This window comes from Leptospiraceae bacterium, from assembly GCA_025059995.1.
Lineage (GTDB): Bacteria > Spirochaetota > Leptospiria > Leptospirales > Leptonemataceae > SKYB61.
The window spans coordinates 230686-346028 of record JANXCF010000001.1 but is presented as its reverse complement, the minus strand read 5'-3'; the positions used below and the strand labels follow the sequence as shown (position 1 = coordinate 346028).

Genomic DNA, 115343 nt, shown 5'->3' with positions numbered 1-115343 from the left:
TGATTTCGTAATCGTATTCTTTGGCTTTTTCTAAGAAATACAAAAGATTTTTTTTGTATCGCTCACCACCGAGTAAAGGTTCACCACCAAATAAGGTAATATATGGCTTGATTTTTTCATTGGCAAATTGAATAGAAATGTATTGGAAAAACGCATTTGTAACTTCAGGTGTGATGATTTTCGAATTTTCTTTATAACTCTCTTGAAAACAATAAACACAAGAAAAATTACATGCATAAGTAGTAGAAAAGATGATTTGAACTGGCGTATTTTCGTATTCTTCCAAAAATTCGATATATTTTTCGTGAATGTATTCTTGTTCGTCTTCTACGGATGGAAAAAGATAACCTCGTTCTAAAAAGTAATCTTTCAAATGATAATCTGACCATTCATTTTTCTCGAGTCTTTTTTCTAATTCTTCTCTTTCTTCTGGAAGGACCTCATCAATAGCACCTGTCAGGTAATTCATGATGAAAAAACGCTTTGAGGGAGTTTCAAACGTAAAAGTATAGCGGGATTTTATCATACTCACCACCTTTTGTTTTTGAAACTAAAAAAAAGCCCCAGGTGGGGCAGTAATTAATCGTGACAACCAGAGATAATTTTAGATTGTTTGGAGCAGCACTGAGCTACTTTTACCAACTTTTCTACTGGTTTTGGTCTGGAAATTGGGCGAATTCCTTTTGTTTTTGTCATTTTTTACCTCCTATTTTTTGTATCCCCGAATTGTGATACTTCTTATGAGGACTCGTTCTTTCCCTTTCTCGTATGGTGCACTTTCTTCTAAGATTTCAATTTCCTTGAAGTTTGCCTTTGCTATAGCAAGAAAATACTCTTCTTTTGTGATGGCTCCACCATAACATTGTGCCCAAGATTCTGGATCATTTTTGACTTCCTCTGGTAATTCCTTCTCGGCTATAATATCAGAAATCACAAATCTACCATTGGGTTTGAGGATACGATAAATTTCTTGATAAACCTTCGCTTTGTCCTTTGCGTGATTAATAACACAATTAGAAATCACCACATCTGCAACTTCATCACCGAGAGGTATGTTCTCAATCTCACCTAGAAGGAAATCTACATTTTTTAAGCGTAGCTTTTCGGCATTTCTTTTTGCCACTGATATCATCTCTGGGGTTGCATCAATCCCAATTGCTTTTCCAGAGGAACCTATATATTTAGTTGCTTTAATTACGTCTGTTCCTCTGCCCGAACCCAAATCAACCAAGACTTCTCCAGGCTTCAAAAAAGAATATTCAATGGGAGAGCCACAAGAAAGGCAGCATGCAGCATCTGCCTCTTGTGCATATCGAACTTTTATGGAATCTAAAAACAACAATTCCATCTTCAGGGAACCAAAAATTTTTTATTTCGTTAATACTAAATCTTTTTCTTTCTTTAATTCATGATTTAATTCTGCAATGTATCTTTCGCAACTCATCGCTGCAATGGTTCCTTCACCAACAGAGATTGTTACTTGTCGATATTTTTTGGAACGCAAATCCCCAGCTGCGAACACTCCTTCAATGCTTGTTCTCATATCTTCATCTGTGATTAGATAACCCCACTTGTCTTTAGCCAAATCCTCTTCGATAATGGACAAATTAGGTACATACCCAACGAAGATGAAGACTCCATCAGTGATTATATCAGAGTATTCTTTGGTTTTTACATTTTCAATAGTCACCTTCATCCGACCATCAGGGAGTTTCTCGAAGGCTCTCGGTTCGCTATTCCATACAAAGTGAATTTTGGGATTTTGAAAGGCTTGTTCTTGAGCAGTTTTATTGGCTTGTAGATGATCAAACTGATGAACAATTGTTACTTTATTTACAAACTTCGTCAAGAACAGAGACTCTTCTACAGCTGAGTTACCACCCCCAACGACCACTACTTCTTTTCCTTCGTAATATTTACCATCACAAGTAGCACAATAAGAGATTCCATGTCCTTTGTATTCTTCTTCGCCGGGAACTTTTAGTTTTCTGGGTTCTGATCCCATCGCTAATATGATTGCTTTTCCGTGGATTTCTAAATCATCATCAATCCAAACAACGTGATCTCTTGGTTGTAATTTTACTTTTGTCACATCAACGGCACTAATGATTTCGGCACCAGCTTCTCGAACCTGTTTTTGCATTCTTTCTCCCAACTCCCAGCCAGAGATAGGACCACCTGTCCCCGGGAAATTCGAGATCATGTGAGTAATTTTGACTTGACCACCTGGCAAATCTTGATCTATTATAATCGTATCCAATTTCGCCTGAGCCAGATAAAGACCTGCTGTTAATCCTGTTGGACCACCACCCAAGACAATCACATCTACATCACGCCTTTTCTTTGGTTTTTGAGAAAGTCTCTTTTTGACTTCTTCTTCTCCAATCAGATTTGAGATTTGTTCGATGATTTCTTTTTTCTTAATTCCGCCTGTGAGTCTTTTCCCTACTTCCTTTCCGCGAGGTTGATAAAAAATCAAAGTTGGGCTTGACCTTACACCTAAACTCAAAGCAAGTTCACGATTTTTTTGCCTCCACATCTTGAGAAACACAATCTTATCACCAAAAATTTCTGATAGTTCTTCATATTTCGGTGCTAACGCTTCGCAAGGAACACATTCATCGGAATAAAAATCCAAAATCACGGGTTTGTCTGATTGTAGCACGTATTTTTCATAATCTTGTGCTTGGATTTCAATCACGTTTTTACCCATAACTTCCTCCTAATCGATAGGATGCTTATACCCCATACAGGTATAATGTAATTACCATAAAATATTTAAGTTTGTCTTTGGCAACAAAAAATTAATTCACTGACTACAAATACATAATACGTGTATAATCTATTTGACGAAAAAAACATTTCTTAATTTTTTGGCAACTATGGAAAAAACAAAATTAACTCCCAAAGATATGATTGAAGAGATTGTTAATTCCTCTGAAGATGACATAAAAGATTTTGTTCAAAAAGCCTCTGATAATTTCGTTTATGGTTCAGATAATTGTTCCGAAGCCATTGCCTCATCGATTGCAGAATTCGATCAAGTTCCTTCATTACAATACAAAGCCTTTGTAAGTGGTTTTGGGAAAGGGATTGCTGGAAAAGGAGAAACCTGTGGAGCTCTTTTAAGTGGTATTAGCTTCATAAGTAAATACGCAGCCGAAAAAGGATACAACAAAAAAGAAATTCGAGAATTCGCCCAAAAATTCTACGACAACTTCGAGCAAACTTTCAAGGGAACTCTCTGCAAGCACTTAAGTGGACATGATTGTGATGTTCCATTCGATAAGGACTTCGACTTGCATACTTGTGGTGTATATATTGCCTTTTCAACTAAATATGCCTTAGAATTCGCAAAAAAACTAAAAGAAAATCAAAAAAATTAAATTCAATTAATTAAATAAATTTATAAAATCATTAAACTATTTTCTTTTCGTTAATTTTTTTATCTATCTTTTGTTTTTTATTCTACATTTCACATTAGTTTTACTTTTAAGTTGACGTTATATTTTTCAATAAAATGTTCTAATGATGGAAATCAAAACGCCTTTCTCGAGTGTGGACATTATTATTGAAATTGGTGATTCGATTGTCTTGATTGAAAGAAAATATCCTCCTGTTGGTATTGCTCTTCCTGGTGGTTTTGTGGATTTGTGGGAAAGTCTCGAAGAAGCCGCCATACGAGAAGCCAAAGAAGAAACTTCGTTGGATGTTGAGTTGTATGATTTTTTATATACTTATTCCGATCCCAAACGTGATCATAGATTTCACACGATCAGTTCTGTTTTTATAGCCAGAGCTGAAGGAGAACCCAAGGGAGCCGATGATGCAAAGAAAGCTTTCTTAGTTCCTATCCATGAACTTTTGAACATAGAGTTCGTTTTCGATCACAAAAGAATCATATCAGATTATATTCGATACAAGAAAACAGGAGTAAAACCTAATCCCAAAGAATTTATGCAAACCAAATAAAAGTCATAAGAATTGTTTTACACAAAATAAGTGAAGTTAAAATTTATGTATTTAGTTTAAGTTTAAGATTCCTAAAAGAACCTATCCTATCAAAGAGTTAAACTTTAATTTCTACTTTAATGTCGGACTGGATGACAACAAGAATGTAGATTTTTCGATGACCTATTTTTTAATTCATTATATGCATCGACAAAATTTAAAACTTTTCCTCCAAAACCTTTCGTAAATCTTTCTGCATCTTCTTTATTGTTAAAAGCAATCACACTGGGACTGCAACAAGGCACAGCAAGAGAATCCACAACAAAATTCGCCTCGTAAGAATTGATGGGTTGTCGCTTAATGAAATCATAGCAAATTGCTGCGACATTTTTTTGTTCATATTTTTGATGCAAGATTAACCCGCAATGCTCACAACAAGCCTCAACGATTTCAGAAGTATCAAGTAATATTTTGTATGAAGTTTGAGGATTGATATTCTTGAAACATATAGGACATTGCTTATTTTGATTTTGATCTTCGATTTTTTGTTTGTTCTCTTTTTCTTGTATCTTAATGCTTCCGTGTTTTTTATCAATGAAACCTTCATTTGAAAGCTCCCTTATATCTCGATAGATGGTCATTTCGGATACATTCAACATCTTGCTTAAGTCTTTGGCTGTTGTGACCTTTTTCTCCTTCAAGATTTCTAAAATAGAAGCCTTTCGATTTTCTTTTTCTTTGTTCATATCTTTGATTTTAAAAAACAATACGATTGTTTTGTCAATTTTATTTTAATCTAAATTTTGTTTTTCGTTGATATATCGTTAGGATCACAGGAGGCTTTGAAAAAACACTTGCTATTCCAAAAAAAAATTCAAAGTATGTATTAATGAAAAAAATTCGGCTATTACATTTAAATTTAGCCTCACATTCCCGTGATCCAACAAAGAAGTAACAGTAATTCTTGATGGAATATTGTATTTCTGACATTCTTTATAAATCATAATAGACTCTTCAGGAGGAATTACAGAGTCATTTTTGCCATGAAGAATAGAAATCTTTGCTTTGATAAATCGAATATAAGGAAGAACATCGAACTTTACGTTAATGTTTTTCACTTCTGGGTGATTCATGGCAGAATCAAAAATCTTTTTTCTTTCTTCATCATCATTCATTAATTTCTCAAAAGTTTCTCTGATATGAGGATACTTCTCTAAGTGTTCTTCAAGTTTTGGGGGTTTGGTCTTCAAAGCATCATCAATGGCTGCGATATAGAATGCTTCTACGAGTTCGGGATAGTTGTATTCTTTTATGTAGGGCAAAAGGTTTTTCAGTATGATGAAATATCCATAAGGATCAACATCTTTATTTAAAATTAAAAAACTGGCAGTTGTTCGAAAATGAGCAAAAGAACCTATCAGAAAAATTGAGTTAATATAGTCTCGTATTTCTGAATGGGAAGAAGCTATCAAAGTCAAAGCCCCTGAAAATGATACCGACATAAGATAGATTTTTTCTTCATGATGGATTTGAATAATGGTTTTCAAATCTTTTACGATATTGTCTATACTTTCTGGTTGGATTTCGAGTTTGTGGATTTCAGGGTAATAAGGAAGATACGTGATAAACCCCAATTGTCGAAAAATCTCACATTGCTTAAGTAGTCTTGGATCATCAATTCCTCTTACAGTCATCCCTGGAATAACAACCAAGATTTTTTCTTTTTTGTGATTTTCGATAGGGCTAAACTTATAGCAAGGTTTTTCGTTTATCGTTATCTTTTGGAAATTATGGATTTTGAATTTACTAATGGGTTTTATTGATTTGTTTATATATTCAAGAGTTCGAATCATAGTTCCTATACGAATACTTTTTCTATCTTATTCAATATCTTTTGATTTACAATCTCATAAAGAATTCGTATTTTTCTTTTTTAGTGTGATGATTGTGCCAAGTTCCATAAGTAATTTAAAACTCCTTTGATGGCTATTCCTGTGGCTTTCTCTTCCTTGTCCACATCACCACCAGCTATGTCTAAGTGAAAACAAACTTTCTCTCGTGATGATAATCCACTAAATATAAAAGATGCCGCAGTTTGAGCTCCTCGATATTTTTCGTTTCCGATGTTATTGATATCTGCACCATCCAATTTACTTTTGATGTCTTCATAATCATCATCTTCAATTTCTAAACTTTGATAGGGTTCTCCAATCTCTTCGAGAGCTTGTTCAAAATCCTTTCGTTTATCTCTGCGAGTGGACATTAAAGCAATGCGTGGTCCCACAGCTCTTGCAGCAGATCCGGTCAAAGTAGCAATGATGATAAAAATATCATTTTCTTCTTTTTCAGCAATGCTTATGGCATCAATCAGCGTTAATCTTCCTTCGGCATCGGTATGACGGATTTCCACTCTTTTTCCACTATGGGAAGTTACAATTGAGTCTGGAAGCATAGCATCTGAATCAATTTTATTAGCCGTCACAGGACAATAAGCCGTGATTTTCAAGTAAGGTATCTGCAAATTTGCGACCTCTTCGATGATAGATAAAACAGAAGCTCCACCCGTCATATCCGCTTTCATTGTGTTCATGTAATTATCAGGCTTGACTTGGTATCCTCCTGTGTCGAAAATGATGCTTTTACCGAGAAGAGCAATCCTGTGTTTGATCTCTGTTTTTGGAGTATATTCCACCCTAATCCATTTGGGAGGATCAGAAGCAAGAGAGCCTTTTGCCACCATGTAAAAACATGGCATATTAGTTTTGATCCATTCCACGTCGTCTATGATATCGATCTTGAGTTGATGGTTGTTTAGACTTTTCGCTTTTTCTACTAAAGTGAGGGTAGTTTTGGTATTCGATGGCATATTCACTAAATCTTTCGTATTTGCCCTCGCTCGTAAAACAGATAAGCTAAATCTTTGAATTTCTTCGGGTATATCTTCATCCAGAAAAATTTTTAATTCCTCTATTTCTTTTGAAATTTCTTTTGCTTCTAAGCTGTGATAAGTGTATTCTTCAAAAGCAATCAAAATGTTTGTCAATAGTGATCTTAAATGAAAAGATATTTCAAAAGTTTTATAAAATTCTTTTATTGATTCAAAATCAAAACCCATTTTTGAAATTTTCTTTTTTTTGATGGTTTGTAGAGCTTTCAATATAGCACGAGATATTTTGTGCTCAGGATTGTATAAAATTTCTTTTATAGTTCCAAGACCTACAAACAAAATCGAAGTTTCTTTGGCGGAAGGAAACAAAAAGCTACTTCCATATTTTCCTTGAAACTCTTCTTTAGAAAATACTTCAAAGATTTTGTAAATTCCATTTAATTTTTCTAAAAAAGAAGATGAGAAAATTTCGCTTTTATCGTTTGACTCAGATTTCGGCTTTTCAAAAACAGGCACAACGAAATAGTCCCACTCTTTCGCCTGATTTTCCCAATCCAAACTTATATTAGATTTCTCAAAAACGAACTTCTGAATTCTATATGGCATACTACCACTTTATATGGTTTTTTATTTTTTTCTATTTTTTTTTATGCTAAAATTCTTGATTTTCAATTGAATTCGAAAATATTATGAAATTCATAATTATGCATGAAGAAGATTTTGAATTTCTCACACATACTTCTCAAAGAACAACTTCAGAGGATATTTCTGATCATGAATATCAAGAAACTTTTCGACTTCCTCTCTCCTTCGAAGAAATCAAAGCCAAAACAGAAAAATACATTTTAAACACATATCAGCGATTTCCAGTAGCGTTCTACTATGGGCAAGGTGCTTACGTATACGACTCAAACAACAAGCAATATATCGACTTTCTTAGTGGAATTTCAGTAACAAATTTGGGACATGCAGAATCAAGCATCCTTCAAGCCATTGAAGAACAAAGCAACCGTATTATCCATTCATCAAACTTATTTTATTCAGAAGAACAAGCCCTCCTTGCCGAAGTTTTAGTGGAAAATAGCTTTCCCGGAAAGGTCTTTTTTTGTAATTCAGGAACTGAAGCAAATGAAGCAGCCATCAAGTTTGCAAGGCTTTACGGACAAAAACAAAAAAATGGAGCTGAAATTCTTGTTTCTTTAGAAAGAAGTTTTCATGGTAGAACCTTTGGAGCTCTATCCATCACAGGAAATGAAAAAGTAAGAAAAGGATTGGGAAGTTTACTTCCTAATGTCAAAATCATTCCACCAAATATAGAAATACTTGAAAGAGTCTTCGAAGAACATCAAGATGATATTTGTGGAATTTTTCTTGAACCCATCCAAGGGGAAGCTGGTATCTACCCATTATCAAAGAATTTTTTGCAAAGAGCAAGAGAACTAACAAAAGAAACAAAATCTTTACTAATTTTTGATGAAATCCAATGTGGGATAGGAAGAACAGGGCATTTATTCGCATTTCAATATTATGATATTGAGCCAGACGTCATTACCCTTGCGAAAGGATTAGGAAATGGCTTTCCAATTGGTGCAATGATCGTAAAAGAAGAATTTGCAGATGTATTTGTGCCGGGTATTCATGGTTCTACATTTGGTGGAAATCATTTAGCTTGTCGAGTAGCCTTCGAAACGATAAAAATATTTCTCACAACGGATATTTTAGACAATGTGAGGGGACTTTCTGAATACTTCTTTAAAAGGCTTTATATCTTAAAAAGCCAGTTTGACTTTATCAAAGAAATTCGGGGTGTGGGATTGATGTTTGGTATTGAATTGAATCGCCCATGTCGTGACGTAGTAATGAAGTGTCTTGAGAATGGACTTATCGTGAATTGCACCGCCGAGAACGTCATTCGCATTCTTCCTCCTCTGAATATTGATCTTGAGTTAGCCAATGAAGGTTTGAATCTCTTGCAGAAGTCTTTAGAATCTTTTCGTTAATTTTTCTTGATGGTTCGATAATAGAAAAAATGTCCATTCAAAACATTGACTTTGCAAAAAAATTTAAAACTGAAACTACCCAAAAACCTGTCCAAAAAAAAGATGTATATGCAAAAAAATATAAGCTTCATTTTGTTTTTTTTCTATTGGGATTTGTTTTAGGAACTCTGATTACCTACCAAATCATGAAATTCAAAGAGATAGAAAAAAACCTAATCATAAATCCAGATCGATTCGAAGAAGGTCCCGGTGCCACAAACATCACAACAAAGAAAAAAATATCATCAAATGTAGTGGTCTCGAATGTGCCTCAGAGAAATGCAGATGTGATGGTTTTTTTGGGGATTTATCCTGCAAAACAATCTTCAGAAATCATCAGGTATTTGCAAGACAAACAGGTTTTAGCAAATGCCAATATAGTGCCATGTTCGAAATTAGAAAATTACCCTTTGTTCAAACAGGGTGCAATTTTTCGTATTCCTGTAAAAAATGGTGAACACCAAAAATTAGCAATCGGATGCTTTTATTCTCATGATGAAGCATTAGAATTATTAAAATCCCTCAAAAAAATCAATCCCACTTTGTTTGCCGAGTCAGAGATCATTCAAATCGAAGATTAATCAAAACGGCTTTAAAATTGCCAAAAGCACAGTGATAATCAAAATCAACGTTGGAACCTCATTCATGATTCGAAATTTCTTTGATGGATAAGCTACTCCTTTCTCGAATTGTTTCATGTAATATGGCACCAAGAAATGCCAGTAAAGCAAGACAAATACAACTAAAATCTTCACCCAAATCCACCCAACATTAAGAAAATAATTCCAGTTCATAATGAGCATGATAATCCCGAATGTTACTGTAAGTATCATAGCTGGCATCATGATGATCTTATAGAGTCGTCTTTCCATGATAGCTAATTGGTTTTTTACTTCTTGATGAGGATTTTCCATATGATAAACAAACAAGCGCCAAATATAGAACATCCCAGCAAACCACGCCACCATGAAAATGATATGAAATGCTTTTATCCATAAATAAATCATTGACTCTACTCCTTTTTCTAATTAATTTTATCCAAATGGACGATGAAATTGAATCGTTTCTTGCGTCTCATTTTATTCTAACTTTATCCACTTTTGATGGTAGCACTCCCTACTCAACTCCACTTTTTTATGTTTTGTTTCACGAAGGACTTTTTTTTCTATCAGATGTTACTACAAAGCACGCACAAGATGTCATCAAAAATTCCATTGTCTCAGCTTCAGTTCACACATACACGAGAGAAGTAAAAAACATTCAAGGGATTCAACTCGTTGGAGTTTGCAAGCTCATCAAAAACACCCGAGAAATCCAACAAAATGATATCTTTCAGTTTGAAGAAAAATCATGGATAGTAAGTGAAATTTACAAATTTTATTTAGAAAAATTCCCAGAGGCTCATCATATCCCTTCGTATCTATGGGGAATTTTTCCTTTTTGGATAAAGTTCACAAACAATCAAAACTACTTCGGATACAAAAAAATATGGAGGCAGAAAAATGATTTTAGTCATAGATGGATTCAACTTAATTTATAAATTCACTGACTTAGAAGAATACATCCACAATCGAGAGCTAGAAAAAGCAATCACAGGATTAATCGAATACCTATCCTATTTTGCTAACCAACTGAAGAAAAAACCAGTAATCTACGTATTTTTTGACGGGAAAAAACAAAAAGGTGATGATACATACCAAGAAAACGTCAAAGGGATACATTGTTTTTATGGTCATGATATTTCCGCTGATAGTTTAATTATGGAATTCCTCAAAGCTAAAAAAGCAAATAACGTCTCGGGAATTAAAGTAATCAGTTCTGACAAAAAGATTCAACAATTTGCCAAAAGCCATCGATATGACTATCAGAGCTCAGAAGAATTTTACATTTGGCTAAAAGAAACAACGAGCAAAAAAACCCTAACCAACGAAAAGCCTGATAAGATCACAAAAAAAGAAGTTGATTATTGGCTAAAAGTCTTTAAGGAGCGTTAGGATTTTGTCTAAGTAATGAATGGTTAAAGTTTTGAAGTTGATGTTATGATCATCGTAATTTTGATGAGCTAAACCAATACAAGCAGGACATCCTTTTTCGCAATCGCAGGTTTGAATGTTTCTGATGGTTTCCTCAAGGATCAAAGAAAAATTACTCAAAACAACGTAGCTGATTTCCAAGCCCCCCGGAAAGTTGTCAAAAAAATAAATACATGGCTGATTGTAGTAAGTATCCATGACTTCGCAAGCAAAACGAAGATCGTTTTTCTCAAACATGGCAATGATGGTGGAAGTCAAAGCCAAAGCATGACTCAGAGATTGAAGTAAAACACTCAAAGGTTCATGCTCGAAGAAGTTTCTCGCAAATACTAACCAAACACTTTGGGTGTGCATTGTAATTTCTGGTAAGTGGATTACGCCATGACCCACATTCTCGTTTGTGTAGAACTTGATCTTTTTATACAAGATTGGAGTTGATGAGATACTGATTTCTCCTTTGTAAACTGAAATCATTTGATGGTTCTTGGCTAATTCGCTTTGGAGGGGCTTGATAAGAACCTTTTCTTCTGCTTCGGTGTAATAATCAGTATCAATTTGTTTGACATTGGCAATCTGTTTTTCCCAATCAAGTTCTTCTACAAAATAGGTTTTTGTCTGGTGGATGTAAATTGCTTCTGGATGCAAAAGCAAAGGAGCTGAGTAATAATCCATTTCCCCAATGACTTTTTTTTCTGGAGTTGTAGTATCAATAATAGTAAAGTTCTTTTTGGGTCCGCTTCGTAAACTAAAGGCATGTGCTGGATGAAATGATGTACCCCAATAGAATCTTTCGTTTTTTTGAATGACAAGCTGATTTTTTTCTAATTGTTTTAGAATTTCTTTTGCATATTGATACTTCCCAAAACTTTCATTCACAACAAAAGGCTTTTCTGCCACAGTGCATTTTATATGCTCAGAAACTATCCATAAATTGTTGGGGTTGATACGTGCACTTTCTGGATTTTTCTTCATGATAAAATCAGGATGCTTGATGATGTATTGATCAATGCTACTTTCTGATGCTATCAAAATCGAAAGAGAAACCTCGGATTTTCTTCCAGCTCTACCCGCTTGTTGATGAAATGAATGGATAGAACCCGGGTATCCCACAGAAATCGAAACTTCCAATGAACCAATATCAATGCCTAACTCCAAAGCGTTGGTGCTAATGACACAAACAATCTTTTTGGAACGTAGATCACTTTCAATCTGTCTTCTTTCTTCTGGTAAATACCCACTTCGATAAGCTTGGATTTTTTCTTCTTGTTCAGGGCATTGCTTCTTTAAGTAATTGGTCAGTAGTTCTACGTGTTTTCTTGTCTTTCCAAAGATGATGGTGGGAATTTCGTATTTGACAAAAATTTCTGCGAGTTTAACAGCTTCTTTCAGAGGAGAAGCATAAAAGTAAATTTCTTTTTTTTCCTCATCAAATTGGAACAAATTCCTTGATGTCTCATCTATTACATATCTTGGAACATCATAAAATATAAAGTATTTTCTTCCTTTCTCGGAGGAGTCTTCCGAAACAACTTCGAATTCTTTTTCTGTGAGTTTTTCGATGAATTCTTTTGGATTCCCTATTGTTGCCGAGGCAGCAAAGATTTTTGGTTCTCTTCCATAAAAACTTGCAATCCGAAACAACCTTCGAAGAAGATTTGCAAAATGACTTCCAAAAATCCCCCGATAAGTATGTGCTTCATCAATCACAATAAAATCCAAGTTTTCAAATACATTCTGCCAAAGGTTATTGTGATTTGGCAACATACTCACGTGAACCATGTCGGGATTTGTGATGATAAAATCTCCTGAATATCGAATCCTCTTCCTAAGGTTATCTTCTGTATCTCCGTCGTAAGTATATATTCCAATCCTGAACTCCAAATCACCACATAACGACTTCATCCATTGTTCTTGATCTCTTGAGAGAGCTTTGGTGGGATACATAAAAATCACACGAGAAGCGGGATTCCTGAGCTTATGCTGTAAGATGGGAAGAAAATATCCCAACGTTTTTCCAGATGCTGTCGATGTTGTAATCAAAACATTTTTATTCTCTTTGGCATACTGATACGAAAGAAACTGATGGTAATAAAGTTTATGAATATTTCTCTTTCTTAGAGCATTCTGTATACTTTCATCTAGGTCCTCGGGAAAATCAACAAAAACAGGCTCTTTTGGTGGAACTTCAATAATATGCTTAATGCGTTTTGAAAAATAGGGATCATTTTTAAAATACGTGAGAATTTGCTGCAGTTTCATATGTGACTACAATAAATAAGTCTTATTTTTTTCTTTTCTTTTTTCTAATTTTTCTCTATTGATAATGAATTTTTCGTTGGGATTGGCTTGTTGATATTGAAGTAAGAGCTCTATATATTTTGCCGCTTCTTGGTTTCGAAAAAGTTTCTTTTCTAAGATTCTGATCATAATCATTATCTCTTTTGGTTTGGGATCAATTGTGATGAGGTTTTTTAGAGATTCAGCGGCTTGTTCGTAATTTCTGATTTTGTAAAAAGAATTAAATAACAAACGATGATATAGTTTTTCTTCTTCGGAGTCATGAGGTTGATAGTTTTTTAAAAAAGAAATTACTTCCTCATAAAGTTGATTTCTAAATAAGAGTTTTGCAATTGGTAGATTGAGATTCTGATCTTTGTTCTTCATGAGGTCTAAGGCTTCAACAAAGAGAAAAAACAAATTCACAACATCCCATTCGTTGTGTTGTAGGACTTTCGGGAATTCCTCATGATGTTGGTATTTCAGAAAATCATAAAAAATCTCAGGGATTCTTTTGCTTTCTATGTCATCTTTACGATGATAATTCAGTATCTTTCTTTCTAAGTTCTTTTGACTGAATCCATCTGGAAAGTTCTTGGGAAGAAGTCTTTTCCATAGATGATAAACATCAAAGTGATGTAAGTCTTTAGAAAACTCTTTTTGATAAAACCTAAAGCGTGATTCCAAAAAAGGCATATCAAACTTCTTGCCATTATAAGTAGCCAAAAACGGAAAACGAGAAAAATAATCCAAAAGAATTTCCAAAAGTTCTTCTTCTGAACTCATGTTGAAAAGAAGGTACTGTCGTAAATGAAAATTTCCTTCTTTATAAAAGCCTAATCCCGTCACAATTGGGAAGTTCATGGAAGTACTTTTCAATCCCAAGGTTTCAAAATCCAAAAATAGAATTTGTTCAGGATAAATATCTAACAATCTGCCCTTGATGTCCAAAAGCCCACTGAAGGGGAATAATTCTTTTAGCCTTTCAGGATTTTCCATCGGGAATGCTTTTTCTTTTAGAAAAAAGTGACTATCCAAAACTTGTAGTTCCAAATCTCTAATGAGCTCTTCGTAGGGATTTTGAGGTTGCTTTTCTGGAGTTTGATAAAACTGAAAAAGCGAAGAGATATCCATAGAACTCAAAACTTTTTAATATACGTTAACCAGTGGGGCAAGATTTTTTCGTGAATCATTTTGAACTGTTTTCTTATAATACGTTTTGGATCGTAGAGAATTTTGGCATACCTTGCAATCTCAACTTGTAGAGCAAAACCCTTTAACCATTTTTTTTCCGACCATAAAAATAAATCCCAATTTTCTGGAACCTCAAAATGAGGAGTTTTGCCACGATAAATGATGCCAATGTCGTAGTCGGAGTCTTCGGAAACCTCTTGTCTTACTCGTGAACCAAAATAAAGAATCCCTAAGAGTTCTGTGTTGGTTAAATTTTTAAAGGATTTACGTATGTGATTTTTGATTTGATTTTCTGTCATGCTTGATATTTTTTTTATTGATAAGAATTTTACAAACTCTAAAAATAGCTACTGGGATTTTTTATGGATGAATTTGAGTTTGATCGAACCCGAAAAGCAATTGGTGTGAATAAACTTCAAGAAGAGGAAAAAAAGAAATTACTAAAGATGTTTCAAGAAAAAGGGGGGAAAGTTTTAAAAGAAAAAATGGTAAAAAAAGAGCAATCAACCCTGCTCCACACAAGAACCCAAACCGACAAATCAGACAGAAGAGAAGTGAAATCCATTTATGAACGATATGAGCAAGATTCTTTACAAAAAGAATCAGAGAAAATCGCAAGAGAAAAAATCGAACGAGATGAAATCCTCAAGAAAGCATCCTCACCCTTATCGATTTTTTTACTAAAGCTTGAGCTCTGGTTGAAGGGCATAATATACTTTGGCAAAAATGAAATCAAACCAAGTTATATGTCCTTCTTGAACTTAGAATTCAAAAAATCCATATTAGAAAGCAACATCTTGACCTCCGAACTACTAACGGATCCAAAGTTCATTGAAGAATTCAAAAAAAAATTTCAGCCATTTTCGTTGGAATTATTAAAAAGAGTAAACTTACTATATGATCGCAAGCAATTATCAGACCTAACTTCTGTATATTCAGAAAGTGGAGGCAGTGTTTCTGTGGATCTTATTCGTACTCCTTTGTTTCATTTTTTGAGGAAATTATATGTTTTGAGTTTTTTTCGAGAGTTAACTTTGAAACTTCTTTTGAGCTGTATTGATTTACAACAATCCATCCAGCAAAAACAAATTGAATTATATCGAAACAAACGAAGAAAAATAGAAGAAGCTTGGGCAATCCTAATGAATAAAGCTCTACCGGATTTCATTCTCTTAGCACAATTTATAGAGAAAAAAAGAGTTCCATCAAATTCCCCTTTGCTTCAAGAAATAATTGATTTATCACCAACTGAGCTCTTGGATCCAAGAAAAATTAGGGACTTCAAAGATGTCGTTTTTGAACACGTAAATTTAGATCAAAAAAAATCAAATCAAACAGCAGAAACTAATACCGAAATCCCAACAACTCAAAGTGAAATTTCTCAGTATCAAACCGAGGAACAAAAAGAAAATACAGCTCAAATCCCGCAGGATTTACAAGAAACAACAATAAACCAAAATATTGAAGTAGATAGCAAAGACGATAAAAAAGATCAAGCTCATCAAAAAGTTTATCAATACGGATTAAGGTTTTTATTATACTATCCTGTAGATGTATTAAGAAAGAAATACGATCCTAAAGATGAATTCAAGCTAATTCCCATAAATGACAAAATATTTCTTTCTTTTTTATTTTTGAATTTTTTTGATGAAGAATTTGGTTTCGTTTTGTTAACGAATAAAATTCAAATCCAACCTTATTGGAAAGAGGGGGTAAAAATCAATCTAAAAGAAGAAATGTCGAACCTCTATGAAAGCTATCGAATTATAGAACGTTCTTTCAGAAAATATTTTAATGATTTCATAGCATATCTGGAAGTAAAAAATGATCCTTATGTCAATAAGAACACTATAGACTATCGAAAACGTTTGGATTTTCATACTAAAAAAAGAATCCAGTCAGCTATTGAAACCCACAAAGTAATGTCAAACTACATAAAAAAAAGCACTCAAATTCTATTAACTCTATACAAAGATACAAAAGAAAAACAACAAGTGATTACTAACCCAGATGATGTTCTTCAATTGGAGCATACCGATAAGAAAGAAAAATTGATGAACAACAAAAAGGTTCGAGATGTCATACGAGATGCGTACGCTACCGCATACACCTTGACCTACAAAATGGAACAAGGAGAACTCTACGTCGGCGAGGTAGAATTACCACCCGAAGAATTTCAAATCCACTACAAAAGAATGATTTGATGGTTAAATACAAATATTGGGAACTAAAAATTCAACTAAGCAAAAAAGATTTAGAAAAACTCAACGATTACATGGAAACATTCGATCTCGACGGTGCCTTGGGATATTACCTTACTACTTTCGAGGAAGATAACTCAGAAGATCCTGCCTTTACGGTTTATTATCCTATCCATCACGAAAATCCCCAGAAAGAATTACGAACGTTATTTTCAAAGCTCAAAATAGAAAACTATAAAATCAGTGAAAATCCTATCGAAGAAGAAAATTACTGGGAAGATTATATCCAATCTTTTCAGCCTTTTTTTGTTTCTCAAAATTTTTTCCTTGTTCCAATATGGCACAAAGATAGTATCTCCATTCCAGAAAACGCTATCCCCATTTTTATCGAACCGGGATTGGCTTTTGGAACGGGATTGCATCCAACAACTCAACTGATGTTAGAATGGATTGATAAAAATCTACAGGAAGGTATCGTTGTCTTAGATGCTGGTTGTGGTTCGGGAATTCTGAGCATAGCATCCCTCAAAAAAAACGCAAAAACCGTTTATGCTTTTGATATAGACATGAATGCTATAGATGCTACCTTCATGAATATAAAGCACAATGATCCTTCTTCCGAACTTCGAAATAGAACTTTTTTATTTACTAGTAGTTGGGACAATGATGAACTATTGGATAAAAAATACGACGTGATATTAGCAAACCTATCTCTACCTGTATTTTTTAGGTATGAAAGCTATATCAAGAGATACCAGACTAATTGTCTCGTAATATCTGGAATTCATGAAAATCAAACCCAAGAAATCATAGATTTGTTTTCTAATGTTTATATGCCTACGCAAATCCAATTCAGAGAAGAATGGGTTTTGATTGAATTAAAAAAATGGCAAAAAATATGATGCAAATTGTCATAAAAATTAAGGAGCAGACCATGAAAAAAATAAAATTAAAGCTTATGGTTAGTTTGATAATAGCCTTTTTGTTTCTTCCCATACAGGAAATCAAAGGGCAGTTTTATTGCGTTGGAAATGGCTGTTCGTTATTACCATTAGACTCAGTAGAATTAACCAATGCATTTCAATCCCTGAGAACCCAATACATAAATGAATTTTTATCAGATATGTCTACTGCAAATATCTATACAATGGTTAATACAATACCGAGTGGAATTGTAAACTTACAAGAATTTACGATTGGAATTAATGTTATTTTATCAGAAACAAAGTTAAGAAAAATTGATATTCGAGTCCCAAACTATGGAGTAATAGAAGATGTTCCTTCAAAAGGAGTTGGATTAGTGCCGAATGCTTTTATTGGTTTTAACGTTGGCTATTTATTCAGTGGTGATCCGAAACCAATTAATCTAAAATGGTATTCTCCCCATCGATTTGATATTTTTGTAAGTTATCTAAATGCTGTTTTTGATGATGAAAAAGCAAATGCGACAAGAAAGAACGAAGCATGGGAAGTCAAAAGTAAAACTTGGGGAGCTGACTTGAGGTATCATCTCATTGAAGGAAATACGGATACCAATTGGTTGTTGGGATTCTCTGGAATATCATTAGGCATTGGTTATCATAACGTAAATCAAAGCATAGAATATGTTCGCAAAAATCATCGTTTCGTATTTAATGCAACTGATAAAGTGGATGTGATTTGGAGAGCTGATAACGAAGCGGCTTACAGTAGCAAAATAAATGTCTATACAATAGATATCCGAACGGGGATACAACTTTTATATCTATTTCGATTTTCAGTTGGAGTCGGTCATGCATGGGTAAAAGGTTCTTCGGATATCATCTTTCAACGATTTGGACCCGTAGTTGTTGAAAGTGATCTGTTAAAGCTTTTTGGGATTGAACCACCTAATGCAAATTTAGGGTTAGTGATTAATGGAGAAGGAAAAACAAAGCGAAATCAGCTTACTTACTTATCGGCAGGGTTTGAGCTAAATATTCCTCTTCTAAAGATTTTCATTGATGCAAAAGGAACTAAAGACAATTATAGCGCTAGTGCAGGAATTCGTATTGCCTTGTAATTAGATTTCTTCAATCATAGAATTTATCATTTGACTTGTAATTGAAAAGCCAAGTTTTATCCATGAATGCTCTTCCACTCTACGATTTTTCTTTTACTTTTTATTTTATTCTATATTTTCTATTGGATCGTCCCAACAAAAGGTAAACACTACTTGATTTTATTAACGAGTTTTCTTTTCTATCTTTGGTATTCTATCCCATTCTTTTTGATGTTTCTGGGATTGAGTGTCATTAACTATTTTTTTGCTATTTATCTTCTGAACCACAAAAACAAAAAAGTCCTTTGGTTGATTCTTGTCTTGGATATTTCAGTTTTAGCGTTTTTTAAGTATTTTTATCTATTCGCAAGTGGAGTGGGCTATATTCTTCAAAACGAATACTGGATCAACATCAAGGAAAATTTGATTAGGGACTTTCAGATTGAAATTGTTTTACCCATAGCTATTAGTTTTTATACATTTCAGATCATTGCTTTTGTTGTTGATTGTTATCGAAATACCATCACAGAAAAGATTTCATTTAGAAAATTTATAATTTTTATCATGTTTTTCCCTCAGTTTGTTGCAGGTCCCATACTTAGAGCAAAGGACTTTATCCCTCAGATTGATCAACCTAAATTTTCTACAACAAACATCTATATTGGCATACTTTTGATCTTACAAGGTGTTTTGAAAAAAGTTCTTATAGCGGATGTGATTGGTTATCATTCAGCAGATGTTTGGTATAGACCAGAATACTATGACGGAATAAATTACTGGATTGTGATGTTTGGATTTGCGATACAAGTTTATGCGGATTTCTCAGGCTATACAGATATGGCGAGAGGAATGTCAAAACTTTTAGGATATGAATTACCAGAGAACTTTCAAGGACCTCTAATTGCAAGTTCTATTTCTGAGTTGTGGAATCGGTGGCACATCACTCTGTCGAGTTGGCTACGGGATTATGTTTTTATACCCTTAGGTGGTTCTAAAGGGGGTGAGTTGCGAACTTACGTGAATTTGATCATCACCATGAGTTTAGCAGGTTTATGGCATGGAGCTACATGGAATATGCTGATTTGGGGAACCCTCATGGGAGTATATCTCTCTATTGAACGTTGGGTACAACTTCACGTTCCCATTGAACTCCCTAAAAATTTCTTTTTTAGTCTTTTGAAGCGAATTTTGACGTTGACTATGTTCATCGTAATTGGGGTTTTCTTTGCGACACCAACTCTTGACAAGGCTTTGTTAATTCTCAAAGGCATGTTTTTATTACCTGAAGGTAATCCTATGGTTTCTTTTGAAACCATCAGCGTATTGATACTGATTGGCTTACTTTTGAACTACTTGCAATATGATAGAAGAATCAAAGATAAAATCTATCAAAATACATCACTACAAATACTTCTGATTTTATTGGGAAGCTTTGTTATTTCTTATCTTTTGTATTTTTATTCTGATGTAGGTGGTGTGTTTATTTACTTTAACTTTTAGTTGTAGCTTCTTTTTCTATAAGATCAAAGAATTCTATTAGGATGTCATTAAGCATGATGGTTTCTTGGTAGTTCCATTGAAAATACAATTCTTCTCCATTTTTGAGGAAATATCCTTTTCTTTGGAGTTCTAATTGTTGAAAAAATTGATAAAATAAATCAAATTTGTTTGTGATTTGAGCTATCCACTTCATAGAAATCGGAATGAGGAGTCGAAATATTGTGATGGCTATTTCTTTTTCAGGCTCATGCTTGATATACTGCTCAGAAAAAGAAGTCAACCACCTATCCCAATTCCGAAAATTGTTATAACGATAAGTGCCATTAAAACCATGAGCTGAGGGTCCTAACCCCAAATAAGGTTCATATAACCAATAGCGTAAATTATGACGACATTCATAACCTTTCAAAGAATAGTTCGAAATTTCGTAAGGATAAAACTTTCTTGACTTCAAAAGTTCTGGTAGTTTGAGAAAAATTTCTTCTTGCAAGAGTTCATTTGGTGGGAGAAGTTTTTTTTGCCTTACCAAATTTTCGTAAGGAGTACCCTTTTCTAATGTCAAAGCATACAAAGATAAGTGTTTGACGGGATATGAAAGAACCCAGTTTAAATCTTCGATAAATTCCTCGAAGTTCTGATTGGGATAACCATATATAAGATCAATTCCCCAGTTATCAAATTGATTTGCCACTCTTTCTAAAACCACCTCATAATGTTTATAATCAAAATAGCGATTCATTTCTTTTAAAAAAGATTGATTTTTCGTTTGGATACCCACATTGATGCGAGTTATACTAATTTTTTTTAATGATTGAAGATATTCCTTTTGATGGAAATGCTCAGGATTTCCCTCTACAGTAATTTCACAAGAAGATACAAAAGAATAATATTTTGAAATTTCATTTAATATCATTTCAATAGAATTCGGAGATAGAAACGATGATGTGCCACCTCCGAAATAAATTGTGTTTACTTGTTTGTAGTGTTCAAAATAAGAAAGACGAAATTTCAATTCTTCTATGATCCTTTTGACAAAAAGTTTTTCTATCTCATCTATTGAACAGTTGACTTCTCTTATACTCAGAGAATAGAAATCACAATAATGACATTTTTGGATACAAAAAGGAAAATGGATGTAAACCCCTAAGAGATCAGGTTGCCTTTCGATTGCAGGCATAATATTGTTTATTTTGATGTTCTCCTTGTTTCATAGTCAAGCCGATTTCAGACGAAAATCTCAATGAAAACTTCAAAAGCATCGATAAATCCTGCTCAAACATAGCAAAGAATATGTCCAGAATAAAAAGAAAAATCTAGATATACCTAAATCACAGGTAAAACGAAATCTGTTTTCCTCGAAGTCTACATAAGTTAATTTACAAAATCAAAAATCTCACAAAGCATAATTGCAATTAGTAAGCAAATAGGATTTGTTCTTTGATAAAAAATTTATTTTACGTAATAAAATTCTAAATATAATTATTCCATCTCAGTATTTTTAAAACCGAAAATTATTTAAAATGCGAGCATGGAGAATTTACAATGGCACATATGTGGATGGCAATAGTATCTTAAAAGATGTCGAATTTACAATTGTGTCGGATGAAATTCTCTTTGGTCTTCACAATCATCCTGAAGTAAGTATCAACTTACATGGAAGAGTGATCATGCCAACTTTTATCAATAGTTTTGATAATTTATTGGCAACTTATGTAAAATACGAAAGTAAAAAATCTCCTTACCACAATTGGTATATGTGGGATAATGAAGTAAAATCATCGAAGCTCTTTGAAGAAAGAATGTTATTGGAGAAAGAAGATTTGTATTTCTTGGGAAGTTATAAAAACATCTTCAGTGGTGTAACTTTTGTTGTGGATCCTATCCCCAAATTTGTTTTCGAAGATCTGCTGGATGAACTAGACATTGATTTGCTTCCTGATTTTGGAATATCTCATTCACCTGTAAGTTATTCATTAAACTGGGGAAAAGGAATAAAAGAAGAATTCGAGTATGCACAACGAAATAATGTTCCTTTTCTTATTAAAGTAAGCGAAGGTTTCGATCGAGAAAGTAAAGATTCTATAAAAATTTTGGAACAAATGGGAGTTTTGGATGAACACACAGTTTTGATACATGGAATATCCCTTACTGATGAAGATATAGAAATAATTGCTCATTATAATTGCAGTTTTGTTTGGTGTCCTGAAGTAAACGAATACATCTTCCATCAAACAGCTCCAATCCAGAAAATTCTGCAACATAACATTTTAGTTGGGCTGGGAACAGGAAGCGCCATGCATGGAAATACAAATTTGTTCTCCACCATTCGAGTTGCTAAAAAGTATATACCAGACTCCAAGATGATTTTTCAGATGTTATTAGAAAATCCAATCAAGATGTTTTTTTTGGATAAAAAAAAAAGTTTTTAGAAACCGCAGAAGCAACCTTCATGATCTTGAATGTAATCTCGCCAAAAGATCACGATTTCATTTGGAAACTCGATGAAGGAGATATAATCCTAATTGTAAAGAATGGAAACCCTTTATATGGGATAAAAGATTTTGAGAAGCTCTTCCAATTTCTGAATGTTCCCTATGAAGAAGTCAAGGTAAAACAAAGTGTTCGTATCATCAAAAAAGGTTTTACAAAAAAAATGCAAGAAATTTTTTATAAGCTAAACAAAAAAGTCAATTTTCATTTTTTACCTATAGAAATATAAAAGAAATATAAAATATGCCAACTATAAAAGAATATTCGAGAGGAGCTGTCATCTACTTTGAAGGTGATAAAAGTGATAAGATATATTTATTACAATCAGGACAAGTTATTTTGATTTATAATTCATTAGATGGAAGTAAAGAAGAAAAGTATATAGTCAAAGTTGGTGAGTTTTTTGGTGTAAAATCCGCATTAGGAAAGTATCCAAGAGAAGAAACAGCCCAAGTCGTTGGGAGTGCTCGTGTTGTGATTTTAAGCTTGGAAGAATTTCAAAAATTAGCACTAAGCAATACTCGTCTTGTTCTTCAAATGTCGAAAGTTTTCTCGAGGGAGTTACGCCAAATCCATGCAAAAATACGTGAAATCTTGAAGGCAGATAGCGTAAAAAATCCTGAATATGAGTTAATGAATGTAGGGGAGTCCTTCCATAGAGCTGGGAATATTGATAGAGCTGAATATGTATATGAAAAATATTTATATTACAATCCCAAAGGGAAATTCAGAGAACGTGCTGAGTTTTTACTTACAAAAGCAAGAAAAGGTGAGTCCTACCCATCAAATATCCCAAGTTTAGAAGATTATTTGATCAACAAAGAATATGAACAGGCTGAAAGTACCAACGAGGATAATTTAAGAACCATTGAAGATGATCTATTCCAAATTCCTGATATTGATACCACTCCCAAAAAAGAAGAAACAAAAGTATCCTTAGAAGACATAATAAATAAAATTGAACATTTCATATCTAATAATCAAATCAAGGAAGCCTATGATTTCTTATTAGAAAATGAAGACCTTCCAAGCATCAAAGCCCAAGAAAACGCAAATGAAGAACTCTTATATCAAAAAGGTAGGTTATTGACTTTAATGAAAAATTACAAATCAGGTTTAGAGTTTCTACTACAATATATAAAAGACTATCCAGATGGAAAACATGTAAAAAATGTATTATTTCAGATTGGAATTATATTCGAAATCCTAAAGGATTTACAAAAAGCTAAAATGTTTTATAAAAAAGTTTTAATGTTTAAACCATTAGACGACATAACAAAACAAGCAAAAAGAAGGTTAGAATATTTAGAGAGTCAGTAGAATGGAAGTTAATGAAATTCTATTTCAAAAATACGGAAGAACCTTTAAACCTGGTGAGATGATCTTTAGCGAATGGGAACCAGGTAGAAGTCTTTTTATCATTCTAAAAGGAAAAGTCAAAATCATCAAAATTTTTGGAAAAACTCAGAAAACCTTAGATGTTGTAGAAGAAGGTAGCATCTTTGGAGAAATGGCACTATTAGAAGAAGAACCAAGGAGTGCTTCTGCAATCGCCATTACAGAAGTGAAAGCCTTAGAATTTGACAAAGAAAGTTTCGAAGTTTTAATTCAGAAACAACCACAATTAGTTTTCAATTTGCTTGTGCTCTTTGCAAAAAGAATTTATGATGCCAAAAGAAGACTAAAGAATCTACTTATTGAAGATCCTACCGTGAGAGTAATTGATGTTTTTTTAATGCTAACAGAGAATGAACCTATTGCACTACAAAAAAACTCTATATCTTTACATGTCACAATAGATGATGTAGCAAACTGGAGCGGTTTACCAATGTCAGAAGTTAATTCTATTGTAATGTCCTTAGTAAAACAAGGAAAGATTGAGCTCTACGCTGATAAGATTGTGATACCCAATTTAAGAGAACTACAACGTTTTGTTCAAACCAAAGTCAAATCTTTTCGAAAGAAATAATCCTTCAAGGTTAAAACACCCTTTATATATAAATCATTTCTTCACGAAATATTTTGTAAAAATAGCATTAGAATTCATTTTATATAAATTGAACATTTCATCAAAAAATATCAATGGGATCGATTTCTATCTCTAAGTAACTTTCACCTGATAACTTTTTTTTAAAATTTTTGATGGTATCCTTTAGTTGGTTTATTGTCTGATGGAATTCTTGTGTCTTTATCAAAACGTGATATCTATACTTGTCATGTAATCTAAAAATAGGAGCTGGCGAAGGACCAACGATTTCATAGAGATTTCCATTTTTTCTTTTAATTGATTCTATGTGTTCAGAAAGAAGTCGTATGAACTTTAGGCTTCTTTCCTTCGAAGAAGAACGAACCAGAAGTCGAATCAAACGAACGAAAGGAGGGTAATGAAATTCTTTTCGTAAACTCAACTCCCATTTGTAAAAAGATTCATAGTCCTGTTTTAATGCCCACTGGATGTAAAAGTTATCTTTATCCATCACTTCTAAAAAGACTCTCCCTGAGTTATCTCGTCTTCCTGATCTTCCTGCTACTTGAACCAGAAGAGAAAACGTTCTTTCTGAAGAACGATAATCTGACAAGTACAAACCTGCATCGGCTTGGAGAACTCCCACTAAACTCAGATTTGGAGCATCGATTCCTTTGGATATCATTTGAGTTCCAGTTAAAATATCAATCTTTCCATCAATAAATTCTTGAATGACCTGATTCAACACTTTCTCTCGATGGATGACATCGGTATCTAATCTTTCAATCCTCAAATTCGGGAAAACACGCAAAAGAAACTCTTCTACTTTCTGAATTCCAGTTCCTAACTTGATAAGTTTACCTCCACAATCAGGACATCTTTGTATAGCAAGTTGTTGGTGGTTGCAATAATGACACTTTAGACTAAACCCATCGTGTTCTTTATGTAAACTTAAAGAAATCGAACAGTTGGGACAAGATATATTCTTTTTACAATTCTTACAATAAAGATAAGGATGATAGCCTCTTCGATTCAATAAAATTAAAGTTTGTTTTTTATTCTTCGCATTGATTTCTATTTCATTCAGAAGTTGATTACTGATTGGCTGATCGGAGTTCTCTCGCTCAATGAGGTAAACTTCTGGTAGTCTCCCCAAGATTCTTTTTTTCAAAAAATGAAGACGATAAGTAGTTTCATTTATCTCTTGATGATTGTATTTTTGGGTTTCATATCGTATTTCTATTCTTGGTGTTGCAGAACCCAAAACAAGAGGAATGCGATTCAATTCGCTTCTCTTTCTTGCTACTTCTTTTGCGTCGTATCGTGGATGACTATGTTCTCGATAAGATGAGTCATGTTCTTCATCGATGATAATTAGTCCTAAGTTTGATATTGGAGCAAAAACCGCTGATCTCGTTCCTAAAACAACTGGAGCTTTTTGATTAAGAATTTTCACGTACTCTTTGAAGCGTTCTTTATCAGTTAAGTTTGAATGTAGGATTGATAGATGATTACCAACAATCTTTCGAACTCTTTGGATCATTTGGACTGTGATGCTGATTTCGGGAACCAAAAAAAGGACTCCTTTATTTCGTTTTAATACTTCTACAATCAGGTAAAGATAGATTTCCGTTTTCCCTGAACCCGTAATACCATGAATCAGATGTAGTGATGGTTTTTGAATATCGAGGGTTTTTTGGATGTCTTCAAAAACCGTTTTTTGTTCCTCTGACAAAGAGACAAGATTTTCTGTGTGTATTGTTTCAACTGTTTGTTTTTGTATTTCTTTTAAATCTTTTTGGGTGAGTTTACACGGTTTAGGATACATTTTATCAAGAGCTTCGCCTACCTCACACAAGTAATAATCAGCCATCCAATAGGAAAGCTGAATCTGTTCTTGATTGATAATGGGAAATGAATCCAAAACCTTTTGGATTTCTTTATACTTGGTGGTTGGGTCTAAAAAACTTATTTCGTAAGTAGAAATCACCATTCCTTCTTCTATTCGAGTTTTTAGTTCTACTTCGACTCTTTTTCCTACTTCGGTCTGTTCCTGTAAAGAAGTGGGAATGATGTAATCATATTCTTCTTCAATGGGGTAAGGAAAAACCACTTTCGCAATCTTAAACATTTTTTACGATTGAGATTGGAAAAAAACCTCAAGGGATTTCACGATTTGTTGTTTGACCTCGATTTCTTCTTTTTTGGCTTTAAAGGTTTTATATAATAAAAGCTTGCTTTCTCCGAGTTGTTTTTTGATTTCATTTTCGATTGTTTTTTCATTTTTGATTTGAGATGCTGGTGTAAGCTTGACGTTTGCAATCTCGACTCTTTTTGTTTGTTCTTTTCTTTGTAAGCTTTCAACGATTTCTTTTAACGCTTGATCGATTTCTTTGGTTTTGTTATACACTTCCCATTCTTTTGGATATTTCTGCAAAAGTGATTGTAGCTCCTTTCTTTTTTGCTCTAATTTCAGGATTGCTTGAGGACTTCTTAATATAATTGCCTTTAACTCCAAATCATGTATGTGAAAAGGAAGTAAATGAGGTTTTTTAACAATTTCTTTTGCTTCATTTCCAAATAGAAGGATGGCGGCACTCCCTACAATCATCAGCTTTTGAATCTGATGATCTTTTACGTTTTTTTCTAAAAAAGGAAGGCAATTCTGAACTCGGGTATTCCATTCTTCATGAGAACTCTGAAAAGAAAAATGACAAGCAACAAACTCTTGAAAATAAAAATTTTCCAAAGTATAATGAAAGGACGACAACATTCGATTGAATACCTCATCTTCTTCTTTTGAGGAGAAGTAGAATTTTTCACTCACATCTTTGGGGATTTGATTGTTATCTATGCTACCATTGTAGTGAAGTATCATAATCTTTAATTCTTCTTTAGTGGGTTTTTTGAAGTATTTTCGAACCGCATAAGCCTTGTTTGAACAGAGCTGACAAATCTGGTTTTCATTGAGAGTGATTTTTACCTCACTGTGAGATGATTCAATTCTTTCCTTTCTCTGCATTTGTGGCTCAACCCTCTTGTTTGATAATGGTAAATAAACCCTCGGTGGATTCCCCACTAAAAAAGGAAAAGGCTCAATATATCGTATATCTTCTAAGTATTTTGAGAATTCTTTTAATACTTTCGCATAACTATCCCTCACTTGATGAATATCTATTTTCATATATCTTCGATTTTGATATTTAAGCTTTTAATTTTTTTATGAAGATGGGTTCTTTCCATTCCTAAAAATTTTGCAGTTTTGCTAATGTTTTTTTCAAACTGCTTGAGGGCTTTGATGATGTAATTTCTTTCGAATTCTCTACGGGCACTTTTTAAATCCAAACCAGGAAAATCCTCATCTTTATCTTGAATGAAATTAAAAAGGCTATTTTGAACATCATCGATATCGATTTCATTTTCTTCTGATAAAATAGCGAGTCTTTCCACTATGTTTTTTAGTTCCCTCACATTCCCAGGCCAGCTATATTGAGTAAGTAGTTCAATAGCGGAGTTTGTAAATACTTTGGGCGGTAATTTATGTGCTTCTATTGTTTTTTTCAAGAAAAAGTCTAATAATAAAGGAATATCGGACACTCTATCTCTAAGGGGTGGTAAAACTATTGGTATGACATTTAAACGATAATAAAGATCTTCCCGGAATTTGCCTTCTTTAATAGCCTGCAATGGATCGATGTTTGTAGCTGCGATGATTCGAACATCAATCGAAATCTTTTCTGTTCCACCAATGCGTGTTAACTGCTGTTCTTCGATCACGCGAAGCACTTTTGCTTGCATAGCCAAAGACATATCACAGATTTCATCCAAAAATAACGTTCCTCCATTAGCTTGTTCAAATTTTCCTATACGTCTTTCAAAAGCTCCAGTAAATGCTCCTTTTTCGTGTCCAAAAAGTTCACTTTCTATGAGTTCCTCAGGAATTGCAGCACAGTTGATATCTACAAAAGGTTTATCTTTACGATCAGAATTCTTATAAATCATTTTTGCGACTAATTCTTTTCCTGTTCCATTTTCTCCATATATGAACACGCGTGCGTTTGTTTTTGCAGCTTGAGCTATGGCTTGTTTAACTTTTAGGATTTGCTCTGAGGTTCCAATGATTTCATCATGCTCAAGCTTGATTTCTTTTAAAGGCGTAGTCTTGACTTGTAAGACTTGATCAAGCTTCTCTAAGATTGCTCCAATCGAAAGGGGTTTTTCTAAAAAATCCACAGCTCCAATCTTCGTTGCTTGAACCGCCAATTCAATCGTTGCATGACCAGAGATCATGATTACGGGAAGTGAAGAATAAAGCTTTCGGATTTCTTTTAGAACTTCAATCCCATCTTCTTTATTTAGCCAAACATCTAAAAACACAACCGAAGGACGTTCTTTTTCCAATTGTTTTAAACACGCCTTCCCCGACGAAAAGACTTGAACTTCATATCCTTCTTCTTCTAAGATTTCTTTTATGGATAAACGAATATTTTTATCATCATCAACTAAATAGATTTTATGTTTCATATTTGGACCGGAACTGGGAATATGATTTTAAACTCTGCTCCCCCTAAACTTGAATTCAAAACTTGTATGCGTGCATTATGTTCCATCACAGCTCTTTCGACAAAAGCAAGCCCCAAACCACTTCCGTAGTTTTCTTTAGTGGAAAAGTAAGGCTCGAAAATCTTGTCTTTCATCTCATCAGGAATACCTATTCCATTATCTTCTATTCGAAGAATTACGTAAGGTCTTCCCAATTTTCTGTTTAAAGTAACTGATACAAGGATAATCCCTTTGTAGTTTGAATGTTCTTGGGTTTTTTCTTTTTCCTGGATGGCTTCGATTGCATTTTTGATGAGATTATTCATCATTCCAATGAATACGATCTTGTCTAATAACAATTTGGGTAGATTTGGATGGGCACGAACTTCAATTTGAACTCCAGGGACATTTCGAAATAAATCTGTCGATTCTTTTATAAGTGAAACAATATCATGAGGTTCTAATTTTGCTTTGGGTAACCTTGTAAAGTTCGAGAATTCCTCAAGTAGGTGCTTTAAAACATTCACTTGTTGAATGATGGTGGATGAGCAGGAGCTTACAACTTTTTCGATTTCGTTGAAGTTTTTTTGTTCAATTTTTCGTAGCATTCGTTCTGCAGAGAGTTGAATAGGGGTTAATGGATTTTTGATTTCATGTGCTAATCGTCTTGCTACTTCCTGCCATGCTGCAACCCTCAAACTATGCAGCAAACGGCTTCGAAGGGTCTGGAGCTCTTCCGTCATGCTATTGAAACTTTGAATCAATATATCTATTTCACCTTCCGACTTTATCTCCAAGCGAGTATCTAAGTTTCCTTGCGTCACTTGACGAGTCGCAGCTGCAAGAGACACAATTGGATAAGAAATCTGCCTTGCTAAAAAGATCGCAACTATGATTGAAATCAAAATCATTGCAAGGTATAGTATTGCCAAACTGAGCCTAAGGTTATAAGGTATAACTTCTTCGAAACGCCGATCCTTCTGAGAAAGCAATAAACTTACATTCCTATATAAAGCTTCTTCTTTTGGAAAATTTTGATAGATTGATTTTAAAAAAATGATTTTAAAATAATTATCAATAATCAAAGGAACTAAAACATATTTTTTTTGATCTATCAAGATTGTCGTATAACTTTCGGGAAATTTATTTATTTCCTTTTGTAGAAATAAATTAGCTCCATATATTTTAATCAAATTATCTTGATCATACAAATATATGGCATCATGGTTTTCATTGAAAAGTGTATTAATCAATTCTTTAAACTTCTTTTTGTGAATTTCGTCGTTAATGTTTTTGATGTAGAAAATAAAGTTATTCTTATTCTTTTGGATTTCTTGGTAGAATTCATCAGCATACTTTTTTTCATGAAATTCCAACATCCTTTCAGCTGAGTCCATGGCACCTTTAAGATCAAGCTTGAAGAAAATAGCAACGATTGACTCCATGTATCCCGATGTTAACAAAAATATAGGCATGGCAGGGATAATCGAAACTAACAAAAATGCCAAAATCAATCTATATCGCAAACTTGAGCGAAGTTTTCCTGTTATTCGGATTTTTCGGTTTCGATAGAGATAATGAAGAAAAAAGTTCAACGTCCCAAGAGGCAAAAACACCATGATATAACCGAAAATACGATCAAAGGGAGTTGCGTTTTTATCCAAAAAAAAGTATTCTGCAATAAAAATACTCAACCATAAAACAATAAAAACATAGAAAATGTCTCGTAAGAGAATACGATCTTCTTCTTGTTTCCACTTCTCATCTTTTTCTATTTCTTCTGGAAAATTTTTTTCCTTTGGTTCTTTTGGATTGTTTTCTTGTTGAAATATTACTTCCTCTGTTTTAGTTAACATAATTAACCACTTTTTAATAGTTTCTGTATACTTTGAAAAGCTTCTTTTTCATCATCGCCATTGATGATTACTTTGATCTCAGCTCCCGGATGCAGTCCTAACATCAGGAGCCCCATAATGCTTTTTCCATTTACACTTATGCCTTCATATTCAACAATAACAGAAGAACGAAACTTACTTGCTACCCGAACGAACTCCGCCGCTGGTCTTGCATGCAATCCACTTTCCAAATTCACCTTCAAGGTTTTCACAATCATACATTTCTATTCTAATTTATTACTTAAATCTTTTTTTGACAATATTTTATTTTGCATTTTGTTCAAGAAATTTTCTGCTAAATTATAACCCATAGTTTTCAAACGAAAGTTCATCGCAGCAGTTTCAATCAGGATGGGAATGTTTCTTCCAGGGCGGATGGGAATTGATACACAAGGAATTTTGACTTTCAAAATTTCAATAAAGTTTTCGTCTAATCCTAAGCGGTCATATTCTTTTTCATCTTTCCATTCCTCCAGATAAACTGCTAAATCTATTTGGATTTTTTTTCTTGTAGCTCTGATTCCGTATATGTCTTTGATATTAATGATTCCAATACCTCGAAGTTCCATGTGATATTCGATATCTTGGATCGTGTATCCATAAAGTGTGTTTTCTGAAACAGCCTTGATTTTCACTACATCGTCAGCTATTAATCTATGTCCTCTCTCAATAAGTTCAATAGCAGTTTCTGATTTTCCAATGCCGCTTTCACCTTGAATTAACAATCCTACTCCAAAAACGTCCAAAAGCACACCATGAACTATTACCTCCTCCGCAAGCAGTTCCGACATCAAAGAGAAATACTTCATCTGAAATTCATGAGTACTAAGAATAGTTTTTAAGATGGGAACATTTCGTTGATTGGCTTCATCAATCACACATGAAGGTGGTATATGATTATGGGTAAATAATACAGCTGGAATAGGATAACTCAAAAAAGTTCTGATAATATTAATCTGTTCACTTAGACTACATTTATTGATATAGGAATACTCTCCTTTTCCTATAACTTGTAAGCGATTATAGGCAAAATTTTCATAAAATCCTACAAGAGCAAGTCCAGGTCGGTTAATATCCACTACACTGATTTGATTATTAAGACCATCATGACCTGCCAAAACCTCAAGCTGAAGTTCTTGAATTTCAAGTAATTCTTTAATTGAAACTTTTGCCATTTTAGTGGCTTATAAATTTTTCTTTGTGTTTTTTGATTTGTTTTTGTAATTTTTTTTCTACAACATCTAATGAAGTATACATATTGTTGGATTTTCCTTCTGCGACAAAAACTCCCCCATCTCCATTTATTGTGATTTCTACGATATGTTCACTTCTTTCAACTTTGAATCGAACTGTTACAGAAACCAATCGGTTGAAATAGTTTGTCAGCTTGTCGATGATTCTTTTGGTATGATCTTTAAGAGCATCAGAAGAATCTACATTTGTGAAGTGGAATTGAATATCCATAAATTCTCCTTATTTTATTGATTTGTAATTTTTTATGTTTTTTTTACTTTTAGGCTTGTCAATTGTTTCTTTGAGTTTGACTATATCACATATAGTTAGCTTGACTTTTATAAGTATTCTACGAAATGATAACAAAATTAGAAAATATGAAAGACTTATCTTTAATTCGTAATTTCAGCATCATTGCGCATATTGATCACGGAAAATCCACTCTTGCAGACCGTTTATTGGAGTTAGCAAAAATCGTCGATGAAAGAAACAAAAAAGATCAAATATTAGACACAATGGATATTGAAAGAGAAAGAGGAATCACCATCAAGTTAAACTCTGCTACTTTTGAATATACATCTCTGGATGGTAAAACTTACATCTACAATTTAATTGATACCCCGGGGCACGTGGATTTTACGTATGAGGTTTCTCGTTCTTTAGCAGCTTGTGAGGGAGTCCTTTTGGTTATTGATGCTACTCAAGGAATAGAAGCTCAAACCTTAGCTAATTTTTATTTAGCTTTAGAAAATGAATTAGAAATCATTCCTGTAATCAATAAGATTGACTTACCAGCGGCAAATATTGAACGTTGTTTGGAACAAATTGAAACCACATTAGGGTTAGACCCAAATAGAGCCATCCCCATATCTGCGAAAACGGGACAAAACGTCGAGAAAATTTTAGAAGCCATTCGAATTTATATACCCCCACCTAAAGGGAACCTTCATGCACCATTAAAGGCTTTGATCTATGATTCTTTTTATAATTCCTACTTCGGAGCTGTGATGAAGGTGCGAATTTTCGATGGAAGCATTAGAAAAGGAGATGAGATACTCCTCATGAGTAACCAAAAAACCTATGTGGTCTCTGAATTAGGAATCCAGCAATTAAAAATGATACCAAGAAATGAATTACAAGCTGGTGAAGTTGGCTACATCATCGCTGGAATAAAATCAGTGGAAGACACAAGGGTAGGAGACACAATCACCTTAGCTAAAAACCCGGCAAAAGAACCACTACCGGGATATAAGGAAATCAAACCCATGGTGTTTGCTGGTTTGTTCCCGATAAATAACGAAGATTACGAGGACCTAAAAGATGCTCTCTTGAAGTTAAAGCTCAATGATGCGTCATTGATTTTTGAACCCGAAAATTCAGTAGCTTTAGGGAATGGATTTCGGATTGGGTATTTGGGACTTTTACACATGGAAATTATCCAAGAGCGTTTGGAAAGAGAATTTGGATTAGCCTTGATTCACACAGCTCCATCAGTAAAATATAGAATAACCCTCACAGATGGGAAAACCGTAGAAATTTCAAATCCATCCGAGTGGCCAGACCCAACGAAAATCACAAAAAAAGAAGAACCTTATGCAAAAGTGAATGTTATAACTCCACAAGAGTTCATAGGAAATATCATGAATTTATTTCAAGAAAAACGTGGCATCCAAGAAAACATTTTATATATCGATGAAAGTAAAGTTCAGATGATCTACTTAATGCCCCTATCAGAGTTAATTTTCGAATTCTACGATAAACTAAAGAGCTACTCAAAAGGATATGCTTCTATGGATTATGAGTTTGTAGGTTATAGAGAATCAGACTTAGTGAAGGTAGATATTTTGGTGAACGGTGATCCTGTCGATGCTTTAGCAATGATCACCCATCGCTCGAAGGCTTATGAAAGAGCAAGAACCATCATCGAAAAACTCAAAGAGTTAATACCACGCCATCAATTTCAAATACCCCTCCAAGCAGCCATAGGTTCAAAAGTGATTGCAAGAGAAAACATTTCCGCCCTGCGAAAAAATGTATTAGCAAAATGCTACGGTGGAGACATCACAAGAAAGAAAAAGCTATTAGAAAAACAAAAAGAAGGGAAACGAAGAATGAAGATGATTGGATCCGTGGAAATCCCACAAGAGGCTTTCTTAGCTTTATTGAAAACCAACGAAGAAAAACGATAACTCAAAATTTGAAATACAATATCTTATTTTTCACATTTTCTAAAATTTCCCTCATGTTTGTTAAATAAACAGGAAGGATTGAAAATAATTCGTAAACTTTTTGGTATTCTTGATAAAAATTAGTCATGTTACTTAATGCTTTGTTTTGAAAATCTGCATTGTACATTAAGATATTTTCCATTTTATTTAGAAACTCGCTTAGCTTATCAATGATAGATTTGATTTTTTGATTTTGTGATTCTAAGTTATTTTTTACATCGATGATTTCATCTATGGTGGTTTGGATAGTTGATAAATCAACTATCACTCGATTAAACATATGTAAAGTTTCTCTTGCTGTGGTATTAGCTTCTTCGGTTTTGTCTTTATTTTCTTTTATGTATTGATTTATAGTCTTGACATTCTCTTGAATTTTGCTTGATAACTTGGAAATCTCATCAGCAACCACGGCAAAACCTTTCCCCGCATCCCCAGCTCTTGCTGCTTCTATAGAGGCATTCAGAGCTAAGATATCTACTTGTTTAGAAATATCCTGAATAAACTTAATGATCTTTTGAATTTTATTCGAGTTTTCTTCCAATTCTCTTAATATGCTTTCTAATTTTTTTAAGCTTGATTTTCCAATATATGCTTCACTTTTTGTTGCATTATAAAAACTCACCAAGTTACTAATAGTAGAATTCATTACATCGATTTGACGATTCAATTCTCTTACTGAAATGATATAGCCTTCTACATCTTCTTCTTCTTTTTTTATGCTAACAAGTAAATTTTGTTGCTTTAGATTTTCATCTTCTAATGATAATCTTAACGTATTAAAGTTTTGATTACTAGACTTTGTCAATTTTGTTGTTTCATACACTAAATTTAGATTAGTATTATATATATCCTCTAAATTCGAAATGAGGATTTTCAGATCAGAAACAAATTCGAATAAAAACATTCCATACGACTCTATCTGTATAATCGAAATCCCAATCGGATTCGAAGGAATTTCTTTTTTGTAGGGAAAAGGAAAATTTCCCTGATACAATTCGTTAATGATTTGATTAAGCTGATAGATATGAGAAATAAAAGTGCCAAATGAGTAAGAAATTGTTCCAGAAAAAATAATTGCCAAAGGTAAAGCCAGAAAATACAAGAAAAAAGAAAAAAAGAAATTTATATTGTCAAAAATATTTTTCAAAGGTGTTAGAATTACAATTTTTAATTCTTTGGATTCCCATTTTCTCATGACAAAAAAATCACTATGAATTTTTAATACATCATATTCCTCAGAACTTGATAAGGTTGATTGTTTTATTTCTTCCCAATTCCATTTGAGATTCGAGAAAAGGATTTCTTGATTTTGATTCATAAAAATATATTTTCCTCTAAGCTGAAGTATATCATCAAAATATAATGTGAATAAAATATTTTTATCATTTTGAATGATCTTGATTAGTTTTTGTTCTTCATTTTCATTTTCTCTTAATAAATAGTAAATATGAAAAGTATAGAGGAATCCAAGAACCAAACCAACAAAAAAATGAAAATAAATGAAAATTTCTAAGAAGAAAAGATATCTCATTCTCGGTAATTTCACATCTTTTATATGAAAAAATTTTTCTCTTGTAGTTAATACACCAAGTTGCTTTTTTGTAAAAGTATATTGTATAATAAAATGCAAACCACTGAAAATTAACATTTCTACAATAATGAAATTATGAAACAAATGAATATCTCGAAGAAGAATAGAACGCACCAATAAAATTATACCTAACAATACTAAGAAACGAACATAATCTAATATAAAAAGATAGAGTTCACTTCTGTAAATTTTTTTTACAAAATTAGAAAATAAAATCACTTCATCAGGGGTTAAATTTCCATTCTTTCGATATAATTCAAAAAAAAAATCAAACTTTTTGAAAAGAATATGGCGAATGATAAAACTAAAAAAAATATTGACAATAAAAATAATAAAAAAAATAGCAATTAACTCAAAATCACTAAAGAAAAACTTTAGGTTTTGTACAAAGTCAACCACTGGTATATAAAAGATACCAAAAAAAACAAACAACGTCGAAGACAAAAGATATCCGCTCTCTCTTTTATCATAATTCTTTTTCAAAAATATCGAAACATCCATATTCATCTCATATTTGTATGATTTTATATATTGAAACAAATAAGTAGAACGTCAATATAAATTCTTTCGTAATCATAATCTCGTTTCATGCAAAACTAAATAATTTTTCTGAAGGTGATGTTAATTCTACTTTCGGTTTCCCATGTTTGATTTTTATGACTAAATTTTATCTTTTGAATGTTCTTTTCTTTCGGAACTGCGTGATACCAATAATGTTGAATTTCTCCTAACATAAAAAACAAGCTATTGTGGGAAAGTATAATGCTTGCGATATTTTCATTTCTTTTTGGCATTTTTTTTCGACAAAACAGTATTTTTCGAGAAACTCCGAGAGAATACGAAGCAATAATAGGATTTTTTCCTAATTCTTTTTCATCATCGGCATGCCATCCCATAGAGTCTCTACCATTACGATAAAAATTCAATAAAGAATGATTCCACTCAAAAGAAAAAAAAGACTCAATGCGCTTTTTGAGTTCAAAAATCTTTTCATCCCACTCTCGTGTTTCTAAAGATATGCCAGAATACCTATATACTTTATCTCCGAACCAAAACACCAAACGAGGTTGCTGCACCCACTTACCGAAAATCTTTATTTTCTTTTCCATCCAAGGAATATTGTGAATTAGATAGTAAAAAAGAGAATCCGCTTCTTCGCTAGGCAAGAAATCAGGAATATAGATTAAACTTCCATTCTCAAAGCAAATCATACTCAAGATTTATTATACAATATAATGAAAAAGTAAATTGAAATTCTTTGACATGGAGATTATTTTTAAAAACATTGCATTAAAAGAGACTCAAGGAGACCAATGTGAAAGAAATCAAAAACGTAACACTAATTGGTGCTAATGGCACAATGGGTTCTGGAAGTGCAGCCATCCTTGCAGCATTTGGAAACTTAACCGTATATATGATTGCGAGAACACTAGAAAAAGCTCAAGAAGGTATTGAAAAAGCCGTTGAGTCGGTTCGTTCTGATGTTATTAGAGACAAAATGATAGCTGCAACCTACGAAGATTTAGAAGATTGTGTATCAAAAAGTGATTGGGTTTTCGAAGCGATCGCTGAGACTTATGAAGCCAAACTCCCCATCAATGAAAGGATTGCAAAGTCAAGAAGACCCGGCACGATTGTTTCCACTGTTAGCTCAGGCTTATCAATTGAGAAATTAGCAAGTGTATTTGATGATGACGGGCAAAAATATTATTATGGAACTCATTTTTTCAATCCTCCCTATAAACTAACCTTGTGTGAGCTCATTACTCACCCCAAAAATGACCCCAACTTCACAAAAGAGTTTAGCCATTACTTAGAGAAAGTGTTGATACGTCATGTTGTGATTTGTAATGACAAACCCGGGTTTGCAGGTAATCGCATTGGTTTCCAATTTATGAACGAATCTGCTATTTACGCAGAAAGATTTAAAAATCATGGTGGCATTTATCTAGTAGATCAAATGCTGTCGGGTTATACAGGAAGGGCTATGAGTCCTTTGGCAACCATTGACTTAGTAGGCTTGGATGTCCACAAAGCCATTGTAGACAATATCTACGAACATACTAATGATAATGCCCATAATACATTTAAATTACCTGAGTTTATGCAAGACTTGATAAATCAAGGAGCTCTAGGTAATAAAGCAGGAAGAGGTCTTTACAAAAGAGAAAAAACCGAAGAAGGAAAAACCATAGCAAGAGTTTATAACATTGCCAAAGGTGAGTATGAAATCCCACCTCAAATCGACTTGAGTTTTCGAAACAAAGCCATTGCTTATGTTCGAGAGTCAGATTATCGAGGTTTAGCAAATCACATCAAAAATTCTTCGGGTTCAGAAGCAGAACTTGTTAGATACTTCATTGCAAGATACATTAGCTATGCACTCAGCTTAGTTCCTGAGGTTACTGACATAAAAGGTGTAGATGGAGCAATGGGATTTGGCTTCAATTGGGTTCCACCAACAGCATGGATCGAATTATTAGGTGGCGTTGAAGAAACCATCAAGTTCATCGAAAAAGCCAATCTTCCTGTTCCCGATGCCATTCACGAAATACCCAGAGATCAAATTTATACCCTAAAAAGAAAATTAGACTATCGTCAACTTTTTCGTGCAGTTTAGACGTAGGAATTTATTCCTATGTCTTTTTCTTTTGAACAAAGAATTCCTGTTTCTGCAATCGTCATCGACCATCATATTGAAAGAATCTCGTTATTGATTGATGCCATCTATTCTATTCAGAAAAATTCTTTTCTTCCTTCTGAGATTATCATCATTTTGGACGTGCCAGAAGAAGAATTTTTTTCTTATCGGAATCTGATTTATCGATATAAGTTTCTTGATTTTTCTTATGTTCGCATCTATCGAAATACGAGGACCAAAGGTCCCGCTGGTGCAAGAAATCTTGCCATAGAACAATCACAATATGAATGGTTGGCATTTTTAGATTCGGATGACTTATGGCATAAAGAAAAACTCTACTACCAATGGAAATTTTTATCAAAACGACCATTTTTGAAGGCATGTCATACAAAAGAACAATGGTATAAAAACCAAAAGTTCAATCCCACACCTAAGAGATTAGAACCGGGAACTGGAAAATTTTTAGTAGAAGCCTTTCGGCATTGTTTGATTTCGATGAGTTCCATCATGATTCACAAGAGTGTCTTCGAGGAGATTGGATATTTTGATGAAGAACTCATCGCAGCAGAAGACTATGACTTCTGGATAAGGTATTTAGTGCATTATCCAATTGCGATAATCCCAAACATCCATCGTCGTTCCCCCACATTAAAGCGTTCGGGTGGGTGGGCGCAGACCAGTCAAACCAAAAACATTGATGTTTTTCGTCTTTATTCTCTACTAAAAGTTTATGAACACTACTTCGAAAAACTCGACCCGTGGGAAAAAGAAGAGCTCCTAAAACAAATCCAATATCGCTATCGAATCGTCCAAACCCAAAGACAAAAATATGAATTTTCAGAGAAAACAAACAAGATTTACACGAAAATCCAAGAAAAAATCTCGAGGTTAATGCCAATGTTTGTTGGGTAGAAAGAATTTCTGAACGTGGATAACCATCACAATCAACCATGTAAAAAATATGATAAAAAACCAAATCATCAAACCTAAGATAATCTTTAATTGCTTTCTGTAATCACTTCTAAGAACGTTTCGATATTATCAAGCCAGTATTTCTTGTAGCTATTATCCGATAACTTATTTACATCATCAGTGTTCAAAAAAAGAAAAACATTGACTTTAAAGGTATTAAACATAAAATCCTTTGGTTTATCATTTTCTTCAAATAGCCTTTTATATCCGTTTACTTTATGTTCGTAAGAAGTAAACTTTATGCTTTTTGGATCAATAAATACTATGTAATACTTATCATTTTTCTTGAGCCAGAATATAAAGTCAGGTTTGAATTTGCTGAGTCGGTTGATTTCTGGATCGTAGTATGGAATATATACTTCATCCAGAGTCTCATCTAATTTGCTAAAAAACCACCAATCGAAATTTGAAAATTTGTTGTTTGGTTCTTGCAAATATTCTTCAAGCTTCTTTATGAAACCCGCTTCACTCTTTGTTTTAATTATATGGCTTAGGTAATCTATTTTTTCTTCTTCTGACATTAAAAGTGGCACGTAGTAGTGCTGAGCAATGTGCTTTATAATTAGTTTTATACCTTTATGCTCAAAAATCTTATATTCTTCAAGTTCTTTGTGTTTTTTATCATATTCTGAGCGATTTTTAGCAATTTTGAATAAATCATCCAATTCTTTGTTTTTCTGTGGATAATCCTTCATTATATTTATTTTCTTTACTAGTTCTTTTGCATCTTTAAAATAAATCTTTATGTGTTCAAAATGCTTTATCTCATCTTCTAATTCCTTGAACTTATCTAATTCCTCAGGAACGACCTTCAAATAGCTTAGCACTTGTCTTGTAAGTAGCTCTACATTTTTAAATTCTCTTTCTCCCTCATTGTAGTATTTACGTGGTTCGTTTAGAGTTTTTCTTAGGATTTTTAAGATTTTCGGTTCTACTTCGTAAGTGAAGAGTAAGACTTTATCATCTTCAAAGTAATCTACATAATATTTTAGGAGCTCTAACTGTTGCTGAGTAATTTCGAACTTTGCTCCTCTGTTCTCTTGCCATAAGCTGTAATTTGCAGTCTTATATGTAGGTATAAGCAACGTATGTTTCTCTGTAGCTGGATTTTTGAAAAGTTTAATCTCAGTAGTTGTTTCTTCCCGTTTTAGTTCTTTAATAACTGTATCTAATGCCTTTTTATTTGTGCCTATGATGAAGAGGGTTTCTATCGGCTGGATTTTATCTTTTAGACTGTTAAAGAGGTCTTCTTCTAACTCTTTATCATTATAGAGTGCCAGGAGTCTTTTTCTTTTGTTTGGAATTGGTTCAATCCTTACTCCCCTTCCCACGGATTGAAGAACAAATTTCTTGGCTTTTTCTCCTATTCCTATGTTTATAAACATGATTATGTTGGGTCTATTGGAGTCCCAGCCTTCGTAAAAAGCTCTTGATCCTATGAGGATGTTAACAGGAGAGTCTTCGTTATTTATCCTCTCAAAATGACTTTCTTCTTCGAATTGGTGGTTAACGTTAAATCTGTCCAGTTCATTCTTAAGCCATGTGGGTAAGTTTCCGGTTTTGCTTAGAGCAAAGTGTCTATCCGCAGATTTTAACTTAAACAACACTTCTTTTTTGCTCGAAGGTCTGTATGATATTTCCATTTCTCCAGGCGTTTCTGAGTTAAACACATACTTTAGCACGTCTTTATATTTAATGCTTTTTAAGAGGTTTTTATTCAGTGAAAAGTTTTCGTCTTCATACATGAACTTTGGAGACTTTTTTAACTCAATGAAGAGTTCTTTCTTTGCCTTTTTGAAGAGTTTTCTTTTTATCTGTCTTTTTCCTATTTTCTCGATTTCTTTTAAAAAAAGCTTAAGGTCTGCATCTTCTTCATTAACGGAATTTACAAGCACAAGAAGCAAAGGGTTATGATATAGTTTAAGGTCCTCTTTTTTTGCCATCTCATAAAACTTCTTTATGTAAGTAAGTAAAAGGAGAGATTTTAAAACCACTTTTTGCTTTGCCTCATCACTAAAATCTTCTTCATCTCTGAAAGCTTTAACTTCTTCTTCCAAAAGGCATATATGCTTTCCATATCCTCTTTCTATAAAGTTTGAAAGATTAAACTCAAAGCCTGTAGTTATTATGTCTTGTGGGTCCGTAAAAGTTGCAGAGAAGTTAAAAAGAAATCCATTCTTAGATAGAATAGTATATATGTGTTGCCTTTTAGAGTCTTCTTTATCTCCTTTGTGAGCTTCATCCAGAATGACGTACCATTTTCCGTAGTTGTAATAATTTTTATAGTCAACAATCTTTTCCTTTTGCTCGTCGCTTATGTTGTCAGCTCTGTAATAGAAAATTGGTTTTCCATAAAGTCCTGGTATTCTTTTAACTTCAGGATACTCCCTTAAATCTCTAAGCTCAATCTTTTCTCTCTCTGAGTAATTAAACTCATCTAAGATTTTTTTGAATTGGTTGATTAGATCATCTCTTGGCGTGAGAAACAAAATATCCCCATCTGGAATTAATTCTAACTTTATAAGTTTTTTTAGTATGTAGATAAGTTTTATGATTACCAGAGTCTTTCCTGAGCCAGTAGCCATCCAAAAACCCATGCGGTTTATGTAGTTGGAATAGGGAATCCTCCCATTTTTTATTTCGAAATGTTCCTCAAGTAGCGAACTTAGCTTCCCGTTTTTTTTGCTTAACTTTATATCAAAGTTTTCTTGAAGTCCATTGATTCTATACCACTGAAAAAGTTTTGACTTATCACCTCCAAAATCATCGTAATACTTCCATAAGAGTTTGATGGTATTCTTTAGAGCTGATTGCTGGTAATCCCATAGTCTTTTTCCTGACGAAAAAAACTCAAGGTCAAAAGAACTCCATTCCAGTGGCAAGCTATTCCAATCCACTTGTTGTAGCATGTTCTGCAGGAAGATCCTCATATTTACCACCAGATAAGTGGTTTTACAACCCTGTAATCAAGATTGTTCAGATTTATCTTTTCTCCATCTTCAAATTCTACAATCTCAGGAGTGATCTTTTTAATCCACTTTCCAAGTAGATTGGATAAAGTCTCTGGTAGATCAACGTTTTCGTAAAGTCTACTAAAGTCTATCTTTACTTTGTCATTTTCATAATCCAGCTCTACTGACTTTAAGAGTTTTTCATCCTTCATGAAGACATATTGATTAAAAGGATCTTGATAAGGATTTCGAAAGAGATCCGCATCTTTATAGACTACTTTTTCTAAGGTGTTTTCGTATTGCTCAAGCTCATAGTACTTAAAAAATCCACCAGCATTGTCTTTGTTATATTTTTCTTTGACATCTTTTTCTTTTGATATACCAGTTTTATCGTAGGCTAACACTTTCTTCATTCTTGGCAGGATCACACTATAAAAATGCTCTCCCATTTCCACACCTACCCATTTTCTTTTTAACTTATGAGCGACAGCTACAGTCGTACCAGAACCGAGGAAGAAATCCATAACTAAATCGCCTTCGTTGGATGTGGATTCGATAACACGCTTGAGAAGGTCCTCGGAGTTTTGGGTAGGGAATTTGATACCCCAAAAATCGGATTGAGAATAACTTTGTATTCTTGTCCAATTAGTTGTTAGACTTTCTTCATTGTAAAATATCTGGACTTTAAATTGATTGCTATTACAAATTTCACAAGTAAAAATCTTTGAAAATATGGTTTACCACAATTAGAACAAACTATTCTTACTTTTTTATTTATCATTGCTTCATCTATTCTCTTTTGATTATATAACCAGTGTCTTCCTTGTGGAGCTACAAAATCTAACCCAAAAACTGTTATTGTAGATGATGTTTTTCTTTCTCCAGGTCTGTGATCTAGATCTATCCAGAAAATTTCATTAAATAGGTTCTCTAATATTCTTAATGTTTCATTTTTCTGTGTTTTTTTTATTTTTTCTAAAAAAATCTCCATATTTTCATAAAATTCAGTTTTTAAAAAAGGTATATAGAAAAATTGTTTTTCACTCTTTGCGTAAAACAATAGACTCTCTGTTGCAATAGAGTAGGATAAACCCTCTATCCTACTTTTACCTTCAGTTCTTTTTATAATTATCTCATTTCTAAAATTCTCCTTTCCAAACACCTCATCCATCAAAGGTCTGACAATCCAGTTTCCGTTATAATCACACCTAACAAAGATGCTTCCTCTGTCATTCAGTAAGTCCCTTGCTATGCTTAATCTATTCTCAAGCATAGTCGCCCAAATCTTTATATTTTACAGAATAGAAATAATCTCCATCTTGTTCTTTGTTAAATGGTGGATCAATATAAATTGTTTGCACTCTCTCTTTGAATTTTGGTAAAATAGTATTTAGAGCTTGATAGTTTTCGCTCTTTATCAACCATCCATCCAGCTCTTTATCGAGATTATCAAACAGGCTAAGCAATTCCAACTCCAAATCTTTGAAATACTTAGTATCTATTCGGAAGAAATCTGTATTCTTTTTTTAGTTCATTTTGCATGAGCCCATTGTTGAATAAGCTTTTTGGCTCATGATCTAAAATTTCAAGATCAAGCCATTCTTTTACTTGATCCTTCCATCCTTGATGCTTGTGAGTTTTTCTAAAATACTCCAACCATTTTTCTTCGCTATTTTATCGAGAGTTATCACGTAATTTGACTTGAGCACAAACTTAGGCTTGTTCCAAATTTTTACAAGTTCCTCTTCGAATTGAGAAACAAAATCGATTATCTTAAAGGCAATGTTTTTAATGGCTTGTAATTGCTTTATTCTCCTCTATGTCCAATTTGTTTGTCCCCTAAAAATATACTGATAGAGCCATAAGTCAAATTGTTCCCTTAAAAACTCTTTTGCGTTTTTGTTTATAAAATAATCCACTTCGCTCTGCTTTTCAAAAATGCTAAAAGCCTTTTGTAAAACATTTTCTTTTAGTTTTTTATCTTTTAATTTCTTTAGTATGTCCTCTATATCCGTTTTTCTTCCTCTTTCTGAGTAGAGAACCCTAAAGACGATAACCCCATCCTCTCTTTTTTGTTTTAGTTCATAAACCAGGCTTCTTTTCTCGTTAGATTTCTTATGCTCCAACTCGGAGACATCAAAAAAGAATTTAAAATCACCCACTTCAACTTCGAGATCCTTAAAGAGCCTGTCCGATTTCACGTAGTAAAGCATGTGGGTTTTCCAGAAAAGAACGACATCTTTTTCATCAGTATATACCTTCTCATAAATGTTTTTATATACGGGTGTAAATCTAAAATAAACTGAACCATTTTCGGAAAAAAAGGGTTCAAAAAAAGTATATAGCTTTTCAAAGAATTCATGTTCGAATTCATGAAAATCCCTAAGAGCCTCTGCAATTTCCTTTTTTAGTATAGGAAGTATGCCTTCTTTGAAATACTTAGTTTTTATGCGCATTAAATTTATGTATCCACCCTCGCCTTGAACTCTCTCTCCAACAAACATGTCCTCCAACTTTCTAAAAAATTGTTCTTTATAGTTCATAGCGATAAACCCCCTATTGATTTCATAGCCTTTAAGAGTTCAAAAAAAATAGTTATCTATCCCTGTTGGATCATTATAAATAGGAATTCGACACTTTTTCCCATCTTCTTTCACAATTGTTCCATGATGACGTATCTACCCCAGATTTAAGTTTAACTACCATGTCTTTGCTAAACGTTCTTCTTGTGATTATATATGATTTCGTAAATTTTTTTGAATTTTTTTGGTAGTCAAATTTTCGTTGGGATCATTCAAAAAAAGGCAATCATGAGAGTAGTATGATTTCTTGATTTCTGCGTTGCAATCGGGTGAATTTTGTTTTGACCCAAAAGCTTGATGTTAATGAACGAAATTTTCTGTTCTTTAATTCTTTTCTTTTTCTCTTAGGCAGAAAAATTGTCTTAAGATGAAATCAAACCTACCAGAAAATCCCTTACAACTTCCTGATATAAGTGAGTCTCTCAAGCAAGGCATACGGATTGTTCCCGTTGAGTTAGAAAAACAAATGAAGTCGGCATATCTTGATTATGCCATGAGTGTGATTGTAGGGCGAGCTCTCCCTGATGTTCGAGACGGATTGAAGCCGGTCCACCGAAGGATACTCTACGCCATGCACGAACGCGCCTGGAGGCATGATCGTCCTTTTGTGAAATGCGCAAAGATTGTGGGTGAGGTCATTGGTAATTATCATCCACATGGTGATATGGCTGTATATGAGACGTTGGTTCGTATGGCACAGGATTTTGTGATGAATGTGCCATTGATTGAAGGTCAAGGGAATTTCGGTTCCATCGATGGTGATAACCCAGCCGCTTATCGTTATACGGAAGCACGACTCACGTTGGCAGCTGAAGAATTACTTCGTGATATTGATAAAAACACGGTTGACTTTGTTCCCAACTTTGATGATACACGAGAAGAACCCGTAGTTCTTCCTGCTGGGATTCCCAATCTCCTGATTAACGGCTCAAGTGGTATAGCAGTTGGCATGGCAACCAACATCCCACCCCACAATCCGGTTGAAGTTATAAGAGCCGTGAATGCTTTGATAGATAACCCCAATATAAGCATCAAGGAGTTAATGAAGATCATTCCCGCACCCGACTTTCCGACAGGAGGTATCATTATTGGTGATGAAGGGCTAAAAGCCGCATACACTCAAGGAAAAGGTTCCATCAAAATCCGAGCAAAAATCGAAGAAGAAGAGGACCCCAAACGCAAACGAAAATTACTTGTCATCAAAGAAATCCCCTATCAAGTAAGTAAAAAAGCAATATTAGAAAAAATTGGTGAATTAGTTCAAGAAAAGGTCATTGAAGGGATTATAGATATCAAAGATCTATCGGATAGAAACGGCATTCGCGTGGAAATAGAACTCAAAAAGGACATCAACATCCAAGTAGTTTTAAACCAACTTTACAAAATGACTCAACTTCAAGTGAGCTACGGGATCATCTTCTTGGCTCTTGTTGATGGACAACCAAAGATTTTAAATTTAAAAGAAATCTTAACTGAATATATCAAGCATCGTAAACAAGTCGTTTATCGTCGGACTCAATACGAGTTAGATGAAGCCGAAAAAAGAGCTCACATCTTAGAAGGATTAAAGGTTGCTTTGGATTTTATAGACGAAGTAATCAAAATCATTCGATCCTCTAAAACTGTTCAAGAAGCCAAAGAAAACTTGATGCAAAGATTTCAGCTAACCGAAATCCAAGCCAATGCCATTTTAGATATGAGATTACAAAAACTCACTTCTTTGGAAAGACAAAAAATCCTCGAGGAATTAGAAGAACTCAAAAAGAAAATCGAAGACTACAAAGACATCTTGTCCAAAGAAAGTAGGCAATACCAGATCATCAAGGAAGAACTAAATCAAGCATTAGAAAAAATCCAAAAAAATGGAGCCAAGAGACTGACCGAAATCAGCGGTAGCTCCGACGTCATCACCACATTTGACATAACAGATTTAATCCACGAAGAAGATGTGATTATCTCAATAACCAATGATGGTTTTATTAAACGAACCAATATAGACACCTTCAAAAGACAAAAACGTGGTGGGAAAGGAATCAAGAGCACCAATCTAAAAGAAGAAGATACCATTAGACTTCTTTATCATTCCTCCACTCACGAAACCTTACTTCTCTTTTCGAACAGAGGAAAGGTCTTTGCCTTGAAGGTTTACGAAATCCCTGATTCGACCAAAGAATCTCGAGGGAAATCTCTCAAAGCTCTCTTAAATTTAGCTCAAGAAGAAATGATCACATCTGTTTGTTCGGTCAAAGCGTTCCCAAAAGATCATTCATTGGTTATGATTACCAAAAAAGGGATTTTAAAGAAAACCAACTTAGAAATCTTCAAAAACGCTACAAAAAAGGGGATTATGGCTATCCAACTTAGAGAAGATGATGAACTTATGAATGTGATTGCCGTAGATCCCAAAAATGAAATCATCATAGCCACAAAAATGGGCTTAGCTCTTAGAACAAACATAAGTAAAATGAAGGATCAAGGAAGGAACGCTTCCGGAATTATTGGAATGAGGCTAAGTGATGATGATGTAATTATTGGAATGGATATCCTAAAAAAAGGTCAATACATCCTTGTGGTTTCTGAAAACGGATACGGAAAACTCATGGAAGAAAAACTTTTCTCTACAAAAGGTCGTGGTGGCAAAGGCATTCATTATATGAAAATCACAGAAAAGACTGGACATCCTGTTGCCATCAAGTCCTTAAATCGAACTGATGATATTTTTATCATCCAATCCAATGGAAAGATCATTCGTCTCTCAGCAGAAGAAGTTTCAGTTCAGGGAAGAAGTGCCAGTGGAATTAAGTTGATTGATGTTCCTCAAGGCGAGGACTCGGACGAAAAAGTTGTTGATGTAGCCGTGGTTTCGAGTTCCAAAAAATAAGCATGTGTTTTTCGGTTCGTATTCATAGTTCCATTGATGATATCATTAATCGCTTTCAGGTTCAGTTTTATGGAAGTTTGGACAGTCTGATACAAGGGGATCTTCTTGCTTTTACTCATCCCTATTTACCCGTAATCACTAAAGAAAAACCCAATGAGCTCTTGTTTTTTCGATGGGGGCTTATTCCGAATTGGGCAAAAAACGAGGAGATCGCAAAGCACACGTTGAATGCAAGATGGGAAACTCTTTCAGAAAAACCAGCATTCAAAGATTACACCCAAAATCGGTGTTTGATAATCGTGAATGGTTTCTACGAGTGGAAATGGTTAGACCCAAAAGGAAAAAGAAAGGAAAAGTACTACCTAACTTTACAAGAAAACCCTTCCGAACCTTTTGCTATCGGAGGTATTTATAACTTCTGGAAAAATCCCAAAACCAATCAACTAATTCCAACCTTTACTCTCATCACCCAACCAGCCAATAAACTCATGGAAGAAATCCATAATTCAAAAAAAAGGATGCCACTTTTGCTTACAAAAGAGACTGAAAGGGATTGGCTTTTAGGCAAAATCCATGAAGTTCCTGATGTAAAGCTGCAAGCAACCAAAATCCAAAAATCTACTTCCGAGAATTTTCAATTATTATGAACGAAAAATTATCTTTGACTTTATTCTCTATACATTGCTTGATGATTTTTTCACCTTTTTTGAAGAGCTCGATAGGACTCGTCAAGATTTGTTTTAGTTTTTTGTCAGGTATTACTTCCCAAACCCCATCTGAACATAAAAAAAAATTCTTTTTTTCCAGTGGTAAAGTTATTGATTGGAATTCTAACTTTTCAACATCAATGTTGGTTGTAATTGCTGATTTGAGGTAATTCCTCATTGGATGGAAAGGTACGTCTTCGTACTTTAAAAATCCTTTTTCAACTAAATCTATCACATGAGTGTGATCATGGGTAATCAACTCCAATTTTTGTTCATTCCAAGCATAAATCCTTGTATCTCCTACATGAAAAACATTCACATTTTCATTATTCACTAAAATAGAAGAAATAGTTGTTCCCATACCTTCTAAATCCGCTTTTGTTTTTACTTCAAAATTCAAAGACTGATGCATCTTTTGCAATATACCCAAATAATCTTTTTTTTGTAGAAGCTCTTTGTTTTCTTTTAGATCCTTCAAAACAAGGTAGCTAGCAACCTCTCCTCCTGGTCTTCCTCCAATACCGTCCGCAATCCCAAAAATCAATGGGGTTTTTTGCGAGAGCTCAATTTCCTCACATGTATCCATGCTTATGTTCGAAAGGATTCGATTATGAATTAGCAAACTATCTTCATTTTTTTTTCTTATACCTGCATTGGTAAAATAAAGAACTTTCATTTTATTTTTGATTTATGGGCTGAATCACGAGTTTTTGTTCATACGTAAATTCTTTTTGCTCAGGTTTATATAACTTGAATTCCCTATATTGGTTCTTTAAAAAATACCGGATTTGATCTGCATAAAATTCATTAAAAGGATTTCCACTGACACCACTTGGAATAATTCTTAAAGAATCATGAATTCTTCCTGGAAGTAGGATCAACCTTTCCGAAACACCAGAGCGAACTTTGTATGGGAACTTTTCCAAAGGAAAATCCATCATACTTACCGTCGAGAATGAACCTTGAGTTTCATAGGGTCCTCGATTGAAGATTTTTGCCATGAGGGGATTTCGACCAAAAGGATGCTGATACTCAAGCATGTGAACTTTTCCCCACTTCCATTCTTGAATGTTCTCGGAGTAGGCTTTGAGGGTTTCTATTGCCTCAAGGAAGCTCTTTTGAATTACGTCTTTTCTGGTTTCAGTTTGAGGAGTTTGAGGATGATCAAACCAAAAAGAAGTTTCATTTTTTAAAAAGATACGAAGTGCAGTGATAGGAATGAATTGTTTTTTTATGTAATACTTATAAAGCTTTTCCCCTAAATGAGGAAAGAAAGTATTGTAAACCATTTTTGATAACATCACATGAAAAACCGAAGATGCAATACTTTCTTTATTGGTTTCGTAATTCCAGTTTTTTAAGCTTTCAATGGCTTGTTTCGCTAAGGGATTTTGGGAAAGATCTAATGTTTCTAGGTCCTTAAGAAAAATGGGGGTCAATTCTTCGGCAATCAGAGCTTTCGAGTCAATTTGTAAATTTTTTATATCATCAATGGAGAATTTTTCTTTGGAATTGAGAACTTGTTTGATTCTTTCATACCGATCCGCATGATGATAATAATTTGAAATCACATAGGGATACTTTGAAGAATGTTTATTATTTGCTGTGGCTATCCATCCTTTTGCGGGGTTTCGTAATCTTGGGAGCTGATTTGAAGGAACATATCCAATCCATTCATATTGACCATTCCAACCTGGCATAGGAAGTAGTCCACTAAATCCAATTCGTATGGGAATTCCCACTGCTGCTGTGAATCCTATGTTTCCATCTTTGTCGGCATATACCCAGTTTTGTCCTGGTGTTCGAAAAAACTCAGTCGCTTTTTCTAAATCATCAATGTTTTTGGCTTTGTTTGCAATGTATATCCCAATGGCAGAAAGAAAATGATCATATGCTGTCCAACGCATGCTGAAAACTTCTTCTGTTTGAATTGGATATATGAAATTGATGATGGGACCCCGATGGGTTTTATAAATGAAAAACTCTTCTTCTTGCGTTTGACCATCTTTTGTTGTTTTGAATATTTTTTTTTCAATCGCAAAATCCCTGTATTGTCCACGAAAGAGATACTGTTGAGGATTATTGGGATTGACTTGTTCAATGTAAAAATCGATATCATCTGCCATCACGTTTGTGTATGCCCATGCGACGTTTTCATTGGCTCCAACGATAACAAAGGGTATCCCTGGAAGTAAAACCCCTGATACATTATACTCTGGTGTAATCAGTTGAGCCTCATACCAAATTCCTGGAATACGGAATGCCAAATGCATATCACTTGCCAAGATAGGAGTTCCTGTTTCTGATTTGGAAGGAGAAATGACCCAGTTATTGGAAGCCCCGATTTCGTGGTCACCAAAAAACTCTCTGGTTTGATAAAACCATTCCAGAAAAGTCAATATTGTTTCATTGGTCGTTTTTTTATTTTGATTTTTTGTGACTTCTAAAATCTCACCCTTTTGAGGAAGGTAATCAGGAAAAAGTTCTTTAGCTCTTTCTAAACCAAACTGCTTTGCAATCAAGTAATGAACAATCTCAACATCATAACCCGTATTCAAATCAAAGCTCATGTAATAAAACACGGCAACACTGTCCGTAGGAGTCCAAAGTTCTGGTTTGTATCCCAAAAGAGTAAATTCTATAGGAAGGCGGTTCTCTTTGATGAAGTGATTTACTCCATCAGAGAAGCTTTTGATTAAGCTTTTGATGTCTTCGGGGTATGCTTCCCACATCTCGTTTAAACTTTTGCCTGATGTGATGGTTAAAAAAAACTTATCCGTAGGTATCAATGCTGAACCTAAAACTTCGGAAAGTCTTCCTTGCACAGCTCTTCGGATTAAATCCATTTGAAAAAGACGATCTTGTGCCATCGCATAGCCAATCCCAAAAGCCAAGTCGGTTTCATTTTCTGCTTTTACAATAGGCATTCCAAATTTATCCCGATAAATCGTAATGGTATCTCGTATTCGATCACTATAGATTTTTCCTTCATAGTTTGGTAGAGTGAATTGTATGAATATAAAAACAGCAGAAAGAATTACTATGAGTAAAAGAAAAACTAATCTAAAAAAGATTTTAAACATGCTGTAATGAAAATCATTTTTATTTTCTTGTCAATTATTAAGCAATACAATACATTTTCCTTAAGAAGGAGAATAAAAATGAACAATCAAAATCACTTAGAAAGCAAACTTAATGAAGACTCCCTTTCAGAAACATTAAAGTTCAAATTCATTCGAAGATTTTTGAAATTTCGATATATGCTACATTTATATTATTATATTATATTGTTGCAATCTCAACAAATAATCATTTTTTACAAAGATGTTTTTATCTCAGATAAAAACTAGGTATCAAAATTTGATGAGAAAAATTTTTTCTAACTATACTCGAAGTATATTCAACTATCAAGAAGAGTTTTATAATAGCAAGCTAATAAATAAAAACAACATATCCCCTTAAGAAGAAATTTATGATTTTACTTGGCAATACTTGACAAAGAATACTCTATACGAAAGGTGATAGACATGCAGGAAATAAAAACAACCACACGTGAGAATAATTTATTTAACAATTATGATGAAGTCATGTCGAAATTTACTTACTTTCTAATCAACTTTCGATACTTGATTTCTTCTTTCTATATCATAGGCATAACAATCAGTTTTCAATCAATACCAATAAATCATGCTATTGCATATTATACTGTTGCAGGAATCATGTTAGCTACGAATTTCGTTTACTCTAAAATAATAAAAAATCAAAAATTTAACAAAAGATATACTACGATAAACCAAATGAATTATCTTATCACCCTAATAGACATTGTTCTAACTTTCATTGTTTATTCCATAATAGTTTTGGAAAATAATATTGAGGCTGCTGACTTTTGGAAAACTCCTATACTCCACACAATACCTATTCTTTATATTTTTTTTGGTAGTTTATATTCTTCAAATAAGACTCAATCATACCTTGTCGGTTCAGTAACCTCATTTTTTGAAGCTGTTTTGTTTGGTCTTACTAACTTTTATGCAGGAGTTACTTTTACAAAAGATAATCAACTTGCATCTCAACCAGGATTTGTCGCTTGGGTTCTACCCATTTTATTGATTGCATTTTATATAATTTTTACTATCATTTTTACAAGCTTTTCAAGTTTGTTTAAAAACTTATTTCAATCGTTGATTTACAACCAAACTATGCTTAATTCAAAGATGAAACAGATTGAGGAAACTAATCAGAAAATTACTTCTGACTCAACAGCTATGGGCGAGTATATTGACTTTATTGCAAGTTTCTCCAATAAGTTCATGAAGGAAATCCAAGATCAAAGTGCTTCCATCCAACAAATTTCTGCTACTATGGAAGAATTATCTCAAACCTCCATTAAAACCACAGAAATGATCTCCTACCAATACCGAATGATTGAAGAACTAAAATCTCATACCTCATCTCTCGAAAAGGTTCTTTCTGAAGTTAATAAAAGCTCCCTCGAACTCTACCAAGAAATCCTCAAAGCCAAAGAAAAGTCATCAGAATCCAAAACTGCTTCTGAAAATTTAAAAAGAATCATGGATACTCTCAAAAACTCCTTTCAAAAAGTAAATGAAGTCAACACTATCATGAAAGAAATCGCCGACAGAACCAATCTCCTTTCTCTCAATGCCTCAATTGAAGCCGCAAGAGCTGGTGAACATGGGAAAGGCTTTGCTATCGTGGCTCAAGAAGTCAACAAACTCGCAGAAAACAGCATGGAAAACGCCAAAAATATAAGCAAAATCATCAAGGAAAGTTCCCAAAATCTCCTCGTTGGGGAAAACAGCGTCAACATCACCACCAACCTTATTGACATTCAAAACCAAAATTTACAAACTACTATTCGGTTTTTCGAACAGCTCAAAAACCACATCCAAAATCAAATTCAAATCAATCATAAATTCATCCAATATCTTGATGAAATCTACAAAGTAGGCAAAGAAATCGAAAGCTTTTCAAAAGAACAAAATCGAGGTGTAGAAGAAATCACCAAAACTTTATCTGTTATGGAAAAATCCATCCAAAAGATCGTGCAAAAGTTCATAAATTTAAATGACCAAATCCATAGCCTAAAAAATTTATCTGAAAATTTGAAAAACTTCGTAATGAATAATCAACAAAGGTAGTGTATGAATAACCACCAACTCTTCTCTGAAAAAGAAGTGGAAGTTTCGGATGCTTTAGCACACAATCTCACGGAAGAAGAGTTCAAGGAAATAAAAAAGCTCTTAGGTAGAAACCCCACTTTTACAGAGTTAGGGATTTTTTCTGGAATGTGGTCCGAACATTGTAGTTATAAAAACTCAATTTTAGTTCTGAAAGAACTACCCAAAGAGTCTGCCAGAACTGTCGCAAAAGCCGGAGAAGAAAATGCCGGAGCCCTAGATATTGGAGATAATTTAGTTGTAGTTTTCAAAATCGAATCCCACAATCATCCAACGGCAGTAGAACCTTTCCAAGGCGCGGCAACGGGTGTGGGAGGTATCATGCGGGATGTCTTTACTATGGGGGCAAGACCACTTTGTTCGTTAAATTCTTTACGTTTTGGTCCTCCTGAACAACCCAAAAATCAATACTTATTTCGAAGAGCTGTTGAAGGGATTGCTTTTTATGGAAATTGCTTAGGGGTTGCCGTTGCTGGTGGAGAAGTTTTTTTCGATCCATCTTACACGAAAAACTGCTTAGTGAATGCCATGACGGTGGGAGTTGCCTTCAAACACCAACTAGCAAAAGCTAGAGCTTCTGGCATTGGAAATCCTGTTTTTTACGTGGGAGCTGACACTGGTCGAGATGGCATTCATGGTGCAAGTTTTGCCTCCCAAGAACTTAACGAAAAAACACAAACCCAAAGAAGTGCTGTTCAAGTTGGTGATCCCTTTAAAGAAAAACTCCTCATGGAAGCAACGTTAGAAGCGATACGTAGTGGTGCGGTGATTGGCATTCAGGACATGGGAGCTGCGGGATTATCATCAAGTAGTTCAGAAATGGCTGCAAAAGGAAACGTGGGAATCGATTTATTTTTAGACAAAGTTCCTCTTCGAGAAAAAGGCATGATTCCTTATGAAATCATGCTCTCAGAATCGCAAGAACGAATGCTTGTGATTGTGGATAAAGATAAAAAAGACATAGTAAAAAAGATTTTCGATAAGTGGGGTCTTCATTCCGAAGAAATAGGAGTTGTCACCGATACAAAAAGACTTCGAGTGTTTTTCCAAAACAAACTCTATGCTGATATTCCCGTTCATGCATTATCCACCGAAGCTCCGAAATACAAAAGAGATACGCAAAAACCACCACATATCGAAGAAGCCCTCACATGGAACGAAAAGGAACTCACTATTCCTGACGAGAAAGAATTAGTTGAAATTTTTTATAAAATCTTAAAAACACCCAATGTTGCTTCGAAAAGACCTGTATATGATCAGTATGATCAAGAAGTGGGGCTTGTTCGCGTGCAAGGTCCTGGTGGTCAAGGTGGTTTAATCAGAATCCCAGCAAATCTCATAGAAGATTTGGAATTGGAGAATGAATCTTATATTAAGTCAATAAAACTTTCGAAAGAAGAAAAAGAGAGAATTTCTCGAAAGGGAATTGCCGTAAGTGTTGATTGCAATCCTCGCTATGTTTACTTAAATCCTTACGTTGGAGCACAACTGGCTGTTTTCGAATCTGCAAGAAACGTTGCTGTGTTGGGTGCAGAACCCATTGGGATTACCAACAATCTGAATTTTGGCAATCCCTACAAACCCGAAAATTACTACATGTTTGAGCAAAGTGTGAAAGGTATGGGGGATGCATGTAGGGTTTTAAACATTCCTGTTACAGGGGGCAATGTTTCTTTTTATAACGAAAGTGATGAAGGGGTGATTCTACCCACGCCGACGATTGGGATGGTGGGAATCATGGAGGATGTTTCTAAAGCTATTCAGCCTTTTTTTCGAAAAGAAGGTGATCAGGTGATCTATCTCGTTGGTAAGTTTGAGCCCACTTTTGGAGGTTCTGAGTATTTATATCTAATGAAAAATCAAATCACCGGAAAAATCCCCGATGCATATCCAGAAATCGAAAAAAAGTTGATTGAATTTCTTTTGTATTGTTTCAAGAAGGAATGGATCTTATCCGCAGGGGATCTTTCTTTAGGAGGGCTTTCCGTGATTTTATTCCGAATGGCTTACCATAGTTGGAGTCAATCTTTTACTCCATTTCTTCTTGATGTAGAAGTATTAAATGAATTTTATAAAATTTTTAAACGTTGGGATAAAATCTTTTTCGGAGAAACCAGTGCTTCAATCATCATTAGCCTCAAGAGAGCTAATGAAAAACATATCCAAGAATTATTAAATAACTTGGATTTACCCTATTGGAGGTTGGGAGAAGTTAATCCAAACCTACAAATGATTGACTTTGGAGTTTTTAAAGCAGAGATTCAAAAATCGATTGATTCTTTCGAAAAACCCTTACAATCAGTCTTTTATCACTATTAACTTTTTATAATCATCAATCAGAATAAACTTTTTTCTAATGATTTAGCATTCTGATTTTATTAAATTTTTTTGTAAAATTTTTTTACTTTTTTATGCTTGAGAAATCGATCAAAGAATTTGCTAATGTGCTTTACGTCGTATGTATTTAAAATCATTTAAACTACTTTACTTTTTGTTTTGATGTGGAAAACTGCAATTTATGAGAAAAACAAGAATCCCTTTAATTGCTGCGAATTGGAAGATGTATAAAACTCCTAAAGAATCCCTTCAATTTTTGTTGGAATTACAATCTATTTTGAAGCCTACAAAATCAGAAGTTCTCATTTGTGCTCCTTATACCTCATTACTTATGTTGAACATGTTTACAACACCTCAAATCAAGATTGGTGCACAAGATCTGCACTGGGAAGAAGAAGGAGCTTACACAGGAAAAGTCTCGGCAAAAATGATCAAAGACTCAGGATGTGATTACGTAATCATTGGACACTCAGAACAAAGAACCTATTTCTATGAAACTGATGAAACCGTAAACAAGAAAATTCGAAAAGCTCTTGAACACAATTTAACCCCGATTGTTTGTGTGGGAGAAACCCTAAAAGAACGTGATGAAAACCAACACATGATGGTTGTAGAAAGGCAAGTTATCAAAGCATTTGAAAACATCAAAGACATAAAAGAAACAGTGATTGCTTACGAACCTGTATGGGCAATCGGAACGGGAAGAAACGCCACACCCGAACAAGCCCAAGAAATGCAGAGTTTTATTCGTGAGATTATAAAAAAACTATATGGTCAAGATAAAGCAGAGAAAATGAGAATCCTTTATGGGGGAAGTTTAAAACCTGAGAACGCAAAAGAAATCTTTTCCCAACCCGATATTGATGGAGGCTTGATTGGAGGAGCTTCGCTAAAAGTAGACTCTTATCACAAACTTATCTTAGCATACGAAGAACTATTGTAATTCAATTGTTTTTCGATAACCAGTCCTTCCATCATAGAAATAAAGCTTATCGTCTCTTCGTGTAATTGTGATGGGAGGTAATTTGGGCTTAAAAAAGATTTTGGTAATGTTATTCCAGTAGCTGTCATTTGGTTCGATAAAAACAAAGTGGTTGAGGGTCTGATGTTCTTTGAATTCAAATTCTCTTTTGAAGAAAGGTGTGGTAAAAACATTCATTCCATAGCCAAAAAAACTAAAATTTTCAATAAAATTCACATAACGAAATAAACTTCCATAATAAGACAAACCAGGATCATTTTGTAAGAAAGTAAGTTGAGAAGTTAAAAAAGGGATCACCTCGATTTCATACATTGGAATTTCTGATTGGTAGAAAAAATACAATATAAAGACATTCCTTGAAAAGTTTGGATAGACTCTTGCTTTTTGGATTAACTCCTCATTGAGGATGTTTATTATTTGTTCTTTCTCGATCTGAAAATTTTTATCAGCTAAAGAAGAAAAATCAAAATGAATCCATACTACATTTTTTTGAGCTTTATAGCTTTGGTAATTTTCATAAGAAAAATTTATAAACTTTTTAAACAAATCATAACCTTGATGATTTTCTTCTTCATATCTGAGGAAGACCTCACAGCCAATATCCAATTTTGGAATGTTTCTGGGGCGAAAATAATTTTGCTTTCCATCAAATCCTATGCATATAGTCCTGTAGTAATTTTCTGTGAAAAAAGTAAAAAAACTTTTAGGCTTGATTGAAAGTTGATCTTTTGTATAAAGTGACACTTCAAAAGACGAAAGGTTATAAATTAGACCAAATAAGGTGTGATCGATTCTTTCAGAAATTGAAATTGAAAGATTTTTATTTGGAACCGGTTTTTTTGGCAGATTGATTGTGATTATAAAGTAGTGAAAGTTGTTTTTTACTATGATTTGAGTTTCATTCTGATTAGGTTGATACTTTCCTTCGCTTCTTTCAAACAAATTGAAGTTGTTAAGATCATTCCCCAATACGGTATTTTCACCATCTTGATCTTCATCTGAAAGAAAATGCAATCCATACAATCCATAGATAAACAATATGTCTCTTGTTTCGTAAAAAAGCTTTTGCTTCATTCTTAAAAAATCAGAGTTCTTTAAATAGAAATAGGTGAACATCCAAACAGAAAGGGGAAAAAACAAAAAAATTAAAAAAGGCAAAAGGATGATTCTTTTTGCTCGTTTGAATTCAAAATTTATTACTAAAACATAACCTATGATAGCTGTAGTCAATATCAAGCCAAGTAGCACCAGCAAATAAGAAAAAAATTCTTGATAATAAACTTTTATAGAGAAAAGAAATATAAGATTAAAAATCAAAATCAAAAGAAACCAAAACGGATAATGATATGACTCATAATAAATTTGAAGTCCTACTCTTCTTCTTGCCTGTAAATACAAATAAAACAAAAACGTTAAATAAAAGAACCAAAGATAAAATTCCCACCAAACAAAAGTTTTCGACAAAAGAAGATACAATGACTTCAACAATCCATAAGAAAGTAAGCTGGCTGTGATAACAAAACCACCATTAAGACCATAAAACAATGGGATAATTAAAACGACCACAAACGAAATAATCAAAACGAAAATCAAAACCATCAAAGAAGAAGGACTTTTCAATAAATCCAAAAACCCAATTTCCATTACAACCCAGTCAAAATAAGGAAAAACTACTAAAAGAAATGCGAGGATAGCGGGTATCGAATATTTCCACAGTTCTTTTAACCTCAAAGAGACAGCTGAGAAAACTTTAGAAACAAAATAAATTCCATCCAAAACAAAAAATAAAATCAAAGAAAAGGACCACGAAAGCAAAAGATACCCAAAGAAAAGCTCAAAATCTAAAACAAAAAGATTTCGATGAAATAACCACTCTGAAAGGAAAACCAAAACCAAGAAAAAAGAAATAATTACAACAATTTCCCAACGATAGCGAATGTATTTTAAATACCTCACTTCTCTATTTATCGTAATATTTAAAAAAACCTACGATTGTTTTTCATAATCTCAAAACAAGTCAATATTAAAAAATAAATTGACTTTAAACAGTGGTTTTTCTTATTTGGATGTATGAAATCATTAACCGCCCAGGATTTTCAAAAAGAAGTCATAGAAGCTTCTCATCAAGTTCCAGTTTTAGTCGACTTTTGGGCAGAATGGTGTGCTCCGTGTAGAATCCTAAGTCCTGTATTAGAGAAATTAGAACGTGAATACCAAGGAAAATGGAAATTAGCCAAAGTAAATACTGATTATGAACCCGAATTGGCAATGAAGTTTCGTGTAACTGGTATTCCTCATTGTGTTCTCTTCAAAAACGGAAAAGCAGTTGACTCATTTACAGGAGCACTTCCTGAGCCCCTTATTAGAAAATTTCTCGATAAACATATTCCCAACGAAGAAAGGGATTATTTCGTAAAAGAACTACAATCAAACGTTCCAGAAAAAATCAAAAATGCTGTATCAAAAATCATAGAGAAAAAAATTGATGGAACAGAAGTTTCTTTTCATCTATGGAAATCTATGAGCATATATATTGCAGAAAAAGATATTGATATGGTCAAAAAAATCTTAAACTACTTGATAGAACGAAAAGCTGAATATGCCTCCTCTGCAACATCTCTATTGGATTATATAAAAAAACACGAAGACCAAGAATATTTTTGGGAATACTTAAATAAATTCATTCATCTTTTTGGAAACGAAAACCAACAAAGGGAAACCTTAGAGTTTTTCTACCAATTAATTGAACAAAACCTCAGTCGAAAAATGGAACTTAAAGATCACTTGGTGACTTGTTTTAATATTTTAGGACAGAATCATCCCCTCTCGAATGAATACAGAAAAAAACTGTCTCGACTTCTTTTTTAATTTTTCTTTTCGTTAGTCCACCCACTCTGCTATAAATAGGTTTGTGTCCCTTGGTCTTTTTGCATTCCGATTGCTTGCGAATACCAACCAATAGTGATCTTTGTGTTTATGGAATGAAAACATGGGGAAAGACTCAAACTCATTTCCAAAGGTAACTTGTTCTAAATTCGTTCCATCTATATTAATCATGAACAAATGGAAAGTTCTCCCTCCCTTTTGCAAAACATGATGGTTTGAGGAAAATAAAATTTTCTGATCACTTGGATGGAAAAATGGAGACCAGTTAGTTCCCGGAAGAAACGTGACTTGTTTTTTGTTCTTTCCATCTGCGTCCATTACGTAAACATTCAGTTCTGATGGTTGAACCAGATTTTTAGACAACAATTCTTTGTATAGGGTAATCTCTTCTTTGGTTTTGGGACGTGAAGCTCTCCATACAATTTTTTTTGAGTCATACGAAAAGAAAGCACCACCATCATAGCCTAACTCATTTGTAAGTTGTTTTTCTTCACCGGTGATTAAATCTTTTCTCCAGATTTCTAAATCTCCACTTTTCATGGAAGTATAAACAACATATCGTCCATCTGGAGAAACAGTTGCTTCTGCATCATAACCTTTGTTAGCTACGAATTTCTTTAGTTCTTTCGTTTTAGGATTGAAAAGATAAATATCATAGTCAAAAAGTTGCCAGACGTATTTACCTTGATAAGTTCTGATTGGGTTAGGACACTCAGGAAAAATTTCATGGGTTGATGAATAAAGGATTTGATTATCTTTTAAGAAATAAGAACATGTCGTTCTACCTTTACCCGTGGAAATTAACTCATATTGAAAGGTGTTATTCTTCGTAAAGTCCAATGACGAAATATCGATTCGATAGATTTGATCACACTCTCTCTGCGTTTGGGTTCGATAATTCCAATCACTTTGAAATACCAACATTGAGTCATCAAAACTGAAATACCCTTCAGCATTATTTCCAAAGAAAGTAAGTTGCACCATGCTTTTGAAGCGCTTTTCGTTGGGATGAATCAGAAGTGGTGTTATACTTTTTTCTTCGAGTTGTTTTTGAAACAAAGAGCTGCATGCTGTATTAAAGACTAAAACAAACAAGAAAAAGATGATTTTTCTTTTCATTTATTCTCTTTTTTTTTTGCTATTGCTTTTCTTTTTGGAGATTTGAGTTCAAGCAATTTTTGCTCTCCTATGAATTTTAGTTTGGCAGTTTCTTTTCCCTCTAAGCTCAACATCCAGTCCCGAAGAAGGGCGGCTTTCTCGAAGTCCAATTTTTCTGCTGCTTCCAACATGGCTTTTTTGATTTTTTCTATTTTCTGAGAAATCGAAATTCCTGACAATTCTAATTCTTTTTCTAATTCTTCGTATGTTTTTATTTCTTCTTCGATTTCTTGGAGCTCTATGTCTCTTGGTAAGATGTCATCAATTCTCTTTTTGATGGTTTCTGGCGTGATACCATGAAGTCGGTTGAATTCTTCTTGGATTTTTCTTCTTCGTTGAGTTTCTTCAATCGCATATTTCATTGAGGGTGTGATTTTATCAGCATAAAGAATTGCCATACCATCAACATTTCTTGCAGCTCTTCCGATAGTCTGGATCAAAGAACGAGCATTTCGCAAAAAGCCTTCTTTGTCAGCATCCAAAATGGCAACGAGGGAAACCTCAGGAATATCCAATCCTTCCCTGAGTAAATTTACTCCTACTACCACATCATAAATTCCTTTTCTTAAATCTCGAATGATTTCCACTCTTTCTATGGTATCAATCTCTGAATGTAGATAAGCAACAGAAATATCTAACTCCCGTAGGTAATCTGTCAAATCCTCTGCCATCTTGATGGTCAAAGTTGTTACTAAGGTTCTTTGATTTTTTTTGATTCGTTTTTTGATTTCTATGATCAAATCTTCAATCTGATTTTTTGTAGGTCGCACTTCAACAATTGGATCCAAAAGTCCCGTTGGTCTTACTAATTGTTCTACTACAACTTGAGCTCTGTTTAATTCATACTCTGCTGGTGTTGCTGAAACATACAAAATGTTTTTTGCTTTCTTTTCGAATTCTTGAAAGTTCAAAGGACGATTATCCAGAGCTGAAGGCAATCGAAATCCAAAATCAACTAAGGTTTGCTTTCGTGAACGATCTCCTTCGTACATTCCTCGAATCTGTGGGATTGTGACGTGACTTTCATCAATGATCACCCAAAAATCATCCGGAAAATAATCCAGTAGTGTTGCTGGAGGTTCTCCTGGCTTTCTTCCCGATAGATGCCTTGAGTAGTTTTCAATCCCATTACAATAACCCAATTCCATGAGCATTTCTAAGTCATATTTTGTTCTCATTTGGATTCGCTCTGCTTCTAATAACTTCCCTTGGCTTTTGAAAAACTCTATTCTTTCTTTGAGTTCTTCTTCTATGGCTTTGATGGCTTCTTTTAGTCTTGGGGGTGATGTGATAAAGTGTTTTGCAGGATAAATGATGATGCGATTGAGTTTTTCTAATATTTTGCCAGTTAAAGGATCAATCAAGCTCAAAGATTCAATCTCGTCGCCAAACCATTCAATACGAACTGCCTCTTGACGATATGCTGGGATGACTTCAACCGTATCACCACGAACCCGAAAAGTTCCCCTTGCGAATTCAACGTCATTTCGAACATATTGAATAAAGATGAGTTTCTTTAAAACCTCATCCCGATCTATCGTGAGTCCTACATCCAACAAGATGGTGCTTTCTTTGTAATCCTCTGGAGAACCCAAACCATAGATTGCAGAAACTGAAGCCACAATCACCACGTCCCTTCGCTCCAATACAGCTGAAGTTGCTCTCAAACGAAGACGATCAATCTCATCATTGATACTCGCATCTTTTTCGATGTATAGATCCGTTGTAGGAACATAAGCTTCGGGTTGATAGTAATCATAGTAAGAAACAAAATACTCAACAGCATTCTCGGGAAAAAATTCTTTGAATTCTTTGTACAATTGAGCAGCTAAGGTTTTATTGTGGGTGAGGACCAAAACAGGTTTTTGTACGCCCTCTATAAAACCCGCCATTGTGAAGGTTTTTCCTGAGCCCGTTACTCCCACTAGACACAACTGATTTTTGCCAGATTTCGCAGCTTCAACAAGTTCTCGAATAGCCCTGGGTTGATCTCCTGCAGGTTTATACGAAGAGATGAGCTTGAATTTTTTCATTTTAATTTTTTTGAAGCTCGAAAAATTGCTATTTTTTTATCTTCTATTCTATCGAAATCAATTTCGTCGAATAGTTTTGACATTACTAACATACCCCGCATTAATGTTAGAGAGCTATCGTATTTCCCTCGCTTAATATCTTTCTGAATTTCTGGAATTTCATAATGATTTCGAATTTCTACATAGAAGGTTTTATTTTCGATATAATATTTTATGTAAATCTCATCATGGGAGGAATACTTGACTGCATTTTCTACTGCTTCTGTCGATGCGATGATGATATCGTAGAGGAGTTCTTCTTGAACTTTATGGGATTTTAAAAACGATATCATACGGGAACGAACAAACTGAATGGGGGAACACTTTAAGTCAATCGGAAACGTAAACTCAACAGAATTTCCAAACAATATTTCCGAATTGTAAATATATTCATGTTTGAGGTTATCATAATTTATGAACACTTTTGATTTTATGAGTTTCATGAAAATTTTTAGAAAAGTGCGCATTGGAACTGCCTCATTAAACAAATATTGATACCAACAATAGAATTCCTTTAATGTTCCAAAAAGTCCTAATTTACCCATGTATAAAATGCGATTTTCGATTTTATTTAGACTGGCTTGCTCTAGGCTACTTAAACTCATGTTTGAGAGCAATCAAGATGTTGCTGGTAAAAATCAAAAGACCACCCATCCAGGCAAAAAATGAAAATGGTTCCCCAAGAAAGAAAAATCCGAACAACAAAGCGATTGGGATTCTTGAACCTGAAACAATACTGCCCGTTGTGGCATCTAAGTATCGATAAGAAATCGTAAGAAACCATTGACCCAACACACCCATAACCGCTGATACCAAAAGATACACTAAATCAGATTTATCAAGTAAAAATAAATTTTTATAACAAAAAGGAAGCGTAATAAAAACTCCTAAAAAAAACATCCAAAACAATATATATTCTGTTGGAGCAATCTTAGCAGAGCTTCTTAATGACACAATCGAAAAAGCTGCAGTGATTGATGACAAAAGAGCAAATATATCAGAAATCAGGATTTCGTGAGCTAACTTCAATAAAGGTTCAATGAAATAAAAGAAAATTCCAATAATACACAAAATCAGACTCAAAATGGTGCGAAAATCAGGATATTCTCTGATCAAAGGACCGGAAATCAATGCTACAAAAGCAGGATACGTCATGTTCAAAACATTTGCTCGTCCCGTCTCTCCCCATTCAATCGCCAAGTAAAAAAAGATCACTGCGATGCCATTGGTAATTCCTCTCATAAAAACAGGTAAGGGAAGTTCAAAGGAAAGGCGGATATTTTTCTTAATTAAAAGAAACAAAAACACAATGCTTCCCACATAATAACGATAAAAAGCATATACATAAGCATTTGAGGTAGGATCATCCATTGAAAGTCCAAGGTAGACAAAAACTGTTGCAAAGTAAAACATCAGAGCACTAAGTAGATTCCAAAATATCCCCTTTATACTTTTCTTATCCTTCAGATCATAAATGAATTGACTCACAAGTTCAATTCTTAAAAATATTTTATCTATGCCATTAATAAAAATCTCTCTCTTCCAAAAAAATTTAAGTGAAGGGCTGAATCTTCAAACCTTTAAGAAGTTGGCAAGTTTAAGATCCGATTTTCTTATTCTTCCATCTTTTTTTTATTCAGATCAAAATGTAAAACAAATCCTCGAGCTAAAAGAAAAAACACAGAATGCTGTTGATTGGCTTTTAAAACTTAGTCAATCCTACAAAGGCGTCATCATAGGCGGAAGTGTCGTACAAGTTCATGAGGGTAAATTATATCACTCCACTCCAATTATATATGATGAAAATATTGTGGATTGGTACCAAAAGCGTTTTTTAAATCAAGAAGAAACATCTTTCTTTACTGCTGGTAGTGACATTGGTATGTTTATGTTAAATAATATTCGATTTGGTGTCCTCATAGGGGAAGAAATACAAAACATAAAGTTGATAGAAGAATTAAAAAATAATCAAATCCACTTAATTTTCAATCCAAATGCTAACCCTGATGAAGGAAAAGATGAAGAAGCACTACTCCAATACGAAAATGATACCTACCTCAAGCCCGCAAAAGAATTAGATATCAGTATCGTCAATTGCGATGCTACTGGTTCATTTCTTGGGAAAAAACTTTTAGGTCGTTCCTTGCTTGCCACTCCTAAAGGAATTAGTTGGCGTGTGCTTTCCAACGATTTAAACAAACAAATTCTAAAAGACATCATGGTGCAAATTTAAGAAAATTTAAGAATACCTAAAATGGCTTCAGTCTCAAGCAAAGAAATAAAAAGTTAAAGCCTAAAAAACAAATAAAAAACCAACCAAACACTAATAAAGAAAAAGAATTTGAAATTTTTTTAACTGTTGGTAGTTAGTCCAAATGTCAAAATTTAAATTTATATCCTTTTTTGCTTATTCACTAAATTTTGACTCCATCCAGAAAAATCGAAATGAAAGATGGAAAAATCATCGTAGGAAAAATCACCATTCAAAAAAAATATTAAATGTTGGAGCGGAATGGTAATTAATTAGAAAATTTTACCAAGTGATTTAAATTAATTCCCTCAAATTTATCCTAAGAATTTGCTTATCGACTATTGAAACTCTAATAATTCTTTTGTAATACAATTATTGATTGACTTTTGAATAAAAAAATAACCTTAAGAAATTAATATATTGAAGTTTCATAATATTTGATGCACAAAAACAAATTAAAACAATTTCCTATATTCTTCGTTCTCGTTGAAATCCTCGCAGTTCGATAAGAACTAATTTTTTGTCTTATCGATTGAAACTAATAAAAAATCATAATGGGTATCTTTTAATTACTATATCTTCCTATTTCCTATTCACAACTCTAATGTCTGTAATTAAATAAAAAAATTATATTGTTTTAAAAAAATATTGACCTTCAACATATGTCAAAAAACTAGTAACTATGTTAAATTCTAAACTATACTTGCTATTCTTTTATTTAATGTTATTCTCATTCCCTCTTTTTTCTGAAATCATCGAAATGAAAAATGGAAAAATCTATGAAGGAAAAATCATCAATCAAACAAGAGAAAAAATCCAAGTTGAACTCGATAATAAACAAGTTCTCGTCCTCGATAAAAAAGACATCAAAAAAATTCGTTATACCCCATCGAAAGAAGAATTAGAGAGAAAGCGTAGAGAAGAAGAACGTCAAAAAGAACTCCTACGACAACAAGAAGAATTAGAAAGAAAACGAAAAGAAGAACGCCAAAAAGAACTCTTACGACAACAAGAAGAATTAGAAAGAAAACGAAAAGAAGAAAAAAAACAGCAAACAGCTTTAGTCCCCCCAAAAAAACCTTTGATATCACGACAAAACTTTGGAATTTCTTTTGGCATAGGTCCGAGTTCTTATCGGCATGCTTTTATCGATCTATTGAACTTTTATTCTTTATATTTAACTTATCAGATTTTCTATGTAGCTCAAAACTTAGGAGGTGGTCAATTTACATCTTTCCTTAGTTCTCCCATGAATACTTCCACAAATCATATTTCAATGCAACTATTTACACATATTGATGAAGTATCTTTTTACCTTTCTTTTACTTCATTTTCTTTAAATCCCGTAATTAAAAATCTAATCCTTTCTGAATATTTATACACAGGAAATATGCAATATTTAGATATTGACCCTTTTATTACAGCAAGGAAAACCAACCCCATATCAAATACTTTCAATTTTTATCTTAACTTCATAATTGATAAAAATGAGCTTCTAAATACTTTTCTTTTTATTGGCATACCGCTGGGATTAAAAATGGAAGATTCAAATCTTATCTCACCAAATGACAGCATCAGCTTTTCATCAACTCAAAACCGAAATCCTACACTCACAGGATCTAATTGGCGTTTTCGAAATAGAAGCATTACCTTATGGTCCGGTGTGAATCTTGAATGGTTGACATCGAAGAATTCTAAAATAATTACCCTAATATCTTATGAAATTGGAGAAAGTTTTTCCACATTCAACAAGAACAAATTAGGTTCAACTTCACCTTTGATTGGTTATGATTTTGATGTTTCAAATATGCTTACTTTGGGATTGGGATTGGGTATCGAGCTCCAGTATTTCGCTTCTAAAAACTTTGTCGTATTTCTTAATCTTAATTCAACCTTTAAAACTTCTATCATAACTGATGTTAATAATAAATTATATGGTTTTATCTATAGGGAAAATGGAGGTCAGATTAGACAGTTTATTCAATTAGAAAATTTTGCCAAAGATATTGTTTTTAATCAAATCTCTCAATTTTTCACTAATAGATTACTTATTGATTCTCAAAGCTTAAATTTTTCTTTTGGAGTCCAATCAATGATCGATTTTTAAGTAATAGCATAACAATCAGTATTGACAAAATAAAAATAATACACAAAGAACATTCTGCCATCAATTTTATGCTCATGACTGATCCATGGAAAAACTCCATCGCTTTTCTGCTTAGAATAAACATCTTGCTATGAAGCATCCTCTTATATATTTCCTATTAGTAACTCTAATATCTATAATTATATAAAAAAAATTATATTGTTTTATAAAAATATTCTATAAATATATTGACTTTTATTATATGTCAAAAAATTAATAATCACATCAAATTCTAAACGATACTTATTATTTCTCAACTTTTTGTTATTTTCCTTTCCCCTACGTTCAGAAATCATCGAAATGAAAAAATGAAAAATGGAAAAGTCTATGAAGGAAAAATCATCAATCAATCAAGAGAAAAAATCCAAGTCGAACTCGATAATAAACAAGTTCTCGTCCTCGATAAAAAAGACATCAAAAGAATTCGTTATACCCCATCGAAAGAAGAATTAGAAAGAAAACGAAAAGAAGAAAAAAAACAGCAAGCAACTTTAGTTCCCCCAAAAAAACCTTTAATTTCACGACAAAACTCTGGAATTTCTTTTGAAACCGGTCCGAGTTCTTATAAATCTGCCTTGGTAAAATTACTCACATTTTATTCTCTAATTTCAACTATTGGGATAGGAATCCGACAAATTCATGCCTCATCAGCACACTTTTAAATCCTACAACAGATCATGTTTCCATGGAATTATTCACACATATTGATGAAGTATCGATTTATTTTTCTTATACTTCATTTTCGTTAAAACCGTTAGTAAAAAACTTGACGTTTTTCGAACCTTTCATTACAGCCCAAATTGAAACTTTAGATATTGATCCATATTTTACTGCAATAAAACATAATCATAAAACCGAAATTTACAATCTTTATTTAAACGTTTTTGTTGGTAGAGATGATTTGTGTCATTGGCTATAGGTTAAAATTTGAAACTTCAAACCTTAATTTATCTTACAACTCTCTAAGTAGAATATTATTAACACTAATGCAGCCAAGAACTGAAATATCATCTCTTGCATTATCTGATTGGCGTTTTCAGAATGAAAAGACTTCATTTTGGTTTGGTTTAAAGATTGATTGGCTTATATCGAAAAATTTAAAATTAATCTTATCATTCAATTTTGATTACTTTTTAAACACTTTTAATTTGATCAAAAAAAGTTTTTTTCCAACCACACCAATATTAGGCTATAATTTTGAGGTATATTCCTTGCCCTCTACTGGGTATGGATTAAGTTTAGGTTTTTATTACTCATTATCAAAAAATCTTATTGCTTTTTTAAATACTAACTCGCTTTATGAAATAAATTTTATTCGAGTTGTGAAAAGTGAAATTTTTCCTCATTCTGTAAGAAATTAAGTCATTCCATTTGATATTATCCTTTTTAATGATTTTTTTGATGATATAACTTTTTCTCAAATTATGTCTTATGTCGCTAAATCCAAATTCTCAAAAAATCCACTCCCGAAACCTCTACGTTTCTTATGGAGTTCAATCCATGGTTGATTTTTGATGAAATGTTGTATATCGTTTTACTACACCCTGCTCGTATTCCATCACAAAATGAAGTTGTTGATTTTTGTGATAGCGAATCCTTTTCCCATGAAGTTTCCCCCCTAAAAAATATCCTTCTTCTTCTATGATACCTCCAGGATAAAAACGTTTGTAAAGACCGTTTTCATTTCCTGTCGTTGAATTCAAAAAGAAGAAATTACTTACTGGTTCTTTTTGATAATTTATGATTAAATAAAATTTTCCATCTGGGTAGTAATAATACCATGTTCCCACTCGATACCCTTCTTCATATATTCCTTCTTGAGATACCTTTCCATTTCGAAAATATTGCTTAAACTTTCCATGATACAGCTCTCCCTTTTTTTGTGCTTCACGAAAAATTTTGCCATCCTCATACCATACGATTTCTTTTTGTTCATCCTTGTATTCCCACATTTTTGTTTTCGAATTAAAAACCGCTCTCTCATTCACACCATGAGGTTTAGGAGGATAATATAATCGATCACACGAAATAACAAGAATTAATAAAAAAAAATTATAAAATTTCTTTATCATTGTGAAACAACTTCAATTTCTCTTTCAATCAAGATCTCACGATTTTCATCAAACACTCTCACTACATAACTTCCGGGATCCAACGTTCCTGCATAGTAAATATAATTTACGGTTCTTGGGATTTTTCTTCCAAAAGTGGCTTCTTCGCTGAGAGCAGCTCCATCTTTTCTGAGAATTTGTATTGTATAAAAGTTGGATTTCAGTTCTAAATAAGTAAAACGTATGTGAATGAGCTGTCCCGGATATAAAGGAATTTGTTTATTTTTGATAAAAGTTTTATAGTTTTCATCGGTGATTTCTGTATTAGAAATAGATAAATAATACTTAGGGGCAAATAGCCAAGTTCCCAACTTCCAAAGACCAAATATCAAAAGTAAAATAATTAAGAAAATAAGGACATAGCGAAGATAAGGTCCGAAATCTTTTTTCTGGGGTTCTTCGACGTAATCTTCTAATCGAATATCTGACGAAACATTATAAATTGAATCCCGTTTTGTAGACATATATTCCGAATTTTCTTTTTGGCTGGATTTGTCTTGATTTTTTTTGATTTTTTCGTCAGTATTTCTTTTTTGTGTCTGATCTGATATTTCGTGTGATTTTACTTCTGAGGTTTGAGTTTGTTCTGTTGGTGATTGCTGGATTTCTTGTAATACTTCTTTGTAGGTTGGCTGAGTTTCTTTCCCTATATTCTTTTGAACTTCTTCTTGAACTTTTTTAGTAAGCTTCTCTTTTTTGGATTTCATTTAATACTTCCTCAGTAAAGGTTTGGTATTGACTCAAAACTTTTGATTTTGGCGCATACGTGTAAAGGGGTTCCTTCATAATGTAGGATTCTTCTACAATCACACTATGAGAAATCGTGGTTTTAAAAAGATATAAGTATTTTTTCATTTCTTCTAACATGGTCTTCGCTATAGTAGTCCTTTCGTTGAACATGGTCATCAATGCACCTAAAACTTGGATATGGCAATGAAACTTCGTGTTCAATGTTTCTATGGTTTGAAGGATGGTTTTTATTCCTTCTAAAGAAAATTTCGCTGCTTGCAAGGGAATAATGACATAATCCGAAGTGATTAAAGCATTTAGGGTTAGCATTCCTAAATTCGGAGGACAATCAATGATTATGAATTCATAGTGATTTTTTATATGGGAAAATGCATCCTGCAAACGAAAAAAACCATCAATTGCGCCAATGAGTGAGGGTTCCAACTCAGAGAGCTGTAACGTTGATGGTAAAATAGAAAGATTCTGCCATTTTGTTTGTTTGGGGATAAAATTATCTTTTAAAACACTCGGCTCTTTTAAAACGGTATAAATGGTTTCTTCTATGGGTATTGTGTGAACATCAAAAAAAATAGAAGTTGTATTTGCTTGTGGATCAATATCAACCAACAAAACACGAAAGTCTTTTTTACTCAGAAGAAATGATAACTGAAGAGCTGATGTGGTCTTTCCTACACCTCCTTTTTGATTCGCAAAAGAAATGATTTTGGGAAATTTCATAAAAGCAAAATCTATTTTTAAGTTCGCAAAATCTTTACAATTTCTTTTTTGTTGATAGAGGAAACACAAGGGAAAAAACGTGAATATGAGTTATGAAGCAGTAATTGGCTTAGAAATCCACTGCCAACTTAAAACAAAAACAAAACTCTTTTGTAATGATCCTTATGAGTTTGGAGCTCCCGCCAATACCTTAGCAGGTCCGGTGACTCTTGGGCTTCCTGGATGTCTTCCTGTTTTGAATGAAGAAGTTTTAGAAATGGCAATCATGGCAGCTTTAGCTATGAACTGCGAAATAGCAAGAATCACCAAGTTTGATCGCAAACATTACTTTTATGCTGACTTACCAAAAGGATACCAAATTTCTCAGTATGATCAACCCTACGCAAAAAATGGAATCGTGGAATTTAAAAAACCCAATCAAGAAGTAGTTCGTGTCCGCATCCACAGAATTCACATAGAAGAAGATGCAGGGAAGTTACTTCATAGTTATTATGGTGGACGGGCTGTTTCGTTTGTTGATTTGAATCGTGCTGGTGTTCCATTATTGGAAATTGTTACCGAACCTGATCTTCGTAGTAGTGAAGATGCCTGGTATTTCTTACAAACCCTTAGAGGGATGATACGAGCTCTGGGGATTTCTGATGCCAACATGGAAGAAGGAAGTTTACGTTGTGATGCAAATGTTTCCGTTCGAAAAGGACCCAATGAACCTTTAGGAACAAGAGTAGAAATCAAAAATTTAAACTCCTTTAAAGCTGTAAGGAATGCGATTGATTACGAAATTGAACGTCAAATTTCTGTTTTAGAATCAGGGGGGAAAATCATTCAATCAACAGTCCTATGGGACGCAGACAAAAAAGAAACACGCTTAATGAGAACCAAAGAAGATGCCGAAGACTATCGATACTTTCCAGACCCAGACCTACCTGTATTTGAGATAAGCCCAAAACTGGTAGAAGAAATCCGAAAGAAAATGCCAGAACTCCCAGATCAAAAACGAGATCGATACATCAAAGAATTTGGACTTCCAGAATACGATGCAATCGTGTTATCCCGAGAAAAAGAAATAGCTGAGTATTTCGAAGAAACTGTGAAGGTTTCTGGGGATGCCAAGAAATCCTCAAACTGGGTAAAAGATGAAGTCTTGGGAGTCATTAATAAACTTGATATTCCCATCCAAAAATTTGCCTGCACTCCTAAGCGTTTGGGAACTTTGATCAAACTTCTTAATGAAGGAAAAATCACACAAAGAATAGCAAAGCAAGTTTTCGAACACATTTACGAAGAGAACTTAGATACTGAAGAAGTAATCGAAAAATATGGCTATAAACCAATTGATTTTGATAATGTAAAACAAGTGATCGATCGCATTTTCGAACAATTCCCTGAACAGGTTCAACAAATTCTAAATGGGAAAGAAAAAGTAAAAGGCTTTTTAGTTGGACAAGTGATGAAAGAAACCAAAGGTCAAGCTCCACCTGATGAAGTTCACAGATACATCGACGAAAAGATCAAAACCCTAAAAACCCAGTCATGACGTTTCTTTTGGGAATCCCTGTTTACAATGAAGTAAAGTTTATTCCCATTTTTTTTGAGAAACTACTAAAAAATCTTCCAGATGAGATCAACGAAATCATAGTGATAAATGATGGTTCCACAGATGGTTCTCGCCATGCCCTTGATGAAATCAAAACACCCAACAGAACGAAAATCCAAGTAATCCATCAATATCCCAATCAAGGTTATGGTGCAGGAATTATTTTCTTAATGTCTATGGCAAAAGAAGCTAATTACGATTACCTCATAACGATGGATTGTGATTTACAACATCAAGTGGAGGATCTTCAAAAGTTCATACAAGAATCAAAAGAAATAGATGTAGTTTCTGGCTCAAGATACTTGCCAGAATCTCCAATTGCTGGAGTCGATCCACCACCTGAAAGGATTGAAATCAACAAAAGAATTACTGCAAAACTCAACAAGACATATCATTTCTATTTGACTGATTCTTTTTGTGGATTTAAACGCTATCGACTCAAAAACATTCAACCTGAGGTATTTGAAGAAAAAGGGTATGCCTTTCCAATGGAATTTTGGGCTTATTCTTTTTATAATAAGCTTACCATCAAAGAAATCCCGGTTGCACGTGTTTACGTAACAAACGATCGAAGCTTTGGGGAGAATTTGGATCGACACACTGTTCGTTATCATTACTACCTTCGAGTATTAAAAAAATCTGATCGGAAGTTCCAACTTCAATATCAAAACAAAACTACTTAATCAGTGGATCAGTTCCCTTTTAAAAACAAATACATTTATCTAAATTTTTGCGGAGTCTCTCCCCTCTATGAACCTGCAAGAAGAAAAAAACAAGAATTTGAAAATCTACAAAGTCAACTGGGAGCTCTGGTTTTTCTCGAATATCCAAATGTTTTAAAACAATTTCATGAGAGCGTTGCCAAATTATTAAAAACCTCAGAAAAGAATATTTCATTCGTAAAAAATACTGCCGAAGGGTTATCCTTAATTGCGAATGGTTATCCTTTCGAATCAGACAAAGACGAAATTTTGAGCTTTGTTTTTGAATATCCATCGAATCATTACCCTTGGAAACTCCAAGAACGAAAACAAAAAGCAAAGTTCAAAATCATCCCTAATACAAAATCCGTTCTTTTAAATCCAGAAGAAGTCCCAGATGGTTTTGTATACGGATTTTCTATGCAAGATATAGAAAAGATTGTTACGAAACATACTAAAATCATAGCCATCAGTCATGTTCAATTTACTTCGGGATTTGCTGCTAACTTGAAGGAGCTGGGAGATTTTTGTAAAACTCACAATATTGACTTGATTGTGGATGCAGCTCAAAGTTTAGGTGTTATTCCGTTATACCCAGAAGAATGGAATATCTCTGCCATCGCTGCATCTGGTTGGAAGTGGTTGTTGGGACCATTAGGAAGTGGAATTTTATATACTTCAGAAAAATTCAGAAATAAAATTGAGTTGATGAACGTTGGAGCTGAGGTGATGATTCAAGGGCAGGATTATCTAAATCACACTTGGCAACCACATACTGATGGACGTAAATTCGAATATAGCACAATTTCGTATAGTGATGTGATTGCTTTGACGGAATGTATCGAAGGCTTGATTCTGCCATATAGTCCTGAGAAGATTTTTTCTCACATTCAAAAATTACATCAAATTTTCAAAGAAATCATAAAGAAAAACAAACATATCCTCATTCCTGAGTTTCCTTTTGAAAACCGCTCAGGGATACTTTCTGCGATTGTTAAGAATCCGCAAGAAGTAGCTCAAATCCTTCGTAAACATTCTTTGGTTTGCACTGTAAGAGGAAATTACCTTCGCATAGCTCCCCACATCATGATTACAGAAGAAGAAATCCAAAAAGCTGCTGAGACTCTACTAAAGATTGTAAATTCACAATAAATTTATATCGAAATCCAAAACATTTATAGAAATGTCATTTTCCTTTAAAATCACAAATTCTTTTTTGAATTTGAGGTTGTTATGGTAGAAACGATTATACAAAATTTACAAAATCTCAACCCACTTTTTATTCATTTATTTCTTATTGCTTCGACTTTTACAGAAAATATTTTTCCTGTATGGCCTGGTGATACTTTTATTGTTTTTGCAGGGTTTTTGATTTATCACAATGTGATTGATGTTTTTTCGACTTATCTATCAACAACCATAGGTAATTTCATTGGTGCATTTACTATGTATTTTTTTGGGAAAAACATTTTAGACTTCGCTCACAAAACTCATAGCAAAATCCATACACGCTTCTTACGAAAAGCTTTAGAAGACCTCATTTCTGAGAAAAATCTGCAAACCACACAACTATGGTTCCAGAAGTGGGGTTTTCTTTTTGTTGCGGCTTCTCGTTTTTTTGCTGGGATTCGGTTTTTTGTTAGCATTTTTGCAGGCATGATGAAGTTGAATCTTTTTTATTTCTCTATTGCGTTTTTTGTTGGTCTTTTGATTTGGAATAGTCTTCTTTTTGCTGGTGGCTATATCTTAGCCGAAAATTGGCGAAAAGTAGTTGAATGGATTGAGCTTTATAGTTACTTCATCACTATTTTTCTTATTTCAATAATCGTTTTTTTTATTTACATTAAAATGAAATTAAAACAAAAATCTTTTTAGATATGAGTGATCTCGATAGTGCCATTGAGCAGGTCCTACAGAAAATCCCCAAAAACATAAAAAGATTGGGGGTTTTGACAGGCGCTGGAATATCAAATGAAAGCGGTATTCCCACTTTTCGTGGTAATGACGGGCTCTGGAAAAACTACCGACCAGAAGAACTGGCAACCCCAGAAGCTTTTCGTAAAAATCCCGTGTTAGTATGGGAATGGTATGAAATGCGAAGACAAATCATCAAAAATGCAAAACCAAATCTAGCTCACATTACTCTCGTTGAAATGGAGGAATTTTTTGAAGAATTCCTTCTTGTTACACAAAATGTAGATGGACTCCATGAAAAAGCAGGATCAAAAAATGTTGTTGAAATTCATGGAAACATTTGGAAGGCACGCTGCACTTTTTGTGGACACAAAGAATTTTTAGATACCCCTTTAAATGAAATTCCCCCCAAGTGTACGAAATGTAGTTCCCTCATGAGACCAGATGTTTTGTGGTTTGGAGAGATGTATGATATAAAAATATTAAATTCCATCCAAGAATTTTTTGATGGAGCTGATATTATTTTTATCATTGGTTCTTCGGGACAAGTTTATGTTCCAGTATACATTGCAAAACAAGCCCAAATGAAAGGAGCTTTTATTTTAGAAATAAACCCCGAACGTTCGTATTATAGTGAATTTGCGGAAGTAGTTTTGAATTTCAAATCTGCTGAGGCTCTTCCGAAATTGTGGAAAAGCTTCAAATCCCAACTACAAAAAATCCAATGAAGTATTATTATAAAACTCCAGAGCAAGTCAAAAAAGAAATCGAAGAATACATAAGAGAACATAAGAAATCCCCTTATAACAAAACCTTTTGGATGATTTTTTTAAACATATTGATTATTGTGATTGTTCTCTTCATTTTAGAAAAAAGTGGATTGCTTATACAACAAAAATCCAAAGCTATCCAAAAAATTAGCTATACCATTCAAGATCAGCTTTTAATTTTGAACTTTGAACTAAATCACGAAATCACAATCGCATCAGAGATGAACGAGAAAAATATTTTCTTTTTAGAAGAGATACAATTTATCTATATGCACAATCAAAATTCCTATAACTTAAGATTCCAACCAACATTTACGAAAAAAAAGCTAAGCAAAGAAAACCCCAAACTTATTATAAATCTTCCAAATTTTGTATCAACAGCAAATATCTATAAAGTAATCGTAAGGATTAATCATCAAAACTATGAAGCTGAAAAACAACCACGTTAAAAAACAATCATAATTAATTTCTTGCCTGATTAGAAATTCTTTTATTTTTTGGATTTTGTTTAAAATATATTCTATTCCATTCATCTAAGAGGAGCCATTAAATGATAATACCAAAACATAAAGAATTCACACAAGAAGAGTTCCTTGCTATCAAAAAGATTGTAAACGAATTTGGTTGTGATGTAATCCCTATTCCTGGGGAGACCATGACTGTTTATGCTATAAAAGGCGATGAACGTAATGAACTCATGATCAATCGTATTGAAGGACTTCCTTTTGTTGAACGTGTCAGTCTAATCCAATCACCTTATAAATTGATGGATAGGAAGTCTGAACTTGCGAAAAACAAATTCCGAATCGCTGGCAAAGTGCCTGGCGAGGAATTGATTGTTATAGCAGGACACTGCACAATTGATCCCAAAAATCCGTCTCTATTTTATGAAAGTGCCCATGCTATTAAAGAAGCAGGTGCGGATGTATTGAGAGGTGGCGTATGGAAGCCAAGAACGAGCCCACATTCTTATCAAGGTGATGGAAAAGCCTTAGAAATTTTATTAGAAGCGAGAGAAAGATTCAAAATCCCCATCATAACAGAAGTAATGGATGATGAGCAATTAGAAATAGCCATCTCCGCTAAAGTTGACATGATCCAAATTGGAGCACGAAATGCCTTGAATTATTCTCTATTAAAAAAAGTAGGCGAGTTAACTCAGCATACACGAACTCCAGTTTTGCTCAAAAGAGGAATCCATATGGCACCTGTTGATGAATTTATAAGTGCAGCTGAATATATCGTCTTGCATGGAAATCCTAATGTAGTTCTTTGCCCACGAGGAACTCAACCAAATATCGTAGGATATAGGAATTATCCAGATGAAAGCATTACTCCACTTTTGAAGCAAAAGACATGGGCTCCCGTTATTGTAGATCCTTCTCATTCCGTTGGCAAGTCTGATTATGTTCCTCATGCAGCTTTAGCAGCTATTTCCTATGGAGCCGATGGATTGATCATTGAAACACACATCAAAGCCCAATTAGGGATTGGAGACGATCCAAAGCAATCCATTCATCCCTTTACATTAGCCCACATCATAGAAGATGCAAAAAATATTTTCTACAATATAAAAAAATACCAAAGACATTACATAGAAGAATATCAAAACGTGTAGTTTTTTATTTTTTTGCTTTTTCTTTTGCCTTCTTAATATTGTGTTGGGCTACCGCTAACAACGCTATAGGGATACCATAAGGAGAAACTGAAACATAATCTAACTTAGCTTCATCCATACAGAAAGGGATATTTGAAGGATCAGCTCCATGCTCACCACAAAGACCTAGTTTTATATTTGGTCTTGTAAGTTTTCCTCTCTCGGCAGAGAGTAAAATGAGTTCTTTCACAGGTTCGCCTAAAACTTGGAACGGATTTCCAGGAAGTAAATCATACATTGTATATGCAGGGAAGAAGGAATTAATATCATCCCTACTTAAGCCATAAGTTGTCTGAGTTAAGTCATTTGTTCCGTAGCTAAAAAACTCTGCATACTGAGCTAATTCATGAGATTGCAAAGCTGCGGCAGGTAGCTCGACCATTGTTCCCACTTTGTATTTGACTCGAACACCTTCTTGTTTGAATACTTCTTCTGCAATGTCTCGAATCCCCTTTATGTATTTTCCTTCTATCAATTTCCCATTTTTGATAAACTTCAACTCACTACTATTCATCACGATGGGGATCATGATTTCTGGTTCTACTTCTATTCCTTCTTTTTTTAGTTGAGTTGCGGCTTCGAAAATTGCCCTTACTTGCATTTCATAGATTTCTGGATAAGTAATTGCTACCCTACATCCCCTATGACCCAACATGGGGTTAAATTCATGCAAACGATCGATTCTTTCTTTGATTTCTTTTTCATTAGGTTTTAATCCCTTTTGTTGTAAATATTGTATGTAATCACGAAAAGCATCTTCATTTCTTGGAAGAAATTCATGTAATGGCGCATCCAAAAGTCGTATAGTTACTGGATAAGGTGCCATGATTTTGAATAATTCATAGAAATCATTTTTTTGCAGAGGTTTTAGTTCTTTTAGAGCTTCTACACGTTCGTTATAATCTTTCGATAATATCATTTCCCTGAATTTATTAATTCTTTGTTCCTCGAAGAACATGTGTTCTGTTCGACACAAACCAATTCCGTAAGCTCCCATCATTTTTGCTACTTTGGCATCCCGAGCTAAGTCTGCATTTGCCCTAACAACAAAATCTTCTGTAATAAATTTCTTTATAACTTGAATGAATTCCACTAAACCATTTTTATGGATATCAGGCGTGATAAGGTTCGCTTTTCCTAAATAAATCGTTGGTTCTCGGTAAACCGGAGCATCTAAGGTAATGTAATCTCCTTCATTAATACGATGACCATTGTATTCAAAGAAATTTTCTCCTATTTTAATTTCGGGATGAACGATACTTACTTTACCCAATGAACGTGCCACAACAGGTGCATGAGAAGAATATCCACCTTCAGAAGAGAGAACTCCCACTCCTACTTCTATTGCCTTTACATCTTCTGCAAAGGAGGCAGGAACACAAAGAATCAATCGAGTATCCTCTCCCTTCAAAATAGCTTCTCTGTGAGCCTCCATTAATCTATCAGAGTTGAAGTAAACTCTTCCAACGGCAGCTCCGGGAGCTCCCGTCAAACCACCTTTAATAGATGGAATTTCTTTTAATGATTTTTCATCTACGACTGCATGAAGCAAGGTCGCCAACTGACCAGGAGGGATTTGTTCTACGAGCCATTCTTCTGTTATGACTCCTTCCTTTAATAAATCCAGAAGAGTTCTCAAATGGGCTTGCGTTGATTTTTTATCGACTTCCGTTTGGTTTATGATCCATAACTTTTTCTTTTCGATGATGAATTTAACTTCTCGAATTTCGCGAAACTTTCTTTCGATTGATTTTCCTATTCTCTTTAATTCAACTAAGTATTTTTCATCAAGTTTGTTTATGTCTTCTCCTTCTCTATCCAAAGTATAACGATTGAGAAGGAATTCTCCCCTTAAAACATCTTCTCCCGTAATGATGTCACGAGTATAGTAATTTCCTACAGCTGAGTCTTCTCCCAAATTACCAAAAACCATTCCTTGCACAAGCATGGCAGGTGGATCTTCCCTATCCAATTCTGGATCGTAATATCGTTTTGCTAAATTTTTTATTACTAATTGTAGTTGCTGATAGGGATCATCAGGAACATTTTCTTTCCCTACGAGTTCCAACATTTCAAAAGCAGCTTGTTTTACTCCTTCCGCTGTATCATCATATTTTGATAATATCTCATCAAATTTTCTCTGTTCAATATCAAAGATTTTCGTTCCAATAGTGCGTATCAAATATCCATATTCAAACCATGCAGATCTCTCTCCAATTAAATTAGCGAAACCTTTTATGGTTTGCGGGGACAATCCCACATTGAAAACAGTAGGATAAAAAGGCAAACTAAAATTTGAACTTACTACAACTTTTAATAGCAAAGGATTATTTGCATCACCAAATTTTCTTCCAACACCATCTTCAATAAAAATTAATCCCCTTCGCAAAAGTGGGATAAAATCCTCAGTTAAAAGTTTGGGAGTATATTCGTTATCAATTATAAAGCCTGGCACTACTGGGATCTTCATCTCCGTTAATTCTAACATTCTTCTACCTCTTTTGCCTACACGTTCATATATATTTTGATCATAAACTTCACCTTTTCCTTCAAATACATAAATTTGGTTCATAATCAACTCCTATAAGTCATTTTTCAAATATTGCACAACAGTTTCTTCCTCGATCCTTACAAATATATAATGCCTCATCAGCCAATTTGATCAAATCTTCATGACTTTGAATATAATCCATATGTTTTGGTAAACTCGAAATTCCAATGGAAATAGTGATTCTTGCTTTTTTATCATTTATGTAAAATTCGTGATCATATATTTTCTTTCTTATTGTTTCAGCCAACTCCATTGCTTTATCCTCAGTGGAATTGGGGACTATCACGCAGAATTCTTCACCACCATATCTACCAGCAACATAATCCTCTTTAGATTCGTGTATAACATTCAATATTACATTAGCTAATTCTTTTAAGGCTATATCTCCCCCAATATGCCCATACTCAGTATTGATCCTTTTAAAATAATCGATGTCACTCATTAGGACAGATAATGGCACATTGCTATGAAGAAATCTTCTGTATTCATCTTTAAGTCTCATTAAAAAATATTCCTTTCGATAAAGACCGGTGGCATTATCAATTGTTGCCAAAGCATGCAATCTTGCATTTTCTATTGCTATTGCTGCTTGAGATGCCATGATTTCTATGATTCTTAGATCCTCAGAATCAAAGCTGCGATTCTGTGTTTTGTTTAAAACTTGAATTGTTCCTAAAACTCTATTACGAAATATCAATGGTACACACATCATAGAACGTGTTACGAATCCTGACGTTTCATCAGCTTTTCGATAAAATCTTGGATCTTTAGAACAATCTTCCACCAAAACTGATTTTTGGTTTTGAGCTGCCCATCCGGAAATCCCTTCTCCTAACTTTAATCGTATATCTTTTAATTTTTCTTTCTTCTCTCCTAAAATTGTATGGAAATAAAGCTCTTGTTTTTCTTCGTCCAACAGCATCAAGCTTGATGCTTCTGCTTCCACCACCTCTTTTGCTTTTTCTAATAATCTTTCTAAAACGATTGTGAGATTCAATGTTGATGATAAATAACGATTAGCTTCTAAGATTTCATATAATTTATCAATGGTTTTCTGTAATTTTTCACAATCCATATTGATTTTCTTATTGCTAATCACATATTATGAATTATCTTGTCGATTGCTAAATATATGGAAGAATTCACGCCAGAGACCCTAAAGAACTATATCCTCAGTCAAAAAAACAAAAGAAACGTAGAAGAAATCATAGAAAAAATAGAGAAGAGCAAAGAACAACAAAGAAAAACAGACATCACTTTCAATAACCTATCAGAATTAGACTCGATGATACGAAATGGATTAGCAGAAATCATTCGCCGTCATATTCGAACAGGCAAAAAAGAAGAACTGAAAAAAATTCTCCAAGAACATAAAGAATTCATTGATAGTATCCTATCCCTTCTTTAATCTCTTAAATCTCTTAATTTTGATTTTCTCTATGCTCATTTCAATTACATTTATCAGATCTGGTATTTTTAGCATTTCAACAATTTTTCTCAACCAGTAGGGAAGTTTCATATGAAATGGTACCTTTTTTCCCTTAGGCTTCATACTTTCTGTCAATGCTTCCAAGCTTGGAGTTATAATTTCTAGGAGTTGTCCTAATCGATTTCTTTGCTCATTGTAAAAAATTCTTTCTTCTAACAGCTTCTCCAAAAATTCTAATAACTGCCTTTCGTTTTGTGTTCCCAAACCTTTATCAATCAATTTATGTTGTTCTTTAAGATATTTTCTGTATTCTTTCTCTAGCTCAATTGCATTACCCGGATCAGGTGGATACTGTATATGTATATTCCAAAGAGGTTTCGATTCTTTTAGGTAAACAGAAACTATTTCTCCAGCTTTAACAAATAAATCTACATCAACTGGGCTCTTTAATGATAATAGGTCTTTTATTTTAATCTTTTCAAAAGAAAATCTCTTCATTACATTTAAGAATAGCTTATCAACATCTTTTGGTAATTCCATATTATAGCTGGCAACATGATAAAGTAATTTTAATGTTTCTGCTAAATTGAATAATGTGATAGTATCATTTGGCAAAGGTTGAGTTCTTATCAAATACAATTCATCTTTAATAGAAATCAATTCATCTACAGAATTAAAATTTACAATTTTAGTAGCGAGATTAATAATATATTCACCAAAAACAGTATCTTTGAATGCTTCGTTGATATAGTCGAATATCTCATCCAATGCTACAATCTGATGTAAACGGAATTCCGAATTAAACAATGCTGGGATAAAATTTCCTTTTAGTCGGATATTAGCCCAATTTTTATCTGAAATTTCTCCCTGTATTAAAATAAAGTAATTCGACGTCTGTAAATCGTAAATATCCTTTTTATGATTAACCCTAAGGAATTCAATATCAAATGGAGCTTTTATGTAATCAAAACTTTTATTTTCTTTCTCTTTTAAGAACGGGAAAAGTAATTTCATTTGAACTTCTACATCATCTCTTGTTCGAAATGTTAATGCAAAATGCGATTTTGTTTTTGACTCGTAATAATTTACGTATCTTGCAAATGGTAACGTGCTTCCATCAGTGAAAAATTTAGGTCGAGAGTAATAATAAATTTTCTTTAATAAACTAAGTTTTTCTAAATCAGGATAGCTAACAGCTATTTCTTTTTGTAGAACATCAGCTCTCCTGAAGATTTCAACAAATCCCGGCTGATATGGTGATGAAGTGATTGCCATACTCACTCTATCGGGGTCGATATGCATTTCAAATAATCGATAATGCATTTCCATGGGAGGATTTACCATTAGGAGAATCCCATTAAAATTCAACAAACAGCTTACTTGTTCTCCTGGAAATAGAAAAAAGCTAAATTTTTCTTTCGCTCGTTCTTTAGGTAATTTCTCAAGAATTCTCTTTAAAAAACTGTATTCTTTGTCTATTGTGAGTCTTGCCCGAAAGTAATTTCCAGAGTCTAAAACTCTACTTCCAGAAACAAGAACTTGAAAATCACCCGTATGCATGTAAATAATCGATGCTTTGTCTTTAGCTATTTCTTTTTGAGATAAATGCTGATAAACTTTATATTCAACCGGGAGATATAATCTCTCAGTTTTCTTTCCATTTGAGAAATATGTCTCCAGATCAAAATATTTATTGATATTGTTTAGCATTTCTTTATTACCTACATAAATGATCTTAGAAACCCCAGCTTCTATAGAATTCCTCAGCCACATTTCCTCCATACCAACGTTCCATACATGCCTTTCTGGCAACAAAACATTCTCTATCAGATTTACGATAGATGATGGTAATTCAATTCCCGCACCAATCCTAGCAAAAGGTCGAAAGTCCTCTAAATGAATTCCTGTATAAATCAAAATTGTATCTCTATCTACTTGAAAAACTCTATCATTTCCTCTTAGTTCTAAAGGATTCATTTTAATAGTTTTTTGACTTGCTACCATAACTGAACTCGAATATATAATTTTTTATTTTGAATTTATCACCAGAAAAAATAACATTTTGATTTGAATCTTTTGATAAAAACTGGATTTCATTTTGAAAGCGTTTCGGAACTTTGAAAAAATAGTGATCATTTTTTTCAATAGGTTTTAGAACTATCTTTGTTGGAAAATCCCTTGAACGGATTCGAATCAAGCAATCAGGATCATTTCCTATCGTTAACTTATTTTTTTCAAATCTACTGAGTTTTATGGTTTTTCCCATAGAAGGATGAGACCCCACTTCGTAATAAATGATTTCTCCTCTCAAAGCTGACTTGAACCTATTATAAAGATATCTTAACAAGAAATATAGCGATAAAATAACAATCGAAACCAAAAGAAGCAAAAGCAAAAAATTCTTATTTTTTTCAAAAATTTCAAAAGCAGTTATTTGAAACTTCTGCCAAAAAGAGCTTTCCGATTTCTCTTGGATTTCCTGCTGTTTTTGTTGGATATTTTCTTTTAATTCTTCAATTCCCGAAGGATCATCAATAGGCTTATTGTTTGAAGAAATTTCATCTTCAGTTTTTGCATTATCCGTTGTCTTTTCCATTAAAGGTCTCTGGATTACTCTTACTTCTTTAGATTGTTCTTTGAGTCCTTCTTCTATTTGCTTGCTAGTTTCTCTCGAAAAATTAACATAATACACATATCTATCTTCTATAGGTAAAGTAGGGCTAGTTCTATATTCATTGAGATTTACGACATTTCTCTTCTTTGGCGGTTCATCTTTTCCATCTGAAAAAACAATGATAAATTGTGTTTTTTGGATTTTTCTGATTTCATTTTTTGTTTCATCAAAGTAAGTCTCCTCTAATTTTGAATTCATTACCAAATTTTTTGTATAATCAAGCATTAGCTGTATATCAGTGTATCTTCCAATGGGTTTTAGTTCTTTTATTAGGTTTATTATCTCATCTTTATTGATTATGTCGTAGTTATCTATTTTTTTCAATAAAATGGGTTCTACGTCAAATTTGATAATATAAATGGAGTCTCCAGTCTTTATTAAGGTTAAAAAATCTTCGAATTTTTTTTGTATGTGTTGGAAAGGTCCGTATGCCATCGAACCGGAAGTATCGATAATGAAGAAAAATTCATTTTTTTGGATAATTACTTCTTTTGGTTCTTTTTTACATCCAATGATCATCAAAGAAAACCATGTGAATAAAAGAAGAACTACGTTAACCTTTCCTTTTATAGAAACCATAAGCCTCACTTTTCTGCATATTCTTTTACTTCTCGAATATACCTTCTTAAATCGACTTTTATTTCATTGTCTCGATCAAGATACTCAATAAGCATAATATAAAACCACATCAATGTGTCTTCTTTTGTTTCAATAATCTTAAAAATTCCCATTTCCCAATCTTTAATTATAACTCCTTGATCTAAGACACATATTAGATCTACCTCTTTTGTTGGAGGTATTTCTTTTTCGTGTGATGCATTAATTAATGTGAGTTTATGAGATAAAAGAGGGATCCTAGATTTATAAGCAAATAGAATAGAGTATACGGGAATAATTCTACTTTCATCCAATTCATAATCCATTGCATACATGGTTTTTATTGAATTTGTCATTTCAATATGTTGAATTAGAGAATCAGTACTGAGCTCTTGCTCTATCGAAAGAAAAGCGTAGATATGATCAACCAATATATATCCACCACTCAATTTCAATAAACTTTTGGTCCATTTTTTGTATATAATCAAATCGACATTTTTTCCATAAACATGGGTTTTATTTCTTATTTTTCCCATCGCTAAAGAAAATCCGATGGGAATATGTTCCTTTATAAAATCAAAAAACTCTTTAAAGATGCTTAAATCTTTCTTTTCTGGAATAGAAATCCCTTTCTTTTCTAAGCGTTTATTTAATGATTCTTGCAACCAATTGGATTGCTGAATGAAATACTTTTCGAACATATTAAAACAGATTGAGGATCTTGTTCACATCTTTCTTTAAGAATGCCTCGAATCTTGGAGAAGCTCCTTCATATAAATACTTTTGCAACCTACTAACACCTCTGATGTTTTCTCCAACAACTTGAAAAAAAATAACATTTCCGTGCTTGACTTTTCCCCATTTGAACAATGAATTTAAATCATGAATTAATTCTCCTTCGTAATACACTATTACTCTACAGTCAGGATATTTTGCATGATAGGACTCAATAATATTTTTCCAAGCTTCAACGTTTCCATTATGAAATAACTCATTCGTCACTTGCACCGAATATTTTAATGTAATATTAGTTTTTTTTGGTTCTTTTATTGGAGTTTTTTCTGGTGTTGCTTGTTGTTTTTGTTGAGCTTCGATTCTTTGTTCAACTTTAATTTCCTGTTTTGCCTCTTTCAATTCAGGTATTTTGAAATTAGGATCATCCTCATAAGGTTTATCATCTATTAGATTAAAAACTTCATTAATGGCTTTTTCTGCAATTTCTACATTTCCTTTTTTCTGCTTAGCATATATGATCAAAAGCTCATCTTTTTTTAATTCATGAACCTTAACCCAATGTTCATTATTTTTGGGATTAATAACTATAATACCATAAGTTGGATGGTAATACGAAACCACGAAATCTATATTATTCCAATTCTTTATGATCTTTATTAAGTTAGTAAAATTTGAAAAATTCTTATGTAGGTTTTCTACTCTAAAAGCCCATTTCGCTCTTTCAACAAGTAATAATTGAAGGATAGCTGGAACTTGTTCATTCGTAATTACATGACTGTCCAGTAATTCCTGAATAATATCAGCAAGATTTTCACCTTTTTCAAACCTTTCAACAATCGTGGTTGTGAATACCATATGTCTCAATAGACGATTATAGATCTCTCTCTTGCCAGTAGGAAAAAAAATTTTACCTACCATACATAATTCTCCTAAATTCGATTATTTTTATAAAATTGAACAGTTGTGGGAGTAAGCTACCCCCACAAGTATTAAAGTTCTTTCAATCCCATGTCTCTTAGTTTATCTTCATAGGATTTGGGTGTTACATCAGCAGAACCTCTCACACCACTACTGGTTTCGCCATTTTCAATATTATTTGATGTTGGAGTAAAATTTGTGTTGGTTTCTTGCTGATTACTTGTTGGAGCTGCGTATTGGCTTGCTAATTTCTTTAATTGAGCGTCTTTTTCAGAGTCAGCTTCAAAAGACATTTCTTTATCATCGCGAACTGTTGATCTTCTTCGCTTGAAGGTTGCAAATGCCGCATCAGCAAAACCTTTAGATACACTATGTAGGAACTCATTAAGAACATTCGCCATTGCTTTCATCATATATTGTTTGCGTTTGTTCGTACTTATATCAATGTCCAAAAGTAATCCAGGTTGAAGATGGTGAGGATTGATTTCATAAATAAATTTATTGAATTGTTGTTCTAATAAATTCACTCTTTCTTCTATCACAACTCGCTCAATTGGGTTTTGGTATCCATACATTTGATGAAGTCTTTGTCTGATTTCTTTGAGTTTTTGAGAAGTATTTTTGATTTCAACAGTGTATGTTCTATTATTCTTTTCCACAAAGGTATTCACGGGATCACGATATTTTAGCTTGTTCCATTGGATTTCATCTGGGTCTGAATTCACAGCATTTCGTTCTTTAACCCATTTTTTTGGCATCACTGCTTCTGCTAAGTCTTCGAAATCCTTGATGATTTTCTTCAATCCACCAAATTTCCTTTTGCTTCTTTGATAAAGTTCTTCTACTACATCCATCACAGCATCTACTTCGCGAATAAAAGCATTCATCCTTGCGTCATAGATACGCTTCAATTCTCGTATTTGGGATTGATCATAGTAGACCAATCGTATGGAATAACGTTCATCTGGTAGTTGGGTTTCATCCTCATCTTCGTATTCTCTGATTAAACACTCTCTTGCATTCTTTTTGTTATCACAAACTTGATATCCTAATTTTGAGGTATCAAGAATAGAAGTAATTGTGTTTACAGCTGTGTTAAAACCACGGTTTCTGATGTTCTCGTCATCAATTATGGCTTTGATTCTTTCCCTCATGTTGAGAGGATCGTAGTCTTCTTGGTCGATTTCAGCTCTTAAACCTTCTATTTTATCTAAGAATTTCTTTGCCAAGATAGCGTATCGTTTTGAGTTAGGATCAGAAGCATTATCATCTGTAAACTTATCGACCAACTTGATTTTTTCGAACATGATTTCTCCGTCGGTTAATTCAGGTCGTCCTGAATCGATGATCTCTTCTTTGAGTTTTTCAATCTCTCGATCAATCAACTCCATGATGTGTTTTGCTAAAGTATCCTTCAATAGATATTCTACGGTTGTTTGGTAATGAAAGATTGGGCTAATCAATTCTGAATCAAGAATGTTGATAGAAAGCTTAATATCTGTTACAGTTTTGGGCTTGTAAAGATTGTCCTTAAAGACGCATTTGACTATCGAGTACGCGTTCTCACCACGAACGAATGCACCAACGTCTGTTTTTTGACGCAAGATAGCGTTGGTTTCGTTTTCTAAATCGTTCACACCTCTTTGGATGTGTCCTTGCAAGTGTCCATACATGTTGATGATAGATTTCTCGATCTCGCCGGTATTGAATTTGTCTGCACCAGCCAATTTGTCGATCAATTCAGAGATTTCTCTCGGGGTATAACGAGCTAAAACCCGCATTTCTTCTTTATCTACGAAATCACGAACCTTCTTCATCATCTCGTCTTCTACGGTGATTGTGTAGCGATTGAACATATTCACATATGCTTGGTTCACGTAGTTGTAGATTTTATCTTCAATGCTTGCCATTATATCGACATCTTTTGCAATCTCGGGTGGCAATTTGGTTTGAACAAAATCCCTCACTCTTGCTGCTGCATCATCAACAATCTTTTTTGATTCGGCAATCTTATTTCTTCCTTCCCAGACCAACGAAGTTCGTGATGCCACCGCACTTGGAATTATAGGGTCTACTTTATTAGGGCTTTTGGGAAATTGTCCTGCTGCCATATTTAATTCCTCCAAATGATAAAAAGTGTAAAGTTTACCATTATTCTCCTATTAATTATCGTATAATTAAATAACCTTAATTTATTATCAACTAAAAAATTAAATTTTTTGTAAATTTTTATAATTTTTTTCACCCCTTTTTTCAAAAATCTCGGAATTTGTATTTTCCTCTCTTTAATAATTCTTTCTCATGTTCAGATATCTCCAAGATCTTCATACCCTGTTTTATGAACTCCAAAGGGCTTACATATCCCAATTCTTCCACATAAAGCCTAGGCTCTCCATTTTCTATCTTAACCTCCCCCTTTAGTTTCCTATAACCATACATCAATGAATACATTTTTATTAACATAAGATAAAAAATATATTTCTTTATTTTTTTATCAATCTTATTTATAATTCCAAGAATGATAAAAATTTAAAAGTTGAGGTAGATATGATAACAGATTTAACCTTTTTCACGAATGAAGAGAATAGAACAATCAAGGACAGATTCAAGATCTTACTTCAAAAATCCACTTCTTTTGATTGCTTAGTAGGGTATTTTTTTGTCAGTGGTTTTCATGAGATTTACCCAGCTCTCGAGAATACACAAAAAATTCGCATTTTGATTGGCATGGGGATTGATCCCAAAGCTTTCAAACTCATAGAGTATGCTAAACTATTAGATCAAGCAAGACGAATCCTATTCCCATGCAAAGACGAAAGAGATTGTTAGTAAACTCATAATCGACGAATTGGAAAACTCAGAAGACGAAAGCATTATAGACAACGGCATTGAAAAATTCATCGAATGGATGAAAACCGGCGGAAGAGTCTATACAAACTTACGGAACATGTTTGCTCGATGCAAGGTCTTTATGGCAGATACAAGGTGATCCCCTTAGTAATATAGAAATCAAAAACTTACCGAAGCTATCCACTATCTGATCAACTACATCAAAGGCAGGCATGTTTACATCCAACAAGAAGGACACCAACATAACTCAGTTTTTGGAAAAGTCATCCTTAAAAACAAAATCAACATTAACAAAAAAATGGTGCAAATGGGATTAGGTGATTATGAGAAAGAATGATAAAATAAAAAAAGTGGATTTTAAACATTGCAACAAATCGCTGGCAATTCAATAGACCAAAATATGTAAGTAAAGTTGCAGAAGAAATAAGAAATTGCCAACCCAAAACTTTAGACGATTGGTTTGATTATTACAAAAAACATGTAAAACCAGAAAAATAATTCTTCTTGTATTTTTTCTTCAACACTGATTAAAATTTCTTCTTTTAGTTTTTTTTGAAGTCTTCTAAAATCCCTTCATTCTCAAGAGGTGAAGCAGAAGTCTCTCAATTTCTTCTTTTGAGTTTGAGATGGAGATAATATTAATTTTCTCAGACAAAATCAACAATTTTTGGAAATTGTAAAAATGGACACAGGAAAACCATCTGTTCAGACAAATTATGTATAATGAGTATTGCGTTAGCCAAAAGTTATTAGTTTCCTCTTCACTCTAAAAGTAAAAAAGTAAATAAGTTCATCAAATTAATTATACAATTCTTAAAAACAAAACTCTATTCCCAATATGCTAAGTAGGTCCAGAAACTTATGATGTCTTTTAGGATATTATCGTTAAAGTCATATTCTGGGCTATGCAACGGAGGATTTGTTGAGTGTTCTTTTTTTGAACCAAGCCATATGTAAACTCCATCGTAATTACGAAGAAAAAACGAAAAGTCTTCACTTCCCATGCTGGGCTTTTCGATTTCAACAAATTTACTTTTATCGAAGGTTTTTTCTATGAATGCCCTTATTTTTTCGTATTTTTCTTTGGAATTTATAGTGGCTGGGTATCCTTCCTTGAGTTCGAACTTATAATCAATCCCATACAATTCTACCCAGCTCTTCAATAAGTTATTTATATAATTTAAGATATTTTCCCTTGTGCTTTGCTGGAATGTTCTTAGGGTCCCTTTGATTTCGATTTGATCAGGCAAAACGTTATAAGTGCTACCTGCGTGAATTGAAGTAAAAGACAAAACTTTTTCATCCACAGGATTCCATCGACTCAAATATGAATATATAGTTTGTATCAGAAGCGATGATAGAAAAATCACATCTATTCCTTGATGAGGCATTGCGGCATGAGAACCTTTCGCTTTAATGATGAGATCAAAGCTATCATAAGATGCCATAATGGAGCCAGATCGAATACCAAAGATTCCTTCTTTCATCTCGGGCCAGTTGTGGATAGAATAAACTTCATCGAAATGGTATTTTTCTTTTAATCCTTCTTCGAACATCTTTTTTGCACCACCTTCATTTTCTTCTGCTGGCTGAAAGATAAAATAAATTGATTGATTTAATTTATAAAATTTTGAAACTTCTTTTATTACCTTGGCAGCTCCTAATAATCCTGCTAAGTGTCCGTCATGTCCACATGCATGCATGCGGTGAGGGATTTTGGATCGATGTTCGAAGGTGTTTAACTCTTGGATGGGAAGAGCATCCAGTTCTGCACGAAAAGCCAATCGCTTTGTGGCATGTGGAATTTCTATTCTTCCAATCACTCCCGTTTTGGCAATGTTGTTTTCATAGGGTATTTCAAATTCTTGGAGTTTTTCTTGGACAAACTTTGATGTTTCGAACTCATGAAATGCCAACTCAGGATTGGAATGAATAAAATGCCTCCATTCAATCACTTGGGGTAAAACTTCATCGATAAGTTTTTCTACGAGTTCTCTGAATTCTTTTGTTATTTTTTTATCCATTTTAAAATATCCTGATAAACTTTTTGTCTTTCTTCTTGAATTTCGTTTAAGATTTCATGATACAATCTTTCATATCCAATCCATCTTTTTTCTGTTGTTAGGTTTTCGTAAAATGTCTTGGCAGCCTGAGGGTCAACTATCTCATCACTCAGTCCTTGAAGCACCAACGTCGGAATTCGTATGTTTGATGCCTCTTTTACGACAAGTTCTTGGTGTTTAAGACATTCGGCGAACCAGCGAGCAGTGGCATGTTTAAACACCTTTGGATCGTTTTTGTAAGATTCTACAACGTGTTTGTCATGACTTAGTTTTTCCGGATCCAAGCCTGAGGGAAGTAATAGTCCTGGCAATGGTTTTGATAATAAATTTCCTAAAAATCTTTTCCATCCAGGAACGGGCATTCCCAAACCTATAAAAGGACAGGTTAAAATCGCACTTTTGATTTCGATGGGAGGATTTCGTGTTTCAAGATACCTTCCTAAAATCAAGCCTCCCATAGAATGACCGCCTATGTGAATTTTTTTTGTTTTGGTGGAAAGAAATTGAATGGCAGCTTCTACATCATTTAAGTATTCTTGAAAATCTAAAATCAAACCTCTTTTTCCTTCAGAATCTCCATGTCCTCTTAAGTCAAAGATAAAAAAAGAGATTTGATGTTCGTAGAGAAAATTGGCAAAGTTCTCATATCGTAGTCGATGTTCAGCAAAGCCATGTATCCAAAGAAGCCACTGATGTGAGTTCGCATCCCACAGACTGGCTATTAATTTTGTTCGATCTTTTGAAAGAAATTCCACATCTTGCCTCATAAATTCTCTATACAATCAAGCTAACTACTAATTCTTTTTCGTCAATAATTAACTCTCATCTTAGAAACTCAAAACGTGATGACAAATCATAAAGAAAATTTAAGATTCAAATTTATAAAATTTCAAATCCAATCAAAAACCTTAAAAAATCAATTAGAGAATCTCTTTTTATTCTAATTACATAAAAAATTTTGTTCTCATGAAAGTTGCTATTGTTCATGATTGGCTCACCGGGATGCGAGGTGGAGAAGTGGTTTTAGAAGCCCTGTTGGATCTCTTTCCCGAGGCTGATCTTTTTACTTTGCTTCACATTCCTAATTGTTGTTCGGACAAGATCGAAAAAAGAAAAATTTATACAAGCTTCATTCAAAATTTTCCCTTCAAAGAAAAGTTGTATCGATATTATCTTCCTTTCTTTCCGACCGCTATCGAAGAGTTTGATTTTTGGGGATATGATTTGGTTTTTTCGAGTTCTCATTGTGTTGCCAAGGGTGTGATTGTTCCGCCTGATGTTCCTCACATCTCGTATATTCACACCCCCATGCGATATGTTTGGGATATGTATAGAACGTATTTTCCCGGTGAGAATTTCCTTCAAAAATTTTTGATTCCCTTTTTTGCAAATTATTTAAGAACTTGGGATTCGGCATCTGCCCATCGTGTGGATCAGTACATTGCGAATAGTCAGTTTGTAGCTCGACGTATCAAAAAATACTACGGAAGGGATGCTGTTGTGATTCATCCGCCATGCATAAAAAACTTTCCTGAATTAAATCTTCACCAACGTGATTCGTTTTACTTGATTGTGAGTGCTTTAGTTCCCTACAAAAGAGTGGATATAGCCGTTAGAGCATTTCGTAAGTTGAATCAAAAGCTCATTATTGCAGGAAATGGACCTGAGCTCAATAAACTCAAAAAGTTAGCAACACCAAATATAGAATTTTGGGTATCTCCTTCAAAAACCGAGATTGCTCAACTTTACCAACGAGCAAAGGCTTTGATTTTCCCAGGGATTGAAGATTTTGGGATTGTGCCAGTAGAAGCTCAGTCCTACGGATGCCCAGTGATTGCCTATCGAAGGGGTGGAGCTTTAGAAACCGTGGTCGAAAACGAAACGGGGATTTTTTTCGACGAACAAAACGAAAACAGCTTAATCGATGCAATAAAAAAATTCGAAAATTTTCAATTCAACGAAAAAACCTTTCGAAACCACTTGATGAAGTTTACATACGATAATTTTATCGAAAAGATTAAAAAAATAGTATTTTCCTTTACGAATACGAATTATACCTTTTCTTGATTTTAAAATCAAGCTGTTTATGATTAAAATCATATATGTCACCGACGTTCATGATTCTATTGATGAACTTCATCAACTCATACAGCTCACAGAAGCAGATTTATATCTAATCAGTGGCGATATTTTGTATTATGCCTTTTATGACATTGAAAATGTGATTCGCTTTACTACTTTGCAAGAGGAATTTCAGTTTTTGCTTCGGGAACAAAAGAGAAAAATATTTCCTTATGATTTTGCCTCGGAAATCCTCATCCAAGAATCACATCAAAAAAAACAAGAGGATTTGGTTCAAAAATCCATAGAATATCGAGAGTTGTTTCATTTAGCAACTAAAACGATGAAAGAAAAATACAGAAAGATTGAAGAAACGATACAAAAACATTCCAATGCTGATTGTTTTGTTTTGCCTGGAAACTACGACATTGACTTCAAATACACTGCATTAGCATCAAGAAACTTACACAAAAAAATCATGTATTTCGAAAACATAACTTTTGGTGGTTATGGAGGTGCGCCTGTTCCAACTTCAGGAATCCCCGAAAAATTGATTGTTCCCTATTTAGAAGGTGGGGTTGGAAAAAGTTTTTATTCGGAACCTCAAGAGTTTTTCGAACACCACCAACCTGACGTACTGGTTCTTCATAATCCAGCTTTTGGGTATTTCGATCAAATCCCCTCTTACGGAAACGTAGGTTCTATGGGAATAAGGAATTACTTGGATTATCATACACCCATGATGGTTTTGTCGGGACACATCCACGAAGACTACGGAATCCAAGTAAACAAAAAAGGCACGCTATTTCTTAATCCCTCAAACTTTGGAGCTGTGGACTCAATCTACGGACCTCAGGAAGGAGGTATCTTCGCAGAAATCTACATAAACAAGAAGCGAAAAAAAATCACAAAAGTTCGTATCAAAAGATTATTCCAAAACACCATCTATGAATACTTTGATGTTTTTGTGGAATATGAACCTTACCCAAAACTAGAATTCCAAAAACTCAAAGATTTTGATTCATTTTACCTGAGCTTTGAGAAATTCTTTCGAAATAATCAAAATCCATATTCATATTACTGATTTTTTTGAGTTCACACTTTCACATTTTTGATGCGGATAGGGAGTCTTCTGGCACCCCAATTTCCCACAGGACCATCAAAATAACCCGCAATGGGATAATAACAGAATTTGCAACGACCGTTATCGGTTAAGTGGTATTCTTTGATCTCGAACCAATCTCTCGCAATCACTTTTTGTTGGCAATTCGGGCAGTAGGTGCTTTCGGCATCTTCATCATAGACATTTCCTACATAGACATAATGTAATCCTACTTCCAACGCAATTTTTCTTGCTCGTAGTAGTGTTGAATGGGGAGTTCTGGGTTTATGAAGCATCTTGAAATCTGGATGAAAAGCCGTAAAGTGGAGGGGGACGTCAGGTCCAAGATTTTTGAGTATCCATTCGCATTCTTTTTTGATTTCTTCGTTGGAGTCGTTTTCACCAGGTATTAATAGGGTTGTGATCTCAAACCAGACTTTTGTATGTTTTTTTAAATAGACTAAAGTATCCAGAACTGCTTGTAAATGCCCTCCGCAAATCTTTCGATAAAAGCTTTCTGAAAATGCCTTTAAATCCACATTAGCCGCATCCATGTGTTGATAAAATTCTTCTCTTGGTTCGGGATTCATGTAACCTGCCGTTACTGCGACGGTTTTTATCCCCAACTTGTGGCATTCTTTAGCCACATCAATGGCATATTCCATAAAAACAACGGGATCATTATACGTGAAGGCAACACTACGACACTGATATTTTTTAGCCACTTTGGCAATCAATTCTGGACTTGCTTCATCAGATAAAGTATCCATTTCTCGGGATTTGCTTATGCTCCAGTTTTGACAAAACTGGCAGATCAAATTACAACCTGCTGTTCCAAAAGAAAGAATAGGAGTTCCGGGAAGAAAGTGATTCAATGGCTTTTTTTCAATGGGATCAATACAATAACCACTTGAACGCCCATACGTATAAAGCACTATCTGATGATTTTCGCGTCCACGAACAAAACATAACCCTCTTTGACCTTCACTCAATTTACATCCACGAGGGCATACGTCACACTGGATTTTTCCGTTTTCAACAGCATGCCAGTATTTTGTAGGATGAATATAATGTGTTTTTGGCATAAATCAAGATAAAGATTATAATGATTTTTTTATTATTGACAACTTTTTTTCTGAGTATATATTTTTTGCTATGAATTCTTTGAGTATTCGCCCTACTGCAGTTGCTGGAATGTTTTATCCTTCCCATCCTCAAAAATTATCACAGCTCATCAAAAAATTCATTGATGAGGCAAAGATTGAAATCAAACAGAAACCCAAAGCCATTATTTCCCCTCATGCTGGATACGTTTATTCAGGTCCAATTGCAGGTTATTCTTACAAAATCCTTCTGCCATATAAAAGAGAGTATAAAACTATCATTCTTTTAGGACCTAGCCATTTTGAGTATATTCCTGGCATTGCTTATCATTCTTCAGATTACTTTGAAACTCCTTTAGGGATTATCCCCATCGATAAGAGTGCTATCCAAAAAATCCAAGATTTTTCATTTGTCTTTGAAAATGATAAAGCCCACCGAAGAGAACATAGCATAGAAGTTCAATTACCATTCTTGCAATATATTTTTGGGAATGAAATCATGATTATTCCTCTGGCTATTGGGAAAGTTGACCCCGAAGATGTGGTGAAGGTTTTACAAACACTATACACCGACCAGACTTTGATTGTAGTGAGCTCTGATCTTAGTCATTATTTGGATTATTCTACTGCAAAAGCAATTGATGAAAAAACGGCACTTGCAATCGAAAATCAAAATCCCTATGATATCCACCAAGAGCAAGCTTGCGGAAGGATTGGAATTCAAGCATTGTTGATATTTGCAAAACAAAAGCAGTGGAGCACAATTCGGTTGGATTTGAGAAACTCAGGTGATACTGCGGGTGATAGAAAACGTGTGGTCGGATATGGCTCATGGTGCTTTGTTTAAACTTTCATGCTAACGGAAGAAGAAAAAAAAATACTAAAATCGATAGCAAGAAAATCAATTGAATATGGCTTGATACATCATAAGCCTCCTAAAATCACATTAGAGAATTTACCCAAAAAACTTCATGAAAAAAAAGCAAGTTTTGTAACAATCACCCTCAAAAACCTGCCAAAAGAAAAAAATCTACGAGGTTGTATTGGTAGTATCTTCCCGAATGAACCCTTAGCAATGAACGTTTCCTATAATGCTTTTAGTGCTGCTTTCAAAGACCATAGATTCCCCCCACTCACAGAAAAAGAATTCCCTTATGTAGATATAAAAATCTCAGTTTTAAGTCCATTGGAAAAAATTTCTTGTGTGAGTTTCGATGACTTACTTAGCAAGATACGACCTCACGTTGATGGAATTTACTTAAAATCACCTGATGGCAGAGCCACCTACTTACCAGACGTATGGAATAAGATAGAAGATAAAAAAGAATTTATTTACCACCTCTACAAAAAAGCGGAACTTTCACAGAATTACCCTTTCTCGAAAATAGAATGGTTTCGCTACACAACCGAAAATTTCTAAGAATCAAAAGAAAACCACTCTAAATTTAAAAAACTCACTTCTCGAGTCATTTCGTTTTTTTCTCTAAAAAAGTTTTTTTTCTCGAGATAACAATGGTTTCACTTAAACTTTACCATTCTTTAATCAAATAGCTTTCTTATATTCCTTGAAGGATGTTTAAAACTGAGTTTCTATTAAAAACTCATCCTCAACACAAAAAAATTATTAAAAAATTTAACTAATTAGCAATCGATGAAAAAAATTGCTAATTTGAAGGAAATTTTGTTTGACGATAGCAGCGTTTTTACTTTTTTGTTCCTTGAGATTAGCAATCAAACATATTGATTGCTAAATCATACTAATAATAAAATCATTAGGAGGTGAGTAATGAACATAAAACCACTTGGTGATAGGGTTTTGATTGAACCCATAGGACAACAAGAAGAAAAAATTGGTAGTATCATTATTCCCGACACCGCGAAAGAAAAGCCACAAGAAGGTAAGGTAATCGCTGTAGGACCTGGTCGTCAAGAAAATGGGAAAACAATCCCCGTTCAGGTCAAGGTAGGTGATCGCGTTCTTTACGGCAAATATGCGGGAACAGAAATCAAAAAAGATGGGAAAGAATATTTGATTGTTCGCGAAAGCGATATTTTAGCCATCATAGAATAATTACAAAAAGGAGGTGCCTATGCCAAAACAATTAGAATATCACGAAGAAGCGCGTAGAAAATTGCAAATTGGAGTTAACAAACTTGCTAATGCTGTAAAAGCAACATTAGGTCCAAGAGGAAGAAATGTTGTGATAGACAAAAAGTTTGGTGCTCCAACAGTCACAAAAGATGGAGTCACCGTAGCAAAAGAAATTGAGCTTTCTGATCCTTTTGAAAACATGGGAGCTCAGTTAGTTAAAGAAGTTGCAACCAAAACAAATGATGTTGCTGGTGATGGAACCACAACGGCTACGGTGTTGGCTCAAGCAATTGTCAATGAAGGTTTGAAAAATGTAACTGCTGGAGCAAACCCCATGCATTTGAAAAGGGGTATCGAAAAAGCAGTGGATGCTGTAGTTCAAGAACTCAAGAAAAGAGCTAAACAAGTCGGAAACAATAAAAAAGAAATCGCTGCTGTTGCGGCAATCTCTGCTAACAACGATTACGCAATCGGAAATCTTATTGCTGATGCAATGGAAAAAGTAGGTAATGATGGTGTGATTACTGTTGAAGAAGCAAAAGGAATTGATACCTACATGGAAGTCGTAGAGGGAATGCAATTTGATAGGGGTTATCAATCTCCTTATTTTGTGACTGACCCAGAGAACATGATTGTTAGTTTCGAAAAACCATATATTCTCATACATGAGAAAAAAATTTCTAACATGAGAGAACTTCTACCTATTCTCGAGAAAGTTGTCCAAACTGGAAGACCGCTATTAATCATCGCAGAGGAAGTTGAAGGAGAAGCCTTAGCAACCCTTGTTGTAAACAACTTAAGAAAAACCATAAAGGTCTGTGCTGTAAAAGCTCCAGGCTTTGGTGAGAGAAGAAAAGCTATGTTGGAAGACATTGCCATCATGACAGGTGGACAAGTGATTTCTGAAGATCTAGGAATGAAACTCGAAAACGCAGAACTCTATCAGCTAGGACAAGCTGAAAAAGTCGTTGTTGATAAAGAAAACACCACCATCATTCATGGTTATGGTAGTGAAGCTGATATTAAAGGAAGAATCAATCAAATCAAAAAGCAAATAGAAGAAACCACAAGTGATTATGATCGAGAAAAATTGCAAGAAAGATTAGCAAAACTTGCTGGTGGTGTTGCAGTCATTTATGTTGGAGCTGCAACTGAAGTCGAAATGAAAGAAAAGAAAATGAGGGTTGAAGATGCTCTTTCAGCTACAAGAGCTGCTGTTGAAGAAGGAATTGTTCCAGGTGGTGGAATTACTCTATTGAGAGCCCGTGAAGTGATCAAAACTCTAAATCTCGAGGGTGATGAGAAAACGGGAGCTATGATCGTTTATCGTGCATTGGAAGAACCACTACGACAAATTGCTAACAACGCTGGAATTGAAGGTAGTGTTGTTGTTGAGAGAGCAATGCATGAAAAAGAAAACATTGGATTCAATGCAGAAACCCTACAGTGGGAAGACCTCACGGAAGCTGGAATTCTTGATCCCGTAAAAGTAGTGAGAAGTGCATTACAAAACGCTGCTTCCATTGGAGCAATGATCCTCACAACAGAAGTCAGCATTACCGATCTCCCTGAGAAAGAAAAAGAACACTCACCAGGTGCTGGTGGCATGGGAATGGATTACTAAAAATAAAAAGGCACCTAAGGGTGCCTTTTTTTATTTATCCATATATTGATATTGAAACTCATTCTCAATTTAGATTGACATTTTTTTATTAAAAATTTATTTATACTTCCATGATGAAGGATAGAAGGTACAACTTTAAAACGCCAATTACATGTATTATGGAAAACATCAAAAAATTTTCTTACATGAATGAAAGAAAGTTACAACTTTTCTTTCAATGCAAGTTAAATTGTCCTCTTAAACAAGAAGAAACATCTACTTTTTGTGGCAATTCTTATTTTTGTGAGCTATTTTATCATTTTCATCAAAAAGTTAATTGTGATAAAGAAAAAATTTTTAAGTATCGTGTCTTATCAGAATGAGTAGGTTATTTACATTTTCCTTCTGTATATCCTATTATTCTCTTGTCTTTACAAGCAAAGCAAGAATTTGCAAAGCTTTCTCGGCAGTAGGTTTTTTTACAATTTAAAATATCTTCGGTAAACCAACCACAGACAGGTTGATATACTTCAATGCAATAATCAACGTTTCTACTTTCTGAGGAACATTTGTTTATGATAATTTGTGATACATAATTATCTTGACTGTTGTTTACAGTTTGTTGATTTACTGGTTTTATCAAATTTGGCATTACTTGTGTAGTTTGTTTTTTTTCAATTTTCACGTTTTCAGTTTTTGAATTCGTTTTGCATCCGACCAACACCATCAGAAAAACCAATATTAAAATATTTATTTGACTTAATCGTTTCATTTTGTCTTCTCCACTTTTGATAGAAAGTATGACGTATAATTTAGAAATTTTTATCAAGAATTTTTGGGTAAATATTAAATTATTTTATTGTGGGACCCGATACTTTACGTTTTGATATTTTTTTGATAAGAACCTTCTTTTTTCCGTTGTTTTCCTATAAAATTAACGTTTAATCAACTTTTTTCAGTGTGAATTTTTTTGAGCTAACCCAAAAAAATGAGTTTTTTACGTTTGATTTTCATAAGTATTAAACATATCATTTCTAAACTTAATCTACTGGTTCCTAATTTTCACTTTTTTTTAAAAAGATTCAAAATTCTTCAGTGTTGTGATTGACTTTCAATTTGGCATGAAAAATTTGGTATCAACGGCACCAATAGAGAGGGGGATACACCCGTTCCCATCCCGAACACGGAAGTTAAGCCCCTCATCGCCGATGGTACTGCACGGTTCGCCGTGTGGGAGAGCAGGACGGTGCCGGCCCCCTCCTTATTTTCATTGTAGCATCAAAGTTAAACCAAACAAAAAGTTATCATAATTTAGCTAAAATATCTATTCCAATTCATAAAAGCTGATATATATATAAAAGCGCCATTTAAAAAACGTTCTTAGAGAAGTTCACAAAAAATCAAGACTGCATTATATTAAGAAAAACTAAGTTAACATTATTTTTCCAAACTACTTATAATTACAAAGAAACTTCAAGAATTTCGAAGTTTAATATGGTGTGATATTTCTTTCCTTCATCAAGTTCAAAACTTTCTTTAAATCTTCCCAAACGTCTCGTTTTAGGGGTGAATCATCTCCACCATTTCTTAACACATAGCTGGGATGGTAAGTAGGAATTACAGGGATGTTTTTATAATAAAACAATTGCCCTCGAATTTTTGTAATTCCAGCCGTGGTATTTAACAGAAACTTTGATGCTGGATTACCCAGCGCAATGATGATTTTTGGTTGAATTAGCTCAATCTGACGTATCAAATAAGGACTACAATATGCTACTTCTTCTGCATCAGGTGGACGATCCTTTTCTCCTTTCATATCTACCGTAGGACGACATTTCACCACATTCGCTATATAGACTTTTTCTCGAGGAATTTTTAAGCCATTTTCAATCATTCGTGTTAGAAGTTCACCCGCTCGTCCAACGAAAGGTCTTCCTGTTTCATCTTCGGTTTTTCCCGGACCTTCACCGATAAACATCAAATGAGCCCGTGGATTTCCCTCACCAAAAACTACGTTTCTTCGAGTTACACACAACTTACATTTTCTACATTCTTTTGCTATGGACTCCAACTCTTCTAAAGAATTCACAAACGAAAAGTCAGAATTTTTCCAAAGAGCATCAGCGTATCTGGGTGTAGATGTTTTTGTTTGTTTTGTTTTTTCTGCGTATTCGAATAAATCCATCTTAAATTTCCATTAGTTTAGAAGCGAGTTCTGCTAAGGGGGAACGCTCTCCTTTTTCTAAAGTGACGTGCGCAAAAATGGGTTGTCCTTTCAGTTTGCTGAATGTATAAGAAATCCCATTTGTATATAAGTTCAAGTAAGGGTGATCGATTTGATAATAATCTCCTGTAAAAACTATTTTGGTTCCAATGCCAGCTCGGGTGATAATGGTCTTTGCTTCGTGAGGAGAAAGGTTTTGTGCCTCATCAATAATGACAAATTGCTTGGGAATGGATCTACCCCTTATAAAGGTCAATGGTTCCACGTCAATCACACCCGTCTCTTTTAGATAATCAATCGTTGCGAAAACGTCTTTATGTTTATGGGATTTTTTTTCAAATTCTTCTTCTTTGTAGGCATAAGAACCATTTTCTAAAAGAAACTCCAAGTTATCGTAAATCGGTTGCATCCAGGGTCGTATTTTTTCTTCTACCTCTCCCGGCAGAAACCCAATGTCTTTTCCTAATGGGACAACTGGTCTTGCAACAAGTAGCTTTTTGTAGATTTCTTTTTCCATCACTTGCTGTAATCCACAAGCTAATGCGATCAATGTCTTTCCTGTTCCCGCTCTTCCTGCTATTGTGACTAACTGGATTTCTGGATCCAACAAAGCATCAAAGGCAAATCTTTGCTCTTTGTTCTTGGGATGAATATTGAATACCTTTTCTTCTTTCAAAGGGATTAGTCTTCCACTTTTATGAGCTCTGGCTAAAGCACTTTTATTTTCGGACTTCAGTGTGATGTATTCATTCACAAGAATAGGTTCATGCAAAGGCTCAAAGGAAAATTCAATTTTATCTTCCTGCCAAAAGAGAGGTTCATTCTTATAAAATCTTTCAATCCATTCATCTGTCGTGTAGATGGTTCGTTCTCCCGTATAGAGCTTTTCTAAACTACCAATATCTTCTGTTGTGTTGTAATCTTCTGCTTGGATACCCAAGACATCTGATTTGATTCTTAAATCTGCATCCTTTGTGATAATTTTTACATTTTTTTTATAAATTTTTTTTAATTTTAATCCTGTTGAAAGTAAGTAATTATCTTTTAAAATCTTATTCAAACCCTCAGGGAGTTCTTCAAAATCATTGAGTATATAAACTTGCAGAACCGACTCATTGGGAAGTTTTACTCCTTCTGTTAGTTTTCCTGAGACTCGCAGTTTATCTATAGCTCGAATGATTTCTCTTGCAGCTTTACCAATGGTAGTAACATCCCTCTTAAAGGAATCCAGTTCCTCAATCACAACCAATGGGATGATTACATGTTTTTTGGGAAATTTAAGGTAAGCATTGGGATCAAGAAGCAATACGTTTGTATCCAAAATGATGTATTCCATAAAACAATCGCTTTTAGAAAAGGATTAATTTTTTTATAAGTATGTTATTACTCATTCCCTCAAAAGTTTATTTCGACAATCAATTTTTATACATTCAATGGCGAGATGGCAAAGAATGCAAGTTTGATCTTCTAAACCTTAGAAGATATTGTCCATGTGCGCAATGCCGAGGTGGTCATGAAATCCGAGCAAACCGAATCACACTGGACATCAAAGAAGCCAAGCTTGTAAGAATCAAAAAAGTAGGAAGATACGCAATTGGATTGGTCTGGGAAGATGGGCATGACTCAGGAATTTATACTTATGAGAGTCTTCGCTACTTTTGTGACGAAAACAAAGAATATCGTCCACCCGGGGAAGAAGACGATTAAAGTGCGCCCAGGTGGATTCGAACCACCGACCTCTTGATTCGTAGTCAAACGCTCTGTCCAACTGAGCTATGGGCGCTTTGTAAATAAGATTTTTTAACTTGCAAACTCGTAAAGTAAAATTTGATTAGGTTATCACTGAAAACGTAAACGGATTTCTCCTTTTTTCACATCTAAGATTTGAATTTTTTTTCCCGTTTCTTTTACTACAACGAACATGCGAGGGTCATCTCCATAAAAGGCGAGGGTATCCCTTAAAGCAAATTCCCTACCGGGATAGATTACTTCCCAAATAATTTCATTTTGAGATGAGCTGATTTCGTTCACATTCTTCACAGCTGTGCGTTCAACCAAATCATCACGAAATATACCTGCTTTTGCCGGATCCAAGCCTGAGATTTTCATGATGATTTTGTTGTTCCTTGTGATTTCTGACCACTTGCTTTGGAGTTTTTCGTGAGCAAATTTCGCAAAACCACCTAATTTCTTTTCTGGATTGGGATCAGCTCCGACCGCATAGCGTTTGACTGACTCTTGAGCTGCTTGTAAATCCGTCACACCAATCCCACCAATGGCTTGTCCACTATAGGTTCCAATGATTTCACCTTGCCCCCATAATGACAAAATATTGATGGTTCCTGTGGCTTGGTAGCTCTTAAATTGGGGAGCTGGTGAGGCTTGAGGCTTGGTTTCAATATTTCCGATGATTAGCACATCTGCACCTGCTTTGAGAGCCACATCTTTTGCGTTTTCAGATAGTTTCGAAGGATCGTCTGCTACGATTTCAGAACTTCGGATGTGGGGCAATATGGATGTGGGATCTAAAACATCATACCCTTTTGCAATCAGCACATTCCGTATTTGTGATGCTCCTACCCCATCTCGAGAAGCGAAATCATAAACCTTTTTCGCATTTCCAGGAATAATGTATTCTTCTCGAATCAAAACCATGATTTTGGGATTTCCCACTAATTTTTGCATCAGATTGATTTGGTTTTGAATTTCTGCTTTTTCTACCTGGAACTTCACAAATAGTTTGATCATTCGAACGGTATCTAACATGTATTCTTGTTCTTCAATCACTCGATCATTCTTGCAAACTCCTTGAGCTTTAGAATAGATTTCGTTGGCAATGGACTGAGCATCAGAAACTTGAGTGTAAGTTGCAACTTGACTTCCTATACACTTTTCTATGGCTTTCCTACAAGCATCTTCTTTTGCTTTGTTTTTAGCTGCGGAAACACTTGTAAATATGGGAGCTTCTCCATAGACGGTGATTTCTCCACGTAAGCACTCAGAATAGAAATCTCCTATTGTTTCAGCTTCTTTTCGTTTCTCTGCAGGCTTACAATGAAAATAAATCAAAAGTAGTCCCAAAAAAACCCAAAAAAGCTTATGTTTCATACTCCCTCCTTTAGCAAACGAAAACTTGAGTCCATAGAAAGATATTGTCAACTCATTTTATTTCATTGAGTTTTCCGGAAAATATCCGATGGAAAGGATTGGATATGATAAGTCAAGCTGTAGGAAGTGATATAGAAGCGCTAAAAGAAATCCAAGAGGTTTTACACAAGGAGTTGAGTTTACTCCAAAAGGCAACTCAGATTGAAAAAGAAAAAGGCTCTGCCATTCTTTCAGCAAAAGCTCAAAAACTTCAAGAGTTAACCCAAAAATCAAACGAATTTTTACATTCTCTGATTGAAATCGAAAACCAACGATACACACTGATTGGGAATTTGATCTCGAAATACAAAGATAAAATCTCTTCATCTCAATTAAACATCTCGAACTTCATGAAGGTGATTGCCATAGTAAAAGAAAATTCGAACCCCCGAGAATCCAATCAACTGATAGAAATTATTGATGGGTTGATTGAGATCCTCACACGCTTTCGAAAACAAACAGAAGAGTTGAAAGCCGAAGTTGAAGCAAACCAAAAATTGCTTCATCGCACAAAAAAGATTGTATCTGAATTCTTAGATGAAGTAGAGAAAAAAGACAAAACCTATCTTAGATCAAACAAAGTCAAGGTCAGTTCTTCGGTTTTAATCAATCAAAGCATATAGGAGCGTTCAAATGGGTTCCACGTTCGGTGGTTTAGAAATTACGAAAAGAGGGCTTTTTGTTCACCAAACAGCAATACAAACAACGGGACACAATATTTCCAACGCAAGTAATCCCAACTACGCACGTCAAAGAGTAGAATTCGATACTATGGATCCCCTGTATGAACCAACCCTTACCAGATCGAATCATCCCGGGCAGTTAGGTCAAGGAGCTAAGATTGCTTTGATTGAACGAATACGGAATTTTTTTTATGACGATCAAATCATCAACACATCCAAAGAAAAGCAATTTTGGGATACAAAATTCCAGTATTTGTATCAATTAGAAAAAATCATCAACGAACCATCAGATCAATCTCTTCGAAATTTGGTTGAGCAGTTTTGGTCATCATGGCAGGATTTATCTCAATACCCAGCTGAGCTTTCTCATCGAGCTGTGGTGGTAGAACGAGCTCAAACCTTAGTAAACCGCATCCAAGATATGTATCGAAAAATCCAAAATTTACGAGAAAGAGCCGAGCAAGAAATCCAAGAAACCGTCCAACTCATCAATAATTATGCAAAAGAAATTCAAGAGTTAAACGTCAAGATCGCAAAACTACAAGCACTGGGGGATCAACCCAACGATCTTTTAGATAAACGAGATGCTGTAATAGAAAAACTTTCTTCTCTCGTCAACATACGGATCGGTAGAGGTGATAAAGATGAAATGATGGTTTTTATTGGAGAACAAGCAATCGTTCAAGGTTCCATTTTCAGGGCTATCCAAGCAATTCCAAATCCACAAAATGAGGGCATGTCATCCATCATTTGGGAGCATAATCAAAAACCCGTTATTATAAGCGGAGGAAAGCTTAATTCTTTATTGGAGCTCAGAGATCAAGATATTCTTTCTCGTCTGTATGAGTTGGATGAATTTACGGTTAATCTGGTTGATATTGTCAACGAAATCCATAGGGATGGTTTTGGTTTGGATGGAAGCACAAACCTTTCTTTCTTTGAGATTCGCCCTATCACGTTTGATGGGAATGCAACGTTTATTCCGAGGGATCACGTGGGGGATTTTGATTTTAATTTTGATGGCGTTCCTGAAATGACGGCTATTTTTCGTGTGGCTGGCACTCAAAAAGTTGATCCAAGAAGACAAGTGGGAATTAGTGGAATTCTCACTTTCTACCAATGGAACGAAAACGCGAAATCCTATGAACCCGTCCAAATCACGTATAGAGAAAACGAAACCTTAGAAGACATCATCAAAAAAATCAATCAAGCAAAAGTTGGAGTGGTTGCGTATTTGAATCACGAAAGCCAACTTGTTTTGAAAGCTGCAAGAAATGCCGACGACACAAAGTATAATTTTTTTATCAAACACATAGAAGACTCAGGAGATTTATTAGTTGGATACACAGGGATTTTGAGGGCATCGGGCAGCGTTGGAGCTTTTGATTTCCGACGAACAGGAGATATTGCAAAATTTCAGGGAACGTTAGAGAATATCACAGTCTCGCCTCTTTTTAAACCCTCGCTTCATGTGAAAGTGAATGATGTGATTCTGCGAGACCTTTCGAAAATCGCAGCAGCCACGGGAAAAGACGTTGGTGGAACGGGTGATTACAACACTCCCGTCGGATTGGCAAACGGAGAAAACGCCCTACTAATCGCACGAGCTCTCAAACAAGGAAAAAGCTATGTGGGTTATGATGAAACCTTTTTGGAATTTCATACTTCACTGGTATCAAAGTTAGGAGCCGAAAGTCAAAAGGCTGAGGAACTCTATAAACATCACTCAGATCATCTATTAGTGCTCAATAACCTCAGACAAAGCCTCATGGGAGTAAATCTCGATGAAGAAATGGCAAACCTAATCCAGTTCCAACATGCTTACAACGCTTCAGCAAGAGCTCTAAGAGCAATGGATGAATTGTTAGATGTGATTATCAACCGACTAAAAGCCTAAATTAGGAAAAAGCTATGAATCGAATTACCGGTTTAATGCAAAACCAAAATCTCATCAAACACATCCAAAACCAAAAGGTGGAAATGGATAAACTACAAAACCAGTTAGCAACGGGGCAAAAAATTACAAGACCAGGGGAGGCACCCTCAAATGCTGCCAACCAAATGTATTTCAAAACAAGGCTTATTGAAACCCAACAATTCGAGAAAAATGTGTATGAAGCCATCGATCGCATCAATCTAACGGATGGGCAACTTTCAACCATCACAGATATTCTTCAAAGAGTGCGAGTTCTCGCAGTCCAAGCCTCCAATGGGATTTATCAAGGAGATAACGCTTTTGATCTCAAACACGCCATTGCTTCCGAAATTGATCAGCATCTTCGTGCCTTGATTGATATTGCAAATACAACCGATGCCACGGGAAGACCCTTATTTGGTGGTTTTTTTGTTGAACGAAAACCTTTTGAACCCATTGTTGCAGACATCGAAACTCCTGATGGAATCAAGCTGGAAAACCAAATCATTGGTGTGGAATACCGAGGGGACATTGGAAAACGTCTGGTCGAGATTGATCGAAATGAATACATTGACGTAAATCTGCCCGGCAATCGTGTTTTTTGGGGAACCAACATGGTGATTGTGGGTAATGTCGATGCTTCGGGTTACATTGCCACATCGAATCAGAAATTCAAAATAAACGATGTGACGATTGAAGTCAACATAGGAGACACAATTGACGATATCATCGATAAAATCAACAAGGCGGGAATCGAAGTTCGAGCATCAAAAGTAGGACAAGATAATTTGGCATTACACACCATCACGCCTCATCAAATTTGGTTGGAGGATTTAGAAGGAGGAACAGTTTTGCAGGATTTAGGCTTGATCAACCCCGATCAACCTCAACCTCCAAATAATTACAACCCCCTTGCAAGAGTAGAAGGTTTATCGTTATTTGATGTTTTGATTAAGTTTCGAAATGATTTACTCAAAGGAGATCAATTGGAAATCTCAGGACAAGACATCGGAAATTTAGATGTAGCATTGGAGAACTTGCTTCGTTATCGTTCGGAGTTGGGAGCTCGCCATAATCGTTTAGAAGAATTTGCTAAAAAAATCAGCTGGGATAAAATCACCCTTACAGAATTAGTGGCAAAAACAGAAGGGATTGATTATGCAGAAACCATCATGAACTTAAAATGGATTGAAAATGTATATAACTATTCATTGAATGTTGGGGCAAGAATCATTCGCCCTACATTATTAGATTTTATCAGATAGGTTGGAAAAATGCTTGAGCTCGAGACAAAGTTTTTTGGCAAAAAATCCATCCAAGAAAATGAAATTTTATATTTTCCCGAAGGTTTGCTTGGCTTCCCAGAAGTAAAAAAGTTTTATCTTTTCAAAGAAAATCCGGATTCGCCTTTTTTGTGGTTGCAATCCGTAGAAAAAAAAGAATTAGCCTTTGTAGTGATGAATCCTCATGATATTGTCAAAAACTATCAGCCTGTGGTTCTCTCTTTTGATTTGGAAGCACTGGAAGTAAAGAGCTTAGAAGAATGCAGCGTTTTTTGTATCTTGACGATCCCTGAAAACCACCCCGAAGAAATGACAATCAACCTACAAGGACCAGTTCTTATCAACAAAGCAAAAAAAATAGGAAAGCAAGTAATTTCACTTGATGATAGACACAAAGTTCGAATGAATGTCTTTGAACTAATCCAAAAGCAAACTCTATAGGAACGAAAAGTGTTAATCCTTACACGAAAAACTAACCAATCCATCATGATCGGAGATGAAATTGAGATCGTGATTGTAGAAGTTCGAGGCGATCAAGTCAAATTAGGAATCAAAGCACCAAAAAACATTCCCGTCCATCGAAGCGAAGTCTACAAAGAAATCCAAGAACAAAACAAAAAAGCATCAAGCTCCCTGCGTTTAGACTCCGTAAAACAAGTAGAAAAAATCCTCCACAGGAAAAACCAATAGGGTTTATACTTACTCTACCTGACCGATGAAGTTCCTTGTAAAAGTAGTTTTTCTTTTAATCTTAGCTTTCCCGTTGTTAGCTGAAGAAGTTTTCCCGCCCTTGTCGTCGTCCTATCATTTACGTATTGTCAATAGAAAATACGTTTCCTATATCTTGTTCGAAAACATAGAAAACGTTTATGTTCTTACGATAATTTTGACTCACGGTCCGAACTATCATGCATTTAAGAGCGATAGTTATCGGCTTTATTACAAATGTGGGGATACTGCAACGTGCCTTGCCAAAGCAAAAGAGCTGGACGAAATCCTATCTTCTGGCTACAACATCGGCTTCGTGATCTCTGGCGATTGGATCGAAAAAATCATTCCAATCAAGTATTAGCATCCCATCAACTTTTATAACCTTTGTAATGTAAAAAACCTTTTATTCTTTTGCTTTTTTAAGGAAATTTTTGAGTGTAAGAAGTAATTTTGACTCTTATGTTAATTTTGAATGAGTCCATGATCGAGCTCTCTTCGTCATTTTCGAGGTTTATTCCATCCTATTCATTAAACTTTTCTTGCCTTTATATAGAATTTCCAAAAAAAAGAAAAAATGAAAACAATCTTAGTCACTGGTGGTGCGGGTTTTATTGGATCCCATATATGTGAAGCTCTATTAAAAGAAGGGCACTATGTGATTTGTTTGGATAACTTTTTTACAGGTTCCAAAGAAAATATCGAACATCTCTTAGATCATGAAAATTTTGAAATCATTCGTCATGACATCATAGATCCTATAAAACTCGAAGTCGATGAAATTTATAACTTAGCTTGTCCTGCAAGTCCCATTCACTACCAATACAATCCCATTAAGACTTTGAAGACTTCTGTGATTGGAACGATGAATATGCTCGGCTTAGCAAAGCGAGTGAAAGCAAAAATCCTACAAGCGAGCACCTCAGAAGTCTATGGAGATCCTACGATCCATCCACAGCCAGAAACATATCGAGGAAACGTAAATCCAATTGGTCCGAGAGCATGTTATGATGAGGGAAAACGAGCCGCCGAGACTTTATGTTTTGATTACTACCGTGAACACAAAGTGAAAATACGGGTTGTCAGGATTTTCAACACTTACGGACCGAATATGCAAATCAACGATGGAAGAGTGATTTCGAATTTTATCGTGCAAGCACTACTGAACCAAGACTTGACGGTGTACGGGGATGGAACTCAAACCCGTTCATTTTGTTATATCTCCGATCTCGTCAAAGGCATGATTGACTTTATGAGTCAAGACGAACATTTAGGACCTATCAATCTAGGCAATGATCAAGAATTCACAATTCTGGAGCTCGCCTATAAAGTTATCGAAATGACGAATTCTAAATCAAAGATTGTTTTTCGTCCCTTGCCAGAAGACGATCCTCTCCAACGAAGACCTGACTTAACCTTAGCAAGAAAACTCATACAATACGAACCCAAAGTCTCTTTAGAAGAAGGATTAAAAGCTACAATTGAGTACTTCGAAAAAAAACTTCAAAAAATGAAGCACATCAAGTCCTTTGCCAAGTAAGTTATTATCTCTGACTAAAAAGGATTTTAGAAATCTCATCAGAATAAAGATCAGAAACAAACTGAATTTTAAAATCATAGTTCAAATAGGGTTGCAATTTTCTTCTTTGGGAAAAATATAAAGACATTTTATAAATATCACTTATTAATAATTCTTTATAAAAATTACTTAAGTTTTTTGCCTTTTTCCATTTTTTTAGGATTTGACTTTTTTGGACGAAGCTTTGCTTTCTTTCATTTATTAAGTCTAAATCGTGAATTTGATGTAGAATCACCAAATCCACTTTATCTTGATAAAACGAAGATATTAAGCATTCTATGTTTTCTGAGCAGATTTTTGTAATATTAGATGTTTTGATTTTTTTATTAATTTCATTTATAAAATTACTCATATTTTCGTATATCAAAATATCACTTATAAAATTCAAAAAGGCATCCTGAAAAGGCTCATAGGAAATCAAAACATACTGATTATTGAATAACAGTTCTTGATATAAATCATACTTCCAAAGATTGACATTTGAAACTAAGATTTTTGTCTTTTCAGAAATATCATCAGGATAAAAAAAATAGAATTTGAAATGTCTTTTCTTTAGCTTTTCTTTGATTTTTGGATTTACGTAATGGATTTCTTCTGATTCTTCTGGGTATTTCGATAAGCGAAATTCGATTTCGTAAGTTTTCTTTTTGCGTTTTTCGTAAATTGAAATTTTTTTCGTTATTTGAATTTCGGCTTTTTTTAAGAATCCACGCATTTGTAAAATAGGACTGATAATTCCATGAGAGCTCCTTACGGGAAAAACAATCACCACATCCTGGGAAATTTCTTGATTATGGTATTCTTTGAAAAGATGCATCACTCGTTTATGAAAATCACTCTGAATATGAAATCGAGATTTGAAATCTTCCCAAATTTCATCTTTTTGATTGTAATATTTTGGTTTTAAAAATTGCTCAAATTCCTTTTTTTTCAAAACCAAGACATACATTGATTTTTCTTTGTAGGGGATTTTTGGTAATATCCAAAGTTGACATTCAGGTTCTTCGATGTATTCGATCCAAAAATCATAAAATTCATTGTAAGTAGCATTCCAAAGAATCAAGCTCCCACGAGAGAAGGAATAAACAAAATCAGGAATTTTGGATTTATCAAAAAAACAAACAGAGGAAAGAATAATAGGAGAGTAAAAACTAAAACCATCAATAATCGTAGAAATTTCGTCTTCAATCTCAACAAATTCATCACAAGCTGGCTGGAATTGATTTGGACGCAACGGAGAGGCACGAAAAAACGAGATGTTCGGAAAAAAACTGAAATTACGACATTCAGAAATCAAAACTTCATTCGCAGAAATTCGAAAACTCAAGATTACCCCAAGAATGAAAAAAAATGAATTTTTAAAAAAAATTTCAAAAAAAGATTGAACCATTTTCTAAAAGAATTAGTCAGTATATTAGAGTAGTTATTTGACAAATCAAACCATACATTGGAGGTGAAAATGAAAAAACTGATTTTTTTTGTAGCCATTGGTAGCGTCTTATTGACATACTGCGGTTCAAAACATGAGGTCAAAAGAGACGCAACAACCGTAGGAAAAGAGGGATGGGTTTTTGAAGGTTGGGCTTGTGCCCCTGATGCCACGAAAGCAAAAGAAGGTTTGAGCCCTGCTAAATACTGCAAAGAAGGTGAGCCCAAAGAATATCTCTATATGAAGTTCTCAGCGGCTGCTTCAGAAAAAGCAATCCGAAGTGGACGTATCGCTCAAATGATGGCAACCTGTAGAGACGCAGCTCTAACCCAAATCAAAGGCGATGGATTATCAAAAATCATCGGTGATTACTTAGAACAAGCTTCTGGTGTGCAAGATGGTCAATCCACTGGTATTGCCATTGTAAGGCAAAGCAAAGGTATCATACAAGGTGTGGGACTTTATGACTGCTGTGCGATTGATAATGACACAGGAACGTGCGTTGAACCCGGCGAAAAAGAAGATTGGTCCCAATGTCTTTGTGTGGGTTATTTGAGATTCCCCGGTGGACAAAAAGCCTTCGAGAGCCTCGCAAGACAAGTTTCAGCTCAATAGGGGTTTTCCCCTATTGTTCTTTTTTTTGGTTTGCCCTACTAAAAAAAGCACTCACTAAATTCCCTTGAAATTCCATCCATTTTTTGTAATAAGCCATTCGTTTTAACCCCTTTTCTACGTAATCTTTGTTGTGGGGATTGCCATCGGGTTTTCCTGTGTTGTGGATGCGAAAACACACATCCCATTTTTTTTGAACTATGCATTTTAAATAGTGCTTTCGAATAAAAGCAATGCTCCACAGAAGGTGGTTTTCTCCCTTTAGATCATCAATTGAACATCCCAGCTCCAAACAATGATACCCCATGATTTGGGTTGGACCATAGCTTGTTGCAAGCTGCCTTAGTTCTTCTTCTGTTAGTGAAGCAACTTTTTCTTTGGGAATGTATGAAAATGGTTCGTTATTGTATTTGAGTCTTAGTAGCCTTTCGTAGATTTTTGGCTCAAATCGCTGGCTATCCCAATTGCCTGGAGGATGAGATTCTAAAGAAATCAAAGCACCCATGTATTCAGGTGGGATTTCGGTTCCCTTAGTGGCAAATTCGATTTTTTGATGATAATGATGATAAATAAGATACATGATGGCATCATCCATTTCTTCAAAACAATGAAGATAAAAAAAGTTTATAAATAAAATTGATAAAATAAGTTTAGTCTTCAAGTTGGTTTAGTATTTTTTTGATTCTTTTGATATAATTTTGTGTTTCAGAATAAGGAGGAATCCCCTCGTATCTATCCACAGCAGAAGGTCCCGCATTATACGCAGCAAGAATCTTTTCTAAACTATCATATTTCTTTGCGAGTTCTTTGAGATATCGTATGCCACCTCGAATGTTTTGTTCTACGTCATGAGGATTGACATTCAGCATTTTCGCTGTCTCGGGCATGAGTTGCATGAGTCCTATTGCTCCTTTTTTCGAAATGGCATCGGGATCGAAGTTGCTTTCGACTTTGATGATGGACCAAATCAATTCAGGAGAAACCCCTTCTTCCTGAGAAACTCGTTTTACCAAATCCCAGAGTTCTTTTTGTTCTTTTGAGTTATGGATTGTCGTCGTTTTTTCTTCGGATGATGTTTCGTTATTTTCGATTTCGTTTTTTAGGTATTGAGAAAAGTTTGGTTTTTGGTATCGATGATGGATTTCAATAATTCGGTCTTTGATCTTTTGGATTCTGGCAAAAACTTCACTTAATCCATGGATTTCCACAAAACCACGATATGTAATTTTTGAATCACATCAAGTCGGATTTGACTCAAAAAAACTAAAAGTCAAACGACAAATCCACATTGTCTTTTAGTTTTATTGTTTTTTCGTCTTGGATTTTTTTCAAAAATTCTCTCCAAAAAAGGTCCTGTATGTTTCGTTGGATTTTCGGCTCACAAAGGAAGCGCACTGACAACAAAATACTGCCTCGAGTGAACTCAACAAAAACCTTCGGTGTTAACTTAGTAAAGTAAATTGAATATTCTTTATGTGACATCAAAATTCTTTCATCATCTTCAGAAGGAGTTTTCACGATTTCATTTACAATTTCTAAAGAGAGAGTTTCTGCTTTTTTCCAATCACTATCAATTGTGAGAGGGATTTTAATCTCCAGCCAATTAAAAGAAAACTCTTTGCTAAAATTCACTAAAGGATACGAATAAATCAAGGAATTGGGAATACTCACAATCCTTCCTGAGCTCTGTCCTCCCAAATTCTGTGGATACAGTTGTAACATCGTAAAGTCCACCAATCGAATATCAATCACATCTCCGTAATAATCATGAATACGGATGCGATCACCAATTTTGAAGGGTTTTCTCAAAATGATGTAGAAAAAAGCCGAGATGCCTAAAAAAATTTCTTTAAATACCAACAAAATACCAGCACCAAAAATTCCAATAAAAGTAATCAACTCCTTCAAGGTAGGTAGAAAAATAGGCAAACTAAACAAAATCACCAAGAAA

The 115343-nt window shown here is 34.2% G+C and carries 107 protein-coding genes, 1 tRNA gene and 1 rRNA gene (2 of these 109 only partly in view); 53 read left to right on the top strand and 56 right to left on the bottom strand.

All coding sequences use genetic code 11. From position 1 onward, the window contains the following. From NZ853_01630 to NZ853_01620, 3 genes are all read right to left on the bottom strand, one after another. On the bottom strand, nucleotides 1–526 hold the start of the coding sequence (locus NZ853_01630; GenBank protein MCS7204379.1) for a radical SAM protein. The gene continues 947 nt to the left of window position 1, outside the view; the window shows 526 of its 1473 coding nt (coding positions 1–526); it begins with the start codon at nucleotides 524–526; its stop codon lies off the left edge, out of view. A 180-nt stretch (nucleotides 527–706) separates the two neighbouring features. After that, entirely contained in the window at nucleotides 707–1348 is a 642-nt protein-coding gene (locus tag NZ853_01625; protein MCS7204378.1) for a methyltransferase domain-containing protein, read from the bottom strand. Between the two features lie 21 nt (nucleotides 1349–1369). Continuing rightward, nucleotides 1370–2713, bottom strand: coding sequence for an FAD-dependent oxidoreductase (locus NZ853_01620; protein ID MCS7204377.1), 1344 nt, complete (start codon nucleotides 2711–2713; stop codon nucleotides 1370–1372). 169 nt (nucleotides 2714–2882) lie between these two features. Here NZ853_01620 and NZ853_01615 point away from each other — a divergent pair, with 169 nt between their 5' ends. Together NZ853_01615 and NZ853_01610 are read left to right on the top strand one after the other, a co-directional pair. Beyond that, nucleotides 2883–3386 (top strand): C-GCAxxG-C-C family protein, encoded by a 504-nt coding sequence (locus NZ853_01615; GenBank protein MCS7204376.1) that lies wholly within the window; start codon nucleotides 2883–2885, stop codon nucleotides 3384–3386. 142 nt (nucleotides 3387–3528) lie between these two features. Then, nucleotides 3529–3972, top strand: coding sequence for an NUDIX hydrolase (locus NZ853_01610; protein ID MCS7204375.1), 444 nt, complete (start codon nucleotides 3529–3531; stop codon nucleotides 3970–3972). A gap of 116 nt (nucleotides 3973–4088) precedes the next feature. Here the strand turns inward: NZ853_01610 and NZ853_01605 are convergent, their stop codons facing one another. From NZ853_01605 to NZ853_01595, 3 genes are all read right to left on the bottom strand, one after another. Beyond that, a complete protein-coding gene (locus tag NZ853_01605) occupies nucleotides 4089–4697 on the bottom strand; it encodes a DeoR family transcriptional regulator (protein MCS7204374.1) in 609 nt (202 codons plus the stop codon). A gap of 111 nt (nucleotides 4698–4808) precedes the next feature. Continuing rightward, nucleotides 4809–5804: a hypothetical protein gene (locus NZ853_01600; GenBank protein MCS7204373.1), complete on the bottom strand. Its 996-nt coding sequence runs from the start codon at nucleotides 5802–5804 to the stop codon at nucleotides 4809–4811. A gap of 80 nt (nucleotides 5805–5884) precedes the next feature. Next, nucleotides 5885–7444, bottom strand: coding sequence for a hypothetical protein (locus NZ853_01595; protein MCS7204372.1), 1560 nt, complete (start codon nucleotides 7442–7444; stop codon nucleotides 5885–5887). Nucleotides 7445–7527: 83 nt separating this feature from the next. On the opposite strand from NZ853_01595, the gene NZ853_01590 reads away from it, so the two are divergent. Both NZ853_01590 and NZ853_01585 read left to right on the top strand, forming a co-directional pair. Next, complete coding sequence (locus NZ853_01590) at nucleotides 7528–8838, top strand: aspartate aminotransferase family protein (GenBank protein MCS7204371.1); 1311 nt, start codon at nucleotides 7528–7530, stop codon at nucleotides 8836–8838. A 29-nt stretch (nucleotides 8839–8867) separates the two neighbouring features. Further along, the gene (locus NZ853_01585) at nucleotides 8868–9458 is read left to right on the top strand and encodes a hypothetical protein (protein MCS7204370.1); all 591 of its coding nucleotides are present in this window, start codon (nucleotides 8868–8870) and stop codon (nucleotides 9456–9458) included. Here the strand turns inward: NZ853_01585 and hemJ are convergent, their stop codons facing one another. Further along, entirely contained in the window at nucleotides 9459–9884 is a 426-nt protein-coding gene (gene hemJ, locus NZ853_01580; GenBank protein ID MCS7204369.1) for a protoporphyrinogen oxidase HemJ, read from the bottom strand. It abuts the gene before it with no gap. 35 nt (nucleotides 9885–9919) lie between these two features. Here hemJ and NZ853_01575 point away from each other — a divergent pair, with 35 nt between their 5' ends. Both NZ853_01575 and NZ853_01570 read left to right on the top strand, forming a co-directional pair. Beyond that, a complete protein-coding gene (locus tag NZ853_01575) occupies nucleotides 9920–10417 on the top strand; it encodes a pyridoxamine 5'-phosphate oxidase family protein (protein MCS7204368.1) in 498 nt (165 codons plus the stop codon). After that, nucleotides 10380–10871, top strand: coding sequence for an NYN domain-containing protein (locus NZ853_01570; protein MCS7204367.1), 492 nt, complete (start codon nucleotides 10380–10382; stop codon nucleotides 10869–10871). Before NZ853_01575 ends, NZ853_01570 begins: the two co-directional genes overlap by 38 nt. On the opposite strand, the gene NZ853_01565 is transcribed toward NZ853_01570, so the two are convergent. The 3 genes from NZ853_01565 to NZ853_01555 are packed head-to-tail and all read right to left on the bottom strand — an operon-like array spanning nucleotide 10848 to nucleotide 14680. Further along, the gene (locus NZ853_01565) at nucleotides 10848–13169 is read right to left on the bottom strand and encodes a DEAD/DEAH box helicase (GenBank protein ID MCS7204366.1); all 2322 of its coding nucleotides are present in this window, start codon (nucleotides 13167–13169) and stop codon (nucleotides 10848–10850) included. The genes NZ853_01570 and NZ853_01565 overlap by 24 nt on opposite strands. Before the next feature lie 6 nt (nucleotides 13170–13175). Next, nucleotides 13176–14321, bottom strand: a complete 1146-nt coding sequence (locus NZ853_01560) for a ribonuclease H-like domain-containing protein (GenBank protein MCS7204365.1) — start codon at nucleotides 14319–14321, stop codon at nucleotides 13176–13178. A gap of 5 nt (nucleotides 14322–14326) precedes the next feature. Continuing rightward, the gene (locus NZ853_01555) at nucleotides 14327–14680 is read right to left on the bottom strand and encodes a nucleotidyltransferase domain-containing protein (protein ID MCS7204364.1); all 354 of its coding nucleotides are present in this window, start codon (nucleotides 14678–14680) and stop codon (nucleotides 14327–14329) included. 63 nt (nucleotides 14681–14743) lie between these two features. Here NZ853_01555 and NZ853_01550 point away from each other — a divergent pair, with 63 nt between their 5' ends. The 4 genes from NZ853_01550 to NZ853_01535 all read left to right on the top strand — a co-directional run bounded on the left by NZ853_01550 (nucleotide 14744) and on the right by NZ853_01535 (nucleotide 20102). Next, entirely contained in the window at nucleotides 14744–16585 is a 1842-nt protein-coding gene (locus NZ853_01550; protein MCS7204363.1) for a hypothetical protein, read from the top strand. Further along, nucleotides 16585–17484, top strand: coding sequence for a 50S ribosomal protein L11 methyltransferase (locus NZ853_01545; GenBank protein MCS7204362.1), 900 nt, complete (start codon nucleotides 16585–16587; stop codon nucleotides 17482–17484). Before NZ853_01550 ends, NZ853_01545 begins: the two co-directional genes overlap by 1 nt. Nucleotides 17485–17516: 32 nt before the next feature. Next, nucleotides 17517–18623, top strand: a complete 1107-nt coding sequence (locus NZ853_01540) for a hypothetical protein (protein ID MCS7204361.1) — start codon at nucleotides 17517–17519, stop codon at nucleotides 18621–18623. A gap of 66 nt (nucleotides 18624–18689) precedes the next feature. Then, nucleotides 18690–20102 carry an MBOAT family protein gene (locus tag NZ853_01535; GenBank protein MCS7204360.1) on the top strand — a complete coding sequence of 471 codons (1413 nt, stop codon included), beginning with the start codon at nucleotides 18690–18692 and terminating at the stop codon, nucleotides 20100–20102. Here NZ853_01535 and hemW read toward each other — a convergent pair. Further along, on the bottom strand, nucleotides 20092–21279 hold the full coding sequence (gene hemW / locus NZ853_01530) for a radical SAM family heme chaperone HemW (protein MCS7204359.1): 1188 nt from the start codon (nucleotides 21277–21279) through the stop codon (nucleotides 20092–20094). The genes NZ853_01535 and hemW overlap by 11 nt on opposite strands. A gap of 343 nt (nucleotides 21280–21622) precedes the next feature. Between hemW and NZ853_01525 the strand changes: the two genes are divergently transcribed. Genes NZ853_01525 through NZ853_01510 form a run of 4 tightly spaced genes read left to right on the top strand, consistent with a single transcriptional unit; the run spans nucleotide 21623 to nucleotide 24561 of the window. Then, nucleotides 21623–22531, top strand: coding sequence for an amidohydrolase family protein (locus NZ853_01525; protein MCS7204358.1), 909 nt, complete (start codon nucleotides 21623–21625; stop codon nucleotides 22529–22531). Between the two features lie 20 nt (nucleotides 22532–22551). After that, nucleotides 22552–22821: a hypothetical protein gene (locus NZ853_01520; GenBank protein ID MCS7204357.1), complete on the top strand. Its 270-nt coding sequence runs from the start codon at nucleotides 22552–22554 to the stop codon at nucleotides 22819–22821. A gap of 14 nt (nucleotides 22822–22835) precedes the next feature. Continuing rightward, a complete protein-coding gene (locus NZ853_01515; protein ID MCS7204356.1) occupies nucleotides 22836–23912 on the top strand; it encodes a cyclic nucleotide-binding domain-containing protein in 1077 nt (358 codons plus the stop codon). Between the two features lies 1 nt (nucleotide 23913). Continuing rightward, nucleotides 23914–24561 carry a Crp/Fnr family transcriptional regulator gene (locus NZ853_01510; GenBank protein MCS7204355.1) on the top strand — a complete coding sequence of 216 codons (648 nt, stop codon included), beginning with the start codon at nucleotides 23914–23916 and terminating at the stop codon, nucleotides 24559–24561. Nucleotides 24562–24661: 100 nt separating this feature from the next. Here the strand turns inward: NZ853_01510 and priA are convergent, their stop codons facing one another. The 7 genes from priA to raiA are packed head-to-tail and all read right to left on the bottom strand — an operon-like array spanning nucleotide 24662 to nucleotide 32459. Continuing rightward, on the bottom strand, nucleotides 24662–26689 hold the full coding sequence (gene priA / locus NZ853_01505) for a primosomal protein N' (GenBank protein MCS7204354.1): 2028 nt from the start codon (nucleotides 26687–26689) through the stop codon (nucleotides 24662–24664). Nucleotides 26690–26692: 3 nt separating this feature from the next. Beyond that, nucleotides 26693–27742 carry a hypothetical protein gene (locus tag NZ853_01500; protein MCS7204353.1) on the bottom strand — a complete coding sequence of 350 codons (1050 nt, stop codon included), beginning with the start codon at nucleotides 27740–27742 and terminating at the stop codon, nucleotides 26693–26695. Further along, nucleotides 27739–29082 carry a sigma-54 dependent transcriptional regulator gene (locus tag NZ853_01495; GenBank protein ID MCS7204352.1) on the bottom strand — a complete coding sequence of 448 codons (1344 nt, stop codon included), beginning with the start codon at nucleotides 29080–29082 and terminating at the stop codon, nucleotides 27739–27741. The genes NZ853_01500 and NZ853_01495 overlap by 4 nt, the downstream gene beginning before the upstream one ends. Further along, entirely contained in the window at nucleotides 29079–30956 is a 1878-nt protein-coding gene (locus NZ853_01490) for an ATP-binding protein (GenBank protein ID MCS7204351.1), read from the bottom strand. The genes NZ853_01495 and NZ853_01490 overlap by 4 nt, the downstream gene beginning before the upstream one ends. A 2-nt stretch (nucleotides 30957–30958) precedes the next feature. Next, nucleotides 30959–31213 (bottom strand): HPr family phosphocarrier protein, encoded by a 255-nt coding sequence (locus tag NZ853_01485; protein ID MCS7204350.1) that lies wholly within the window; start codon nucleotides 31211–31213, stop codon nucleotides 30959–30961. A gap of 6 nt (nucleotides 31214–31219) precedes the next feature. After that, nucleotides 31220–32170 (bottom strand): HPr(Ser) kinase/phosphatase, encoded by a 951-nt coding sequence (gene hprK / locus NZ853_01480; GenBank protein ID MCS7204349.1) that lies wholly within the window; start codon nucleotides 32168–32170, stop codon nucleotides 31220–31222. A 1-nt stretch (nucleotide 32171) separates the two neighbouring features. Continuing rightward, nucleotides 32172–32459 (bottom strand): ribosome-associated translation inhibitor RaiA, encoded by a 288-nt coding sequence (raiA, locus tag NZ853_01475; protein ID MCS7204348.1) that lies wholly within the window; start codon nucleotides 32457–32459, stop codon nucleotides 32172–32174. 146 nt (nucleotides 32460–32605) lie between these two features. Between raiA and lepA the strand changes: the two genes are divergently transcribed. Further along, a complete protein-coding gene (gene lepA / locus NZ853_01470) occupies nucleotides 32606–34417 on the top strand; it encodes a translation elongation factor 4 (protein MCS7204347.1) in 1812 nt (603 codons plus the stop codon). A 1-nt stretch (nucleotide 34418) separates the two neighbouring features. Here lepA and NZ853_01465 read toward each other — a convergent pair whose 3' ends face one another. Further along, nucleotides 34419–36548, bottom strand: coding sequence for a methyl-accepting chemotaxis protein (locus tag NZ853_01465; GenBank protein ID MCS7204346.1), 2130 nt, complete (start codon nucleotides 36546–36548; stop codon nucleotides 34419–34421). A gap of 95 nt (nucleotides 36549–36643) precedes the next feature. Beyond that, nucleotides 36644–37258, bottom strand: a complete 615-nt coding sequence (locus NZ853_01460) for an alpha-ketoglutarate-dependent dioxygenase AlkB (GenBank protein MCS7204345.1) — start codon at nucleotides 37256–37258, stop codon at nucleotides 36644–36646. 104 nt (nucleotides 37259–37362) lie between these two features. On the opposite strand from NZ853_01460, the gene NZ853_01455 reads away from it, so the two are divergent. Continuing rightward, nucleotides 37363–38667 carry a 3-hydroxyacyl-CoA dehydrogenase family protein gene (locus tag NZ853_01455; GenBank protein ID MCS7204344.1) on the top strand — a complete coding sequence of 435 codons (1305 nt, stop codon included), beginning with the start codon at nucleotides 37363–37365 and terminating at the stop codon, nucleotides 38665–38667. Between the two features lie 18 nt (nucleotides 38668–38685). After that, nucleotides 38686–39600, top strand: coding sequence for a glycosyltransferase family 2 protein (locus NZ853_01450; protein MCS7204343.1), 915 nt, complete (start codon nucleotides 38686–38688; stop codon nucleotides 39598–39600). Between the two features lie 86 nt (nucleotides 39601–39686). Here NZ853_01450 and NZ853_01445 read toward each other — a convergent pair whose 3' ends face one another. The 5 genes from NZ853_01445 to NZ853_01425 all read right to left on the bottom strand — a co-directional run bounded on the left by NZ853_01445 (nucleotide 39687) and on the right by NZ853_01425 (nucleotide 45154). Then, nucleotides 39687–42590 (bottom strand): DEAD/DEAH box helicase family protein, encoded by a 2904-nt coding sequence (locus NZ853_01445; GenBank protein ID MCS7204342.1) that lies wholly within the window; start codon nucleotides 42588–42590, stop codon nucleotides 39687–39689. A gap of 2 nt (nucleotides 42591–42592) precedes the next feature. Continuing rightward, nucleotides 42593–43213 carry a site-specific DNA-methyltransferase gene (locus NZ853_01440; GenBank protein ID MCS7204341.1) on the bottom strand — a complete coding sequence of 207 codons (621 nt, stop codon included), beginning with the start codon at nucleotides 43211–43213 and terminating at the stop codon, nucleotides 42593–42595. A 50-nt stretch (nucleotides 43214–43263) separates the two neighbouring features. Then, nucleotides 43264–43884 carry a DNA methyltransferase gene (locus NZ853_01435; GenBank protein ID MCS7204340.1) on the bottom strand — a complete coding sequence of 207 codons (621 nt, stop codon included), beginning with the start codon at nucleotides 43882–43884 and terminating at the stop codon, nucleotides 43264–43266. Continuing rightward, the gene (locus tag NZ853_01430; GenBank protein ID MCS7204339.1) at nucleotides 43877–44077 is read right to left on the bottom strand and encodes a hypothetical protein; all 201 of its coding nucleotides are present in this window, start codon (nucleotides 44075–44077) and stop codon (nucleotides 43877–43879) included. The genes NZ853_01435 and NZ853_01430 overlap by 8 nt, the downstream gene beginning before the upstream one ends. Before the next feature lie 351 nt (nucleotides 44078–44428). After that, a complete protein-coding gene (locus tag NZ853_01425) occupies nucleotides 44429–45154 on the bottom strand; it encodes a hypothetical protein (GenBank protein ID MCS7204338.1) in 726 nt (241 codons plus the stop codon). Nucleotides 45155–45560: 406 nt separating this feature from the next. Here NZ853_01425 and gyrA point away from each other — a divergent pair, with 406 nt between their 5' ends. Together gyrA and NZ853_01415 are read left to right on the top strand one after the other, a co-directional pair. Beyond that, a complete protein-coding gene (gene gyrA / locus NZ853_01420; protein MCS7204337.1) occupies nucleotides 45561–48074 on the top strand; it encodes a DNA gyrase subunit A in 2514 nt (837 codons plus the stop codon). A gap of 2 nt (nucleotides 48075–48076) precedes the next feature. After that, entirely contained in the window at nucleotides 48077–48721 is a 645-nt protein-coding gene (locus NZ853_01415; protein ID MCS7204336.1) for an SOS response-associated peptidase, read from the top strand. Here the strand turns inward: NZ853_01415 and NZ853_01410 are convergent. Together NZ853_01410 and NZ853_01405 are read right to left on the bottom strand one after the other, a co-directional pair. Next, a complete protein-coding gene (locus NZ853_01410) occupies nucleotides 48693–49457 on the bottom strand; it encodes a protein phosphatase 2C domain-containing protein (protein MCS7204335.1) in 765 nt (254 codons plus the stop codon). The two genes, NZ853_01415 and NZ853_01410, sit on opposite strands and share 29 nt — an antisense overlap. Nucleotide 49458: 1 nt before the next feature. After that, nucleotides 49459–51864, bottom strand: a complete 2406-nt coding sequence (locus NZ853_01405) for a penicillin acylase family protein (protein ID MCS7204334.1) — start codon at nucleotides 51862–51864, stop codon at nucleotides 49459–49461. A 78-nt stretch (nucleotides 51865–51942) separates the two neighbouring features. On the opposite strand from NZ853_01405, the gene NZ853_01400 reads away from it, so the two are divergent. The 4 genes from NZ853_01400 to tpiA all read left to right on the top strand — a co-directional run bounded on the left by NZ853_01400 (nucleotide 51943) and on the right by tpiA (nucleotide 57265). Further along, complete coding sequence (locus tag NZ853_01400) at nucleotides 51943–52131, top strand: hypothetical protein (protein ID MCS7204333.1); 189 nt, start codon at nucleotides 51943–51945, stop codon at nucleotides 52129–52131. Nucleotides 52132–52308: 177 nt separating this feature from the next. Further along, nucleotides 52309–53946, top strand: coding sequence for a methyl-accepting chemotaxis protein (locus NZ853_01395; GenBank protein ID MCS7204332.1), 1638 nt, complete (start codon nucleotides 52309–52311; stop codon nucleotides 53944–53946). Between the two features lie 3 nt (nucleotides 53947–53949). Continuing rightward, nucleotides 53950–56304 carry a phosphoribosylformylglycinamidine synthase subunit PurL gene (gene purL / locus NZ853_01390; GenBank protein MCS7204331.1) on the top strand — a complete coding sequence of 785 codons (2355 nt, stop codon included), beginning with the start codon at nucleotides 53950–53952 and terminating at the stop codon, nucleotides 56302–56304. A gap of 199 nt (nucleotides 56305–56503) precedes the next feature. After that, complete coding sequence (gene tpiA / locus NZ853_01385; protein ID MCS7204330.1) at nucleotides 56504–57265, top strand: triose-phosphate isomerase; 762 nt, start codon at nucleotides 56504–56506, stop codon at nucleotides 57263–57265. On the opposite strand, the gene NZ853_01380 is transcribed toward tpiA, so the two are convergent. Further along, nucleotides 57257–59260 carry a hypothetical protein gene (locus NZ853_01380; GenBank protein ID MCS7204329.1) on the bottom strand — a complete coding sequence of 668 codons (2004 nt, stop codon included), beginning with the start codon at nucleotides 59258–59260 and terminating at the stop codon, nucleotides 57257–57259. The two genes, tpiA and NZ853_01380, sit on opposite strands and share 9 nt — an antisense overlap. A gap of 114 nt (nucleotides 59261–59374) precedes the next feature. Here NZ853_01380 and trxA point away from each other — a divergent pair, with 114 nt between their 5' ends. Next, nucleotides 59375–60172 (top strand): thioredoxin, encoded by a 798-nt coding sequence (trxA, locus tag NZ853_01375; protein ID MCS7204328.1) that lies wholly within the window; start codon nucleotides 59375–59377, stop codon nucleotides 60170–60172. 12 nt (nucleotides 60173–60184) lie between these two features. On the opposite strand, the gene NZ853_01370 is transcribed toward trxA, so the two are convergent. From NZ853_01370 to NZ853_01355, 4 genes are read right to left on the bottom strand one after another with little or no spacing between them, the layout of a single operon-like run. Further along, nucleotides 60185–61309, bottom strand: a complete 1125-nt coding sequence (locus tag NZ853_01370; GenBank protein MCS7204327.1) for a hypothetical protein — start codon at nucleotides 61307–61309, stop codon at nucleotides 60185–60187. Next, a complete protein-coding gene (uvrB, locus tag NZ853_01365; protein MCS7204326.1) occupies nucleotides 61306–63381 on the bottom strand; it encodes an excinuclease ABC subunit UvrB in 2076 nt (691 codons plus the stop codon). Before uvrB ends, NZ853_01370 begins: the two co-directional genes overlap by 4 nt. Further along, nucleotides 63378–64025, bottom strand: coding sequence for an ATP-binding protein (locus tag NZ853_01360; protein ID MCS7204325.1), 648 nt, complete (start codon nucleotides 64023–64025; stop codon nucleotides 63378–63380). The genes uvrB and NZ853_01360 overlap by 4 nt, the downstream gene beginning before the upstream one ends. Continuing rightward, nucleotides 64012–64908 carry a DMT family transporter gene (locus NZ853_01355; GenBank protein MCS7204324.1) on the bottom strand — a complete coding sequence of 299 codons (897 nt, stop codon included), beginning with the start codon at nucleotides 64906–64908 and terminating at the stop codon, nucleotides 64012–64014. Before NZ853_01355 ends, NZ853_01360 begins: the two co-directional genes overlap by 14 nt. A gap of 28 nt (nucleotides 64909–64936) precedes the next feature. Between NZ853_01355 and NZ853_01350 the strand changes: the two genes are divergently transcribed. The 4 genes from NZ853_01350 to NZ853_01335 all read left to right on the top strand — a co-directional run bounded on the left by NZ853_01350 (nucleotide 64937) and on the right by NZ853_01335 (nucleotide 68736). After that, complete coding sequence (locus tag NZ853_01350) at nucleotides 64937–65653, top strand: carbon-nitrogen hydrolase family protein (GenBank protein MCS7204323.1); 717 nt, start codon at nucleotides 64937–64939, stop codon at nucleotides 65651–65653. Nucleotides 65654–66353: 700 nt separating this feature from the next. After that, nucleotides 66354–67778, top strand: coding sequence for a hypothetical protein (locus NZ853_01345; GenBank protein MCS7204322.1), 1425 nt, complete (start codon nucleotides 66354–66356; stop codon nucleotides 67776–67778). 347 nt (nucleotides 67779–68125) lie between these two features. Beyond that, nucleotides 68126–68479, top strand: a complete 354-nt coding sequence (locus NZ853_01340) for a hypothetical protein (protein MCS7204321.1) — start codon at nucleotides 68126–68128, stop codon at nucleotides 68477–68479. A 23-nt stretch (nucleotides 68480–68502) separates the two neighbouring features. After that, complete coding sequence (locus NZ853_01335) at nucleotides 68503–68736, top strand: hypothetical protein (GenBank protein MCS7204320.1); 234 nt, start codon at nucleotides 68503–68505, stop codon at nucleotides 68734–68736. A 574-nt stretch (nucleotides 68737–69310) separates the two neighbouring features. Here NZ853_01335 and NZ853_01330 read toward each other — a convergent pair. The 3 genes from NZ853_01330 to NZ853_01320 are packed head-to-tail and all read right to left on the bottom strand — an operon-like array spanning nucleotide 69311 to nucleotide 71395. Further along, on the bottom strand, nucleotides 69311–69889 hold the full coding sequence (locus tag NZ853_01330) for a hypothetical protein (protein ID MCS7204319.1): 579 nt from the start codon (nucleotides 69887–69889) through the stop codon (nucleotides 69311–69313). Beyond that, nucleotides 69886–70635, bottom strand: coding sequence for a hypothetical protein (locus tag NZ853_01325; protein ID MCS7204318.1), 750 nt, complete (start codon nucleotides 70633–70635; stop codon nucleotides 69886–69888). The genes NZ853_01330 and NZ853_01325 overlap by 4 nt, the downstream gene beginning before the upstream one ends. Next, nucleotides 70607–71395 carry a ParA family protein gene (locus NZ853_01320; GenBank protein ID MCS7204317.1) on the bottom strand — a complete coding sequence of 263 codons (789 nt, stop codon included), beginning with the start codon at nucleotides 71393–71395 and terminating at the stop codon, nucleotides 70607–70609. Before NZ853_01320 ends, NZ853_01325 begins: the two co-directional genes overlap by 29 nt. 85 nt (nucleotides 71396–71480) lie before the next feature. Here NZ853_01320 and gatB point away from each other — a divergent pair, with 85 nt between their 5' ends. From gatB to NZ853_01285, 7 genes are all read left to right on the top strand, one after another. After that, nucleotides 71481–72932, top strand: coding sequence for an Asp-tRNA(Asn)/Glu-tRNA(Gln) amidotransferase subunit GatB (gene gatB / locus NZ853_01315; GenBank protein MCS7204316.1), 1452 nt, complete (start codon nucleotides 71481–71483; stop codon nucleotides 72930–72932). Then, on the top strand, nucleotides 72929–73675 hold the full coding sequence (locus NZ853_01310; protein MCS7204315.1) for a glycosyltransferase family 2 protein: 747 nt from the start codon (nucleotides 72929–72931) through the stop codon (nucleotides 73673–73675). Before gatB ends, NZ853_01310 begins: the two co-directional genes overlap by 4 nt. Before the next feature lie 3 nt (nucleotides 73676–73678). Continuing rightward, a complete protein-coding gene (locus NZ853_01305) occupies nucleotides 73679–74845 on the top strand; it encodes an aminotransferase class V-fold PLP-dependent enzyme (protein MCS7204314.1) in 1167 nt (388 codons plus the stop codon). Nucleotides 74846–74926: 81 nt separating this feature from the next. Further along, nucleotides 74927–75568, top strand: a complete 642-nt coding sequence (locus tag NZ853_01300; protein MCS7204313.1) for a DedA family protein — start codon at nucleotides 74927–74929, stop codon at nucleotides 75566–75568. A 2-nt stretch (nucleotides 75569–75570) separates the two neighbouring features. Beyond that, nucleotides 75571–76335 carry an NAD-dependent deacylase gene (locus tag NZ853_01295; protein ID MCS7204312.1) on the top strand — a complete coding sequence of 255 codons (765 nt, stop codon included), beginning with the start codon at nucleotides 75571–75573 and terminating at the stop codon, nucleotides 76333–76335. Further along, nucleotides 76332–76826, top strand: coding sequence for a hypothetical protein (locus tag NZ853_01290; protein MCS7204311.1), 495 nt, complete (start codon nucleotides 76332–76334; stop codon nucleotides 76824–76826). Before NZ853_01295 ends, NZ853_01290 begins: the two co-directional genes overlap by 4 nt. Nucleotides 76827–76927: 101 nt before the next feature. After that, complete coding sequence (locus NZ853_01285) at nucleotides 76928–77995, top strand: 3-deoxy-D-arabino-heptulosonate 7-phosphate synthase (GenBank protein MCS7204310.1); 1068 nt, start codon at nucleotides 76928–76930, stop codon at nucleotides 77993–77995. A 4-nt stretch (nucleotides 77996–77999) separates the two neighbouring features. Here NZ853_01285 and NZ853_01280 read toward each other — a convergent pair whose 3' ends face one another. Together NZ853_01280 and NZ853_01275 are read right to left on the bottom strand one after the other, a co-directional pair. Next, nucleotides 78000–80606: a PEP-utilizing enzyme gene (locus tag NZ853_01280; protein ID MCS7204309.1), complete on the bottom strand. Its 2607-nt coding sequence runs from the start codon at nucleotides 80604–80606 to the stop codon at nucleotides 78000–78002. A 16-nt stretch (nucleotides 80607–80622) separates the two neighbouring features. Further along, on the bottom strand, nucleotides 80623–81660 hold the full coding sequence (locus NZ853_01275) for a sensor domain-containing diguanylate cyclase (GenBank protein MCS7204308.1): 1038 nt from the start codon (nucleotides 81658–81660) through the stop codon (nucleotides 80623–80625). A gap of 57 nt (nucleotides 81661–81717) precedes the next feature. Between NZ853_01275 and NZ853_01270 the strand changes: the two genes are divergently transcribed. After that, complete coding sequence (locus NZ853_01270; protein ID MCS7204307.1) at nucleotides 81718–81993, top strand: hypothetical protein; 276 nt, start codon at nucleotides 81718–81720, stop codon at nucleotides 81991–81993. Here the strand turns inward: NZ853_01270 and NZ853_01265 are convergent. The 6 genes from NZ853_01265 to NZ853_01240 form a co-directional block, all read right to left on the bottom strand. After that, nucleotides 81979–84018: a hypothetical protein gene (locus NZ853_01265; protein ID MCS7204306.1), complete on the bottom strand. Its 2040-nt coding sequence runs from the start codon at nucleotides 84016–84018 to the stop codon at nucleotides 81979–81981. The genes NZ853_01270 and NZ853_01265 overlap by 15 nt on opposite strands. Continuing rightward, complete coding sequence (locus NZ853_01260; protein ID MCS7204305.1) at nucleotides 83993–85267, bottom strand: VWA domain-containing protein; 1275 nt, start codon at nucleotides 85265–85267, stop codon at nucleotides 83993–83995. Before NZ853_01260 ends, NZ853_01265 begins: the two co-directional genes overlap by 26 nt. A gap of 5 nt (nucleotides 85268–85272) precedes the next feature. Continuing rightward, nucleotides 85273–85986, bottom strand: a complete 714-nt coding sequence (locus tag NZ853_01255) for a hypothetical protein (GenBank protein MCS7204304.1) — start codon at nucleotides 85984–85986, stop codon at nucleotides 85273–85275. Nucleotide 85987: 1 nt separating this feature from the next. Next, nucleotides 85988–86875, bottom strand: coding sequence for a hypothetical protein (locus NZ853_01250; protein MCS7204303.1), 888 nt, complete (start codon nucleotides 86873–86875; stop codon nucleotides 85988–85990). 134 nt (nucleotides 86876–87009) lie between these two features. Next, nucleotides 87010–89049 carry a cytoplasmic filament protein CfpA gene (cfpA, locus tag NZ853_01245; protein MCS7204302.1) on the bottom strand — a complete coding sequence of 680 codons (2040 nt, stop codon included), beginning with the start codon at nucleotides 89047–89049 and terminating at the stop codon, nucleotides 87010–87012. A gap of 142 nt (nucleotides 89050–89191) precedes the next feature. Beyond that, on the bottom strand, nucleotides 89192–89401 hold the full coding sequence (locus tag NZ853_01240; protein MCS7204301.1) for a hypothetical protein: 210 nt from the start codon (nucleotides 89399–89401) through the stop codon (nucleotides 89192–89194). An 84-nt stretch (nucleotides 89402–89485) separates the two neighbouring features. On the opposite strand from NZ853_01240, the gene NZ853_01235 reads away from it, so the two are divergent. Then, nucleotides 89486–89767 carry a hypothetical protein gene (locus NZ853_01235; GenBank protein ID MCS7204300.1) on the top strand — a complete coding sequence of 94 codons (282 nt, stop codon included), beginning with the start codon at nucleotides 89486–89488 and terminating at the stop codon, nucleotides 89765–89767. 109 nt (nucleotides 89768–89876) lie between these two features. Here the strand turns inward: NZ853_01235 and NZ853_01230 are convergent, their stop codons facing one another. The 3 genes from NZ853_01230 to NZ853_01220 all read right to left on the bottom strand — a co-directional run bounded on the left by NZ853_01230 (nucleotide 89877) and on the right by NZ853_01220 (nucleotide 92618). Continuing rightward, entirely contained in the window at nucleotides 89877–90032 is a 156-nt protein-coding gene (locus NZ853_01230) for a hypothetical protein (protein MCS7204299.1), read from the bottom strand. A 583-nt stretch (nucleotides 90033–90615) separates the two neighbouring features. After that, nucleotides 90616–91812, bottom strand: a complete 1197-nt coding sequence (locus NZ853_01225; protein ID MCS7204298.1) for an amidohydrolase — start codon at nucleotides 91810–91812, stop codon at nucleotides 90616–90618. After that, nucleotides 91797–92618, bottom strand: a complete 822-nt coding sequence (locus NZ853_01220; GenBank protein ID MCS7204297.1) for a lysophospholipase — start codon at nucleotides 92616–92618, stop codon at nucleotides 91797–91799. The genes NZ853_01225 and NZ853_01220 overlap by 16 nt, the downstream gene beginning before the upstream one ends. Nucleotides 92619–92817: 199 nt before the next feature. Here NZ853_01220 and NZ853_01215 point away from each other — a divergent pair, with 199 nt between their 5' ends. Together NZ853_01215 and NZ853_01210 are read left to right on the top strand one after the other, a co-directional pair. Next, nucleotides 92818–93918 (top strand): glycosyltransferase, encoded by a 1101-nt coding sequence (locus tag NZ853_01215; GenBank protein ID MCS7204296.1) that lies wholly within the window; start codon nucleotides 92818–92820, stop codon nucleotides 93916–93918. Between the two features lie 19 nt (nucleotides 93919–93937). Beyond that, nucleotides 93938–94996, top strand: a complete 1059-nt coding sequence (locus NZ853_01210; GenBank protein ID MCS7204295.1) for a metallophosphoesterase — start codon at nucleotides 93938–93940, stop codon at nucleotides 94994–94996. An 11-nt stretch (nucleotides 94997–95007) separates the two neighbouring features. On the opposite strand, the gene amrS is transcribed toward NZ853_01210, so the two are convergent. After that, entirely contained in the window at nucleotides 95008–96099 is a 1092-nt protein-coding gene (gene amrS / locus NZ853_01205) for an AmmeMemoRadiSam system radical SAM enzyme (protein ID MCS7204294.1), read from the bottom strand. 70 nt (nucleotides 96100–96169) lie between these two features. Here amrS and amrB point away from each other — a divergent pair, with 70 nt between their 5' ends. The 4 genes from amrB (at nucleotide 96170) to groL (ending at nucleotide 99833) form a co-directional block, all read left to right on the top strand. Further along, complete coding sequence (amrB, locus tag NZ853_01200) at nucleotides 96170–96964, top strand: AmmeMemoRadiSam system protein B (protein MCS7204293.1); 795 nt, start codon at nucleotides 96170–96172, stop codon at nucleotides 96962–96964. Between the two features lie 6 nt (nucleotides 96965–96970). Further along, on the top strand, nucleotides 96971–97537 hold the full coding sequence (gene amrA, locus NZ853_01195) for an AmmeMemoRadiSam system protein A (protein ID MCS7204292.1): 567 nt from the start codon (nucleotides 96971–96973) through the stop codon (nucleotides 97535–97537). A gap of 366 nt (nucleotides 97538–97903) precedes the next feature. Then, entirely contained in the window at nucleotides 97904–98188 is a 285-nt protein-coding gene (gene groES, locus NZ853_01190) for a co-chaperone GroES (protein ID MCS7204291.1), read from the top strand. 19 nt (nucleotides 98189–98207) lie between these two features. Beyond that, nucleotides 98208–99833, top strand: a complete 1626-nt coding sequence (groL, locus tag NZ853_01185) for a chaperonin GroEL (GenBank protein MCS7204290.1) — start codon at nucleotides 98208–98210, stop codon at nucleotides 99831–99833. A gap of 367 nt (nucleotides 99834–100200) precedes the next feature. On the opposite strand, the gene NZ853_01180 is transcribed toward groL, so the two are convergent. Next, nucleotides 100201–100584 (bottom strand): hypothetical protein, encoded by a 384-nt coding sequence (locus tag NZ853_01180; protein ID MCS7204289.1) that lies wholly within the window; start codon nucleotides 100582–100584, stop codon nucleotides 100201–100203. Between the two features lie 366 nt (nucleotides 100585–100950). Here NZ853_01180 and rrf point away from each other — a divergent pair. Continuing rightward, a 5S ribosomal RNA gene (gene rrf / locus NZ853_01175) occupies nucleotides 100951–101067 on the top strand. A 234-nt stretch (nucleotides 101068–101301) separates the two neighbouring features. On the opposite strand, the gene NZ853_01170 is transcribed toward rrf, so the two are convergent. Both NZ853_01170 and NZ853_01165 read right to left on the bottom strand, forming a co-directional pair. Then, on the bottom strand, nucleotides 101302–101997 hold the full coding sequence (locus tag NZ853_01170; protein MCS7204288.1) for a uracil-DNA glycosylase: 696 nt from the start codon (nucleotides 101995–101997) through the stop codon (nucleotides 101302–101304). A 1-nt stretch (nucleotide 101998) separates the two neighbouring features. Next, entirely contained in the window at nucleotides 101999–103372 is a 1374-nt protein-coding gene (locus tag NZ853_01165; protein ID MCS7204287.1) for a PhoH family protein, read from the bottom strand. A gap of 41 nt (nucleotides 103373–103413) precedes the next feature. Here NZ853_01165 and NZ853_01160 point away from each other — a divergent pair, with 41 nt between their 5' ends. Continuing rightward, nucleotides 103414–103743 (top strand): DUF971 domain-containing protein, encoded by a 330-nt coding sequence (locus tag NZ853_01160; protein MCS7204286.1) that lies wholly within the window; start codon nucleotides 103414–103416, stop codon nucleotides 103741–103743. A gap of 2 nt (nucleotides 103744–103745) precedes the next feature. Here the strand turns inward: NZ853_01160 and NZ853_01155 are convergent. Both NZ853_01155 and NZ853_01150 read right to left on the bottom strand, forming a co-directional pair. After that, nucleotides 103746–103819: transfer RNA gene (locus NZ853_01155), tRNA-Arg, on the bottom strand. A 56-nt stretch (nucleotides 103820–103875) separates the two neighbouring features. Further along, on the bottom strand, nucleotides 103876–105144 hold the full coding sequence (locus NZ853_01150; protein MCS7204285.1) for a hypothetical protein: 1269 nt from the start codon (nucleotides 105142–105144) through the stop codon (nucleotides 103876–103878). A gap of 104 nt (nucleotides 105145–105248) precedes the next feature. On the opposite strand from NZ853_01150, the gene NZ853_01145 reads away from it, so the two are divergent. The 7 genes from NZ853_01145 to NZ853_01115 all read left to right on the top strand — a co-directional run bounded on the left by NZ853_01145 (nucleotide 105249) and on the right by NZ853_01115 (nucleotide 111312). Then, nucleotides 105249–105806, top strand: coding sequence for a hypothetical protein (locus tag NZ853_01145; GenBank protein MCS7204284.1), 558 nt, complete (start codon nucleotides 105249–105251; stop codon nucleotides 105804–105806). 10 nt (nucleotides 105807–105816) lie between these two features. Beyond that, nucleotides 105817–107763: a flagellar hook-associated protein FlgK gene (gene flgK / locus NZ853_01140; GenBank protein MCS7204283.1), complete on the top strand. Its 1947-nt coding sequence runs from the start codon at nucleotides 105817–105819 to the stop codon at nucleotides 107761–107763. 14 nt (nucleotides 107764–107777) lie between these two features. Then, nucleotides 107778–109046: a flagellar hook-associated protein 3 gene (locus tag NZ853_01135; protein MCS7204282.1), complete on the top strand. Its 1269-nt coding sequence runs from the start codon at nucleotides 107778–107780 to the stop codon at nucleotides 109044–109046. Between the two features lie 9 nt (nucleotides 109047–109055). Further along, nucleotides 109056–109505, top strand: a complete 450-nt coding sequence (fliW, locus tag NZ853_01130; GenBank protein MCS7204281.1) for a flagellar assembly protein FliW — start codon at nucleotides 109056–109058, stop codon at nucleotides 109503–109505. Between the two features lie 9 nt (nucleotides 109506–109514). Further along, entirely contained in the window at nucleotides 109515–109754 is a 240-nt protein-coding gene (gene csrA / locus NZ853_01125) for a carbon storage regulator CsrA (GenBank protein MCS7204280.1), read from the top strand. 25 nt (nucleotides 109755–109779) lie between these two features. Beyond that, nucleotides 109780–110136, top strand: coding sequence for a hypothetical protein (locus tag NZ853_01120; protein MCS7204279.1), 357 nt, complete (start codon nucleotides 109780–109782; stop codon nucleotides 110134–110136). A 213-nt stretch (nucleotides 110137–110349) separates the two neighbouring features. Then, on the top strand, nucleotides 110350–111312 hold the full coding sequence (locus NZ853_01115) for an SDR family oxidoreductase (protein MCS7204278.1): 963 nt from the start codon (nucleotides 110350–110352) through the stop codon (nucleotides 111310–111312). 4 nt (nucleotides 111313–111316) lie between these two features. Here NZ853_01115 and NZ853_01110 read toward each other — a convergent pair whose 3' ends face one another. Next, nucleotides 111317–112678, bottom strand: a complete 1362-nt coding sequence (locus NZ853_01110; protein ID MCS7204277.1) for a hypothetical protein — start codon at nucleotides 112676–112678, stop codon at nucleotides 111317–111319. 132 nt (nucleotides 112679–112810) lie between these two features. On the opposite strand from NZ853_01110, the gene NZ853_01105 reads away from it, so the two are divergent. Continuing rightward, nucleotides 112811–113395, top strand: a complete 585-nt coding sequence (locus tag NZ853_01105; GenBank protein MCS7204276.1) for a lipoprotein LipL21 — start codon at nucleotides 112811–112813, stop codon at nucleotides 113393–113395. A gap of 10 nt (nucleotides 113396–113405) precedes the next feature. Here NZ853_01105 and NZ853_01100 read toward each other — a convergent pair whose 3' ends face one another. The 3 genes in view from NZ853_01100 to NZ853_01090 are tightly spaced (at most 55 nt apart) and all read right to left on the bottom strand, a layout consistent with a single transcriptional unit that may run on beyond the window. Continuing rightward, nucleotides 113406–113987 (bottom strand): N-acetylmuramidase family protein, encoded by a 582-nt coding sequence (locus NZ853_01100; protein ID MCS7204275.1) that lies wholly within the window; start codon nucleotides 113985–113987, stop codon nucleotides 113406–113408. Nucleotides 113988–114042: 55 nt separating this feature from the next. Then, a complete protein-coding gene (locus tag NZ853_01095; GenBank protein MCS7204274.1) occupies nucleotides 114043–114600 on the bottom strand; it encodes a lytic transglycosylase domain-containing protein in 558 nt (185 codons plus the stop codon). A 55-nt stretch (nucleotides 114601–114655) separates the two neighbouring features. After that, nucleotides 114656–115343, bottom strand: the 3' portion of a protein-coding gene (locus NZ853_01090; GenBank protein ID MCS7204273.1) for a mechanosensitive ion channel family protein. Its footprint extends 164 nt past the window's final position; the window shows 688 of its 852 coding nt (coding positions 165–852); its start codon lies beyond the right edge, outside the window; the stop codon is at nucleotides 114656–114658.

Excerpts from the sequence above, each read along its gene's own strand:
- NZ853_01625 (MCS7204378.1), bottom strand. The coding sequence starts at position 1,348 with ATGGAATTGTTGTTTTTAGATTCCATAAAAGTTCGATATGCACAAGAG.
- NZ853_01620 (MCS7204377.1), bottom strand. The coding sequence starts at position 2,713 with ATGGGTAAAAACGTGATTGAAATCCAAGCACAAGATTATGAAAAATAC.
- NZ853_01615 (MCS7204376.1), top strand. The coding sequence starts at position 2,883 with ATGGAAAAAACAAAATTAACTCCCAAAGATATGATTGAAGAGATTGTT.
- NZ853_01610 (MCS7204375.1), top strand. The coding sequence starts at position 3,529 with ATGATGGAAATCAAAACGCCTTTCTCGAGTGTGGACATTATTATTGAA.
- NZ853_01605 (MCS7204374.1), bottom strand. The coding sequence starts at position 4,697 with ATGAACAAAGAAAAAGAAAATCGAAAGGCTTCTATTTTAGAAATCTTG.
- NZ853_01600 (MCS7204373.1), bottom strand. The coding sequence starts at position 5,804 with ATGATTCGAACTCTTGAATATATAAACAAATCAATAAAACCCATTAGT.
- NZ853_01595 (MCS7204372.1), bottom strand. The coding sequence starts at position 7,444 with ATGCCATATAGAATTCAGAAGTTCGTTTTTGAGAAATCTAATATAAGT.
- NZ853_01590 (MCS7204371.1), top strand. The coding sequence starts at position 7,528 with ATGAAATTCATAATTATGCATGAAGAAGATTTTGAATTTCTCACACAT.
- NZ853_01585 (MCS7204370.1), top strand. The coding sequence starts at position 8,868 with ATGTCCATTCAAAACATTGACTTTGCAAAAAAATTTAAAACTGAAACT.
- hemJ (MCS7204369.1), bottom strand. The coding sequence starts at position 9,884 with ATGATTTATTTATGGATAAAAGCATTTCATATCATTTTCATGGTGGCG.
- NZ853_01575 (MCS7204368.1), top strand. The coding sequence starts at position 9,920 with ATGGACGATGAAATTGAATCGTTTCTTGCGTCTCATTTTATTCTAACT.
- NZ853_01570 (MCS7204367.1), top strand. The coding sequence starts at position 10,380 with ATGATTTTAGTCATAGATGGATTCAACTTAATTTATAAATTCACTGAC.
- NZ853_01565 (MCS7204366.1), bottom strand. The coding sequence starts at position 13,169 with ATGAAACTGCAGCAAATTCTCACGTATTTTAAAAATGATCCCTATTTT.
- NZ853_01560 (MCS7204365.1), bottom strand. The coding sequence starts at position 14,321 with ATGGATATCTCTTCGCTTTTTCAGTTTTATCAAACTCCAGAAAAGCAA.
- NZ853_01555 (MCS7204364.1), bottom strand. The coding sequence starts at position 14,680 with ATGACAGAAAATCAAATCAAAAATCACATACGTAAATCCTTTAAAAAT.
- NZ853_01550 (MCS7204363.1), top strand. The coding sequence starts at position 14,744 with ATGGATGAATTTGAGTTTGATCGAACCCGAAAAGCAATTGGTGTGAAT.
- NZ853_01545 (MCS7204362.1), top strand. The coding sequence starts at position 16,585 with ATGGTTAAATACAAATATTGGGAACTAAAAATTCAACTAAGCAAAAAA.
- NZ853_01540 (MCS7204361.1), top strand. The coding sequence starts at position 17,517 with ATGAAAAAAATAAAATTAAAGCTTATGGTTAGTTTGATAATAGCCTTT.
- NZ853_01535 (MCS7204360.1), top strand. The coding sequence starts at position 18,690 with ATGCTCTTCCACTCTACGATTTTTCTTTTACTTTTTATTTTATTCTAT.
- hemW (MCS7204359.1), bottom strand. The coding sequence starts at position 21,279 with ATGCCTGCAATCGAAAGGCAACCTGATCTCTTAGGGGTTTACATCCAT.
- NZ853_01525 (MCS7204358.1), top strand. The coding sequence starts at position 21,623 with ATGCGAGCATGGAGAATTTACAATGGCACATATGTGGATGGCAATAGT.
- NZ853_01520 (MCS7204357.1), top strand. The coding sequence starts at position 22,552 with ATGATCTTGAATGTAATCTCGCCAAAAGATCACGATTTCATTTGGAAA.
- NZ853_01515 (MCS7204356.1), top strand. The coding sequence starts at position 22,836 with ATGCCAACTATAAAAGAATATTCGAGAGGAGCTGTCATCTACTTTGAA.
- NZ853_01510 (MCS7204355.1), top strand. The coding sequence starts at position 23,914 with ATGGAAGTTAATGAAATTCTATTTCAAAAATACGGAAGAACCTTTAAA.
- priA (MCS7204354.1), bottom strand. The coding sequence starts at position 26,689 with ATGTTTAAGATTGCGAAAGTGGTTTTTCCTTACCCCATTGAAGAAGAA.
- NZ853_01500 (MCS7204353.1), bottom strand. The coding sequence starts at position 27,742 with ATGAAAATAGATATTCATCAAGTGAGGGATAGTTATGCGAAAGTATTA.
- NZ853_01495 (MCS7204352.1), bottom strand. The coding sequence starts at position 29,082 with ATGAAACATAAAATCTATTTAGTTGATGATGATAAAAATATTCGTTTA.
- NZ853_01490 (MCS7204351.1), bottom strand. The coding sequence starts at position 30,956 with ATGTTAACTAAAACAGAGGAAGTAATATTTCAACAAGAAAACAATCCA.
- NZ853_01485 (MCS7204350.1), bottom strand. The coding sequence starts at position 31,213 with ATGATTGTGAAAACCTTGAAGGTGAATTTGGAAAGTGGATTGCATGCA.
- hprK (MCS7204349.1), bottom strand. The coding sequence starts at position 32,170 with ATGGCAAAAGTTTCAATTAAAGAATTACTTGAAATTCAAGAACTTCAG.
- raiA (MCS7204348.1), bottom strand. The coding sequence starts at position 32,459 with ATGGATATTCAATTCCACTTCACAAATGTAGATTCTTCTGATGCTCTT.
- lepA (MCS7204347.1), top strand. The coding sequence starts at position 32,606 with ATGAAAGACTTATCTTTAATTCGTAATTTCAGCATCATTGCGCATATT.
- NZ853_01465 (MCS7204346.1), bottom strand. The coding sequence starts at position 36,548 with ATGGATGTTTCGATATTTTTGAAAAAGAATTATGATAAAAGAGAGAGC.
- NZ853_01460 (MCS7204345.1), bottom strand. The coding sequence starts at position 37,258 with ATGATTTGCTTTGAGAATGGAAGTTTAATCTATATTCCTGATTTCTTG.
- NZ853_01450 (MCS7204343.1), top strand. The coding sequence starts at position 38,686 with ATGTCTTTTTCTTTTGAACAAAGAATTCCTGTTTCTGCAATCGTCATC.
- NZ853_01445 (MCS7204342.1), bottom strand. The coding sequence starts at position 42,590 with ATGAGGATCTTCCTGCAGAACATGCTACAACAAGTGGATTGGAATAGC.
- NZ853_01435 (MCS7204340.1), bottom strand. The coding sequence starts at position 43,884 with ATGCTTGAGAATAGATTAAGCATAGCAAGGGACTTACTGAATGACAGA.
- NZ853_01425 (MCS7204338.1), bottom strand. The coding sequence starts at position 45,154 with ATGAACTATAAAGAACAATTTTTTAGAAAGTTGGAGGACATGTTTGTT.
- gyrA (MCS7204337.1), top strand. The coding sequence starts at position 45,561 with ATGAAATCAAACCTACCAGAAAATCCCTTACAACTTCCTGATATAAGT.
- NZ853_01415 (MCS7204336.1), top strand. The coding sequence starts at position 48,077 with ATGTGTTTTTCGGTTCGTATTCATAGTTCCATTGATGATATCATTAAT.
- NZ853_01410 (MCS7204335.1), bottom strand. The coding sequence starts at position 49,457 with ATGAAAGTTCTTTATTTTACCAATGCAGGTATAAGAAAAAAAAATGAA.
- NZ853_01405 (MCS7204334.1), bottom strand. The coding sequence starts at position 51,864 with ATGTTTAAAATCTTTTTTAGATTAGTTTTTCTTTTACTCATAGTAATT.
- NZ853_01400 (MCS7204333.1), top strand. The coding sequence starts at position 51,943 with ATGAACAATCAAAATCACTTAGAAAGCAAACTTAATGAAGACTCCCTT.
- NZ853_01395 (MCS7204332.1), top strand. The coding sequence starts at position 52,309 with ATGCAGGAAATAAAAACAACCACACGTGAGAATAATTTATTTAACAAT.
- purL (MCS7204331.1), top strand. The coding sequence starts at position 53,950 with ATGAATAACCACCAACTCTTCTCTGAAAAAGAAGTGGAAGTTTCGGAT.
- tpiA (MCS7204330.1), top strand. The coding sequence starts at position 56,504 with ATGAGAAAAACAAGAATCCCTTTAATTGCTGCGAATTGGAAGATGTAT.
- trxA (MCS7204328.1), top strand. The coding sequence starts at position 59,375 with ATGAAATCATTAACCGCCCAGGATTTTCAAAAAGAAGTCATAGAAGCT.
- NZ853_01370 (MCS7204327.1), bottom strand. The coding sequence starts at position 61,309 with ATGAAAAGAAAAATCATCTTTTTCTTGTTTGTTTTAGTCTTTAATACA.
- uvrB (MCS7204326.1), bottom strand. The coding sequence starts at position 63,381 with ATGAAAAAATTCAAGCTCATCTCTTCGTATAAACCTGCAGGAGATCAA.
- NZ853_01360 (MCS7204325.1), bottom strand. The coding sequence starts at position 64,025 with ATGAGTTTAAGTAGCCTAGAGCAAGCCAGTCTAAATAAAATCGAAAAT.
- NZ853_01350 (MCS7204323.1), top strand. The coding sequence starts at position 64,937 with ATGCCATTAATAAAAATCTCTCTCTTCCAAAAAAATTTAAGTGAAGGG.
- NZ853_01345 (MCS7204322.1), top strand. The coding sequence starts at position 66,354 with ATGTTAAATTCTAAACTATACTTGCTATTCTTTTATTTAATGTTATTC.
- NZ853_01340 (MCS7204321.1), top strand. The coding sequence starts at position 68,126 with ATGAAAAATGGAAAAGTCTATGAAGGAAAAATCATCAATCAATCAAGA.
- NZ853_01335 (MCS7204320.1), top strand. The coding sequence starts at position 68,503 with ATGGAATTATTCACACATATTGATGAAGTATCGATTTATTTTTCTTAT.
- NZ853_01330 (MCS7204319.1), bottom strand. The coding sequence starts at position 69,889 with ATGATAAAGAAATTTTATAATTTTTTTTTATTAATTCTTGTTATTTCG.
- NZ853_01325 (MCS7204318.1), bottom strand. The coding sequence starts at position 70,635 with ATGAAATCCAAAAAAGAGAAGCTTACTAAAAAAGTTCAAGAAGAAGTT.
- NZ853_01320 (MCS7204317.1), bottom strand. The coding sequence starts at position 71,395 with ATGAAATTTCCCAAAATCATTTCTTTTGCGAATCAAAAAGGAGGTGTA.
- gatB (MCS7204316.1), top strand. The coding sequence starts at position 71,481 with ATGAGTTATGAAGCAGTAATTGGCTTAGAAATCCACTGCCAACTTAAA.
- NZ853_01310 (MCS7204315.1), top strand. The coding sequence starts at position 72,929 with ATGACGTTTCTTTTGGGAATCCCTGTTTACAATGAAGTAAAGTTTATT.
- NZ853_01300 (MCS7204313.1), top strand. The coding sequence starts at position 74,927 with ATGGTAGAAACGATTATACAAAATTTACAAAATCTCAACCCACTTTTT.
- NZ853_01295 (MCS7204312.1), top strand. The coding sequence starts at position 75,571 with ATGAGTGATCTCGATAGTGCCATTGAGCAGGTCCTACAGAAAATCCCC.
- NZ853_01290 (MCS7204311.1), top strand. The coding sequence starts at position 76,332 with ATGAAGTATTATTATAAAACTCCAGAGCAAGTCAAAAAAGAAATCGAA.
- NZ853_01285 (MCS7204310.1), top strand. The coding sequence starts at position 76,928 with ATGATAATACCAAAACATAAAGAATTCACACAAGAAGAGTTCCTTGCT.
- NZ853_01280 (MCS7204309.1), bottom strand. The coding sequence starts at position 80,606 with ATGAACCAAATTTATGTATTTGAAGGAAAAGGTGAAGTTTATGATCAA.
- NZ853_01275 (MCS7204308.1), bottom strand. The coding sequence starts at position 81,660 with ATGGATTGTGAAAAATTACAGAAAACCATTGATAAATTATATGAAATC.
- NZ853_01270 (MCS7204307.1), top strand. The coding sequence starts at position 81,718 with ATGGAAGAATTCACGCCAGAGACCCTAAAGAACTATATCCTCAGTCAA.
- NZ853_01265 (MCS7204306.1), bottom strand. The coding sequence starts at position 84,018 with ATGGTAGCAAGTCAAAAAACTATTAAAATGAATCCTTTAGAACTAAGA.
- NZ853_01260 (MCS7204305.1), bottom strand. The coding sequence starts at position 85,267 with ATGGTTTCTATAAAAGGAAAGGTTAACGTAGTTCTTCTTTTATTCACA.
- NZ853_01255 (MCS7204304.1), bottom strand. The coding sequence starts at position 85,986 with ATGTTCGAAAAGTATTTCATTCAGCAATCCAATTGGTTGCAAGAATCA.
- NZ853_01250 (MCS7204303.1), bottom strand. The coding sequence starts at position 86,875 with ATGGTATTCACAACCACGATTGTTGAAAGGTTTGAAAAAGGTGAAAAT.
- cfpA (MCS7204302.1), bottom strand. The coding sequence starts at position 89,049 with ATGGCAGCAGGACAATTTCCCAAAAGCCCTAATAAAGTAGACCCTATA.
- NZ853_01240 (MCS7204301.1), bottom strand. The coding sequence starts at position 89,401 with ATGTTAATAAAAATGTATTCATTGATGTATGGTTATAGGAAACTAAAG.
- NZ853_01235 (MCS7204300.1), top strand. The coding sequence starts at position 89,486 with ATGATAACAGATTTAACCTTTTTCACGAATGAAGAGAATAGAACAATC.
- NZ853_01230 (MCS7204299.1), bottom strand. The coding sequence starts at position 90,032 with ATGTTGGTGTCCTTCTTGTTGGATGTAAACATGCCTGCCTTTGATGTA.
- NZ853_01225 (MCS7204298.1), bottom strand. The coding sequence starts at position 91,812 with ATGGATAAAAAAATAACAAAAGAATTCAGAGAACTCGTAGAAAAACTT.
- NZ853_01220 (MCS7204297.1), bottom strand. The coding sequence starts at position 92,618 with ATGAGGCAAGATGTGGAATTTCTTTCAAAAGATCGAACAAAATTAATA.
- NZ853_01215 (MCS7204296.1), top strand. The coding sequence starts at position 92,818 with ATGAAAGTTGCTATTGTTCATGATTGGCTCACCGGGATGCGAGGTGGA.
- NZ853_01210 (MCS7204295.1), top strand. The coding sequence starts at position 93,938 with ATGATTAAAATCATATATGTCACCGACGTTCATGATTCTATTGATGAA.
- amrS (MCS7204294.1), bottom strand. The coding sequence starts at position 96,099 with ATGCCAAAAACACATTATATTCATCCTACAAAATACTGGCATGCTGTT.
- amrB (MCS7204293.1), top strand. The coding sequence starts at position 96,170 with ATGAATTCTTTGAGTATTCGCCCTACTGCAGTTGCTGGAATGTTTTAT.
- amrA (MCS7204292.1), top strand. The coding sequence starts at position 96,971 with ATGCTAACGGAAGAAGAAAAAAAAATACTAAAATCGATAGCAAGAAAA.
- groES (MCS7204291.1), top strand. The coding sequence starts at position 97,904 with ATGAACATAAAACCACTTGGTGATAGGGTTTTGATTGAACCCATAGGA.
- groL (MCS7204290.1), top strand. The coding sequence starts at position 98,208 with ATGCCAAAACAATTAGAATATCACGAAGAAGCGCGTAGAAAATTGCAA.
- NZ853_01180 (MCS7204289.1), bottom strand. The coding sequence starts at position 100,584 with ATGAAACGATTAAGTCAAATAAATATTTTAATATTGGTTTTTCTGATG.
- NZ853_01170 (MCS7204288.1), bottom strand. The coding sequence starts at position 101,997 with ATGGATTTATTCGAATACGCAGAAAAAACAAAACAAACAAAAACATCT.
- NZ853_01165 (MCS7204287.1), bottom strand. The coding sequence starts at position 103,372 with ATGGAATACATCATTTTGGATACAAACGTATTGCTTCTTGATCCCAAT.
- NZ853_01160 (MCS7204286.1), top strand. The coding sequence starts at position 103,414 with ATGTTATTACTCATTCCCTCAAAAGTTTATTTCGACAATCAATTTTTA.
- NZ853_01150 (MCS7204285.1), bottom strand. The coding sequence starts at position 105,144 with ATGAAACATAAGCTTTTTTGGGTTTTTTTGGGACTACTTTTGATTTAT.
- NZ853_01145 (MCS7204284.1), top strand. The coding sequence starts at position 105,249 with ATGATAAGTCAAGCTGTAGGAAGTGATATAGAAGCGCTAAAAGAAATC.
- flgK (MCS7204283.1), top strand. The coding sequence starts at position 105,817 with ATGGGTTCCACGTTCGGTGGTTTAGAAATTACGAAAAGAGGGCTTTTT.
- NZ853_01135 (MCS7204282.1), top strand. The coding sequence starts at position 107,778 with ATGAATCGAATTACCGGTTTAATGCAAAACCAAAATCTCATCAAACAC.
- fliW (MCS7204281.1), top strand. The coding sequence starts at position 109,056 with ATGCTTGAGCTCGAGACAAAGTTTTTTGGCAAAAAATCCATCCAAGAA.
- NZ853_01120 (MCS7204279.1), top strand. The coding sequence starts at position 109,780 with ATGAAGTTCCTTGTAAAAGTAGTTTTTCTTTTAATCTTAGCTTTCCCG.
- NZ853_01115 (MCS7204278.1), top strand. The coding sequence starts at position 110,350 with ATGAAAACAATCTTAGTCACTGGTGGTGCGGGTTTTATTGGATCCCAT.
- NZ853_01105 (MCS7204276.1), top strand. The coding sequence starts at position 112,811 with ATGAAAAAACTGATTTTTTTTGTAGCCATTGGTAGCGTCTTATTGACA.
- NZ853_01100 (MCS7204275.1), bottom strand. The coding sequence starts at position 113,987 with ATGGATGATGCCATCATGTATCTTATTTATCATCATTATCATCAAAAA.